General features: G+C 71.2%; 112 protein-coding genes, 2 tRNA genes, 2 pseudogenes and 1 riboswitch (1 of these 117 only partly in view). Of the genes and pseudogenes, 67 read left to right on the top strand and 49 right to left on the bottom strand.

Annotated features, from left to right (window positions below; genetic code table 11):
- Nucleotides 1-452, top strand: partial view of an FtsX-like permease family protein gene (locus ACIHAD_RS40565; protein ID WP_397360107.1) — the 3' portion only. It extends 1,486 nt beyond the left edge of the window; only the last 452 of its 1,938 coding nucleotides appear in the window; its start codon lies beyond the left edge, outside the window; the stop codon is at nt 450-452.
- 4 nt (nt 453-456) lie between these two features.
- Here ACIHAD_RS40565 and ACIHAD_RS40560 read toward each other — a convergent pair whose 3' ends face one another.
- Complete coding sequence (locus ACIHAD_RS40560; RefSeq protein WP_397360106.1) at nt 457-1,458, bottom strand: LLM class F420-dependent oxidoreductase; 1,002 nt, start codon at nt 1,456-1,458, stop codon at nt 457-459.
- A 74-nt stretch (nt 1,459-1,532) separates the two neighbouring features.
- Between ACIHAD_RS40560 and ACIHAD_RS40555 the strand changes: the two genes are divergently transcribed.
- Entirely contained in the window at nt 1,533-2,963 is a 1,431-nt protein-coding gene (locus tag ACIHAD_RS40555; protein ID WP_397360105.1) for a sulfatase, read from the top strand.
- On the opposite strand, the gene ACIHAD_RS40550 is transcribed toward ACIHAD_RS40555, so the two are convergent.
- Nucleotides 2,957-3,637, bottom strand: coding sequence for a FadR/GntR family transcriptional regulator (locus tag ACIHAD_RS40550; RefSeq protein ID WP_397360104.1), 681 nt, complete (start codon nt 3,635-3,637; stop codon nt 2,957-2,959). The two genes, ACIHAD_RS40555 and ACIHAD_RS40550, sit on opposite strands and share 7 nt — an antisense overlap.
- An 84-nt stretch (nt 3,638-3,721) precedes the next feature.
- On the opposite strand from ACIHAD_RS40550, the gene ACIHAD_RS40545 reads away from it, so the two are divergent.
- The 3 genes from ACIHAD_RS40545 to ACIHAD_RS40535 are packed head-to-tail and all read left to right on the top strand — an operon-like array spanning nt 3,722 to nt 6,421.
- A complete protein-coding gene (locus ACIHAD_RS40545; protein WP_357705058.1) occupies nt 3,722-4,453 on the top strand; it encodes a (Fe-S)-binding protein in 732 nt (243 codons plus the stop codon).
- Nucleotides 4,450-5,847: a lactate utilization protein B gene (locus tag ACIHAD_RS40540; RefSeq protein WP_397360103.1), complete on the top strand. Its 1,398-nt coding sequence runs from the start codon at nt 4,450-4,452 to the stop codon at nt 5,845-5,847. Before ACIHAD_RS40545 ends, ACIHAD_RS40540 begins: the two co-directional genes overlap by 4 nt.
- On the top strand, nt 5,834-6,421 hold the full coding sequence (locus ACIHAD_RS40535) for a lactate utilization protein C (RefSeq protein ID WP_397360102.1): 588 nt from the start codon (nt 5,834-5,836) through the stop codon (nt 6,419-6,421). Before ACIHAD_RS40540 ends, ACIHAD_RS40535 begins: the two co-directional genes overlap by 14 nt.
- A 24-nt stretch (nt 6,422-6,445) precedes the next feature.
- Here ACIHAD_RS40535 and ACIHAD_RS40530 read toward each other — a convergent pair whose 3' ends face one another.
- Nucleotides 6,446-7,456: a Vms1/Ankzf1 family peptidyl-tRNA hydrolase gene (locus tag ACIHAD_RS40530; protein WP_397360101.1), complete on the bottom strand. Its 1,011-nt coding sequence runs from the start codon at nt 7,454-7,456 to the stop codon at nt 6,446-6,448.
- Between the two features lie 3 nt (nt 7,457-7,459).
- Entirely contained in the window at nt 7,460-7,867 is a 408-nt protein-coding gene (locus tag ACIHAD_RS40525) for a DUF2795 domain-containing protein (RefSeq protein ID WP_397360100.1), read from the bottom strand.
- 75 nt (nt 7,868-7,942) lie between these two features.
- Between ACIHAD_RS40525 and ACIHAD_RS40520 the strand changes: the two genes are divergently transcribed.
- The 6 genes from ACIHAD_RS40520 to cobA all read left to right on the top strand — a co-directional run bounded on the left by ACIHAD_RS40520 (nt 7,943) and on the right by cobA (nt 14,660).
- Entirely contained in the window at nt 7,943-9,046 is a 1,104-nt protein-coding gene (locus ACIHAD_RS40520; RefSeq protein ID WP_397360099.1) for a GNAT family N-acetyltransferase, read from the top strand.
- 81 nt (nt 9,047-9,127) lie between these two features.
- The gene (locus tag ACIHAD_RS40515) at nt 9,128-10,303 is read left to right on the top strand and encodes a precorrin-6Y C5,15-methyltransferase (decarboxylating) subunit CbiT (protein ID WP_397360098.1); all 1,176 of its coding nucleotides are present in this window, start codon (nt 9,128-9,130) and stop codon (nt 10,301-10,303) included.
- A 67-nt stretch (nt 10,304-10,370) separates the two neighbouring features.
- Nucleotides 10,371-11,216 (top strand): sirohydrochlorin chelatase, encoded by an 846-nt coding sequence (locus ACIHAD_RS40510; RefSeq protein ID WP_397360097.1) that lies wholly within the window; start codon nt 10,371-10,373, stop codon nt 11,214-11,216.
- A 13-nt stretch (nt 11,217-11,229) separates the two neighbouring features.
- Nucleotides 11,230-12,297 carry a nicotinate-nucleotide--dimethylbenzimidazole phosphoribosyltransferase gene (cobT, locus tag ACIHAD_RS40505; protein ID WP_397360096.1) on the top strand — a complete coding sequence of 356 codons (1,068 nt, stop codon included), beginning with the start codon at nt 11,230-11,232 and terminating at the stop codon, nt 12,295-12,297.
- Between the two features lie 37 nt (nt 12,298-12,334).
- The gene (gene speB, locus ACIHAD_RS40500; RefSeq protein WP_397360095.1) at nt 12,335-13,348 is read left to right on the top strand and encodes an agmatinase; all 1,014 of its coding nucleotides are present in this window, start codon (nt 12,335-12,337) and stop codon (nt 13,346-13,348) included.
- Nucleotides 13,349-13,427: 79 nt separating this feature from the next.
- Nucleotides 13,428-14,660 carry a uroporphyrinogen-III C-methyltransferase gene (gene cobA / locus ACIHAD_RS40495; protein ID WP_397360094.1) on the top strand — a complete coding sequence of 411 codons (1,233 nt, stop codon included), beginning with the start codon at nt 13,428-13,430 and terminating at the stop codon, nt 14,658-14,660.
- 947 nt (nt 14,661-15,607) lie between these two features.
- On the opposite strand, the gene ACIHAD_RS40490 is transcribed toward cobA, so the two are convergent.
- Nucleotides 15,608-16,246 carry a hypothetical protein gene (locus ACIHAD_RS40490; RefSeq protein WP_397360093.1) on the bottom strand — a complete coding sequence of 213 codons (639 nt, stop codon included), beginning with the start codon at nt 16,244-16,246 and terminating at the stop codon, nt 15,608-15,610.
- Between the two features lie 261 nt (nt 16,247-16,507).
- On the opposite strand from ACIHAD_RS40490, the gene ACIHAD_RS40485 reads away from it, so the two are divergent.
- The 4 genes from ACIHAD_RS40485 to ACIHAD_RS40470 all read left to right on the top strand — a co-directional run bounded on the left by ACIHAD_RS40485 (nt 16,508) and on the right by ACIHAD_RS40470 (nt 22,795).
- Nucleotides 16,508-18,148, top strand: a complete 1,641-nt coding sequence (locus ACIHAD_RS40485; RefSeq protein ID WP_397360092.1) for a GTPase — start codon at nt 16,508-16,510, stop codon at nt 18,146-18,148.
- Entirely contained in the window at nt 18,145-19,770 is a 1,626-nt protein-coding gene (locus ACIHAD_RS40480; protein ID WP_397360091.1) for a GTP-binding protein, read from the top strand. The genes ACIHAD_RS40485 and ACIHAD_RS40480 overlap by 4 nt, the downstream gene beginning before the upstream one ends.
- A gap of 164 nt (nt 19,771-19,934) precedes the next feature.
- Nucleotides 19,935-20,738 (top strand): single-stranded DNA-binding protein, encoded by an 804-nt coding sequence (locus tag ACIHAD_RS40475; protein WP_397360090.1) that lies wholly within the window; start codon nt 19,935-19,937, stop codon nt 20,736-20,738.
- 941 nt (nt 20,739-21,679) lie between these two features.
- The gene (locus ACIHAD_RS40470; protein WP_397360089.1) at nt 21,680-22,795 is read left to right on the top strand and encodes a GGDEF domain-containing protein; all 1,116 of its coding nucleotides are present in this window, start codon (nt 21,680-21,682) and stop codon (nt 22,793-22,795) included.
- 212 nt (nt 22,796-23,007) lie between these two features.
- Here the strand turns inward: ACIHAD_RS40470 and ACIHAD_RS40465 are convergent, their stop codons facing one another.
- Nucleotides 23,008-23,220 (bottom strand): hypothetical protein, encoded by a 213-nt coding sequence (locus ACIHAD_RS40465; RefSeq protein ID WP_397360088.1) that lies wholly within the window; start codon nt 23,218-23,220, stop codon nt 23,008-23,010.
- Nucleotides 23,217-23,696 carry a carboxymuconolactone decarboxylase family protein gene (locus ACIHAD_RS40460; RefSeq protein ID WP_397360087.1) on the bottom strand — a complete coding sequence of 160 codons (480 nt, stop codon included), beginning with the start codon at nt 23,694-23,696 and terminating at the stop codon, nt 23,217-23,219. The genes ACIHAD_RS40465 and ACIHAD_RS40460 overlap by 4 nt, the downstream gene beginning before the upstream one ends.
- A 129-nt stretch (nt 23,697-23,825) precedes the next feature.
- On the opposite strand from ACIHAD_RS40460, the gene ACIHAD_RS40455 reads away from it, so the two are divergent.
- A complete protein-coding gene (locus ACIHAD_RS40455) occupies nt 23,826-24,422 on the top strand; it encodes a TetR/AcrR family transcriptional regulator (protein ID WP_397360085.1) in 597 nt (198 codons plus the stop codon).
- 371 nt (nt 24,423-24,793) lie between these two features.
- On the opposite strand, the gene ACIHAD_RS40450 is transcribed toward ACIHAD_RS40455, so the two are convergent.
- Nucleotides 24,794-25,096: a hypothetical protein gene (locus ACIHAD_RS40450; protein WP_397360131.1), complete on the bottom strand. Its 303-nt coding sequence runs from the start codon at nt 25,094-25,096 to the stop codon at nt 24,794-24,796.
- Here ACIHAD_RS40450 and ACIHAD_RS40445 point away from each other — a divergent pair.
- On the top strand, nt 24,983-25,459 hold the full coding sequence (locus ACIHAD_RS40445) for a TetR/AcrR family transcriptional regulator (RefSeq protein ID WP_397360129.1): 477 nt from the start codon (nt 24,983-24,985) through the stop codon (nt 25,457-25,459). The two genes, ACIHAD_RS40450 and ACIHAD_RS40445, sit on opposite strands and share 114 nt — an antisense overlap.
- 521 nt (nt 25,460-25,980) lie before the next feature.
- Nucleotides 25,981-27,645 (top strand): energy-dependent translational throttle protein EttA, encoded by a 1,665-nt coding sequence (ettA, locus tag ACIHAD_RS40440; RefSeq protein WP_397360084.1) that lies wholly within the window; start codon nt 25,981-25,983, stop codon nt 27,643-27,645.
- Between the two features lie 203 nt (nt 27,646-27,848).
- Here the strand turns inward: ettA and ACIHAD_RS40435 are convergent, their stop codons facing one another.
- Nucleotides 27,849-29,165: an MFS transporter gene (locus ACIHAD_RS40435; protein ID WP_397360083.1), complete on the bottom strand. Its 1,317-nt coding sequence runs from the start codon at nt 29,163-29,165 to the stop codon at nt 27,849-27,851.
- A 168-nt stretch (nt 29,166-29,333) separates the two neighbouring features.
- On the opposite strand from ACIHAD_RS40435, the gene ACIHAD_RS40430 reads away from it, so the two are divergent.
- The 5 genes from ACIHAD_RS40430 to ACIHAD_RS40410 all read left to right on the top strand — a co-directional run bounded on the left by ACIHAD_RS40430 (nt 29,334) and on the right by ACIHAD_RS40410 (nt 32,587).
- Nucleotides 29,334-29,846, top strand: a complete 513-nt coding sequence (locus tag ACIHAD_RS40430; protein ID WP_397360082.1) for a VOC family protein — start codon at nt 29,334-29,336, stop codon at nt 29,844-29,846.
- Between the two features lie 91 nt (nt 29,847-29,937).
- Complete coding sequence (locus ACIHAD_RS40425) at nt 29,938-30,345, top strand: Zn-ribbon domain-containing OB-fold protein (RefSeq protein WP_397360081.1); 408 nt, start codon at nt 29,938-29,940, stop codon at nt 30,343-30,345.
- Complete coding sequence (locus ACIHAD_RS40420) at nt 30,342-31,469, top strand: thiolase C-terminal domain-containing protein (RefSeq protein WP_397360080.1); 1,128 nt, start codon at nt 30,342-30,344, stop codon at nt 31,467-31,469. The genes ACIHAD_RS40425 and ACIHAD_RS40420 overlap by 4 nt, the downstream gene beginning before the upstream one ends.
- 114 nt (nt 31,470-31,583) lie before the next feature.
- A complete protein-coding gene (locus tag ACIHAD_RS40415) occupies nt 31,584-31,835 on the top strand; it encodes an SCO4226 family nickel-binding protein (RefSeq protein WP_125636368.1) in 252 nt (83 codons plus the stop codon).
- 272 nt (nt 31,836-32,107) lie between these two features.
- Nucleotides 32,108-32,587 carry a hypothetical protein gene (locus tag ACIHAD_RS40410; RefSeq protein ID WP_397360079.1) on the top strand — a complete coding sequence of 160 codons (480 nt, stop codon included), beginning with the start codon at nt 32,108-32,110 and terminating at the stop codon, nt 32,585-32,587.
- Nucleotides 32,588-32,628: 41 nt separating this feature from the next.
- Here the strand turns inward: ACIHAD_RS40410 and ACIHAD_RS40405 are convergent, their stop codons facing one another.
- Both ACIHAD_RS40405 and ACIHAD_RS40400 read right to left on the bottom strand, forming a co-directional pair.
- A complete protein-coding gene (locus tag ACIHAD_RS40405; protein ID WP_397360078.1) occupies nt 32,629-34,734 on the bottom strand; it encodes an acetate--CoA ligase family protein in 2,106 nt (701 codons plus the stop codon).
- A 4-nt stretch (nt 34,735-34,738) separates the two neighbouring features.
- Nucleotides 34,739-35,893, bottom strand: a complete 1,155-nt coding sequence (locus ACIHAD_RS40400; RefSeq protein ID WP_397360077.1) for an acyl-CoA dehydrogenase family protein — start codon at nt 35,891-35,893, stop codon at nt 34,739-34,741.
- Between the two features lie 107 nt (nt 35,894-36,000).
- On the opposite strand from ACIHAD_RS40400, the gene ACIHAD_RS40395 reads away from it, so the two are divergent.
- A complete protein-coding gene (locus tag ACIHAD_RS40395) occupies nt 36,001-36,612 on the top strand; it encodes a TetR/AcrR family transcriptional regulator (RefSeq protein ID WP_397360076.1) in 612 nt (203 codons plus the stop codon).
- Here ACIHAD_RS40395 and ACIHAD_RS40390 read toward each other — a convergent pair.
- Together ACIHAD_RS40390 and ACIHAD_RS40385 are read right to left on the bottom strand one after the other, a co-directional pair.
- Nucleotides 36,599-37,423 (bottom strand): MaoC/PaaZ C-terminal domain-containing protein, encoded by an 825-nt coding sequence (locus ACIHAD_RS40390; RefSeq protein ID WP_397360075.1) that lies wholly within the window; start codon nt 37,421-37,423, stop codon nt 36,599-36,601. The two genes, ACIHAD_RS40395 and ACIHAD_RS40390, sit on opposite strands and share 14 nt — an antisense overlap.
- A 1-nt stretch (nt 37,424) precedes the next feature.
- Complete coding sequence (locus tag ACIHAD_RS40385; RefSeq protein ID WP_397360074.1) at nt 37,425-38,324, bottom strand: SDR family oxidoreductase; 900 nt, start codon at nt 38,322-38,324, stop codon at nt 37,425-37,427.
- Nucleotides 38,325-38,401: 77 nt separating this feature from the next.
- Between ACIHAD_RS40385 and ACIHAD_RS40380 the strand changes: the two genes are divergently transcribed.
- From ACIHAD_RS40380 to ACIHAD_RS40370, 3 genes are all read left to right on the top strand, one after another.
- Nucleotides 38,402-39,835 (top strand): MFS transporter, encoded by a 1,434-nt coding sequence (locus ACIHAD_RS40380; protein WP_397360073.1) that lies wholly within the window; start codon nt 38,402-38,404, stop codon nt 39,833-39,835.
- Between the two features lie 77 nt (nt 39,836-39,912).
- Nucleotides 39,913-40,296 (top strand): acyl-CoA thioesterase, encoded by a 384-nt coding sequence (locus tag ACIHAD_RS40375; RefSeq protein WP_397360128.1) that lies wholly within the window; start codon nt 39,913-39,915, stop codon nt 40,294-40,296.
- A 50-nt stretch (nt 40,297-40,346) separates the two neighbouring features.
- Nucleotides 40,347-41,501 carry an MFS transporter gene (locus ACIHAD_RS40370; RefSeq protein WP_397360072.1) on the top strand — a complete coding sequence of 385 codons (1,155 nt, stop codon included), beginning with the start codon at nt 40,347-40,349 and terminating at the stop codon, nt 41,499-41,501.
- Here ACIHAD_RS40370 and ACIHAD_RS40365 read toward each other — a convergent pair.
- The 4 genes from ACIHAD_RS40365 to ACIHAD_RS40350 form a co-directional block, all read right to left on the bottom strand.
- Complete coding sequence (locus ACIHAD_RS40365; RefSeq protein ID WP_397360071.1) at nt 41,496-43,004, bottom strand: alpha-amylase family glycosyl hydrolase; 1,509 nt, start codon at nt 43,002-43,004, stop codon at nt 41,496-41,498. The two genes, ACIHAD_RS40370 and ACIHAD_RS40365, sit on opposite strands and share 6 nt — an antisense overlap.
- Before the next feature lie 16 nt (nt 43,005-43,020).
- A complete protein-coding gene (locus ACIHAD_RS40360) occupies nt 43,021-43,401 on the bottom strand; it encodes a globin (protein ID WP_397360069.1) in 381 nt (126 codons plus the stop codon).
- A gap of 53 nt (nt 43,402-43,454) precedes the next feature.
- Nucleotides 43,455-44,342, bottom strand: coding sequence for a mechanosensitive ion channel family protein (locus ACIHAD_RS40355; RefSeq protein ID WP_397360066.1), 888 nt, complete (start codon nt 44,340-44,342; stop codon nt 43,455-43,457).
- Nucleotides 44,343-44,886: 544 nt separating this feature from the next.
- Nucleotides 44,887-45,255 (bottom strand): hypothetical protein, encoded by a 369-nt coding sequence (locus tag ACIHAD_RS40350; RefSeq protein ID WP_397360065.1) that lies wholly within the window; start codon nt 45,253-45,255, stop codon nt 44,887-44,889.
- A 188-nt stretch (nt 45,256-45,443) separates the two neighbouring features.
- Between ACIHAD_RS40350 and ACIHAD_RS40345 the strand changes: the two genes are divergently transcribed.
- The 5 genes from ACIHAD_RS40345 to ACIHAD_RS40325 all read left to right on the top strand — a co-directional run bounded on the left by ACIHAD_RS40345 (nt 45,444) and on the right by ACIHAD_RS40325 (nt 51,580).
- Nucleotides 45,444-46,994, top strand: coding sequence for an XRE family transcriptional regulator (locus ACIHAD_RS40345; RefSeq protein ID WP_397360064.1), 1,551 nt, complete (start codon nt 45,444-45,446; stop codon nt 46,992-46,994).
- Entirely contained in the window at nt 46,991-47,479 is a 489-nt protein-coding gene (locus tag ACIHAD_RS40340; RefSeq protein WP_364092278.1) for a GNAT family N-acetyltransferase, read from the top strand. The genes ACIHAD_RS40345 and ACIHAD_RS40340 overlap by 4 nt, the downstream gene beginning before the upstream one ends.
- Before the next feature lie 282 nt (nt 47,480-47,761).
- Complete coding sequence (locus ACIHAD_RS40335) at nt 47,762-49,132, top strand: DMT family transporter (protein ID WP_397360063.1); 1,371 nt, start codon at nt 47,762-47,764, stop codon at nt 49,130-49,132.
- 196 nt (nt 49,133-49,328) lie between these two features.
- Nucleotides 49,329-51,029, top strand: coding sequence for a tetratricopeptide repeat protein (locus ACIHAD_RS40330; RefSeq protein WP_397360062.1), 1,701 nt, complete (start codon nt 49,329-49,331; stop codon nt 51,027-51,029).
- Between the two features lie 98 nt (nt 51,030-51,127).
- Complete coding sequence (locus ACIHAD_RS40325) at nt 51,128-51,580, top strand: hypothetical protein (RefSeq protein WP_397360061.1); 453 nt, start codon at nt 51,128-51,130, stop codon at nt 51,578-51,580.
- Nucleotides 51,581-51,593: 13 nt separating this feature from the next.
- Here the strand turns inward: ACIHAD_RS40325 and ACIHAD_RS40320 are convergent, their stop codons facing one another.
- Nucleotides 51,594-52,613 (bottom strand): ABC transporter ATP-binding protein, encoded by a 1,020-nt coding sequence (locus ACIHAD_RS40320; protein WP_397360060.1) that lies wholly within the window; start codon nt 52,611-52,613, stop codon nt 51,594-51,596.
- Complete coding sequence (locus ACIHAD_RS40315; protein ID WP_397360059.1) at nt 52,610-53,185, bottom strand: ABC transporter permease; 576 nt, start codon at nt 53,183-53,185, stop codon at nt 52,610-52,612. The genes ACIHAD_RS40320 and ACIHAD_RS40315 overlap by 4 nt, the downstream gene beginning before the upstream one ends.
- A 191-nt stretch (nt 53,186-53,376) precedes the next feature.
- On the opposite strand from ACIHAD_RS40315, the gene ACIHAD_RS40310 reads away from it, so the two are divergent.
- A complete protein-coding gene (locus ACIHAD_RS40310) occupies nt 53,377-54,600 on the top strand; it encodes a pyridoxal phosphate-dependent aminotransferase (protein WP_397360058.1) in 1,224 nt (407 codons plus the stop codon).
- Between the two features lie 79 nt (nt 54,601-54,679).
- Here the strand turns inward: ACIHAD_RS40310 and ACIHAD_RS40305 are convergent, their stop codons facing one another.
- The gene (locus ACIHAD_RS40305; RefSeq protein ID WP_397360057.1) at nt 54,680-55,687 is read right to left on the bottom strand and encodes a zinc-binding dehydrogenase; all 1,008 of its coding nucleotides are present in this window, start codon (nt 55,685-55,687) and stop codon (nt 54,680-54,682) included.
- Between the two features lie 81 nt (nt 55,688-55,768).
- Between ACIHAD_RS40305 and ACIHAD_RS40300 the strand changes: the two genes are divergently transcribed.
- The 3 genes from ACIHAD_RS40300 to ACIHAD_RS40290 are packed head-to-tail and all read left to right on the top strand — an operon-like array spanning nt 55,769 to nt 57,665.
- Entirely contained in the window at nt 55,769-56,395 is a 627-nt protein-coding gene (locus ACIHAD_RS40300) for a TetR/AcrR family transcriptional regulator (RefSeq protein WP_397360056.1), read from the top strand.
- 15 nt (nt 56,396-56,410) lie between these two features.
- Nucleotides 56,411-57,190, top strand: coding sequence for a hypothetical protein (locus ACIHAD_RS40295; RefSeq protein ID WP_397360055.1), 780 nt, complete (start codon nt 56,411-56,413; stop codon nt 57,188-57,190).
- Between the two features lie 10 nt (nt 57,191-57,200).
- A complete protein-coding gene (locus ACIHAD_RS40290; RefSeq protein WP_397360054.1) occupies nt 57,201-57,665 on the top strand; it encodes an MBL fold metallo-hydrolase in 465 nt (154 codons plus the stop codon).
- 5 nt (nt 57,666-57,670) lie between these two features.
- On the opposite strand, the gene ACIHAD_RS40285 is transcribed toward ACIHAD_RS40290, so the two are convergent.
- Nucleotides 57,671-57,910 carry a hypothetical protein gene (locus ACIHAD_RS40285; RefSeq protein ID WP_397360053.1) on the bottom strand — a complete coding sequence of 80 codons (240 nt, stop codon included), beginning with the start codon at nt 57,908-57,910 and terminating at the stop codon, nt 57,671-57,673.
- A 143-nt stretch (nt 57,911-58,053) separates the two neighbouring features.
- On the opposite strand from ACIHAD_RS40285, the gene ACIHAD_RS40280 reads away from it, so the two are divergent.
- Nucleotides 58,054-58,401 (top strand): hypothetical protein, encoded by a 348-nt coding sequence (locus tag ACIHAD_RS40280; RefSeq protein ID WP_397360052.1) that lies wholly within the window; start codon nt 58,054-58,056, stop codon nt 58,399-58,401.
- A 33-nt stretch (nt 58,402-58,434) separates the two neighbouring features.
- Here the strand turns inward: ACIHAD_RS40280 and ACIHAD_RS40275 are convergent, their stop codons facing one another.
- Nucleotides 58,435-58,905, bottom strand: a complete 471-nt coding sequence (locus ACIHAD_RS40275; protein WP_397360051.1) for a TspO/MBR family protein — start codon at nt 58,903-58,905, stop codon at nt 58,435-58,437.
- An 82-nt stretch (nt 58,906-58,987) separates the two neighbouring features.
- Here ACIHAD_RS40275 and ACIHAD_RS40270 point away from each other — a divergent pair, with 82 nt between their 5' ends.
- Complete coding sequence (locus tag ACIHAD_RS40270; protein ID WP_397360050.1) at nt 58,988-59,377, top strand: hypothetical protein; 390 nt, start codon at nt 58,988-58,990, stop codon at nt 59,375-59,377.
- 64 nt (nt 59,378-59,441) lie between these two features.
- Nucleotides 59,442-60,401 carry an SDR family NAD(P)-dependent oxidoreductase gene (locus ACIHAD_RS40265; protein WP_397360048.1) on the top strand — a complete coding sequence of 320 codons (960 nt, stop codon included), beginning with the start codon at nt 59,442-59,444 and terminating at the stop codon, nt 60,399-60,401.
- Between the two features lie 58 nt (nt 60,402-60,459).
- Here ACIHAD_RS40265 and ACIHAD_RS40260 read toward each other — a convergent pair whose 3' ends face one another.
- A complete protein-coding gene (locus ACIHAD_RS40260) occupies nt 60,460-61,092 on the bottom strand; it encodes a DUF47 domain-containing protein (protein WP_397360047.1) in 633 nt (210 codons plus the stop codon).
- On the bottom strand, nt 61,089-62,039 hold the full coding sequence (locus ACIHAD_RS40255) for an inorganic phosphate transporter (protein WP_397360046.1): 951 nt from the start codon (nt 62,037-62,039) through the stop codon (nt 61,089-61,091). The genes ACIHAD_RS40260 and ACIHAD_RS40255 overlap by 4 nt, the downstream gene beginning before the upstream one ends.
- Before the next feature lie 582 nt (nt 62,040-62,621).
- Between ACIHAD_RS40255 and ACIHAD_RS40250 the strand changes: the two are divergent.
- The 4 genes and pseudogenes from ACIHAD_RS40250 to purU all read left to right on the top strand — a co-directional run.
- A pseudogene (locus ACIHAD_RS40250) lies at nt 62,622-63,071 on the top strand (LysR substrate-binding domain-containing protein); the annotation flags it as partial.
- A gap of 1 nt (nt 63,072) precedes the next feature.
- On the top strand, nt 63,073-63,330 hold the full coding sequence (locus ACIHAD_RS40245; RefSeq protein WP_397360127.1) for a hypothetical protein: 258 nt from the start codon (nt 63,073-63,075) through the stop codon (nt 63,328-63,330).
- 88 nt (nt 63,331-63,418) lie between these two features.
- Complete coding sequence (locus ACIHAD_RS40240) at nt 63,419-63,652, top strand: glycine cleavage T C-terminal barrel domain-containing protein (protein ID WP_397360126.1); 234 nt, start codon at nt 63,419-63,421, stop codon at nt 63,650-63,652.
- Nucleotides 63,649-64,503 carry a formyltetrahydrofolate deformylase gene (gene purU, locus ACIHAD_RS40235; protein WP_397360045.1) on the top strand — a complete coding sequence of 285 codons (855 nt, stop codon included), beginning with the start codon at nt 63,649-63,651 and terminating at the stop codon, nt 64,501-64,503. Before ACIHAD_RS40240 ends, purU begins: the two co-directional genes overlap by 4 nt.
- A gap of 14 nt (nt 64,504-64,517) precedes the next feature.
- Here the strand turns inward: purU and ACIHAD_RS40230 are convergent, their stop codons facing one another.
- From ACIHAD_RS40230 to ACIHAD_RS40220, 3 genes are read right to left on the bottom strand one after another with little or no spacing between them, the layout of a single operon-like run.
- Nucleotides 64,518-64,868 carry a VOC family protein gene (locus ACIHAD_RS40230; RefSeq protein WP_397360044.1) on the bottom strand — a complete coding sequence of 117 codons (351 nt, stop codon included), beginning with the start codon at nt 64,866-64,868 and terminating at the stop codon, nt 64,518-64,520.
- A gap of 14 nt (nt 64,869-64,882) precedes the next feature.
- On the bottom strand, nt 64,883-65,665 hold the full coding sequence (locus tag ACIHAD_RS40225; protein ID WP_397360043.1) for a helix-turn-helix domain-containing protein: 783 nt from the start codon (nt 65,663-65,665) through the stop codon (nt 64,883-64,885).
- A gap of 10 nt (nt 65,666-65,675) precedes the next feature.
- Entirely contained in the window at nt 65,676-67,733 is a 2,058-nt protein-coding gene (locus ACIHAD_RS40220) for a prolyl oligopeptidase family protein (protein ID WP_397360042.1), read from the bottom strand.
- A gap of 280 nt (nt 67,734-68,013) precedes the next feature.
- On the opposite strand from ACIHAD_RS40220, the gene ACIHAD_RS40215 reads away from it, so the two are divergent.
- From ACIHAD_RS40215 to ACIHAD_RS40205, 3 genes are read left to right on the top strand one after another with little or no spacing between them, the layout of a single operon-like run.
- The gene (locus tag ACIHAD_RS40215; RefSeq protein ID WP_397360041.1) at nt 68,014-68,523 is read left to right on the top strand and encodes an HNH endonuclease; all 510 of its coding nucleotides are present in this window, start codon (nt 68,014-68,016) and stop codon (nt 68,521-68,523) included.
- Nucleotides 68,524-68,569: 46 nt separating this feature from the next.
- A complete protein-coding gene (locus ACIHAD_RS40210; protein WP_397360040.1) occupies nt 68,570-69,202 on the top strand; it encodes a GNAT family N-acetyltransferase in 633 nt (210 codons plus the stop codon).
- A 9-nt stretch (nt 69,203-69,211) separates the two neighbouring features.
- Entirely contained in the window at nt 69,212-69,424 is a 213-nt protein-coding gene (locus tag ACIHAD_RS40205) for a zinc ribbon domain-containing protein (protein ID WP_358294681.1), read from the top strand.
- A 102-nt stretch (nt 69,425-69,526) separates the two neighbouring features.
- Here ACIHAD_RS40205 and ACIHAD_RS40200 read toward each other — a convergent pair.
- The 4 genes and pseudogenes from ACIHAD_RS40200 to ACIHAD_RS40185 form a co-directional block, all read right to left on the bottom strand.
- Nucleotides 69,527-69,913 (bottom strand): annotated as a pseudogene (locus tag ACIHAD_RS40200) (serine hydrolase); the annotation flags it as partial.
- A 435-nt stretch (nt 69,914-70,348) separates the two neighbouring features.
- Nucleotides 70,349-70,846: a helix-turn-helix transcriptional regulator gene (locus ACIHAD_RS40195; protein WP_397360039.1), complete on the bottom strand. Its 498-nt coding sequence runs from the start codon at nt 70,844-70,846 to the stop codon at nt 70,349-70,351.
- Between the two features lie 74 nt (nt 70,847-70,920).
- Nucleotides 70,921-72,759: a dihydroxy-acid dehydratase gene (gene ilvD, locus ACIHAD_RS40190; RefSeq protein WP_397360038.1), complete on the bottom strand. Its 1,839-nt coding sequence runs from the start codon at nt 72,757-72,759 to the stop codon at nt 70,921-70,923.
- A gap of 85 nt (nt 72,760-72,844) precedes the next feature.
- On the bottom strand, nt 72,845-73,573 hold the full coding sequence (locus ACIHAD_RS40185; RefSeq protein WP_397360037.1) for a thioesterase family protein: 729 nt from the start codon (nt 73,571-73,573) through the stop codon (nt 72,845-72,847).
- On the opposite strand from ACIHAD_RS40185, the gene ACIHAD_RS40180 reads away from it, so the two are divergent.
- Nucleotides 73,556-74,275 carry a TetR/AcrR family transcriptional regulator gene (locus ACIHAD_RS40180; RefSeq protein ID WP_397360036.1) on the top strand — a complete coding sequence of 240 codons (720 nt, stop codon included), beginning with the start codon at nt 73,556-73,558 and terminating at the stop codon, nt 74,273-74,275. The genes ACIHAD_RS40185 and ACIHAD_RS40180 overlap by 18 nt on opposite strands.
- On the opposite strand, the gene ACIHAD_RS40175 is transcribed toward ACIHAD_RS40180, so the two are convergent.
- Entirely contained in the window at nt 74,272-75,099 is an 828-nt protein-coding gene (locus ACIHAD_RS40175; RefSeq protein ID WP_397360035.1) for a nuclease-related domain-containing protein, read from the bottom strand. The two genes, ACIHAD_RS40180 and ACIHAD_RS40175, sit on opposite strands and share 4 nt — an antisense overlap.
- Before the next feature lie 139 nt (nt 75,100-75,238).
- Here ACIHAD_RS40175 and ACIHAD_RS40170 point away from each other — a divergent pair, with 139 nt between their 5' ends.
- Genes ACIHAD_RS40170 through ACIHAD_RS40160 form a run of 3 tightly spaced genes read left to right on the top strand, consistent with a single transcriptional unit; the run spans nt 75,239 to nt 77,383 of the window.
- Nucleotides 75,239-76,645 carry an amidase gene (locus ACIHAD_RS40170; protein ID WP_397360033.1) on the top strand — a complete coding sequence of 469 codons (1,407 nt, stop codon included), beginning with the start codon at nt 75,239-75,241 and terminating at the stop codon, nt 76,643-76,645.
- Between the two features lie 53 nt (nt 76,646-76,698).
- Nucleotides 76,699-76,989, top strand: a complete 291-nt coding sequence (locus tag ACIHAD_RS40165) for a hypothetical protein (RefSeq protein ID WP_397360032.1) — start codon at nt 76,699-76,701, stop codon at nt 76,987-76,989.
- Nucleotides 76,990-77,005: 16 nt separating this feature from the next.
- The gene (locus tag ACIHAD_RS40160; RefSeq protein ID WP_397360031.1) at nt 77,006-77,383 is read left to right on the top strand and encodes a DUF5130 family protein; all 378 of its coding nucleotides are present in this window, start codon (nt 77,006-77,008) and stop codon (nt 77,381-77,383) included.
- A 39-nt stretch (nt 77,384-77,422) separates the two neighbouring features.
- Here ACIHAD_RS40160 and ACIHAD_RS40155 read toward each other — a convergent pair whose 3' ends face one another.
- The 3 genes from ACIHAD_RS40155 to pepN all read right to left on the bottom strand — a co-directional run bounded on the left by ACIHAD_RS40155 (nt 77,423) and on the right by pepN (nt 82,477).
- Complete coding sequence (locus ACIHAD_RS40155; RefSeq protein WP_397360030.1) at nt 77,423-78,373, bottom strand: hypothetical protein; 951 nt, start codon at nt 78,371-78,373, stop codon at nt 77,423-77,425.
- 29 nt (nt 78,374-78,402) lie between these two features.
- On the bottom strand, nt 78,403-79,818 hold the full coding sequence (locus ACIHAD_RS40150; protein ID WP_397360029.1) for a protein kinase: 1,416 nt from the start codon (nt 79,816-79,818) through the stop codon (nt 78,403-78,405).
- Between the two features lie 94 nt (nt 79,819-79,912).
- Nucleotides 79,913-82,477: an aminopeptidase N gene (gene pepN / locus ACIHAD_RS40145; RefSeq protein WP_397360028.1), complete on the bottom strand. Its 2,565-nt coding sequence runs from the start codon at nt 82,475-82,477 to the stop codon at nt 79,913-79,915.
- A gap of 90 nt (nt 82,478-82,567) precedes the next feature.
- On the opposite strand from pepN, the gene ACIHAD_RS40140 reads away from it, so the two are divergent.
- On the top strand, nt 82,568-83,188 hold the full coding sequence (locus ACIHAD_RS40140) for a disulfide bond formation protein DsbA (RefSeq protein ID WP_397360027.1): 621 nt from the start codon (nt 82,568-82,570) through the stop codon (nt 83,186-83,188).
- Between the two features lie 129 nt (nt 83,189-83,317).
- Nucleotides 83,318-84,721, top strand: coding sequence for an aldehyde dehydrogenase family protein (locus ACIHAD_RS40135; RefSeq protein WP_397360026.1), 1,404 nt, complete (start codon nt 83,318-83,320; stop codon nt 84,719-84,721).
- Between the two features lie 5 nt (nt 84,722-84,726).
- Here ACIHAD_RS40135 and def read toward each other — a convergent pair whose 3' ends face one another.
- Nucleotides 84,727-85,212, bottom strand: a complete 486-nt coding sequence (gene def / locus ACIHAD_RS40130; RefSeq protein ID WP_397360024.1) for a peptide deformylase — start codon at nt 85,210-85,212, stop codon at nt 84,727-84,729.
- Nucleotides 85,213-85,302: 90 nt separating this feature from the next.
- Between def and ACIHAD_RS40125 the strand changes: the two genes are divergently transcribed.
- The gene (locus ACIHAD_RS40125; RefSeq protein ID WP_397360022.1) at nt 85,303-85,770 is read left to right on the top strand and encodes a ribose-5-phosphate isomerase; all 468 of its coding nucleotides are present in this window, start codon (nt 85,303-85,305) and stop codon (nt 85,768-85,770) included.
- Here ACIHAD_RS40125 and ACIHAD_RS40120 read toward each other — a convergent pair.
- A complete protein-coding gene (locus ACIHAD_RS40120) occupies nt 85,767-85,913 on the bottom strand; it encodes a hypothetical protein (protein ID WP_352323622.1) in 147 nt (48 codons plus the stop codon). The genes ACIHAD_RS40125 and ACIHAD_RS40120 overlap by 4 nt on opposite strands.
- A 23-nt stretch (nt 85,914-85,936) precedes the next feature.
- Nucleotides 85,937-87,169: a GNAT family N-acetyltransferase gene (locus ACIHAD_RS40115; protein ID WP_397360020.1), complete on the bottom strand. Its 1,233-nt coding sequence runs from the start codon at nt 87,167-87,169 to the stop codon at nt 85,937-85,939.
- 118 nt (nt 87,170-87,287) lie between these two features.
- On the opposite strand from ACIHAD_RS40115, the gene ACIHAD_RS40110 reads away from it, so the two are divergent.
- Nucleotides 87,288-88,403, top strand: a complete 1,116-nt coding sequence (locus ACIHAD_RS40110; protein WP_397360019.1) for a PP2C family protein-serine/threonine phosphatase — start codon at nt 87,288-87,290, stop codon at nt 88,401-88,403.
- A 142-nt stretch (nt 88,404-88,545) separates the two neighbouring features.
- Here ACIHAD_RS40110 and ACIHAD_RS40105 read toward each other — a convergent pair whose 3' ends face one another.
- Nucleotides 88,546-89,142: a response regulator transcription factor gene (locus ACIHAD_RS40105; RefSeq protein ID WP_397360018.1), complete on the bottom strand. Its 597-nt coding sequence runs from the start codon at nt 89,140-89,142 to the stop codon at nt 88,546-88,548.
- A gap of 155 nt (nt 89,143-89,297) precedes the next feature.
- Between ACIHAD_RS40105 and ACIHAD_RS40100 the strand changes: the two genes are divergently transcribed.
- Entirely contained in the window at nt 89,298-90,599 is a 1,302-nt protein-coding gene (locus ACIHAD_RS40100; protein WP_397360017.1) for a M50 family metallopeptidase, read from the top strand.
- Here the strand turns inward: ACIHAD_RS40100 and ACIHAD_RS40095 are convergent.
- Nucleotides 90,586-91,242, bottom strand: coding sequence for a TetR/AcrR family transcriptional regulator (locus tag ACIHAD_RS40095; RefSeq protein WP_397360015.1), 657 nt, complete (start codon nt 91,240-91,242; stop codon nt 90,586-90,588). The genes ACIHAD_RS40100 and ACIHAD_RS40095 overlap by 14 nt on opposite strands.
- Nucleotides 91,243-91,318: 76 nt before the next feature.
- Between ACIHAD_RS40095 and ACIHAD_RS40090 the strand changes: the two genes are divergently transcribed.
- Complete coding sequence (locus ACIHAD_RS40090; RefSeq protein WP_397360014.1) at nt 91,319-92,248, top strand: zinc-binding dehydrogenase; 930 nt, start codon at nt 91,319-91,321, stop codon at nt 92,246-92,248.
- Nucleotides 92,249-92,256: 8 nt separating this feature from the next.
- On the opposite strand, the gene ACIHAD_RS40085 is transcribed toward ACIHAD_RS40090, so the two are convergent.
- The gene (locus ACIHAD_RS40085; protein WP_397360013.1) at nt 92,257-92,769 is read right to left on the bottom strand and encodes a MarR family winged helix-turn-helix transcriptional regulator; all 513 of its coding nucleotides are present in this window, start codon (nt 92,767-92,769) and stop codon (nt 92,257-92,259) included.
- Between the two features lie 18 nt (nt 92,770-92,787).
- Between ACIHAD_RS40085 and pip the strand changes: the two genes are divergently transcribed.
- Nucleotides 92,788-93,723, top strand: coding sequence for a prolyl aminopeptidase (gene pip, locus ACIHAD_RS40080; protein ID WP_397360012.1), 936 nt, complete (start codon nt 92,788-92,790; stop codon nt 93,721-93,723).
- 119 nt (nt 93,724-93,842) lie between these two features.
- On the opposite strand, the gene ACIHAD_RS40075 is transcribed toward pip, so the two are convergent.
- The 3 genes from ACIHAD_RS40075 to ACIHAD_RS40065 form a co-directional block, all read right to left on the bottom strand.
- Nucleotides 93,843-94,796, bottom strand: coding sequence for a coiled-coil domain-containing protein (locus ACIHAD_RS40075; RefSeq protein ID WP_397360011.1), 954 nt, complete (start codon nt 94,794-94,796; stop codon nt 93,843-93,845).
- A 5-nt stretch (nt 94,797-94,801) separates the two neighbouring features.
- Nucleotides 94,802-94,940: riboswitch (cyclic di-AMP (ydaO/yuaA leader) on the bottom strand.
- Nucleotides 94,941-95,008: 68 nt separating this feature from the next.
- Nucleotides 95,009-96,079: a galactose-1-phosphate uridylyltransferase gene (galT, locus tag ACIHAD_RS40070; protein ID WP_397360010.1), complete on the bottom strand. Its 1,071-nt coding sequence runs from the start codon at nt 96,077-96,079 to the stop codon at nt 95,009-95,011.
- Nucleotides 96,076-96,855 (bottom strand): DeoR/GlpR family DNA-binding transcription regulator, encoded by a 780-nt coding sequence (locus ACIHAD_RS40065; RefSeq protein ID WP_397360009.1) that lies wholly within the window; start codon nt 96,853-96,855, stop codon nt 96,076-96,078. The genes galT and ACIHAD_RS40065 overlap by 4 nt, the downstream gene beginning before the upstream one ends.
- 138 nt (nt 96,856-96,993) lie before the next feature.
- Between ACIHAD_RS40065 and ACIHAD_RS40060 the strand changes: the two genes are divergently transcribed.
- Nucleotides 96,994-97,071, top strand: a complete 78-nt coding sequence (locus tag ACIHAD_RS40060; RefSeq protein WP_387679150.1) for a 50S ribosomal protein bL37 — start codon at nt 96,994-96,996, stop codon at nt 97,069-97,071.
- Nucleotides 97,072-97,110: 39 nt separating this feature from the next.
- On the opposite strand, the gene ACIHAD_RS40055 is transcribed toward ACIHAD_RS40060, so the two are convergent.
- On the bottom strand, nt 97,111-98,421 hold the full coding sequence (locus tag ACIHAD_RS40055) for a TrpB-like pyridoxal phosphate-dependent enzyme (protein ID WP_397360008.1): 1,311 nt from the start codon (nt 98,419-98,421) through the stop codon (nt 97,111-97,113).
- Nucleotides 98,422-98,516: 95 nt separating this feature from the next.
- Between ACIHAD_RS40055 and ACIHAD_RS40050 the strand changes: the two genes are divergently transcribed.
- Nucleotides 98,517-99,155: an HAD family hydrolase gene (locus ACIHAD_RS40050; protein ID WP_397360007.1), complete on the top strand. Its 639-nt coding sequence runs from the start codon at nt 98,517-98,519 to the stop codon at nt 99,153-99,155.
- Here the strand turns inward: ACIHAD_RS40050 and ACIHAD_RS40045 are convergent.
- The 3 genes from ACIHAD_RS40045 to ACIHAD_RS40035 all read right to left on the bottom strand — a co-directional run bounded on the left by ACIHAD_RS40045 (nt 99,109) and on the right by ACIHAD_RS40035 (nt 100,439).
- Nucleotides 99,109-99,738 (bottom strand): uridine kinase, encoded by a 630-nt coding sequence (locus tag ACIHAD_RS40045; RefSeq protein ID WP_397360006.1) that lies wholly within the window; start codon nt 99,736-99,738, stop codon nt 99,109-99,111. The two genes, ACIHAD_RS40050 and ACIHAD_RS40045, sit on opposite strands and share 47 nt — an antisense overlap.
- Nucleotides 99,739-99,800: 62 nt before the next feature.
- On the bottom strand, nt 99,801-99,947 hold the full coding sequence (locus ACIHAD_RS40040; protein ID WP_397360005.1) for a hypothetical protein: 147 nt from the start codon (nt 99,945-99,947) through the stop codon (nt 99,801-99,803).
- Nucleotides 99,948-100,365: 418 nt separating this feature from the next.
- Nucleotides 100,366-100,439 (bottom strand) — tRNA-Gly (locus ACIHAD_RS40035).
- An 89-nt stretch (nt 100,440-100,528) separates the two neighbouring features.
- On the opposite strand from ACIHAD_RS40035, the gene ACIHAD_RS40030 reads away from it, so the two are divergent.
- Together ACIHAD_RS40030 and ACIHAD_RS40025 are read left to right on the top strand one after the other, a co-directional pair.
- Nucleotides 100,529-100,605, top strand: a tRNA-Pro gene (locus ACIHAD_RS40030).
- 96 nt (nt 100,606-100,701) lie between these two features.
- Nucleotides 100,702-101,202, top strand: a complete 501-nt coding sequence (locus ACIHAD_RS40025; protein ID WP_397360004.1) for a DinB family protein — start codon at nt 100,702-100,704, stop codon at nt 101,200-101,202.
- Nucleotides 101,203-101,213: 11 nt separating this feature from the next.
- On the opposite strand, the gene ACIHAD_RS40020 is transcribed toward ACIHAD_RS40025, so the two are convergent.
- Nucleotides 101,214-101,693 (bottom strand): ATP-binding protein, encoded by a 480-nt coding sequence (locus ACIHAD_RS40020; RefSeq protein ID WP_397360002.1) that lies wholly within the window; start codon nt 101,691-101,693, stop codon nt 101,214-101,216.
- Nucleotides 101,694-101,926: 233 nt separating this feature from the next.
- On the opposite strand from ACIHAD_RS40020, the gene ACIHAD_RS40015 reads away from it, so the two are divergent.
- The 6 genes from ACIHAD_RS40015 (at nt 101,927) to ACIHAD_RS39990 (ending at nt 110,227) form a co-directional block, all read left to right on the top strand.
- The gene (locus ACIHAD_RS40015; RefSeq protein ID WP_397360001.1) at nt 101,927-102,793 is read left to right on the top strand and encodes a helix-turn-helix domain-containing protein; all 867 of its coding nucleotides are present in this window, start codon (nt 101,927-101,929) and stop codon (nt 102,791-102,793) included.
- A 166-nt stretch (nt 102,794-102,959) separates the two neighbouring features.
- Complete coding sequence (gene tig / locus ACIHAD_RS40010) at nt 102,960-104,351, top strand: trigger factor (RefSeq protein WP_397360000.1); 1,392 nt, start codon at nt 102,960-102,962, stop codon at nt 104,349-104,351.
- Nucleotides 104,352-104,854: 503 nt separating this feature from the next.
- Nucleotides 104,855-105,487 carry an ATP-dependent Clp protease proteolytic subunit gene (locus tag ACIHAD_RS40005; protein ID WP_352323605.1) on the top strand — a complete coding sequence of 211 codons (633 nt, stop codon included), beginning with the start codon at nt 104,855-104,857 and terminating at the stop codon, nt 105,485-105,487.
- Nucleotides 105,488-105,498: 11 nt separating this feature from the next.
- The gene (locus ACIHAD_RS40000) at nt 105,499-106,122 is read left to right on the top strand and encodes an ATP-dependent Clp protease proteolytic subunit (RefSeq protein WP_397359999.1); all 624 of its coding nucleotides are present in this window, start codon (nt 105,499-105,501) and stop codon (nt 106,120-106,122) included.
- Nucleotides 106,123-106,306: 184 nt separating this feature from the next.
- Nucleotides 106,307-107,590, top strand: a complete 1,284-nt coding sequence (gene clpX, locus ACIHAD_RS39995; RefSeq protein WP_185067261.1) for an ATP-dependent Clp protease ATP-binding subunit ClpX — start codon at nt 106,307-106,309, stop codon at nt 107,588-107,590.
- Between the two features lie 63 nt (nt 107,591-107,653).
- Entirely contained in the window at nt 107,654-110,227 is a 2,574-nt protein-coding gene (locus ACIHAD_RS39990) for a valine--tRNA ligase (RefSeq protein WP_397359998.1), read from the top strand.
- Nucleotides 110,228-110,604: the final 377 nt, after the last annotated feature.

Genomic DNA, 110,604 nt, shown 5'->3' with positions numbered 1-110,604 from the left:
GCGACCTCGTGCCGGGGCACAGCCCGACGACGAAGACCGACGACCAGCGCTTCGGCCTGCAGATCCTCGCCGACGTGCGCGTGGGCACGATCGTGGTGCTGTCGGTGTCGTTCCTGGTGGCGATCGCCAGCGCGGGGATCACCGCGGCGTCGTCGGTGCTGGACCGGCGGCAGACGTACGCGCTGCTGCGGCTGGCGGGCACGCCCCTGGAGGTCCTGGACCGTGCCCGGCGGGCCGAGACGCTGATCCCGATGGCCGTGATGGGCGGCGGCGCGATCCTGGTGGGCGCGTTCTGCGCGGTGCCCTTCATGATCGGCGGGATCAGCACGACCGGGGTGGTCACGCTGCTGGTCTGCGTGGCCGCCGGCTTCGCGGGCGTGATCGGCGCGGGCGCGCTGAGCAGGCCGCTGCTGCGCTCGGTGACCGACGACCCGGCGCCGCGCCCGGACTAGCCGCTCAGCCGAGCACGAGGTCGCGGACCGTGCGCAGCGACCGCTCGTCGCGCGGTCCCATGACCAGCAGGCTGGTCACCGGGCTCTTGTGCCACAGGTCGAGCCGTTCCCTGATCCGGCCGGGCGGGCCGACGAGCGAGATGCCGTCGGCCAGCTCGTCGGGGATCGCCCGGAACGCCTCGTCCTTGCGGCCGGCCAGGTAGAGGGCCTGGATGTGCTCGGCGGCCGCGGCGAAGCCCATGCGGCCGATGATGTCGGCGTGGAAGTTGCGCTGCTTGGCGCCCATGCCGCCGATGTAGAGCGTGAGCATCATCTTGACGCCGTCGAGGGCGGCCCTGACGTCGTCGGAGATGACGACCATCACCATGGCGGCGATCTCGAAGCCGGGGCTCCGGGCCGCCAGCGCGTCGCCGTACATCTCCTCGATCTTGCCGGGGAAGGCGAACAGCGGCAGCCAGCCCTGCGCGATCTCGGCGGCCAGGGCGACGTTCTTCGGCCCCTCCGCGCCGAGGTAGACGGGGATGTCGGGGCGCAGCGGGTGGGTGATGAGCTTGAGCGGCTTGCCCAGGCCGCCCGCCAGGGGGAGCGGGTAGTGCTCGCCGTCGCTGGTCACGGGCTCCTCGCGGCGCCACACGCGGCGCATGATCTCGACGTACTCGCGGGTCCTGGCCAGGGGGCGGGCGAACGGCTGCCCGTACCAGCCCTCCACCACCTGCGGGCCGGAGGCGCCGATGCCGAGCAGCAGCCGGCCGCCGGTCAGGTGGTCGAGCGTCATCGCGGTCATCGCGGTCGTGACCGGCGGGCGGGCCGAGATCTGCGCCACCGACGTGCCCAGCTTGATCCGGCTCGTACGCGCGCCGTACCAGGCCAGCGGCGTGAACACGTCGCTGCCGTACGCCTCGGCGGTCCACACCGAGTCGTAGCCGAGGCGTTCGGCGGCGAGGACGGTCTCCGTGGCGTCGTCGGCGCCGCGCTGCCAGTAGCCGAGGTTCAGGCCGAGCTTCATACGCACCTCCGGAATAAAGTTCCATTACCGGCGCCGCAGTGTCAATGCGTGATCCTCCGGGGAGATCAGACATTGTGCTCAAGAGTCTCTGCCGTCTCTTCTGCCTGCTGCTCCTGCTCTCGCCGGCGGCCGAGCCGACGATGGCCGTGAGTGCCGCGCGGCCGAACATCGTGTTCGTGATGGCCGACGACCTGGAGAGCGGCATGCTGCCCTACTTCCCGGCCATCACCGCGGAGCTGGTCGCCAAGGGCGCCTCGTTCGACCGCTTCTTCGTGACGAACTCCTGGTGCTGCCCTTCGCGCACGTCGATCCTGCGCTCCCAGTACGTCCACAGCCATGGTGTCCTGACCAACACCGCCCCCGAAGGGGGGTTCGACCGCTTCCACTCGCTCGATCTGGAACGTTCCACGATCGGCACGTGGATGCAGCAGGCCGGCTACCGCACCGCGCTGATGGGCAAGTTCCTCAACCACTATCCCGGCGCGACCGCCGACGCCGCGTACGTGCCGCCCGGCTGGGACGAATGGGACGTCCCGGTCCGCAAGCTCTACGAGGAGTACGGCTACCGCCTCAACGAGAACGGCGACCTGTACGACTACGGCTGGTCGGAGCAGGACTACCTGTCCGACGTGCTGGCCGCCAAGGCGAGCGACTTCATCACCGGCGCCGACGATCCGTTCTTCCTCTACCTGACGCCCATCGGCCCGCACAACCCGGCCAACCCGGCGGTCCGGCACGTCGCCGACCTCCCCGAGGTCGCCGCGCCGCGCACGCCGTCGTTCAACCAGGCCGACGTGAGCAAGGAGCCGCTGTGGCTGCGCTCCCTGCCCGCGCTGACGCAGGAGGACATCGACCGGGTCGACGAGCGCCACCGCAGGAGGCTGCGGTCGATGCTGGGCGTGGACGACCTGGTCCGGTCGGTGATCGAGACGTTGCGCGCGTCGGGCAAGCTCGACAACACCTACATCATCTTCACCTCCGACAACGGCTTCCATCTCGGCACGCATCGGCTCACCCAGGGCAAGACGACGCCGTTCGAGGAGGCGATCAAGGTCCCGTTCGTGGTGCGCGGGCCGGGGATCAAGCCCGGGTCCACGATCGGTCAGCTCGGCGCGACCGTCGACATCGCGCCGACGATCGCCGGGCTGGGCGGGGCCGCCGTGCCGTCGTTCACCGAGGGGCGCTCGCTGGTGCCGCTGCTGCACGGCAGCCCGCCCGCCCAATGGCGCAAGAACGTGCTGGTCGAGTTCAACAGGCCGGTCAACCGGTCGTCGGGGGCCCAGACGCCGGTGCCCTCGTACCAGGCGCTGCGCACCGACCGCTACACCTACGTCAGGTACGACACGGGGGAGCGGCAGCTCTACGACCTGACCGCCGATCCGTACCAGCTCGACAACCTCGCGGCCACCGCCGATCCGGCGCTGCTGCTCGGTCTCGACGCCCGGCTCCAGGCGATGCGGGCCTGCTCCGGCGCCGGGTGCCGGGAGGCCGACGTGCGTCAGTGACCGGGGAACAGGGCGGGGTAGGCGTGCGCCAGGTGGTCGGTGACCGCCCGCTGGGCCTCGTCCGGGTCGCCCGCCGCGATGGCCGCGCGGATGCGCTCGTGGTCGGCGCGCAGCACGGACGGGTCGCCGAGGCGTTCGACCGCCTCTATGGCGTTCCTGCGCATCGCGTCCCGGAGTGAGCGCATGATGGCGGCGATGAGCCGGTTGCCCGAGGCGTCCGCGATCGCGCAGTGGAAGGCCGTGTCGTGCTCCACGAACTCCTCGGCCGTGCCCGCCCGGTCCATGCCCTCGATCGCGACGGCCAGCGCCGCGGTGCCGGCCCGGGTCGCCGCCGCGTGCGCGGCCGACCAGCGCTCGATCATCAGCCGGGCGTCCACGACCTCGCGCGGCTCCAGGGTGGCCAGGCCCAGGTTGAGCCGGAGCAGGTCGGTCAGCGTCGTGTCGGGCCGCGAGGTCAGCACGGCCCCCGCGTCCGGCCCCCGTCCCACCTGCGAGGACACCACGCCCAGGGTCTCCAGGACGCGCAGCGCCTCGCGTACGGACGAGCGGCCGACGCCCAGTTGCTCGGCGAGCTGCCGCTCGCCCGGCAGCCGGTCGCCGACGGTCAGGCCGTCCTCGGCGATGCGCCGTTCGATCTGGGCGAGCACGTCCTCGAACGCCCGCGTGCGTTTCACCGATGCCTCCCCGGTGCTGGCCCGGAACAGTGTGGTTAGGTATGGTCTGACCATACAGTGGTCGGACCATTCGTTGGGAGAGTCGTGCGAGTCGCCCTGTTCATCACCTGCGTGAACGACACGCTCTTCCCGGGCACCGGCAAGGCCGTCGTGTCGCTGCTGCGCAGGCTGGGCTGTGACGTGGACTTCCCCGTCGCCCAGACGTGCTGCGGGCAGATGCACGTCAACACCGGTTACCGGGCGGAGGGCGTGCGGCTGGCCAGGAAGTTCACCGAGGTGTTCGCCGGGTACGACGCCGTCGTGGCGCCGTCCGGGTCGTGCGCGGCCATGGTGCGCGAGCAGTACCCGAAGCTGGTGCGGCCGGGCAGCAGGGGCGCGGCGGCCGTGGCCGAGGTCGTGCCCAAGGTGTACGAGCTGAGCGAGTTCCTGCTCGACGTGCTGAAAGTCGACGACGTTGGCGCATATTTCCCGCACCGGGTGACATATCACCCGACATGCCATTCGCTGCGCGGGCTGCACCTGGGCGACCGGCCCACCCGGCTGCTGCGGAAGGTCCGAGGTCTGGAGCTCGTGCCGCTGCCCGGCGCGGAGGAGTGCTGCGGCTTCGGCGGCACGTTCGCGGTCAAGAACCCGGCGGTGTCGGCCGCCATGGGCGCCGACAAGGTGCGCGGCATCCTCGACACGGGCGCCGAGGTGATCTGCGCGGCCGACAACTCGTGCCTGATGCACATCGGCGGCACCCTGAGCCGCCAGAAGACGGGAGTCAGGACGATGCACCTGGCGGAGATCCTCGCAGCCACGGAAGAGACCCCATGAGCGCGACATTCCTCGGCATGCCCGGAAATTTCCCGAAAAATGCGGCGAAAGCCGTGGAGGACTCGCAACTCCGGTACAACCTCAGGAAAGCCACCCACACCATTCGCGGCAAGCGCGCCGGCGTCGTCGGCGAGCTGCCCGACTGGGCCGAGCTGCGCGCCGCCGGCAAGGCCGTCAAGGATCACACGCTCCGCCACCTCGACCGCTACCTGCTCCAGCTTGAGGAGGCCGTCCGGCGGGCGGGCGGCACCGTCCACTGGGCCAGGGACGCCGACGAGGCCAACCGCATCGTCGGCGACCTGGTCGCGGCCACCGGCGAGAGCGAGGTGGTCAAGGTCAAGTCGATGGCCACCCAGGAGATCGGGCTCAACGAGGCGCTGGCCCGGCGCGGGATCACCGCGTACGAGACGGACCTGGCCGAGCTGATCGTGCAGCTCGGGGACGACTTCCCCAGCCACATCCTGGTCCCCGCGATCCACCGCAACAGGTCGGAGATCCGCGAGATCTTCCTCGACCACATGCCCGGCGCGCCCGCCGGCCTCACCGACGAGCCGGCCGCCCTGGCCGAGGCCGCCCGGCTCCACCTGCGCGAACGCTTCCTCAAGAGCAAGGTCGCCGTCTCCGGCGCCAACTTCATGATCGCCGAGACCGGCACGCTGGTCGTGCTGGAGTCGGAGGGCAACGGCCGCATGTGCCTGACCCTCCCCGAGACGCTCATCAGCGTCGTCGGCATCGAGAAGCTCCTGCCGTCCTGGCGGGATCTGGAGGTCTTCCTCCAGCTTCTTCCGCGCAGCTCCACAGGTGAGCGGATGAACCCGTACACCAGCACGTGGACCGGCGCCACCGAGGGCCAGGACTTCCACCTGGTGCTGCTCGACAACGGCCGCACCGACGTGCTCGCCGACGAGGTCGGCCGCCAGGCGCTGCGCTGCATCCGCTGCTCGGCCTGCCTGAACGTGTGCCCGGTCTACGAACGCGCGGGCGGCCACGCGTACGGCTCGGTCTATCCCGGGCCGATCGGGGCCATCCTCACCCCGCAGCTCAGGGGCATGTCCTCGGAGCTGGACGCCTCGCTGCCGTTCGCCTCCAGCCTGTGCGGGGCCTGCCTGGAGGTCTGCCCGGTGGCCATCGACATCCCGGAGGTGCTGGTGGACCTGCGTGCCAAGGCGCCGCACGCGGCGGCCGAGCGCGCGGGCATGAAGGTCGCCGGCTGGGTGCTGGGCGACCAGGCCCGGCTGGCCAGGGCGCAGCGGCTGGCCGCCCGGCTGCGCCGGCTGGTGCCCAGGCGGCGGCTCCCCGGCCCGCTGTCGGCCTGGACCGACACCCGGGACGTGCCGGAAATTCCGCAAGAATCCTTCAGAGACTGGTGGGAGCGTGACGATGGGCGCGCGTGAGGAGATCCTGGCCAAGGTCAGGAAGGCGGTCGCGGGTGCGCCCGAGGTGGAGGTCGCCCGGCACTACCGGACCCGCCCGCAGGTGGACGACGTGGTGGACCTGTTCGCCGAGCGGGTGCGCGACTACCGGGCCGTCGTGCACGTGCTCCCCGACGCGCAGGTGCCCGGCAAGCTGGCCGAGCTGGCCGAGGGCCGCCGCATGATCGTCCCGGACGGCTTCGCCTGGGCGGCGCCGAGCAGCCCGGAGGCCGGGACCGACCGCCGCTGGGACACCCTGGACGCCGCCGACGGGGTGATCACCGCCTGCGCGGTGGCCGTCGCCGAGACCGGGACCATCGTCCTCGACCACGGGCCCGGCCAGGGCGCCAGGGCGCAGACGCTGGTCCCCGACCACCACGTGTGCGTGGTGCGCGCCGACCAGATCGTGGCGGGCGTGCCCGAGGCGGTGGCCAGGCTCGACCCGGCCCGCCCGCTCACCTGGATCAGCGGCCCGTCGGCGACCAGCGACATCGAGCTGAACCGGGTCGAGGGCGTGCACGGCCCCAGGACGCTCGAAGTGATCATCAGCACCTGAGCACGGCCGCCACGTCGCGGACCGTCAGTACCTGAGCACGGCCGCCACGTCGCGGACGTCGTCGGTGAACCACAGCTCGGCGTCCGTCATGGCGGCGGCCCTGACCACGGCCGAGTCCGCGCGCTCCTCGACGGGCTGCTCCACGCCCCAGCGCCGCAGCTCGCCCTGGTCGGTGTCGAGCTGGGTGCCGCCGTCGCCGGTCCACACGTTCCTGTCGAGCGGGCCGGGCATGAGCACCGCGTGCACCCTGCCCTCGCGCAGGGCGTGCGCGACCTGGGACAGGCCCGCCGGGCCCGAGGACTCGCGGTGGCGGTCGAGCAGCTCGGCGCGGCGGCGGTCGAGCCAGTCGTCCAGCGCGCGCTCGACGTCCTCCTCGAACTGGCCGTGGTCGGAGCGGCTGCCGTGCTCGACCATCATCACCCGGTCGGCGGACTTGGTGCTGAGGTGTTGCAGCAGGTAGGAGCGCGACTTCGGCTCACCGGCCACGATGATCAGCTCGGCGCCGATCCTGCGGACCTGCTCGTCGATCTCGCGGGCGACGGCGACGGCGTTCTTCTCCCACGTCTCCTCGGCGCCCCGCTCGTACCGCTTCTGCGACCAGCCGCCCTGGGCGGTCTTCTGCAGCGGCCAGTTCGCCGCCTCCACGGTGGTCGTGCGCGGCGCGCCGCCGCCGAACACCGACAGCTCGGCCCCGGCGTGGTCCACGATGACCCGCAGGTGCGGCACGTTCTCGCCGCGCTGCATCAGCATCGGCGTGACGTGCGGCAGCGGCGAGACGGTCGCCAGCTCGTACGGCGCCCGCGCCAGCGGCTCGGCCAGCACCACGGCGCCGTGCGTGGCGAACAGCGCCTGGCCGGGGGCCGGCCGGCTCGCGGCCACCTCCAGGGCGTCGATGGTGGCGGGGTCGGTGCCGTCGAGCTGGTCACGCACGCTGTGCCAGTGAGTCTCCCGCTGCGGCTCGGTGAGCGCGCCCAGATAGACCGAGGCGTACGGGCCGCGACGCTCGTACAGCGGCCGGATGAAGTCGAGACGCACCGGTCACCACCTCCGCTCTTCCAGGCCGAGACCGAGGGCCTTGGCCACGTCGGCGATGTTCACAAAGCGGCGGTCGGGAAGGGATTGCACCATGTCGGCCACCTGGTCCGGCGCGTCCACGTCCTCGGCGTGCTGGAGCAGATCCTCCTTGGACGCGGGCCAAGGAGTGTCGCTGAGCCATTTGGCCAGATCGCTGCGGATGTCGACGCCGCGCTGGGTGATGCCCTGGGGGGTGCCGGGCTCGTGTCCTGGGGGGTACGACTGCAATGACTCCTCGCCGGGCCCGGGCATGGACTCGGTCTCCTTCCACTCCTCGGCGTGCGTGCTGCCGCCACCGCGGACCATGCCCTCGGTCTCGTGCTTCTGCTGATCGTCCAGGCGCGGACCGTGCTTGTCGCTCCCACGTTCCATAGTTCCCTCACTCCTCTCGATCGGCCCCTACCCCCGCTTTCGTGGGCAAACATCGTGGGTGTGTAGGGTGCGCACGTGTTCGATCCCGATGCGCGCATAGCCGCCGGACGGCTCGTGCTGCGGCCGTTCGGTCCCCGTGACGCCGATCGTGTGCGGTCCGTGATCGAGTCCGCGGCCGGGTCCGCGGCCGGGCCCGGGGAGCGTTTCCTCCCGCCGGGCGCGCCCGCCCACGCCTCCGGCGTCGGACAGTGGCTCGCGCACGGCGTGCACGAGCTGTACCGCTCGCAGCAGGGCCTGCACCTGGCCATGACCGAGGCCGACGACCGCGTCGTGGGCGCCATCAGCCTGTTCAGGACCTCGTGGACGGCGGGCACGACCGAGGTCGGTTACGGCGTCCACCCGCTGTACCGGGGCCGCGGGTACGCGACCGAGGCCGTACGCGCCCTGACCGCCTGGGTGTTCGCCACCACCACCCTGCGCAGGGTGGACCTGACCGCGAACCTGGACAACCCGGCCTCCCTGCGTGTCGCGTTCAAAGCGGGCTTCACCTGGGAAGGCGTGCTGCGCGCCGCCGTGCTGGAGGAGGACGGCCCGCACGACCTGGTCGTCCTCGGCCTGCTGCGCGAGGACTCGGGCGAGCCCGCGCCCGCCCTGCCGAAGGCCGAGCTGCGCACGCCCCGGCTGCTGCTCAGGCAGCCCACCCTCGCCGACGTCCCCGACCTGGCCGCCACCGGCGCCGACCCGCTCACCCAGGCCAGGACCGGCGTGCCCCGCGACTACACCGAGGACCACGCCCGCGGCTTCATCGACATCTCCGAACGGATGCGGATGAGGGGCGCGGGCATCGCGTTCGCCGCGGAGGAGTTCACGACCACCCGTTTCGTGGCCAACGTGGACCTCAGGGACCTCGACTGGCACAACCGTACGGCCGAGGTCGGCTACATGACCGCGCCCTGGGCCCGCGGCCGGGGCTTCGCGGGCGAGGCCGTGACCGGCATCGCCCGCTGGCTGTTCGAGCGCCACGGCTTCCGCCGGCTGCAGCTCCGGGCGGCGGTGTCGAACCCGGCCTCCCAGCGCGTGGCGGACAAGGCCGGCTTCACCCGCGAGGGCGTGGCCCGCGCCGCGCTCGGCGGCGAGGACCTGGTCGTCTACAGCCTCCTCCCGTCCGACCTGGCCTGAGGGCACGGCGGACTGGCCCCGCCGGCCCATGGTGAAACCCGGCGTGAACCGTCACCCTGGGGATGAGGACGGTGAGGCTGAATGATCACGGTTGTCGGCTGGGACGGGGTCGAGCTGCCGGCCAGGGCCGCGGGCAGGCTGCGTGAGGCGGAGCTCGTCGTGGGCCCCGCCGCCATTCTCGGCCGGCTCGGGGTCGAAGGACGGGCCGCGAACGACGGCGACCTGCTCCAGGCCCTCGACGGCCACCTCGAACAGGGCCGGGGCCCGGCCGTCGTGGTCGCCGAGGGCGATCCCGGCTTCTTCGGAGTCGTCCGCACGTTACGGGCGCACGGCCTCCAGCCGGACGTGCTCCCGGCCACCTCGCTGATCAGCCGCGCCTTCGCCTGCGCCGGGCTCAACTGGGAGGACGCCCTCGTCGTCGCCCCCTCCGGCCCCGCCCAGCTCGCCCGCGTGGTGAACGCCTGCCGCGCCCACCCCAAGGTCGCGCTGCTCGTCGCGCCCGGCGTCGGCCCCGCCGAGATCGCCAGGGAGCTGGCGCCGACCACGCCGCGCGCCCTGATCGTCTGCGAGGACCTCGGCGGCCCGGAAGAGCGCGTCACCCACAGCCGCATGGGCGAGGCCACCACCCGGCCATGGAAGGACCCCGACGTGGTCCTCGTCGTCGACCCGCTGCACCGGCCCGGACAGCCCGGCTGGCTGGCCGGGGCGCAGCCGGGCCCGCCGGAGTGGGCGCTGCCGTCCGGGAAGGGGCTGCCCGCCGAGGTGCGGGCGTTCGTCCTGGCCAAGCTCGGTCCCCGGCTCGGCGACCTGGTCTGGGACGTCGGCGCGGGCGAGGGCGAGATCGCCGTCGAGTGCGCCAGACTGGGCGCGGCCGTCGTGGCGGTCGAACGCGACCAGTCCGCCTGCGCCCGCCTGCGTTCCAACGTGCTGGCCCACGGCGTCAAGGTGGCCCTGACCAGGGGACAGGCGCCGGCCGCGCTCGAACCGCTGCCCGACCCCGACGCCGTCTTCGTCGGCGGCGGCGGCGCCGACGTGCTCGCGGCCTGCGCCGCCCGCGGCCCCCGCGCGCTGGTGTGCGCGCTCGGCACGGTCGAGCGGGCCGTGGCCGTGCTCGCCCAGCTGCGCGAGCACGGCTACCGCGGCGAGGGCACGCGGATCCAGGCGTCCGGGCTGACGCTCGGCGCCGACGGGTCCCACCGCCTGACCTCCGCGGACCCCGTCTTCGTCGTGCACGCCAGGCCCGTGCACGCAGCGTGACCTGTCCCCCACAGGCACGTATCGGTTATCCTCGCGTGACTTTGTCTACGCACCGGAGAACCTCTCAATGAAGCCGCCGCTCCTGCTGATCGGGCAGGGCTCGAACGATGACGCCTACGCCGCGGAGTTCGGCAGGTTCGTACACCGGCTCCGCTGCCGCCTCGACCGGACGGCCGTCGACGTCTCCGGCGGCTATCTGGAACGCGCCACGCCGCGGCTGAGCGACTCCGTGGCGTCCCTGATGGCGCGCGGCCACCACCGTCTCGTCGCGCTGCCGCTCAGTCTCAGCAGGGTGGGGGAGGAGTTCCCCGCCGCGATGGCGCTCGAACAGCAGCGCCACCCCACCCTCATGTACGACTACGGCCGTCCGCTCGGCCCCGACCCGCGCGTGCTGGCGCTGCTGGCCGACCGGCTCGGCGAGGCCGCCGCCGAGATGGCCAGGCCGCGCCCCCTGGAACTGGTCGGCGCCCGTCCCCGGCTGCGCGCCGTCGACACGCTGGCCATCGACGACGTCCCCGGGCAGGTCGAGCCGGGCGAGACGGCGGTCGTTCTGGTCGGCGAGGGCTCGACCGACGCCGCCGCCAACGCCGAGGTCCACCGGGTGTCGCGGCTGTTCTGGGAGACGCACGCCTACGACTACATGACCGTCGAGACCGCGTTCGTCTCGGTGACGCCGCCCGGCGTGCCCGGCGGGCTCGAACGTTGCCGACGGCTGGGCGCCAAGCGTGTGATCGTGGTGCCGTACCTGCTGTTCGCGGGCGGTCTGCTGGAGCGCGTGTGGGCGCAGGCCCTGGCGTACGGCGCGGGCCACCCCGACCTCGACATCCGCTGCGCCGAGGTGATCGGCGACTGCGAGACGCTGGCCGACGTCGTGATCGACCGCTACGAGGAAGCGCTCCAGCTCGTTCACTAAGTGGAGGTGTCCCGTGCTCGCCGAGACCCTGGCAGCCATCCGTCCCGCCGACCCCCAGGCGCTCGCCGACGCCCGTGCCCATCAGGACCGGCTCACCAAGCCGCGCGGCGCGCTCGGGGCTCTGGAGGAGGTGGCCGTACGCCTGGCGGGCGCCGCCGGAGTGTGCCCGCCACCCGTGCCCGAGCCGGCCGCCCTGGCCATCTTCGCGGCCGACCACGGCGTGCACGCGCGCGGCGTCAGCCCGTGGCCGCAGGAGGTCACCACGCAGATGGTGGCCAACTTCCTGGCCGGAGGCGCGGTCGCCAACGCCTTCGCCGCCCAGGTGGGCGCGTCCGTGACGGTGGTGGACGTCGGCGTCGCCGCCGACCTGCCCGACGCCCCCGCCCTGGTCAAGCGCAAGGTCGCGTACGGCACCGCCGACCTGTCCCGCGGCCCCGCCATGAGCGTCGACCAGGCCGTCAGGGCGCTGGAGACGGGCATCGCGGTGGCCCAGGAGCTGATCGGCAAGGGCGCCCGCTGCCTGATCACCGGCGACATGGGCATCGCCAACACCACCGCCTCCGCCGCGCTGATCTCCGTGTTCACCGGTAAGGACCCGGCCGAGGTGACCGGCAGGGGCACCGGGATCGACGACGCGACGTACGCGCACAAGGTGGACATCGTCCGCGAGGCGCTGCGCGTGAACGACCTGCCCGGCGGCACCGGGCCGAGCGACGCCCTGCGCGCGCTGGCCGCCGTGGGCGGGTTCGAGCACGCGGCCATCGCGGGCTTCGTGCTGTGCGGCGCGGCGAACCGGGTGCCGGTGATCCTCGACGGCGTCATCGCCGGCTCCGCCGCCCTGGCCGCCGCCGCGCTCGACCCCCACGTCAGCGGTCACTGCGTGGCCGGGCACCGCTCGGCCGAGCCCGGCCACGCCGCCGCGCTCGACCACCTCGGGCTGCGCCCTCTGGTGGACCTGGAGCTGCGGCTCGGCGAGGGCACCGGCGGCCTGCTCGCGCATCCGCTGGTGTGCGCGGCCGTACGGGTGATGCACGACGTGGCGACGTTCGACTCGGCGGGGGTCTCCGAAAAGCCCGTGTGATGATGGGGGACACGCGAGACAGCACGTGAGGTGAGCAGTGTCCCGGTACGGTCCCATGTTCGGCCCCGACATCACGTTCCTCGGCGTCGAACGCTGCGACGTCGCCGACCCGGCCAGCTACGCCGGCGCCGACGTCGTGATCATCGGCGCCCCCTTCGACGGGGGCACGTCCAACCGGCCGGGCGCCAGGTTCGGGCCGATGGCGCTGCGCCAGACCTGCTACCTGCCGCACAACGGGTCCCGTCCGAGCCTGGCCCTGCGCGTCGACGCCCTGCGCGACCTGCGGGTGCTCGACGCGGGCGACGTCGAGTGCTACTCCGGCGACGTCGAGGGCTCGCTGGCCGCCATCGAGGACGCGGTGCACAGGATCGCCTCCTCCGGGGCCGTGCCCGTGGTGCTCGGCGGCGACCACACCGTCGCGCTGCCGGACGCCCGGGGCACCGCCAGGGCGTACGAGCCGGGCCGCACCTCGATGATCCACTTCGACGCGCACGCCGACACCGGCGACATCGAGTTCGGCCACCTGCACGGACACGGCCAGCCGATGCGGCGGCTCATCGAGTCCGGGGCCGTCCGGGGCGACAGGTTCCTGCAGATCGGGCTGCGCGGCTACTGGCCCGAGCCCGAGACGCTCGACTGGATGGCGGCCCAGCGCATGCGCTCGTACGAGATGACCGAGATCGTGACGCGCGGGCTGGAGGAGTGCCTGACGGAGTCGTTCGGGATCGCGCTCGACGAGTGCGACCAGGTCTTCCTGTCCGTGGACATCGACGTCTGCGACCCCGGGCACGCCCCCGGCACCGGCACGCCCGAGCCCGGGGGCCTGTCGGCCAGGCAGCTCCTCGACGCCGTGCGCAGGATCTGCTACGAGCTGCCCGTGGCCGGGATGGAGGTGGTCGAGGTCTCGCCGCCGTACGATCACGCCGACATCACCGCGTTCCTCGGGAACCGCGTTATTCTTGAGGCACTCTCGGCCATGGCCAGACGCCGCAAGGACGCTAAGGGCGGGCCACGCTGGGACCCGTCGCAGCCTCTTCTTGACGGCCGTTGAGCCATGCGCAGCGAACGACGCACGGTGAGCCGGTAGGTTTACCTCCGAACACAACCTTCGCGAACGGGAGATTCCCCCCATGGGTCCCTACCTCCTCGGCCTGCGGCTTTCCGGCCGCCGGGTCCTCGTCGTAGGCGGCGGCCGTGTCGCCCAGCGGCGTGTTCCCGCGCTGCTAGAGGCCGGTGCGGAGGTCACCGTCGTGTCGCCGGGCGTCACGCCGGCCCTCGACGACCTGATCGCGTCGGGCCGGGTGACCTGGCACGCGCGGCCGTACGAGGTCGGCGACTGCGACGGCGCCTGGCTCGTGCAGGCGTGCACCGACGACAGGTCCGTCAACACCGCGGTCGCCGCCGAGGCGGAGGCCAAGCGGGTGTGGTGCGTGCGCGCCGACGACAAAGACGCCTCCGCCGCCTGGACCCCCGCCTCCGGCCGGGTCGACGAGATCAGCGTGGCCGTCACCGCGGGCGGCGACCCGCGCAGGGCCGCGGGCATCCGCGACGCGGTCGTCGACGCGTTGCGCGACGGCACGGTCGACGCCCGCCGCAACCGCACCAAGCCCGTCGGCGTGGCCCTGGTCGGCGGAGGTCCCGGCGATCCGGGCCTGATCACCGTGCGCGGGCGGCAGCTCCTCGCCCAGGCCGACGTGGTGATCGCCGACCGGCTCGCACCCCGGGCGCTGCTCGACGAGCTCGCCCCCGACGTCGAGCTGATCGACGCCGCCAAGGTGCCCTATGGCAGGTCGCTGTCCCAGGAGAAGATCAACGAGCTGCTGGTCGACCGGGCGAGGCAGGGCAGGTTCGTCGTCCGGCTCAAGGGCGGCGACCCGTTCGTGTTCGGGCGCGGCGGCGAGGAGATGATCGCCTGCGCGCGGGCCGGCATCCCCGTGCTCGTCGTACCCGGCATCACCAGCGCCGTCGCGGTCCCGGCCGCGGCCGGGGTGCCGGTGACGCATCGCGGGGTGAGCCAGGAGTTCCACGTCATCTCCGTGCACGTCGCGCCCGACCACCCGGCCTCCACCGTCGACTGGCCCGGCCTGGCCCGTTCCCAGGGCACGCTGGTGCTGATGATGGCCGTCGAGCGGCTGCCGAAGGTGGCCGAGGCGCTGCTTCGAGACGGACGTGCGCCGGAGACTCCCGTAATGGTGGTACAGGACGGTACCCTTCCGACCCAGCGGGCGGTAATCGCACCGCTTTCCACCGTGGCCGACCGCGTGTCCGCGGCTGGGATACGGCCTCCGGCGATCGTCATCGTCGGCGACGTCGTGCGGGTCGGCCAGGAGGTCGAGATGGTTCGAGCGGAGCGCTTGCCGTGAACACCGCCATGGATGACGGGCGGCACGAGTCGCTGGGGGAGCAGACGTTGAGCTTTCGCCCGGTGACCGACGACGACCTGCCCGACCCCCGAAACCCCACCCCGAAGCCCCCCGAGGCCCCCTCCGCCCCACCCCCGCCGCCCCTTCCCGACCGGTCCCCGTCCTCCTCGGGCTTGCCGTCGCGTTCTCCCGCCGACCGGTCTACGTCCACTTCGGGCTTGCCGAGGCGTGCCTCCGCCGACCGGTCTACGTCCTCTTCAGGCTTGCCGAGGCGTGCCTCGGCCGAACGCTCCTCCTTCCCCTCCTCCTCCGACGAGCCGTCATCCTCCGCCGGCCGGCCCTCGCTCTTCCAGCGCCCGCCGCGCGCCGACGAGCCCGCCGCCCCACGGCACCCCTCCACGCCGCAGCAGGCGTCGGCACCTCAGGAGCCCGCCACGCCGCAGGAGCCCGCAGCGCCGCAACGGCCCTTCACCAGTACGGAGCCCGGCCCGTCCACGGGCCCCAGCCTCTTCACCCCGGCTCGCCCCGCTGACCGGCCCAGCCTGTTCACCCCGGCGCGCCCCGCCGCCCCGCGTGAGGGGAACGACCCGCGTGAGGGGAACGACCCGCGTGAGGGGAACGACCCGCGTGAGGGGAACGACCCGCGTGAGGGGAACGACCCGCGCCCGAGGCCGCCCGCCTTCTGGGAACGTGCCGCCCAGGAACCGGCTGCCGCCTCCCACCAGCCCCCCTTCGCCGAACCGACCCCGGACGCGGAGCCCGGCCCGGCGTCCGCGCCCTCGAACACCAACGCGGACAACTCCCAAGCCACGCCCGCAGACATCGACCCCGGGCACGCCCCGGCCGACGCAGCTCCTGGCGCCGACGACGCCCCCGCCGACGACGCCCCCGTGGACGACGCTGCCCTCGACACACACCCCGAAGCGACACCCGACGAGCCCAAGCCCTCACAACCGGCCTCGCACGACGAGACGGACCCCACAGGCGACGCCCGCCCGCCCCACACGGACGCCCCTCTTCCCCCCGTCGCCACCGCCCCTGACGCGGTCACCTCCGCCGCTTCCAGCTCCGATGCAATCACAGACGAGACGGATCCCACCGTCGAGGCAGACGGCATCCACTCCAACGTGAACGCCGCTTCTGACGCCGACTCCGACCTCGACAACCGCCCCGACACCGAGACCGCTCCCGACGCCGAGGCGATCGACCTCGTAGACGAGGAAGCAGACTCCGTTCCCGAAGCCGAGGTGGCGCTCTCTGCGGAAGGCGAGGGCGACCCAGCTGAGGCGATCGACGCTGATGACAACCACGGCGTCCCCGACGACAACCATGGCGACCGCGAGGACAACCCCGCCGACGTCGAACCTGGCGACACTGCCACCAACGGGGCCACCGAAGGTGCCGCCGGCTTTGACGCCTTCTCCGCGGTCTCCGATGTCGCCGCTTACGCCGACTACCCCACCGACCCGGGAGACCTGGCCGAAGAGGAGATCGGCTCCGAGGCCGACACAGACGACGTCGCGGTCCCCGGTGGCACCGATGAGGGCGGACTGGGTGCGGACGGCCGTGCCGATGCCGTTGATCACAGCATTGACGACAGCGGTGAGGGAGGTCCCGACGCAGGCACGGCTGTCCACGCAGACGCTGCGCACGCGGATGCCGACCCCGCCGGGGACACGGATGCCGGAACCGATGCGGATGCAGTAGCCGTCTCCGACGCGGACACGGATGCCGACGCGGACACGGATCGCGACGCGGACACGGATGGCGGCGCCGATGCGGACGCCGTACCGGAGCCGGAGGACTCGCAGGGCGAGCTCGCGGAAGGAGGGCAGCGGGTCGAGGAGTTGCCCGCCGAGGTCGTCGAGGCCATGACGGCGGCGCTGAGCGCGTTGCGCGAAAGCGTGTACGACCTGCGCTTCAGCCTCGACCTGCCGGGAGCCGAGGAGGCCAGGCAGGCGCGGGCCGACCTGCTCGCCCAGTTGGAGAACTACGTCCTGCCCCGGGTGCGTACCAACACCGCCCCCGCGCTGATCGTGATCGCGGGCTCCACCGGCGCGGGCAAGTCCACCCTGGTCAACTCCCTGGCCGAGCGGAACATCTCCCGCACCGGAGTGCGCCGCCCGACCACCGGCACCCCCATCCTGGCCTGCCACCCCGACGACAAGAAGTGGTTCGCCGAGGGCGAGCTGCTCGGCGGTCTCGAACGGCTCGACAGGCCGTCGCCCGACAGCGGCACGGACGGTCTGGTCGTCGTGTCGACCGAGAAGCTCCCGCAGGGCGTCGCGCTGCTCGACACCCCCGACATCGACTCGGTCGTCGAGGAGCACCACGAGATCGCGCACCGCATGCTCGACGCCGCCGACCTGTGGATCTTCGTGACCACCGCCGCCCGCTACGCCGACGCCCCCGCCTGGAGCCTCCTGCGGCTGGCCAAGGAGCGCGGCGCCCGCCTGGCCATCGTGTTGTCGCGGGTGCAGCCACGCTCGGCCGACGTCGTGCTCAAGCACTTCGTCCGCATGTTGACCGAATACGGGCTGGGCGACATCGACCGGTTCGTGATTCACGAGGCGACGGTGACCGACGGCAGGTTGCCCGACAGCGAGGTCACCGACCTGCGACTCTGGCTGGCCGAGCTCTCGGTCGACGAGGCGCGCCGCGCGCAGGCCGTGCAGGAGACCCTGAACGGCGTGCTCAACAGCTTCCGCACCCGCGTGCCCGCGCTGGCCAGGCACCTGGAGGGCCAGGCGGCGTTCCGGGCCGAGCTGCGCAGCGACGTGGAGGCCGCCTACCTGGGCGCGCTGGCCGAGATCGACAAGGCGTCCAAGAACGGCTCGCTGCTGCACGGCGAGGTGCTGGCCCGCTGGCAGGACTTCGCGGGCTCGGGCGACCTCATGCGCTCGCTGCAGTTCGGCAAGGGCGGCAAGGCGGGCAGACAGACGCCCGAGCGGGTGCTGGCGTTCAAGTCGGCGATCCGGGCCGGGCTGGAGTCGGTGATCGTCGCCGCGGCCAACCGCGCCGCCGAGGAGGTGGTCGCGCGCTGGCGGCACCGTTCCGAGCTGAGCGCCAAGCTCGTCGAGGGGCTGGACCGCCCGTCGGACAACCTCCTGCGGCACGCCGGGCGCGCCATCGCGTCCTGGCAGGATCACCTGAACGAGCTCGTACGCACCGAGGGCGTGACCAAGCGCTCGGTGTCCAAGCTCGTCTCGTTCGATCCCGACGCGCTCTCCCTGATCTTCACGGTCGCCATGTTCAGCGGCGGCGACGGGTCGGGCGTCCCGCATCGGCTCGTGAACGCGCTGCTCGGCGCGGAGTCGCTGCGCGGCATCGGCTCAAAGGCGCTCAGTGACCTTCGAGCCAGGATAGGCATGCTGTTCGACGAGGAATCCATGCGTTACGTACACGCTCTCGACTCTGCGGGCATCCCGGACGAGTCCGTCGCTACCCGCCTCTACCAGGCGACGTACAACCTTGAGGTCGCCCGATGACGACGACCACGCCCCCGAGGGCGGGGCTCGCGCCGAGGCTGTCCGCGCTCAACCAGCTGGTGGAGCTCGGCCCGGGACGGCTCGACCAGAAGCTGCTCACCGAGGCCGGCGCGCTGCTGACACGGGCCGGCGACCGGCTCAAGCTGTCGTCCGAGCACACCGTGGTCGCCCTCGCGGGCGGCACGGGAAGCGGCAAGTCGTCCCTGTTCAACGCCATTTCGGGGCTTGAGCTGTCGCCCACGGGCGTACGCCGCCCGACGACGGCCCGTACCCATGCCTGCGTGTGGGGGCTGGAGGGCTCGGCGCCGCTGCTCGACTGGCTGCAGATCCAGCCGCGCCACCGCTTCTCCCGGACCAGCGCGCTCGACAAGGGCGACAGCCAGCTCCATGGGCTGATCCTGCTCGACCTGCCCGACCACGACTCCATCCGGGCGCTCAGCGACAACGAGGCCGACCGGCTCATCGGGCTGGCCGACCTGGTGGTGTGGGTGCTCGACCCGCAGAAGTACGCCGACGCCTCCACGCACCGCCGCTACGTCACCGAGCTGGCCGGACACGACGCGGTCACCGTGTTCGCGCTCAACCAGGCCGACAAGCTCTCCGCGGCGGAGCTGGCCGAGCTGGTCATCGACCTCAACGACCTGCTGCGCAGGGAAGGCGTCGAGCATCCCAGCGTCGTGCCCACCTCGGCCGTCACCGGGCGCGGCGTCGAGAGCCTCAAGAGCGTGATCGCGACCTCCGTCGGCCGTCGCCGCGCCGCCATCCAGAAGCTGGAGGCCGACCTCCAGCGGGTGGAGCAGCGGCTCGGCGAGGCGATGCCGCTCGGCGACGCGCTGCTCGTGCCGTCATCGGTCGACGAGGCTCGCAGGATGGGCCTCACCGACGCGCTCTGCGACGCGATCGGCGTCCCCGCCGTCGGCGAGGCCATGGAGAACGTCTACGCCGAGCGTTCCAGCCAGTGGGTCGGCTGGCCGTATCCGCGGTGGTTCGCCAAGTTCCGTCCGGATCCGTTGAAGAGCCTGCGCCTCCAGGACGTCGGCGACGAGATCCGCGGCATCACGACCGGTTCGGTGAGCGCGCAGTCCGCCGAGGTGGCCAACGCCGTGCAGGCGCTCACCGACGGGTTGTCGGCCGGGATGGACCCGGTGTGGCGTACCGCGGTGCAGAAGGCCGCGCGCTCGCACGCGTCCCGGCTGCCGAAGGCGCTGACCGAGGAGCTCACGGAGGTGGCGCCGCGCCTCGACCGGGTGCCCGGCTGGTGGCGGCTGCTCAAGGTGTGGCAGTACCTGCTGGTGGTGGCGTTCGTGGCCGGAGTGGTGTGGCTGGTGGCCGGGCTCACCGTGCCCAGGCAACTGCCCGCGGCCCTGCAACTGGTCGGCGACGGCGCGGCGTTGCCCTGGGTGGCACTCATGATCGCCTCCGTGCTCGGGTTGGGCGCATTGTCCGGCATCGCCTCGCGCAACTTCGTGGAGCTGGGGGCCTCGCGCGAGCGGGAACGGCTGGAGCGGGAGATGCGCCGCCGGGTGGCGGCGGTGTCGGCGACGATGGTGGTGGAGCCGGTCGAACGCGAACTCGGCCGTCACCACGCCTTCTACACGGCCCTCCGCGACCTCTCAGGCTGACACCCTCTTCTCGTACGGGCCTTCGCGCGCGGTCGTCATCCACAGGCGTCTTCCCCTGCCGTCCCCTCATCCACAGAACGGCGTTCGCCTTCACCTCACCCGGCCCGCTTCAGGCACCGTGTTCCCAGGTCGCGGGCAGCAGGCCCGCAGCATGGGAGGCACGGATGAACGACATCTACATCACGCTCACCGGGAACGTCGCAGCAGAGCCACGGCAGTACAGCTTCGACGACGGAACCAGGGTCACATCGCTGAAGGTGTTCACCTCGCACCGCTACTTCGACAGGAAGACGGGGCAGTGGACCGACGGTGAGCGGGTCTGCTTCACCGTCCGCTGCTGGCGGGCGCTGGGCGACAACGTCGCCGACTGCGTACGGGCGGGCCAACCCGTCGTCGTGTCCGGCAAGCTCCGCATCCGCGAGTTCGGCGCGGAGGGCGACCGCCGCTTCATGCCGGAGATCGAGGCCAGCGCGGTCGGCCATGACCTGCGCTGGGGCACCGGCGTCTTCACCAAGCCGGAGCGCGGGGGCGGCCTGGGCTCGATGACCAAGGAGATGCGCGAACGCCTCGACGAGGAGACCCAGGACTGGGCCATGGGCACCAGGCCCGTCCGCCCGCCGTCCCACCCCACCGCCGACCCCTCGGTCCCCCTGACCGCCGACGTCGCCGTGATGGCCCCTGCCGAGCCTCACGACGACGATGCCAGGCCGGACGTCGACCATGCGGCGGTAGCCATCGCGGCCACCGATCCCGGCGCCGCCACGCCGAAGCAAGCCACACCCGCTGTGGCCGCCCCCGAAAGCCCGGCCGACACCGACTCGGGAGACGACCCCGACCCTGGCACGGGCACGGGCACACGAGAGCACCTGGGCCGCGGCTCGGCGACGAAGACCGGCACGGTCCGCGTCCTGGGATCGGCCGGCAAGCCCCGGACGAGGACACAGGTACCGGAGAAGGCCGCCGCCTGAGGCCATCGCCGGCCCACGGCTGGGCATCTACGGCGGTGGATGCTTCTGTCGTGCCGGTGACGTGACTGCTGTCGTGGAGGCACGTGTGCGCTGGTGTCCTGCTCAGGGGCCGGCAAGACACGCGCCTCCGCCCGCCGCACCTCCAGAGTGCCCACCTCCTGGGAGGTTGCTCGCTCGCCCGCGCGGGGAGCCATCCGACTCGGGAGTGCGCGCGTACGGAGGTGCGGTGCCCTCACTTGACCACCGCGGTGTCTGCGTTCGGACACGTGCAGACGTCCAAACGGGTGATGCCGTGAAAGAACCGGAGTGCGTCGCATGGGTGGTGAGACGGCACACCGGCTCGCGCGAGGCCCGGCGGGCAAGCGTGATGAGACACCGGGTTGTCGGTGTGATGCACACCTTGGCGGTGTGAGCCCCGGAGCGCGGTGGTTCGCCGGCCGGCGGACAAGGTGGGAAGCGATCGGGGCGGAGGGCAACAGCCGATGGTCGGCGCCCCGCGCAGGGGACGGCCTAGGGGAGGGGGAGGAGCATCGGCCGATGGCCCCGATGTCACCCCCGAAGGGGGGTCGATGGGGTGTTTGTCCGTGTCAGATACCTAGAGCATGGGTCATGTCCAGGTCACGCCCCGCACCATGGTTGCTCCTTTCCGGCACTGCCCGCTCGCGGAGTGAGCGGGCGTGGTCGTTTCAACGTAGCGGTTCCCATCGCATAACGCACACTCCGCAATTATTGTGTTACACATCGTTAGTCAGGGAGGAGACGAGATGGCGGCGACCAGTCACGCCACGATCAAGTCTCGCGACGGTGTGTCAAGACTGGCCGGTCGCTGGCCATTGCTCGGGCAACGGCGCCCGCTTGTGGCGTACCTGTGCGCCATTGTCGCCCTAGATGCCGTCGCGATCACCTTGTTCACGAGATCTACCGATTTCCAGTGGCCGGATTTGCTGACCTTTGCCGCTCTCATGGCGTGCGGCGCGGTCTGCATCGAGGCCAGCAGGCGTCTGGGCATGCCCGCCGGGGTCTCGCGCGACCTGTTGTCGGCCTGGTGGCTGCCGGTCGCGCTGCTCCTGCCGCCGGTCTACGCCCTCTTCGCGCCGATCGTGCTGCAGATCCTTCTCCAGGTACGCGTCCGCGCCACAGTTCTCTACCGTCGGGTGTTCAGCTCGGCGGCCATCGGCCTGGCCGGCTGTACGGCGTCGGTGGCCTTTCACTGGGTCGTCCCGGATCCCTGGGTGCTGACGCGGGGGAGCGGGCCGCCGATCGCCTACGCGGTGACGGCCGCTGTGCTCTTCTCCCTGCTCAACATCGGTCTCATCGCCGTCGCGGCGCATACGTCCGATCCCGAGGGGTCGTGGCAGGAGGTGCTGTGGAACAGGGAGAGCGTGCTGCTCGACATCGTCGAGTTGTGCCTCGGTGTCACGGTCGCGATCGGGTGCGGGCTCAACCTCGCCCTGCTGGTGCTCGCGTTGCCGCCGGTCGTCCTGCTGCAGCGCAGTCTGTTGCATGCGCAGTTGCAGGCCGCCGCGCGTACCGACTCGAAGACCGGGCTGCTCAACGCGGCCGCCTGGCAGCGGGAGGCGGACACCGAGATCCTGCGGGCGCGTCGCAGCGGTGAGACGCTGGCGCTGCTGATCATCGACATCGACCACTTCAAGCGTGTGAACGACGCACACGGTCATCTGGTCGGCGACGAGGTGCTTGCCGGGGTGGCGTCCATGTTGCGCAGGGAGCTGCGGGACTCCGACGTGGTGGGGCGGTTCGGGGGTGAGGAGTTCGTCGTCCTGCTGCCGGGGGCGGACGTCGACGAGGCCCGACAAGTCGCCGAACGTCTTCGTACGCACATCGGGCACATGGCCACGCCGGTGGATGACACGTTGATCCGGATCACGATCTCGGTCGGGGTCGCGCTGATGAGCGTGCACGGTGACGACCTGATCGACCTGCTGGCCGCCGCCGACCTGGCTCTCTATCGGGCCAAGGAACTGGGGCGGGACCGTGTCTGCATCCCCGTCGTCCAGCCGCCGCAACCGCCGTCGCCTGAGGAGCAGGCCGTGTGACCTCCTCGGGCCCCCGTCGCCGCCTCGTTTCTGGAGCTCTGCTCGGCATCGGGCTGCGGTTCCCGATCAGGGGCATTGGCCTCTGCGGGTGGGACGGGTGGTCCTCTCGGGTGGCCGCTCTCGAACGTGTTCCTGCCGGGGGCAGGCGCCTGAGGGGGTGCGGGTCAGGGGCCTGTCTTCGTGGTGTCGGCCTGCCGGTGCGCCTCGGGGCGTCAGGACGGGGTGACGCTGTCGCAGGTGACGAGGCGGACGGCAGGCGCTGAGACGATCTGGATGTGGGGTACGCCCGGGACCTCGATGTTGAGGTACCCGCCCTCGATGGCGAACCGCACTCCTTCCACCGTCGGCACGCGGCGGCCCTCGGAGTCCTTCAGCGTGTAGCCGTCGAGGAGTTCGACGGTGCCGCTTCTCCAGGTGGGGTTCAAGCCTGCACCTCCGGGAAGTCCAGCTCGGGCTGGGCAAGGTGGTTGAAGTAGTTGGACAAGGTGTTGAGGGCGATGTGGCCCACGATCTCGGCGAGCTCCGCGTCCGAGACGCCGGCGGCCCGTGCGGCGTCCAGGTCGTCGTCGCTCACCGCGCCGCCTGAGTGCATGATCGCCTGGGTGATCGCCAGGACGGCGGCCGCGTGCGGATCGTCGTCGGCGCCCCGGCGGGTCTTGAGGAGTTCCTCGTCGGACATGCCCATACGGCGGCCGCGCATGGTGTGCGCGCTCACGCAGTACGTGCAGTGGTTCTCCTGGGCGACCAGCAGGGCGATCTGCTCCCTGAGCCGAGGGGTGAGGGTGCCCGAGCTGAGGTGCTCGCGCATCGCGAGGTAGCCGGCCAGGGCGGCGGGGCCGTTGGCCAGGGCGGCGTACAGGTTGGGGACCTTGCCGAGTTGGCGGCGGGTCTGGTCGAGCAAACCGTTACGGTCTTCTGTCAACTGCGGAAGGCGGGGCATGATGTCTCCAAAACGGTACCGGTCGGTTCCATCTGGGCAAGACGATACCGAATGGTTCCGTTTTAGGGAAGTTCGGGATAGCTTGGAGGCATGCCCACGCGTGCCCGTGAACGACTGCTCGACGCCGCCGAGGACCTCTTCTACGCAGAGGGGATCAGGGCGGTGGGGATCGAGCGGATCCTGACCGTCTCGGGGGTGGGCCGCGCCTCCTTCTACCGGCACTTCCCGAGCAAGGACGACCTGGTCGTCGCGGTGTTGCGACGGCGGGACGAGCGGTGGCGGGCATGGCTGGCCGAACGGGTGGAGGCTCTGGGCGGGCACCCGCTGGACGTCTTCGACGCCCTGGCCGAGCGGTTCGCGCGGGCGGATTTCCGGGGGTGCGCCTTCATCAACACCATGATCGAGACGGCGGATCCGGACAGTGCGGCCCATCGGGTGGCGGCCGAGCACAAGGAGCGCGTGCGGGCGTACGTGGCGGGGTTGATCGAGCGGGACGGGCGGGCCGAGGCGGCCGAGCTGGCGCACCTGTTCGTGCTGCTGGTGGACGGGGCCATCGTCACGGCGGTACGTGAGCGTTCGACCCGTCCGGCGACCAGGGCACGGGCCGCGGCCGCCGCACTTCTCGCCACCGCGGAGGGCGTGACGACGGGTGCGTCAGGGGGTGTCAGGGAGGACGCGGTTCGCTGAGGCCGCCAGTGTGAGCCGCCCCTACCGTCGAGGGGAGGTCTGGGGTCGGACGTCGAACGTTTCGGGCGCTGGGGCCTGCTGGTGTCGAGGGCGTTGTACGTGCGGGGGGAGGCTACGAGCGTCAAGGCGGGCCGGCGGTCGTAGTTGATCAGTGGTCGGATGACGGGCCGGCCGGTGGTGCGCGCAACCCCTGCCTCCTTCGGGCGAGGGAACGCCGGGCGCGGCAGGAGCCGGGTGAAAGGCGCTCGCCATAGTCGTCAGCGCGCCAATCAAGACGCAGCCGGGTGGGGCTGGAGGGCTCGAACAGGCGACGGCAGGGGGTGGCTTCCCGGTACGCAGGAGGGCGAAGTCGTGAAGCTGACCGGCGGCGATCAGCTGGTTCGCGGGGCGAGCGTGGATGTGAGCAGGAAGCCGGGGGGCCGGGAGAAGGCGCCCGTCAAGGTCGTCAACGCGGCCACCCGGGCATAGCTGAGCGAGACAGGGCTCGGACGGGCGGCGATCGACGTGCCGCGATCACCCTGCTGGGCGAGCGTGGCTACCAGGCCACCACCTTCGACGCCATCTGCAAGGAGGCCGGGCTCAGCAGCAGTCGGCTGATCACGTACCACTTCTCCAGCAAGGACGAGCTGTTCGCGGCTGTCGCCGACCAGATCGCCGCCGACGCCGACGCCCACATGCGTCCCGCCCTGGAGGCCGTGACCGGTGCCCGCGAACTGCTCGCCATCGCCATCCGGGCGAACGTGGCGTTCATCGCCGGCCACTCGCCGCAGGTGCGGGCGCTCCAGCAGATCCTCCTGAACAGCGGTCAAGGTGTCTGGGAACGGCACCACACCGAGTCGCTGAACCGGTTGGCCGGCCTGTTCACGGACGGGCAGCGTGCCGGAGTCTTCCGCCCCTTCGATCCGCGGGTCATGGCGGCGGCCCTGCGGGCCTCGATCGACAGCGTGGTCCCGCTCCTCGCCGCCGGGCTCGACCCCGACCTCTGTGCAGACGAACTGGTCGAGCTCTTCGGCCGCAGTACGAGTGACAAGCCCTGAGAAACCCTGACCGAAAGGACAGGCGATGTCATTCACCGGAGTCGCCGGGCGGACGTATGTGGTGACCGGCTCGGCATCGGGCATCGGGCATCGGGGACAGTCATTGGCGCTGACGGCAGGAGGTCGAGCTGACGGCAGCAGATCGAGCTGACGGTGGCGGGTCGAGCGTGACGGTAGTAGGTCGAGCTGACGGGTGGCGGGTCGGGTTGACGGCAGCAGGCCGATCGGGGTTCTGGCGAGGGTGGCCGGCAGGCGTTCGTGTGCTCGATCTACTTCCGTCGCGCCGCTGAGGGGCATCGCGCTGCCGGATGCAGGGCCTTCGGGACGGCGGGACAGGCGGCCGTCACAGCGGCTGTCACAGCGGCCGTCCCGCGAGACCCGTGAGGGGCGGGTCTGTGGGATGGAGGGGACGCCTCAACGGTGCGGGGGGAGGGGCTGGAGGGTGGTGGGGGAAGCGAAGGGTGGAGGTGAATAAGGCTGGGCGGCGGAAGCCTGGGTGCGCAGCCTCTAAGCTAGGGAGCATGCCGGAGTACATCTACACGCTGCAGCGCGTGCGCAAGGCGCACGGCGACAAGGTTGTCCTTGACGACGTCACGCTGTCGTTCCTGCCCGGAGCCAAGATCGGTGTCCTGGGGCCGAACGGCACCGGTAAGTCGACGCTGCTCCGGATGATGGCCGGCCTGGAGCAGCCGTCCAATGGCGATGCCAAGCTGATGCCGGGCTTCACGGTCGGCATGCTCCAGCAGGAGCCGCCGCTCAACGAGGAAAAGACCGTCCTGGGCAACGTGCAGGAGGGCGTCGCCGAGACGATGGCGATGCTCGAGCGCTACAACCAGATCGCCGAGCAGATGGCCACCGACTACAGCGACGAGCTGCTGGAGGAGATGGGCAAGCTCCAGGACCAGCTGGAGCACCGCAACGCGTGGGACGTCGACAGCCAGCTTGAGCAGGCGATGGACGCCCTGCGCTGCCCGCCGCCCGACGCCGAGGTGAGCAAGCTGTCCGGTGGTGAGCGCCGCCGCGTGGCGCTGTGCAAGCTGCTGCTCGAGGCCCCCGACCTGCTGCTGCTCGACGAGCCCACCAACCACCTCGACGCCGAGAGCGTGCAGTGGCTGGAGTCGCACCTGGAGAAGTACCCCGGCACGGTGCTGGCCGTCACCCACGACCGGTACTTCCTGGACAACGTGGCCAACTGGATCCTGGAGCTCGACCGCGGTCGCTGCTACCCCTACGAGGGCAACTACTCCACCTACCTCGACATGAAGACCCAGCGTCTCAAGGTCGAGGGCCAGAAGGACGTCAAGCGCAAGAAGCGCCTGGAGGACGAGCTGGAGTGGGTGCGCTCCAACCCCAAGGCCCGCCAGACCAAGAGCAAGGCCCGTCTCCAGCGGTACGAGGAGATGGCGGCCGAGGCCGACAAGTTCCGCAAGCTGGACTTCGAGGAGATCCAGATCCCGCCGGGCCCGCGTCTGGGCACCACGGTGATCAGGGCCGACGAGCTCACCAAGGGCTTCGGCGACCGCCTGCTGATGGAGAGCCTGACGTTCGACCTGCCGCGTAACGGCATCGTCGGTGTCATCGGTCCCAACGGCGTCGGCAAGACCACGATGTTCCGCATGATCACGGGTGGGGAGACGCCGGACACGGGGTCGATCACGATCGGCGACACCGTGAAGATCTCCTACGCCGACCAGAGCCGGGGCGGCATCGACCCGAACAAGAACGTCTGGGAGGTCGTCTCCGACGGGCTCGACCACATCAAGGTCGGCAACGTCGAGATGCCGTCGCGGGCCTACATCGCGGCGTTCGGGTTCAAGGGGCCCGACCAGCAGAAGAAGGCCGGCGTGCTGTCGGGCGGCGAGCGTAACCGGCTCAACCTGGCGCTCACCCTCAAGCAGGGCGGCAACGTGCTGCTGCTCGACGAGCCGACCAACGACCTCGACACCGAGACGCTGTCGTCGCTGGAGAACGCGCTGCTCGACTTCCCGGGCTGCGCGGTGATCACCTCGCACGACCGGTGGTTCCTCGACCGCATCGCCACCCACATCCTCGCGTGGGAGGAGGGCTCGAACTGGTTCTGGTTCGAGGGCAACTTCGCCGACTACGAGAAGAACAAGATCGAGCGCCTCGGCGCCGACGCGGCCCGTCCGCACCGGGTGACGTACCGGAAGCTGCACCGGGACTGACGTCCCGAAGCCGACGACGAGCGGCGGGCCCCTCTTGGGGCTCGCCGCTTTTCGCATGTCTGGAGGGGCCGGGTCAGCGTTCGGCCTTGGCTTCTGAGGGGCCGGGTCAGCGTTGGGTCTCGGTTGCTGAGGGCTGGGTCAGTGTTGGGTCTCGGTTGCTGAGGGCTGGGTCAGTGTTGGGTCTCGGTTGCTGAGGGGGCGGGTCAGCCTTCGGCTTCGGTGAGGGCGACCTGTACGGGGGCCGGGGCGGTGCGCCGCCACGGGCCGTTGAACAGCAGGATCGCCGGGATGAACAGCACCAGGCAGCCCAGCGCCACGAACAGCCAGGTCTGCCAGCTCGTCGCCGCCACGACGTGCGGGATGACCAGCAGCCCGACCACCGCGATCGCCTTGCTCAGGAAGCCGAACAGCCCCCAGGCGGTGCCCTGCAGGCGCGGGTCGGCGTCCTCGGCGTCCTCGGAGTAGTTGGCCATCCAGGGGGCGTAGGCGACGCCGAGCGAGCCGCCGAGCAGGGCGCCGACCACCATGAGCGTGCCGGTGGAGATGCCTTCCTGGCCGAGTGCGACGGCGAGGTAGGCGGTGACCAGGACCGCGGCGATCGTGCCGGCGAGCGAGAACGGCTTGCGCAGTTGCAGGCGGTCCGACAGGCGGCCGGTGACGATCAGTGTGATGAGGTTGAGGCTCCAGAACGCGGCCATGATCGTGGACGCCTGCGCGCTGCTGATGCCGAGCGAGCCCACCAGCATCGTCTGGCCGAACAGCGACAGCGTGATGTAGAGGACCAGCCAGAGCGAGATGCCGACGACGTGGGCCCAGATGTTGCGCCGGGCGAACAGCGACCGGATGGTGGGCGGGCGCTGCAGGTCGACGACCTCCTCGGCGGCCCGTTCGGTGTGCTGGATCCGGGCCCGCAGCTCGGGGGACAGGTCGGCGATGTTGAACGCGATCACCACCGAGATCACCAGCGAGAAGCAGCCCATGATGACGAACTGCGACCGCCACGACTCGTTGAAGATCGGCAGCGTCCAGCCGGCGACGGCCGCGGCCAGGAAGTTCGCGCCCACCGGGCCCCACGTCCAGAACCCGAACGCCTGCGCCCGCCCGAGCCGGGGCGAGAAGTCGCGGATCAGCGGGGCGGTGGAGGCCATGGCCACGCCGTCCACGAAGGCCAGCAGGATGCGGGCGATCAGCAGGTCGCGCGGGCTGTGCACGAGCGTCATGGCGAAGCAGCACACGGCGGTGAGGGCCATGAGCGGGATGAGCAGACGGACCCGGCCGACCCGGTCGGTGAGCCTGCCGCCCAGGATGGAGGCGATGGCCCCGGCCACCGCCGCGGCCCCCGACACCGCGCCGTACGTGGCCAGGGACATGTTCAGGTCTTTGAGCAGGAGGGGTACGACGGGCGCGATCTGCCCTTCGTAGGAGCCGATGAGGATGGCCAGCACGGCCATGGTGAGGATCTTCATCCGGCGGGCGCCGGTCGGGTACTCGTCGAGCTCGCGGACGTAGGACAGCCCCATGACAAGCCTTTCTGTCGAGCTTAGGCCCCCCGTCATGAGTTCTAGAAGCTAGCTCTAGAATCCATTTCTGAGATGCTGCTCCTCACATCGGCCGACGTCAAGAGTGCGTACCCGGTATGAGGTGATTAGAATCAAATTCTAGGATTCACTCGTAGTGAGGAGCCGTGCGTGGACCTGGAACTTGACGGCCTCGACGTGACCTTCGACCACACGGCCGTGGCCGCTCCCCGGATCAGGGACCTGCTGCCGATCTATCGCGACCTGCTCGGGGGGTGCCACCTGGGGGGCGGGGGTGACAACCGGGTCAGCGGGTACCGCACGCTGCAGCTCACGTACCAGAACGGGAGCAAGATCGAGCTCATGGAGCCGCTGGCCGGGTCCACGTTCTTCGACAGCTTCTTCGGGCTGACCCGGGGGCGGGGCGGCGTCCATCACCTGAACTTCCACGTCGGCGACATGGACGCGGCCGTCGCGCGGCTCACCGGGCGCGGCTACCGGCTGCACGGGCTCAACCGGGCCGACGTGCGCTGGCAGGAGGTGTTCCTGCACCCCAAGGAGGCGCACGGCGTGCTGATCCAGCTCGCCTGCCCGGGGTTCCGCGAGCCGGACGAGACCCGTCCGACGCTGGAGGAGGTGCTGGCGGGACGCGGCCGCAACGGCGACGGCGTCCCGAGCCCCTGAGTCCTGGGGCCGCGCGCCTGAGGTCCTGAGCCTTCCCTCGGAGCCGAACCTAGATCTAGAGTGTGATTCTAGAACTAGATTGGGGAGGCCGATGAAACCGGCACCGAAGCCCACACCCGAGACCCAACCGTTCTGGGACGGCACGGCCGCGGGAGAGCTCAGGATCCAGCGCTGCCAGACGTGCGCGCGGCACTACTTCTACCCCCGTCCGAGCTGCCCCCACTGCGGCGGCGGCGACGTGGAGTGGGTACGCGCGACGGGCCGCGCGACCCTGTACTCGTACGTCATCAACCACCGGCCCGCGCCCGGCTTCGAGGCCGACGGACCCTATGCCATCGCCGTCGTGGAGCTGGAGGAGGGCGTGCGGATGATGACGAACATCGTGGGCGTGCCCAACACCCCCGAGGACCTGCCGCTGGACATGGAGCTGCGGGTGGTGTTCGAGCGGCGCGGCGACGTGCACGTGCCGCTCTTCGAGCCGGTCGGAGGCGCCCGATGAACATCGTGATCGCCGGGGCCGCCGAGACCGACGAGATCGGCCGCCTGCCGGACCGCTCCACCTTCCAGCTCCACCTGGAGGCCGCGCGCAACGCCCTAGCCGACGCGGGCATGACGAAACACGACATCGACGGCATCGCCACGGTCGGCACGCCCGGCCCGATCCAGATCGCCCACGCCCTCGGCATCACGCCCTCCTGGCTCGACGGCACGGGGGTGGGCGGGTCGTCGTACCTGTTCCACGTACGGCACGCCGCCGCCGCCATCCGGGCCGGGCTGTGCCGTACCGTGCTGATCACCCACGGCGAGTCGGGAAGGTCGCGCGTCGGCGCGGGCCGGTGGGGGCTGGGCGCGGACTCGCTGCTGGGGCAGTTCGAGCTGCCGTACGGGGTGGTCGGGCCGCCGACGTCGTTCACCGTCACGGCGCTGCGCTACATGAAGGAGACCGGCCTCACCCACGAGCAACTGGCCGAGGTGGCGGTCGCGCAGCGCCGCTGGTCCTCCCGCAACCCGCGGGCGATGTACCGCGACCTGCTCACGGTCGAGGACGTGCTCGCGTCGAAGGTCGTCGCCTACCCCTTCCACCTGCTGGAATGCTGCCTGGTGACGGACGGCGGCGGCGCGCTGGTGGTCACCTCGGAGGAGCTGTCGCGCCGCTCGCCGGTGTACCTGCTGGGCTCCGGCGAGGCCATGGACGCCCCGATGGTCTCGCAGATGGAGGACTTCACCACCTCCAAGGGCTTCCGCCTGTCCGGCGAGGCCGCCTTCGCCGAGGCCAAGATCTCGCACGAGGACGTCGACCACCTGATGGTGTACGACGCCTTCGCCCACGTGCCCATCTACGGGCTGGAGGACCTGGGTTTCGTCGGCCGGGGCGAGGCGGGGGCGTTCATCGCCGAGGGGCACACCTCACCCGGCGGCCGGCTGCCGATGAACACCAACGGCGGCGGGCTGTCCTACACCCACACCGGCATGTACGGCATGTTCGCCATCCAGGAGTCGGTGCGGCAGCTCCGGGGGGAGGCGGCGGCGCAGGTGCCGGGCGTCGAGGTCAGCGTGGTGCTGGGCAACGGCGGCATGTTCGCCTCGGCCGCCACGCTCGTCCTGGCCTCGCGGCTGCCCTAGGTTCCCCGGTCGGCCCTCCGGGCAGGCGAGCCCGGACCGGCCGATGGAACGGGATGGAACGGGATGGAACGCCTCTCCATCGGAAGCGGAAGACCATGAGGAGAGGAGACGGCGATGCCGAAGTTCATGGACGTGCACAGTGGTTTCGTCGGTGTCACCGAGGAGCAGTTGCGCGAGGCCCACGAGCGGGACCTCGCGGTCGAGGGCGCCGAGGGTGTGCACTTCGAGCGGGCCTGGCTCGATCCCGACTCGGGCAAGGTGTTCTGCCTGTCCTCGGGGCCGTCGAAGGAGGCGGTGATGCGGGTGCACGAGAAGGCCGGCCATCCCACGACGGAGGTCTACGAGCTGCCGATCGAGGTCGAGTAGCCACAGGGTGACCGCCGGACCGGTGACGGCGCCCCGCGCTGCTGCGGACGCGGACGGCCGTCACCGCGGCGCCCCGGCCCCTGAGGATCCAGGCCGGGGCGCCAAGGCTTCGGGAAGGGTAGGAGGCCAAGGCTTTCCACAAAGGTCGGAGGCCAAGGCTTTCCACAAAGGTCGGAGGCGAAGGCTTTCCGGAAAGGGGCGGGGGCCAAGGCTTTTTCAGGCGGGCGCGTCGGGAGCCCGGCCGTGAGCGGGGGCCGTACTAGATTCGTCGGGTGAGTACGGGAGCCGCGCGCGGGGTGGGCCGGTTCGTCAACGGCGAGTCGGTCTACGGGACCATCCTGACGGCCGGCGTCGTGTCCGGGCTCTCGCACTTCATCAGCGACGCCGACGAACTGCTGCTGACCGCGATCGGCACGGTCATCGTGTTCTGGATCGCGCACGCGTTCGCGGAGATCGTCGGCGACCGGTCGCCGGACGTGCGCAAGGCGGTCAGGGGCGCGGTGACGCGGTCCACCGGCATGTTGTGGGGGCTGGTGCCGCTCACGGTCATCCTGGGCCTGGCGATGACCGGGGCGATGTCCCTGGACGCGTCGGTGTACCTGGAGATCGCCGTGTCGGTCGTCCTGCTCACCGTGCTCGGCTTCTTCGCGGCGGCGCCGAAGACCGACCGGCTCTGGATCCGGCTGCTCTGCGGAGCCGGCTCGGGGGCCCTGGGAGCCGTGATGATCCTGCTCAAGAGCCTCGGGCACTGAGCGGGGCCGCACGTGGCGGGCCCCGCCCGGGGTGAGCGAGGTCAGGGGGCCGGCGGGCGCCAGGTGATGAGTGCGTCCAGGGCCTCGACGCGGGAGCCGGTGACCAGGAGCGGGTTGATCTCCAGGGACTCCAGGTCGTCGCCCAGGCTCTCGGCGAAGGCGGCGATCCTGGTCACCACGTCGGCCACCGCGTCCAGGTCGGCCGGTTCGGTGCCTCTGGCGCCGTCCAGCAGGGCCGCGCCGCGCAGCTCGGACAGGGCCCGGCGGACCTCGCCGACGTCCACCGGCAGCACGCGCAGGGCCGCGTCCCGCAGCACCTCCACCCAGACGCCGCCGAGCCCGACCGCGAGGGTGAGCCCCCAGGCCGGGTCGCGCACGACGCCCACCAGCAGCTCGACCCCGCCACCGCGCTGCGGCTGGATCAGGGCGCCCGCGTCGGGGGCGTGCGCCCGCGCCGCGGCCACCACCTCCCGGTAGGCCTGCCGCACCTCCTCGGGGCTGGACAGCCCGAGCCGCACCCCGCCGATGTCGCTCTTGTGTCCGAGCCCTTCGGCGGCGGCCTTGAGCACGACCGGGTAACCGAAGCGTTCGGCCGCCGCCACCGCCGCCGCCTCGTCCGCGGCGGTCTCGGACGGCACCACCGGCAGCCCCGCGGCGGCGAGCAGGGCGGCGGCCCGGTGCTCGGCCCACACGCCGCCCGCGCCCTCGGGCGCGCCGGTGACCGCCGCGCGCTCGGCCGGGGCACTGGTGAGGGCCGCGCGGTGGGCCTCCGACCAGCGCACCGCCGCGCCGATCGCGGTCAGCCCGTGCTCGATCCCGCCCATGACGTACGGGAACCCGGTCTCGTGCTGCACCCGCCGCCCGAACTCCGTGACGTCGGTCAGCACGTTGCTCACCACCACGACCGGCACCGGCGACTCGGCGATGCGCCGCGAGCTGGCCTCGTACATGGCGAGCACGGGGGCGGGGTCCGGCGGGGCGATCCTGGGCGGTTCGGACAGCAGCATGACCAGGTCGATGCCGGGATCGGCGGTCACTGTCTCCAGGGCGCGGCCGAGCAGGGTGCGGTCGACGAGGACGTAACCGGTGACGTCGAGCGGGTTCTGGACGGTGCCGAACGACGGCACGATCGCGGCCAGGCGCTCGACCGTCGCAGGGGCGAAGGGCGGCAGCTCCAGGCCCTCGTCCTCGGCCCGGTCGGCGATGATCTCCGACGCGCCGCCGGACGGCGTGACGACGCCCACCCGGCGGCCGGGCAGCGGGCCGGTCGCGGCCAGCAGCCCGGAGGTGATGATGAGGTCCTCCAGCGAGCGCACCCTGATCACGCCGAGCTGACGCATAGCGGCGTCGATGACGTCGTCGTCGCCCACGAGCGCGCCCGTGTGGGCCTGCGCGGTGTGCGAGGCCAGCCTGCTGCGGCCGATCTTGAGCGCGACGATCGGCTTGCCCGCCGCCAGCGCCCGGCGCGCGACCCGGGAGAACTCGGCCGGGTTCCTGATCGTCTCCAGGAACAGGGCGATGACCTTGGTCGCCGGGTCGTCCACGAGGTAGTCGACGACGTCGGTGACCGTGACGACCGACTCGTTGCCCATCGAGGTCAGCAGGCTGATGCCGACGTTGCGGGCCTGGGCGAAGCCGAGCACCGAGCTGGCCAGCGCGCCGCTCTGCAGCACCACGCCGACCGACCCGCGCAGCAGCGGCTCGGGGATGGGCAGCCCGTACGGGGTCACGTCGGCGGCGGCGTTGATGTAGCCGTTGCCGTTCGGCCCGAGGATCGTCAGGCCGTTCTCGCGGGCGAACCCGGCGATCTCCGCCTCCAGCCGCGCGCCCTCCGCGCCCGCCTCCCCGAACCCCGCCGTGAGGATCACGTAACAGCCGATGCCCAGCTTGGCGCCCTCCTTCAGCACGCCGAGCACCGCCCCCGTCGGCACCATGACGTAGGCCAGGTCGACGGGGGAGGGGATCTCGGTCAGGCTGCGGAAGGCCGGCGACCCGTGCACCACCCCGCCCCTGGGATTGACCAGGTGGACGGGCCCGGAGAAGCCGTGGGTACGCAGGTTCAGCAGCGTGCTGACCGACCAGCCCGACTTGTCCGTGGCCCCCACCAGGGCGATCGAGCGCGGGTTGAACAATGCCTCGACCGACATGGGACTACTCTCCGATCAGGCCGAGCCTGGCGTGGCCCTTGATGAGGTTGCGGGCGATCGTGCGGCGCTGGATCTCGTCGGTGCCCTCGAAGATGCGCAGCAGGCGCAGCTCCCGGTACCACCGCTCGACCGGCAGCTCCTTGGTGTATCCCATGCCGCCGTGGATCTGCAGCACCCGGTCCACGACCTGGTTGGCCATCACGGCGCCGTTGAGCTTGGCGATGGAGGAGGCGTGCCGGGCGTCCATGCCCTGCTGCACCTGCCAGGCCGCGTGGAGGGTGAGCCACTTGGCCGCCTCGATCTCCACCTGGGAGTCGGCGATCATCCACTGGATGGCCTGGTACTCCGAGATGGTCTGGCCCATCGATTTGCGGATCTTGGCGTAGTCGATGGCCATCTGGAGCATGCGCTCGGCGGAGCCGATGGCACGGGCCGGGATCATGTAACGTCCTTGCCCGATCCACTGCATGGCAAGCTCGAAGCCCTTGCCGAGCTCGCCCAGGATGTTCTCCTCGGGCACCCTGACGTCCTCGAACACCAGCGCCGCCGGGCCCCACTCGCCCATGGTCGGGATGGGCTCGGACTTCCAGCCCATGTCCCGGTCGACCAGGAAGCACGTCACGCCGTGGCCCTCGGCCACCGCGAACACCATGACGAAGTCGGCCTCGCTGCCGCCGGTGATGAAGGTCTTCTCGCCGTTGATCACCCATTCGGCGCCGTCGCGGGTGGCGCGGGTGTGGATGTTGCGGGCGTCGGAGCCGGCGCCGGGTTCGGTGATCGCGAAGCAGGACCGCCGCTCGCCCTCGATGGTGGGGATGAGGTAGCGCCGCTTCTGCTCGTCGGTGCCGGCGTACAGGATGTTGTCGGCGCTGCCGCCGAAGGAGAAGGGCACGAACGTGCGGCCCATCTCTATGGCGATGATCGCGGACATGATCGGGCCGAGCGCCGCGCCGCCGTACTCCTCGGGGGTGTTGATGCCCCAGAAACCGGACTTCCTGGCCTTGGCGCGCAGGTCGCGCACGACCTCGGGATCGAGCCCCGGACGGCCTTCCCGCTCGTTGCGCAGGACCTCCGGCTCCAGCGGCATGATCTCTTTCTCGACGAAGGAACGTACGGTGTCGCGGATCTGCCGTTCCTCCGGGCTGAGCGAGAAGTCCACGGCCGCCTCCTGTATTTCTAGAATCGTTCTCTAGTACTGGATTCTAGCCCCCGTACCGCCCTGGTCAAGAATCAGATTCTAGAATTCGGCGGGATAGAATGGGCGGCATGGCACGCAAGTCCTCGTGGGAGTGGAGCCGGACGGCTCAGACGCGCAAGAGCATGTTGCAGGCGGCCCGTGAGGTCTTCAGCGAGCACGGCTTCGCCGACTCCAACGTCTCGGAGGTGGTGGCCCGCGCCGGCTCCAGCGTCGGCAGCCTCTACCACCACTTCGGCGGCAAGACCGAGCTGTTCCTCGCCCTCTACGAGGACCACCAGGCGGCCCACGAGCAGGCCTCGGCCGCCAGCGTCGCCAAGGCCAAGAAGGCGGGCGTCAGCGACCCCGTCGAGCTGCTGATCGCCGGGGCGCGCGCCTACCTCGACGGCGCCTGGGACCGGCGCGACCTGGTCAGGCTCTTCATCGACGGCGACGGCCCGCCCGGCTTCGACCTGATCCGCCGCACCCGGGGGCGCGAGTGGGTGCGTCAGAACGCCGTCCTGCTCGGGGCCGGTGGAGACCCGCTCGACCGGTTCACCGTGGCGGTGCTGACCAGCATCATCGGCGAGGCCGCCCGCGAGGTGGCCACCTCCGACACCGAGGAGGAGGCCAGGGAGATCATCGAGGCGGCGATGAAGCTCATCCACCGCCTCGATCCCCTCCGGGGGCTCAGCGACGACTGATCGTCGCCCGCCCGCGGTCGATCACCACTGTCCCGTCGTCCTTGGCGGTCCTGAACAGCACGTCGTCGCCGTCGGTCCAGACGGAGACGGTCAGCGACTCGCCCGGGAACACCGGGCTGCTGAACCGGCCCGACATCGCCCTGAACCGCGACGGGTCCGACCCGGCGAGCGTGTGCAGCAACGCCCGCCCGGTCACCCCGTACGTGCACAGTCCGTGCAGGATCGGCCGGTCGAACCCGGCCCTGGCGGCGAACGCCGGATCGCTGTGCAGCGGGTTGTGGTCGCCGGACAGCCGGTAGACCAGCGCCTGGTCCGGCCGGGTCGGGTAGGTCACCTTGTGGTCGGGCGCCCGGTCCGGGACCGCCCACTCGTCGCGCGGCCCCCGGTCGCCGCCGAAGCCGCCCTCGCCCCGGATGAACACCGAGCTGTACGAGGCGATCACCAGCTCGCCGGTCTCCAGGTCCACCGCCCTGGCCTCGGTGGTCACCAGCGCGCCCGAGCCCTTGTCGTAGATGCCCGTCACCTTCGACGTCGTCCGTACGCCGCCCGCGGCCGGCAGCTCCCGGCGCAGCTCGAAGCCCTGCTCGGCGTGGACCAGCAGGGCCGGGTCGAAGTCGCCCAGCCGCCGCCCCGGCGACTGCGCGGCCAGCACCGCGAACGTCGGCAGCACCCGCTGCCCCTTCTCGGTGGCGAACTCCAGCTCGTCGAGGCCGGAGCCGACGCCGAGCGCGTACAGCATGGTGTCCTTGGCGGTCCACGTACGCTCGTGGGCCGGGCCCTCGACGCCGATCAGCGAGTGGTCGAGCGGCATGTCAGTCCTCCCGTCCGGAGACGCGGCCGTTGGTCAGGGCGTTGGGGGCGGCCTTGTCCACCAGGGCGGGGATGACCGCGCCCAGCTCGGCCGGGTCCCAGCGGGCGCCCTTGTCCACGCCGGGGCCGGCGTGCCAGCCCTCGGCCACGCTGATCATGCCGCCGCGCACGTTGAACACCCGCCCGGTGACGGCCCGCGCCTCGGCGCTGGCCAGCCAGACCACCAGCGGCGCGATGTCGTCGGGGTCGGCGCCGGTCGCCCCGGCCGGGATCAGGTTCTCCGTCATGCGGGTGAGCGCGGCGGGGGCGATGGCGTTGACGGTCACGCCGTAGCGCTCCAGCTCCCTGGCGGCGATCACGGTCAGCCCGGCGATGCCCGCCTTGGCCGCGCCGTAGTTGCCCTGGCCCGGGTTGCCGTAGATGCCGGAGGACGACGTCGTGTTGATGATCCGGGCATCGAGCCGCTCGCCGCTCTTCGCCTTGGCCCTCCAGTAGGCGGCGGCGTGCCGCAGGGGCGCGAACGTGCCGCGCAGGTGCACCCTGATCACCGCGTCCCACTCGTCGATGGTCATGTTGACCAGCATGCGGTCCCGCAGGATCCCGGCGTTGTTGACCAGCACGTGCAGGTCGCCGAAGTGGTCCACGGCCGCCCGCACCAGGCGCTCGGCGCCCTCGAAGTCGGAGACGTCCTCGCCGTTGACGACGGCCTCGCCGCCCATCGCCTCGATCTCGGCCACCACCTCGGCGGCGGCCCCGGACGAACCCGTGCCGTCCACCTCCGCGCCCAGGTCGTTGACCACCACCTTCGCGCCCTGCCTGGCGAACTCCAGCGCGTGCCCGCGCCCGATGCCCCTGGCCGCACCCGTGACGATCACCACGCGACCTTCGACTATCCCGCTCATCCGACACCTCGATCCTTGACCGGCCGACGACTTGAATTGGATTCTAGTATTAAAATCTAGAAAGGACAGGCCCCTTGGTGACGACGAGCACCACCACCTCCGCCGGCCACGCCTGGCGCACGCTCTCGGTCGTGAGCCTGGCCAGCGTGCTGACCGGGTTAGGCGGCAGCTCGATCAACGTCGCGCTGCCCGAGATCGCCCGGCGCACCGGGGCCGACGCCACGGCCGCGGGCTGGATCCTGCTGGGCTTCCAGTTGACCACGACCGTCCTCATGGTGGTATTCGGTCGTCTGGCGGACATGTTCGGCAGGCGCAGGATGTACCTGATCGGGCTGGCCATCTACACCGCGGCCGCCCTGCTCGCCGGGTTCGCGCCCGGTGCGTGGGTGATCGTGGCCATGCGGGTCGTGCAGGCCGTCGGCGCCGCGATGCTGCTCACCAACAGCGCCGCCCTGGTCAGCGACGCCTTCCCACGCGAGCGGCTGGGCGAGGGCATGGGCGTCTACGTGGCCTCCTTCTCCATCGCCGGGCTGATCGGCCCGACGCTCGGCGGCGTGCTCGCCTCGAACCTGGGCTGGCGATGGGTGTTCTGGTTCAACGTGCCCATCGGCGTGATCTGCCTGGTGTGGGGGGCTGTCACGCTGCGGCGGGCCGAACCGGCCGGGCGCGAGCGCGGGCTCGACCTGCCGGGCAGCGTGCTCGTGCTGGTCACGCTGGGCGGGCTGCTGCTGGCGCTGTCGGAGTTCGGCAGGCTCGGGTGGGGGCATCCGGTGGTCCTGGCCGGCCTGGCCGCGTTCGCCGTGGGGCTGCCGCTGTTCATGGCCAGGGAGCGGCGGGCCGCCCATCCCGTCGTGGACATGCGGCTGTTCCACGACCGGGCCTTCGCCTTCGGCACGCTCGCCTCCTTCCTCAACGCCGTGGCGCGGATGGGCATGGTCTTCCTCGTCGCGCTCTACTTCCAGGCCGTGCGGGGGGACGATCCCGTACAGGCCGGGTTGAAGGTGCTGCCGCTGGCGGTGGCGGCCATGGTCGCGTCGGTGACGTCGGGGTTCCTCCAGCGGCTGACCAGCGCGCGCACCCTGGCGGTGGCCGGGGCCGCCACCACGACCTGCGGGCTGCTGGTGCTGCTGGCCACGATGTCGGCGAGCACGCCGTACGCGGCGGTGACCGCCGGGCTCGTGCTCATCGGGCTCGGCTCGGGCGTCTTCCTGCCCTCCAACACCACCGCCATCCTGGACGGCCTGCCCTCCGAACGGCTCGGCATCGTCAACGCCATGCGTCTCATGCTCCAGAACACCGGCAACGTGGTCGGCACCGGCCTGGTGCTGTCGATCATCACCGCGCCCCTCCCCGCCGCGCTGCACCAGCGCGTCTTCGCCGGGACGCTCTCGCAGGTCTCCGGCGAGGCGGTCGGCCACCTCGTGACCGGTTACCGCTGGGCGCTCACCTGCATGGCCTCGATCTCGGTGCTGACCGTGCTGGCCTGCCTGGCCCGCCGCAAGGCCCGGTGACCGGCGGGCCGGACGGTACGGGTACCGTGGCGGACGTGGCAGAACCCTCCTCAGCGAACCGGCACGTCTTCCCTCGCATGGTCAGATTCGCCGACATCGACTCCCAAGGGCATGTGAACAACGTGCGCTTCCTCGACTACCTGGAGGACGCCCGCTTCGGCATGTTCGCGATCGATCCGGCCAGGGCGGGCGAGGCGCCCTTCGGAGGGCTCGTGGTGACCCGCCACGAGATCGACTACCGGCGGCCGCTCGGCCTGCGCGCCGAGCCGGTCAGGGTGGAGACCTGGGTCACCCAGATCAGGCCGGTCCGCTTCACCCTGTCCTACGAGATCCGCGACGACGACGAGCTCTACGTGACCGCCACCTCGGTGATCGTGGCCTACGACGTCGAACGGGCCGCGCCGCGCCGGCTCAGCGAGGACGAGCTCGTCCTGCTCAAGCGCTACTCGGCCGAGGGCTGACCGTCCTGGACGCGCAGCCGTCCGCCGGTCCTGGCAGGAAGCGCTGGCTGATGCTCGCGTTAGGCGTCAACGCCCATGCGAGCGTCACCTTAGGACTCTTCGGCCTGCCTCTCGTCATGCCGGAAATTGAGCGACATTTCGGGGTTCCGCTGGCAGTGGCCGGAATCATTGGGAATGCCCCGGGAATCGGGGTCCTGGTCGCGCTCGTCGCCTGGGGTGCGCTGGCCGACCGGCACGGCGAGCGCCTCGTCCTCGGCATCGGCGTGAGCCTGGCGGCCGTGCTGCTGGCCGCCGTGGCCTTCGCCGGGCCCGCCTGGGCCGTGATCGCGCTGCTCGCGCTGGCGGGCGCGGCCGGCTCGGCGGCTATGGTCGGCGGCGGCCGGATCGTGCTGCGCTGGTTCCAGCCGCCCGAGCGCGGGGTCGCCATGGGCCTGCGCCAGGTCTCCTACACCCTCGGCATGGCCGTCGCGGCGTTCGTGCTGCCGCCGGTCGCGCGGGCGCACGGGCTGCCCGGCGTGCTGCTGGTCTGCTCCGCGGTGAGCCTGCTGGCCGCCGTCCTGGCCGGGTTGTTCCTGGCCGAGCCGCCGCGCTCGATCTCCGGGGGGAGCGCGGGGCCGGCGCGCTCGCCGTACCGGCAGCCGACGCTCTGGCGGGTGCACGCAACCAGCGGGCTGCACGCGGTGCCGCAGATCGTGGTCAGCACGTACGGCGTCACCTGCCTCGTCGGCCTGTACGGCTGGGACGCCGTGGCGGCCGGCCAGCTCTTCGGCCTGTCGGCCGTCGCCGGGGCCGTGGTCCGCGTGGCCGTCGGCCGCTGGTCGGACCGGGTCGGCCTGCGGATGCGTCCCCTGCTGCTGCTCACCTGCGCCTGCCTGGCCGTGCTCGTCCTGCTGGTCGTGGGCACGGCGACGGACAGCCTGCTCGGCCCGGTGGCGCTGGCGACGGCGTCGGTGCTCACCGTGTCCGGCAACGGGCTGGCCTACCTGCGGGCGGGCGAGCTGGCCGGGCCCGCCTGGGCGGGAAAGGTGCTCGGCACCCACAACACCGTCCAGAACGTCGTCGCCCTGGCGGTGACCCCGTTGGCCGGAGCGCTGATCACCGGGACGGGGTACTGGGCGGCGTACGCGGCGGGCCTGGCCTGCGCGCTGGTCTCGCTGCCCGTCATCCCCGTCCGCGGCGAGCAGCGGGCCGGCCTTCGGTCATGACTCCCGGCGCAGCCACACGGCGGCGTCCGGCGGCAGCGTCCCCGCCTGGACCGGGCCGCTGGACAGCAGCACCGCGTCGTGATCCGGCAGCCGTACGGCCTCCATCCCGCAGTTGATCGCGCAGATCAGCGGGCCCCGGGAGAAGAAAAGTGCTCCCTCGGGGGAGTCCAGCCACTCCAAGGTGTAAGGAATCACACCCGCCAGCTCGCGGCGGCAGGCCAGGGCCCGGCGGTAGAACTCCAGCGTCGAGTCCGCGTCGCCCTCCTGCTTCTCGGCCGTCAGCTCGGCGAAGGCGGCCGGCTGCGGCAGCCACGGCCGCACGCCGGGCGGCGAGAACCCGTAGGAGGGGGACTCCGCCGACCACGGCAGCGGCACCCGGCAGCCGTCGCGGCCCGGCAGCCTGCCCTGCGACTGGAAGAACACCGGGTCCTGCCTGGCCTCGTCGGGCAGGTCGGTCACCTCGGGCAGGCCCAGCTCCTCGCCCTGGTAGAGGTAGGCAGAGCCGGGCAGCGCCAGCATCGTGAGCAGCGCCGCCCTGGCCCGAGCCAGTCCCGTGCCGGGATCGGCGGTCTCGTACCGGGTGCGATGGCGTACGACGTCGTGGTTGGACAGCACCCAGGTCGCGTACGGCACTGAGGCCAGGGTGTCGTCGATCACCTTCCGGAACGCGGTCGGCGACCACGGCGCCTGGAGCCAGGCGAAGTTGAAGCTCTGGTGCAGCTCGTCGGGGCGTACGTAGAGGGCGAGGTCCTCGGCGCTGTCGGTCCAGACCTCGCCGACGGCCATGCGCTCACCCGGGTAGCCGTCGAGCACCCTGCGCCAGTCGCGGTATACGCCGTGCACCTCGGGCTGCCCCCAGACCGGCGAGACCGCCTTGAACGACTGGTCGCCGACGTCCGGCAGCCCCTCGGCCTTGTACAGGCCCATCGCCACGTCGATGCGGAATCCGTCCACGCCCTTGTCCAGCCAGAACCGCAGGACGTCGAGGAACTCCGCGTGCACCTCGGGGTTGCGCCAGTTGAAGTCGGGCTGGCCGGGGGCGAACAGGTGCAGGTACCACTGCCCGTCGGGGACCTGGGTCCACGCCGGGCCGCTGAACGTGGACTGCCAGTTGTTGATCGTGTCGCGGAAGATGTACCGGTCGCGGCCCTCGCCCCGCAGCGCGGCCCGGAACCAGGGATGCTCGGAGGAGCTGTGGTTGGGGACGACGTCCACGAGCACCTTCAGCCCGTGCCCGTGGGCCTCGGCCACCAGCGCGTCGAAGTCGGACAGCGTGCCGAACAGCGGGTCGACGCCGCGGTAGTCCGCCACGTCGTAACCGCCGTCGGCCATCGGCGAGGGGTAGAACGGCGTCAGCCAGATGGCGTCGACCCCCAGCCTCCTCAGGTACGGGATCCTTTCCCGTACCCCGGCCAGGTCGCCGACGCCGTCTCCTGAGGCGTCGGCGAAGCTGCGAACGTAGATCTCGTAGACGACGGCATCGCGCCACCAGGGGATATCCATGTGGGCGTCATGCCCGTTATGTCGGCGAGTTCACCAGGCTCTGGGCCGCGTAGACCAGATAGTCCCAGAGTCGGGTCGCCTGCTCCTCGGGCAGTTCGAGCGAGTCGACCGCGTCACGCATGTGCCGCAGCCAGGCGTCGCGCTCGGCCTCCCCGATCACGAACGGCACATGGCGAATGCGCAGCCGGGGATGGCCGCGCTCCTGGCTGTAGGTGTTGGGGCCGCCCCAGTACTGGATCAGGAATCCACGCAGCCGGTCCTCGGCGCCCGTCAGATCGGGCTCGGGGTAGAGCGGCCGCAGCAGCGGGTCTTCCGCGACACCTTCGTAGAAACGGTGGACAAGGCGGCGGAAGGTCTCCTCGCCGCCTACGGCGTCGTAGAAGGAGGTCTCTGTCACCTTCTCACCCTACGGTCGGCCGCGAACGACGGCCAACCGCAGGTAGGGGGTCCCTAGGCGATGGCGACCATGGGGATCCCGGCGGAGTCCAGGGCGGACTTCACCCTGAGCCGGATCTCCCGGGCGACCTCGGCCTGGCGCGAGGGCAGCGTCTTGGCGGTGATGCGGAACACCAGCGCGCTGTCGGAGAGCTGCTCCACGCCGTAGACCTGCGGCTCCTCCACGATCACGCTCTCGCGGTACTCGGGGTCGGCCCAGATCTCCTCGGCCACGATCTCCAGCACCGCGCGCACGGCCGTGATGTCGGCGTCGTAGGCCACCGGGACGTCGAAGAAGGCCCGCGACCAGCCCTGCGACTCGTTGCCGACGCGGGTGATCGTGCCGTTGCGGACGTACCAGACGCGGCCGTCGGCGTCGCGCAGCCGGGTGACGCGCAGGGTGACCGCCTCGACGGTGCCGACGGCGGCGCCCGCGTCGATCACGTCGCCCACGCCGTACTGGTCCTCCAGCAGCATGAACATGCCGGCGATGAAGTCCTTGACCAGCTCCTGCGCGCCGAAGCCGATCGCGACGCCCAGGATGCCGACGCTGGTCAGCAGGGGAGCGATGGGGATCGTCAGCCGGTCGAGCACGGTCAGCGCGGCGGTGCCGAGGACGACGATGGAGGCGACGTGCTTGAGCACCGAGCCCATGGTCTCGGCCCGCTGCTTACGGCGCTCGTGCAGCAGGGCGTCGATGCCGTCGGTGGCGGCGCCGCGGCGGAACCTGTTGGTGAGCGAGCCGCCGGTGGCGGCCCGGTTCACCACCTTGGTGATCACCCGGTGCGAGATGTTCCGCACGACGAACCCGAGCACCAGGATAAGCACAATGGTGATCAGGCTGGCCAGCAACGGCGCCCACGAGGCGTTGTTCAGCCAATCGACCAGGGGACCACAGATCACTGTGTCACCTTGACAGGCCTGCGCCATCTGCGAGCTCATTTTGTCGAAGTCCTGCACGAGCGACGACTCCGCCGGCGCGGGCGTAGATGATGGCCCTGATGTCACCAACAGGAACACTGGGTGGATCCCCCTCAGGAAGCGGTTCGGTCAGCGGCAAATCAGTCCAATTGGATCTAAAAATACCGCTGACCGAACCGGCCGCCGTCACATCACGCCGGGGAAGACGGGGTCGCCCGGTCTCTGGGCCGCGGAGGGAGAGACCGGACGCTCCGATGACGGACGGCTCGGACGGGCCACGCACCCGGAAGCGTGTCCCGTTCCGGTTCCAAGGGGGGAGGTCATCCCCCCGGCACCCGGCGGGCGCACCCGGCCGGGCTGTTCTGCGCGCACGGGCACCCGCCCGCGCGAAAGGGCCGGAACCGGCGGGACGATCAGGGGCCGGGAGACCCGGACACCCTCCGCACCGATCGTCCCGCCGGCCCCGCGAGGCCGCAGCGGGGACGGTGAGCCGTGGTGGCTGCGCTCCACCCGGATCACCGCGTCGTCACTCTCCCACCGCGGCGAGCACGCGTGCGACCTTGGTCGCGGCACCGGCCGGGTCGTCGGCCGTGTGCATGGGTTCGCCCCAGGACCAGCAGTACCACCAGTCGGGAAGGTCCGAGGCGTTCGCCGGGCGGCAGGTGACGTTCTCGGACAGGCTCGTCGCCTTCGGGTTGATGACGCGGACGAACTGCCGGCCGTTCTGGGCTTGGACCACTCGTGCGAGCAGACCGCGAGCGCCGAGCTCGGATACGAGGCGCTGCAGATGTCCGATCTTGTCGTCCGTCACCTTCTTGTCCTCCCTGGGAATCGTTGCTGGTGGGCCAAACATGGCCCAAGTCAACAGCACACGCAACGCCACCTCCCTGATCACAGGGAGTGGCTATTCCCTCATGGGTTGTAAGAAACAGTCCCTCGGAGGACGATCCTTAACCGTAGGCTTGATGAGCACGTTTCCAAACGGTCCTCACTGCTTCATAGTCGTCTCTAGGCGAAGAGCTACCTGAGGGCTACGCTGAGTCACCAGTCTTGACGGGTCGAGACATCGGGAGAGGGGCCGGGATGTCCGGCAGGCAGCACAGGGAAACGGAGATCGCCCGGCGGATCAGGGCCAAGGGCCTTGCCACCGGACGCACCTCCGCCCAGATAGCTGAAGAGATCCACGAGGCGTGCTCACCACTGTTCAGCACGACCCGCATCAAGGCGCACCGCCTGTCCTACGGCATCGCGCTCGCGGACGTGATCGAACAGGTGCGTGCGTTGTTCGAGCGCGACGCCAAGGCGCCGCCGGGCATCGGCGAGACGTTGCTGTCGGCGTACGAGAGCGGGCTCAAGCGCCCGGGCCCCGAATACCTGCACTACCTGTGCTCGGTCTACCGGGTGGAGCCCATCGAGCTCGGCTTCGACGGGCCCTGCATCTGCGGCCACGGTCACCGGATGCCCGGCACGCTCAGCGAGCTCACCGCGCGCATGGGGTCGGCGTCGCTCCCCCGCGACCTGGTGCTGCAACCGATGGTCACCGAGGCCGCCGCCCAGGAGGACGAGAACATCCTGCGGCGCACGTTGTTAAACCTGCTCGACACCGACGTCTCGTTCAAGCAGCAGTTCGACGGGCCGATGCTGGGGGCGTGCGAGGGCATCCGGCGGCGGATGGACCAGACGCTGGTCTCGGCCACCGTGTCCGGCGGGATGCTCGACCAGTGGGAGGAGGCGACGCTCGCCTTCGGCCGCCAGTACACGACGACCCCCCCGCTGCGGCTGCTGTGCGACGTGCTGCTGGAGCTGAGCGCGGTCCGTACGGCGCTGTCCCAGCGGCAGCCGATCGACCTCCAGGACCGGCTGTGCCGCATGGCCGCGCAACTGGCCGGCCTGAGCGGCATGGTGATGATCAATCTCGGTGACCACCGGCTGGCCCGGTCGTTCTTCCGTACCGGTCGCATCGCCGCCGACGAGACCGGCGACCGGGCGCTGCGGGCGTGGATCACGGCCAGGGAGTCGCTCGTCCCCCTCTACTACGGCGACGCCCGCGAGGCACTCAACCTCGCCAAGAAGAGCCGCGACCTGGCGGGCACCGTGCCGTGCGTGGCCCAGGCGATGGCGCCGGTCGTCGAGGCGCGGGCCCTGGCCATGCTCTCGGGCACCGACAGCAAGAAGGAGGTCGTCGACCAGGCCAAGCGCGCGCTGGCGCGGGCCAGGAGCGCCTTCTCGCACATGAAGAGCGAGGAGCAGGAGGACATGGCCTTCGGCTACACCGAGAAACAGCTCTACTTCTACCAGGGCGACGTGCTCACCAAGCTCGGCCAGACCATCGAGGCCGAGGTGGTGCTCGACCAGGCGCTCGGCAAGTACGAGGACCACGTCCTCGACCAGACCCTGATCAGGCTCGACCAGGCCCAGTGCCGCCTCCTGGAGGGTGACGTCGACGAAGCCCTTCACATCGGTACGAAAGCTTTGAGCGCCTTGGGGGATGAATACCTTACGGACCTCATCATCCGCCCGGCGCTCGCTCTGGAGCAGGCGATCATGAAAAAGGTCGACAAACATCACATGCTGGCCGACTTCAGCGCTCAGCTGCGCCGAAGGTCGGCCCAGAAGGAAGGGAGCGGTGGATGACGTTGAAGATCCGGCGGTACCGCTGGTCCGATCTCGACACCATCCTCGCGCTGCACCGGATCTGCCTCGCCGAGGTGGGCCTCCAACCCGGCGACGGCGTCTACTACGACGACGACTTCCCCCGCATCCAGGAGATCTACCTGGCCTGCGGAGGTGACTTCATCGTCGGCGAGACCGGCTCACGGGTGGTCGCCATGGGCGGCCTGAAGCCCGTCGACCGGGAGACCGCCGAGGTGTGCAGGCTCAGAGTGCATCCCGAGTTCCAGCGGCGCGGCTACGGCGGCGCCATGCTCTCGGCGCTCGAAGACCGCGCCCTGGAGCTCGGCTTCAGCAGCCTGCGCGGCGACACCACGCTCAACCAGGGCGCGGCCCTCGCGCTGTACGCCCGTCAGGGCTGGCGCGAGCTCTCCCGCTGCCAGGTGGGCGACCTCGTCGTCATCTACGGCGAGAAACGGCTGGCGCGCGCGCCGGCCATGGAGCTCTAGCTCCGAGACGTCGGGGTCCGACGCTTCCGGACCCGACGGCACGCCCCATCCCCTCCCGGGGCCCTGGCTCGTTCTCCTTTTCCGCCCCCGCAGGGCTCCTGCGAGCTTTACGCTCAGGCGTGACCACACCGCCTCGCGGCGCTCGCGGAGAGTGACGGCCCGGGGTGCGGCATCGGTTCGCTCGCACGGTCCGCGTACGCGCCGGTACACCGTGCGAATGGTGAGAACCTCTGCCTTACTAGGCAGTAACCGCAGGAAAGAACCGTTTTCGCCGACGCCGGTATGGATGTTTCGGGCCTGCGAGTGAGGCTCTTAACTCCAAGTGGAACAGGAGCCTCACCGGCTTCGTCCCGTGCTCTGGTGTATGCGTTCAGTAGTGGCATGCTCTGCTCCATGGCAGGCGTGCCCGCTCCGCGACCCCTCTTGGGAGCCGTGCTTCTGTTGTTCGTCAGCGCCGCTTGGGGGTCGGCGTTCCCGCTGATGAAGGATCTGATTCTCCGGTTACCTGTTGAGGACCTGCTCGCCGAGCGGTACCTCGTGGCGGCGGTGACGCTGCTGCTCATCCGGCCACGCTGCCTTCGGGGGCTGTCGCGCGGGACGTGGGTCAACGGGCTCGTGCTGGGGCTGCTGTTCGGCGTCGGACAGACCGCCCAGGCGCTCGCGCTGCACAGCCTGCCTTCGGCGGTGTCGGGGTTCGCCGTGGGGTGCAGCGTGGTGATCACGCCCGTGCTGGCCCTGGTGATGTTCAGGAGCCGGGCGCCGCGGCGGGTGTGGGCGGGGGTGGTGCTCGCCATGGCGGGGATGACCGTGTTCACGCTGCTGCGCGGGGTCGAGGACCACGAGGTCTCGCTGCTCGCGCTCGGCGTCACGCTCACGGCCGCGGCGCTCTACTCCGGCCACACGCTCATGCTCGCCGAGCTGTCCAAGAAGGGCGAGCGGTTCCACGCGTACGCGCTGACCACGATCCAGCTCTTCACGATCGGGATCCTCACCGGGGGCTTCGCGTTGCGCGACGGGATCACGCTGCCGTCCACCCTGCCCGACTGGGCGATCCTGGCGCATCTGGCCGTGGTGTCGTGCGCCCTCGGGTTCCTGGCCCGCTCGTACGGGCAGAAGCACGTGCCGGCGGTGCCGAGCGCGATCATGATGTCCTCGCAGCCCCTCTGGGTGGCCGCCATCGCGGTGATCTGGTTCCACGAGCAGGTGGGCTGGAGCATGGTGATGGGCGGCGGGCTGATGGCCGCGGCGATGTTGCTGGCGCTGCCGGAGAGGGCCGTCAAGGGAAAAGAGGACCGTCCGGGCAGGCGCGACCTGCTGGCGGTCTCCCGCCGTGCCGCCCTGGTGCTGGCCGACCTGCGGATCAAGCGTGAGGACCGGCTGCGTTTCGAGCCGGGGCCGGCGCCGTTCATCGCCAGGAGCGCGTGCGGGGACGTCGAGGCGTGCCCGTGGAACGCGCACGCGCTCAAGGGCGGCGGGGAGCCGAGCCTGGAGCGGCTGATCGAGCGGGCGACCGCGATCGTGCGCGCCAAGAAGCTGCCGGGGCCCGGCTGCTGCCAGTCCGTCACGCTGGTCGGGCGGTGCCTGTGCGCGTTGATGGAGGAGTCGGAACAGACGCGGGTCGCGGCGGTCGAGCATTGGTTCCGGTCTCAATAGGCTGCGGGACGCACACAAATGCCAGGTACTTCTTATGCGCTAAACCGCCACTAATCCACCATAAATCTTGATATCCGGTTGGGTGTCCGAATAATGGGAAATCACACCCAGCGGAGAGGCACGTCATGAAGCGCATCGTCGTCCGGAAGCCAGGCACCGCGAGGCTCGCAGGGACCGCAGGCGTCATTCACAAGGGGTGACCGGGGACAGGCCCCACCTCAGCGTCCAGGGCGGGCCACCTGCCCGATGGGGGGCCGTACGGCTGCTGATGCCGGTCATAGACGCGCATCGCCGGCCACGCGGCCCCTACACCGTGGGCGCCGCCCTGCTGCGCCACCTGGTGCCGGACGCCCCGCCCGAGCTGGTCGGGGCGTACGACATCGAGATCCGGGCGGCCGCGCCCGAACTGGCCGGACGGGTGCCCGCCCGGCGGACGACCATCGACGCGGGGCTGCCCGACGAGGAACGCATCCTGGTGCCGGCGCCCCGCCGGACGCTGAGGCTGGCCAACGGGATCGCCGAGTTCGTCCGGGGGGCCGTGCGGCCGGGCGCGACGCTCGCGGTGTGCAACGGCGCGCACGCCGACCCGACCGACACCGAGCTCCTGGACGTCCTGACCCGGCGCGTCCCGCCCGGCACGCTCACCGTCATGGTCTACGCCGACGGGCCCGAGCCGCCCCCCGACGAACGCGATGCCGACGAGCTGTGGCCCCTGGTGGACCGTTGCATGCGCGAGGGCTTCCTGCACGCCGCCGCCGAACTCGGAGAGCGCGGCCTGACCCGTACGGAGCCGGGGGAGGCCCGGTGGTGGCGCTTCGCCCAGCGCACCGCCACCGCGCTCGGCGGGCTCGGCCACGTCCGGGAGGCGCGGGCGTTGTGGGACCGGGCACGCGCGGCCAGCCAGGACCCGGTCGTGCACGCCGCCGCCGCGTACGGGACGGCCATGCTCGACGCCCGCCACCCCGACCCGGCGCGGCGCGACCTGGGCCGGGCCCGGCGCTGGATCAACGAGGCCATCGCCATCGCGGGGCTGCTGCCCGACCCCCTGGAACGGGCCTTCAAGCTCGGCTTCGACCGCAACGGCCTGGCGCTGATCGAGCTGCGGCACGGACGCCCGGAAGCCGCGCTGTCGCTGGTGGAGTCGGCCATCGAGCTGGCCGCCGAGCTGGGCGACCGGCACCCCGTGCACCGGATGGTGCTGCTGGCCAACCGGGCCCAGCTCCTGGCCGCGCTCGGCCACGCCAAGGAGGCCCTGGAGGACTACACCGCCGCCATCGCCATCGACCCGGCCTTCCCCGACACCTACCTGGAACGCGGGAACCTGCTGTTCGGGCTGGGACAGACCGAGGAGGCGCTGGCCGACTACGAACGGGCCATGCGGGCCGGGCCGCCGCTGCCGGAGGCGTACTACAACCGGGCGGAGCTGCGTACCGTGCGGGGGGACGTGGAGGGGGCGCTCGCGGACCTGGGCACGGTGATCGAGCTCGACCCCGCCTACCTGGACGCCTACGTCAACCGCGCCGGGCTGCTGGCGGCGGCGGACCGGGACGAGGAGGCCAGGGCCGACGTCACGGCCGGGCTCGCCCGCGCGCCGGAGAACCCGCACCTGCTCACCGTGCTCGGCCAGCTGGAGACGACGGCGGGCCGCTTCGAGGAGGCCGCGGCGGCGCTCGACCTGGCCCTGGAGCGCGCCCCCGAGCTGGCCGCCGCCTGGGGGAACCGGGGCGTGCTGCGCTACGCCACGGGCGACGCCGAAGGCGCGGTCGCGGACCTGACCCGGGCCGTCGAGCTGGACCGGCAGCCCGACCTGTACGCCAACCGCGCCGTCGCCCTGCGCGCCCTGGGTAGGACCGCCGAGGCCGAGGCCGACGAGCTCCGCGCGGCCCGTTCCTCGTGACAGCGGCCCGTTCCTCCTGAGGGCGGCCTGTTCCGCCTGACGGCGGCCCGTCCCACCTGGCAGCGGCCCGTGTCTCCTGAGGGTGGGACGATTAATGCATGACGGGGCGTATTGGGCGAGCTGCGGGGGTGTGCGGGGCGCTGGGGGTGTTGTGGTGGGCCACCGCCCGGCTGGCGTGGGCGGGCGTCGGCTGCGCCGACTGGGACTGCCTGGCCCCGGCCCTCGGCGCCCTCCTGGCGATCAGCCTGGTCATGCTCGCCGGCGCCGCGTACGTGCTGGAGCGCGTGGACGTGCGGCCCGCGCGCCGGGCGGCGCTGGTGGCCGCCGGGGCGGCGGTGGCGTTCTGGGCCACCGGGAAGCTGCTGCCGTGGTGGCCGTCCACCGCCGCGCACGCCGTGGGCGCCGCGGCCGTCTTCGCCGGGGCGGGAGCCGTCGCGGCGTTCGTGACCGGGCCGGGGCTGGCGTTGCGGTGGCGGGTGCTGATCGCGCTGGTCCTGGCGGGCCTGCCGTGCGGCGTGTTCGCCGTGCTCTGGTTCGGGCTCGGCGGTTGACGGCCGGAATCGGTCAGGCGGGGAACACCTGGACGTGGTCGGCGGCGACCCGCAGGCGTACCTCGTCCCCGGGTGACAGGCCCGCGGCGGCCCTGGACGGCACGTCGGCGAAGATCACCGAAGGGCCCGCCTGGGCGTACACGCGGGTGGTCGCGCCCAGGAACACCGTCACGTCGACGACCGCCCGCGCCCCCGGGCCGTCCTTGGCCAGCTCGACGTCCTCGGGGCGGAACATGCACAGGACGCGGGGCGCGGGCGCCTCGACGTCGAACGCGCCGCTCGCGGTCACGCGGCCGTCCACCGCGTCGAGTTCGAGGGTGTTGCGGTTGCCGACGAAGCCGGCGGCGAAGCGGGTGGAGGGGGCGGTGTAGATCTCGGCGGGCGGCCCGCACTGCTCGATGTCGCCGGCGTTCATCACCGCGACCCGGTCGGAGATCGCCAGGGCCTCGGCCTGGTCGTGGGTGACGAAGACGGTGGTGATGCCGGCCTGGTGCTGGATGCGGCGGACCTCGTCGCGCAGGCGGTGGCGTACCTGGGCGTCCAGGGCGGACAGGGGCTCGTCCAGCAGCAGCACCTCGGGGCGGGGGGAGAGCGCGCGGGCCAGGGCGACGCGCTGCTGCCGGCCGCCGGAGAGCTGGCTGGGCAGGCGGTCGCCGAGGTGGTCGAGGCCGACGAGGTCGAGCATCTCGTCCACACGGGCCCGGACCTCCTCCTCAGGCCGCTTCCTGACGGTCAGGGGGAAGGCGACGTTGCCGCGTACGGTGAGGTTCGGGAACAGCGCGTACGACTGGAAGACCATGCCGATGGGCCGCTTGCGCACCGGCACGCCGGCCATGTCGGCGCCGCCGATCGTCAGCCGCCCGCCGTCGAACCCGGTCAGGCCCGCGATGCAGCGCAGCAGCGTGGTCTTGCCGCAGCCCGACGGGCCGAGCAGGGCCAGCAGCTCACCCTGCTCGACGCTGACGCTCACGCCGTTGAGCGCGGTGTGGCCGGCGTAGCGCTTGGTGATGCGGTCGAGTACGACGTGGCTCATGGAGTGGTGCCCTTCTGGACCGGAGCGGTGGCCATGGACGCGCACACCCGGCCGCGGCCGAGCCAGACGACCAGCGCGGACAGCGTGAACAGCAGGCCGAAGGTGAAGATGGTGACGACGGCCAGCGCGTTGGGGTCGCCGAGCGTACGGGAGACGAAATGCCTGGCCGACCAGAGCGGCAGCGTCTCGTAGCTGACGCCGGTGAGGATCTTGGCGAGCGCGAACTCGTTCATGGCGGTCGCGATGACCAGCAGCGCGCCGGAGACCAGGCCGCCGCGGATCGCCGGCAGGACCACCCTGACCAGCGTGCGGACGGGCCCGGCGCCGCAGGTGGCGGCGGCCTCGCTGAGCCGTACGGCCCCCGCCGCCAGCAGCGAGCTCTCCACCGCCCGGTACATGAACGGGAACGCGATCGCCGCGGTCGCGGCGGCCAGCAGCCAGAACGTGCCGAACAGCTCGGGCGCGACCGACTTGGTGACGAGCTGCAGCCCCGCCCCGACGACCACCCACGGGATGGCGAACGGGATCACCGAGATCGTCTGGACGATCGACCCGATGCGCGGGTTGTGCACGACCGACCAGTAGGTCCAGCCGCTGGACCTGTCGATGCAGGGCCCGGACCACTACGACGGCCCGGCCGTCCGCACCCTGGCCTGACCGCCGCCGGCACCTCCGTGCCGCCCCTTGACACCCGCGTCCTCCGGGGAGGACCGTGGGTGTCCCAAGGTGTTCCGTAAACGGAACGAGGCATGGAGGTGCAGTCATGCGGCCCAACTCCCGGTTCGCGCAGGTGCAGCCGTTCGACATCGACAAGGTGGCGTCCGCCGCCGGGGCCGACCCCGACGTCCTGCGCCTGGAGAACCTGGACACCGACGTCCCGCCCCCGCCGTCCGCCGTGGCCGCCACCAGGCGGTCCCTGGAGGAGGGGACGGGCAACAGCTGGCTGCCGTTCACCGGGCTGCCGGTGTTGTGCCAGGCGATCGCCGCCGAGCTGCGGGCGCGTACCGGGCTCGACTACGACCCGTTGCGGCAGGTGTGCGTCACCTCGGGCGGCACGTCGGCGGTGATGCCCGTGCTGCTGGCCACGACCGAGCCGGGCGAGCCCGTGGTGCTCACCGACCCCACCTACGCCGGCCTGCTCCAGCGGGTGCGGCTGTCGGGCGCGCGCCCGCACCTGGTGCCGCTGCGGGTGCAGGACGGGCGCTGGCGGCTGGACCGCGAGGCCCTCGCCCAGGTGCCCGCGGCGGCGGCGTTGCTGCTGATGAGCCCGTCGATGCCGTCGGGCGTGGTCTTCGACCGGGAGGACTGGGAGGCGGTCGCGCGGCTCTGCGAGCGTACGGGCGCGTACCTGATCTACGACGCCGCCATGGAGCGCATCGTCTTCGACGGCCACCCGCGGATCAACCCCTGCCAGGTGGACGGCCTGGCCGAGCGCACGATCATCATCGGCTCGATGTCCAAGGAGTACCGGATGATCGGCTGGCGGATCGGCTGGGTCGCGGGCCCGGCCGACATCATGTCCCGGATCATGGTCGCGACCATCTACAACACCACCGTGGCCAGCGGCTACCACCAGTACGGCGCCGCCGCCGCGCTCACCGACCCGGCGGGCGCGGGGGTGGCGGAGGCGGCGGCCGAGTACCAGGCCCGCCACGACACCGTGCTCGCGCAGCTCGACGGGCTGCCGGTGGTCCGGGCGGGCGGCGGCTGGTCCGTCCTGGTGGACGCCGGGGCCATGGGGCTGACCGCCGACGACCTGTCGGCCCGCCTGATGGAACGCGGGCGGGTCGCGGCCACCCCCATGACGGCCTGGGGCGAGAGCGTCGCCCCCCGGTACGTCCGCCTCGTCTACAGCGCCGAGCCGGTCAAGCGGCTGTCGGAGCTGCGCGCCCGCTTCGAGGCGGCGCTGGGATGCCGCTCGATCGCCCATTTGCTGGCGAAGTGGGCGATGCCGGTGTCCCGCTCGGCGCCGCCGACCGAGCTGTAGACCAGGTGCGCCACGCCCAGCTCCGCGGCCAGGGCGCGGGCGGCGTCCGAGGCCGGGTCCCTGACCAGGCGCGGACCGTCTAGCCGCGCTCCAGCAGCGTCCGGGCCACCGCGCCGCCCTGGTTGCCGGTGGCGCCGGTGACCAGGACCGTCCTGGCGCGGGCGGGCAGCAGCAGCGACTTCCCGGTGACCGCGCGGGCCTCGACGGCGGCGTGCGCCTCGGCCGCCGACTCCAGCGGGAGCACGTTGCCGACCGTGGGACGCAGCCGGCCGGCGGCGGCCAGCTCCAGGGCCTCGCGGGCCAGCTCGCGCGGGTCCGCTCCTGGCCAGGCGACGGCGGTCACGCGGGGGGCGGGGGTGGTCATCGGGCCGCCCGCCATGCCGTACACGCTGAGGCGGCCGCCGTCCTTCAGCAGGTCCTGGGCCTGGGCGCCGATCTCGCCGCCCACGCCGTCGAAGACGACGTCGAGGCCGCCGGTCGCGGCGCGTACCTCGTCGGCCCAGCCCGGGGCGGTGTAGTCGACCGTCAGCTCGGCGCCGAGCCGCGCGGCCAGGTCGCGCTTCCCGGCGCTGCCCGCCGCGCCGACCACGCGCGCCCCCGCGGCGCGGGCGAGCTGCACCAGCAGGCTGCCCACCCCGCCGCCGGCGGCCTCCACCAGCACCCATTCGCCGGGGCGCGGGGCGGCGGCGCGGGCCAGCCCCACGGCGGTGCGCCCGTCGGCCAGCAGCGCGACGGCGTCCCGCGCCGACAGCCCGGCGGGCACCGGGATCAGGTCCCCGGCGGCGGCCACCGCCAGCTCGGCGTAGCCGCCGTACCCGCCGAGCGTGGTGACCACCAGGGAGCCGGTCAGCGCCGCGTCCACGCCCTCGCCCACCGCCAGCACGGTGCCCGCCACCCCGTTGCCCAGGATCGCGGGCAGTTCGGCCGCGCGCGGCCCCCGGCCGGCGCGCACCTGCGTCTCCAGGAACGTGATGCCCGCGACCGCCACCTCGACCAGCACCTGACCCGGCCCCGCAACGGGGTCGGGCACCTCCTCCACGACGAGCGCCCCCGGGCCGCCGACCTCCCGCAGAACCACCGCACGCATGACCGGCCTCCTTTGTCGGAGCGCTTCGCTCCGAAAAGAACCGTATATCGGAGCGCAGCGCTCCGCAATATTCTGTACGGCATGGCAGGACGCGGCAGGCAGGCCGAGGCGGCGCGGAACGATCTGCGGCTGCTCCAGGCGGCTCACGAGGTGTTCACGACCCAGGGTTTCGACGCGCCGGTCTCGGCCATCGCCAGACAGGCGGGCGTGGGCATGGGCAGCCTCTACCGCCGCTACCGCACCAAGGAGGAGCTGCTCCAGCGGCTCTGCCTGATCGCCATGGAACGCGTGGTCGCCGCCCTGGAGTCGGCCCTGGCCGAGCCCGACCCGTGGACCGGGCTGGAGGCGTACGTGCGGGCCTGCGTGGAGGGCCGCTCCGGCGCGCTGGCCCCGGTCGCGGGCACGATCGAGGTCACCGACGAGATGTGGCGCACCTCCCGCAGGGCCTCCGAGCTGGCCGGCACGCTCATCGCCAGGGCCCGCGAGGCCGGCGCGCTGCGGCCCGACGTCACCACGCTGGACGTGTCGCTGCTCATCGAGCAGTTCAGCCGCCCGGCCCCCGGCCCGCCGAGCGAGGAGCACGAGCGGGTCAAGCAGCGCCTGCTGGCCGTCGCGCTCGACGGCCTGCGCGCCCCCGGCACGACCCCGCTGCCCGGCGAGCCACCGAGCGTGGAGTGGTACGAAGGGCGCTGGCGCACCCCCACGTAGGTCTACGGTGGGACGGTGGCCTTCAATGACCTGCTGAAAGACCTCGCCCACAGCGCCGGAGCGCAGGCCGCGGGCATCAGGCGCGGCTACGGCGGCCCGCCCGCCCGCACGATGAGCGTGCGCTCGGGCCCGGCCCGGCTGCGCTGCGCCTCGCTGCTCAAGCCCCTCTACGCCTGGGTGGCCGCCGACCACATCGACGACGCCGAGCGCTGGCGCCGCCACGCCGAGCCCGCCGTGGTCCTCTCCTCGAACGCCGACACGCTGAGCCTCTGGTTGTCCATCGGCCCCCGCGTCCTGCTGGAGGACCTCTACCGGCGCACCGGCGTGCGGTGGGCCCAGCCGGGCGGCGACCCGTCGCGCTTCGGCTCGGTCGAGGTGTCGGCCGACGAGGTCGCCGCCGCCTACACCGTGTTCGCGCAGGCCGCGGCGGCGGGCGACCCGGTGGCGGCCACCGTCCTCGACTGGATGCGGCAGGTGGCGGGGGAGCAGACGTTCGGCGCCCGCGAGGCGCTCGGCTCGCCCGACGCCGGGATCAAGTGCGGCTGGTACGGCGCCCCCGACGAGACCTGCCTGCGCACCCACGCCGTCGCCGTCCTGCCGCGCGGCGGCACCCGGGCCACCGTGGTCGTGGCGATGACCGCGCTGCCCTACACCGGTGAGCGCGACCGCGAGGCGTACCACGCCCGCATCGCCCAGGGGCTGCCGGTCGAGTCCGTGCACGAGGGCCTGGCCGGGTCGCTGCTGCGCGGTCTCATGTCCACCACGCTGGCCGAGCTGGGTCACCGGCCCCGCTAGAGTCGGGATCATGCGGATCACAGTGCTGGCCCTCGACAGGCGCGGCATGCTGGCCGGCAGCTTCGAGCTGCACGACCTGGAGCCCGGCGTGCCGCGCGAGATCGGCCCGTTCCGGCTCGACGCCTTCTCGCTGCCCCACCACGTGCCCAACGCCGGGCTGCGGCTGAGCGCGGGCGGCCGGGCGATCGCCTACACGGGCGACACCGGCCCGTCCGCGGACCTCGTCACGCTGGCCGCCGACGCCGACCTGCTGGTGGCCGAGGCCACCCACCCCGAGCAGGTGCCCGACGAGGACGCCCCCTACCTGTCCAGCGCCCTCGACGCGGGCCGCACCGCCGCGGCGGCGGGGGCCGCCCGGCTGCTGCTCACCCACCTGTGGCCCGGCACCCGGCCCGAGCCGGCGCTCGCGGCGGCGGCCAGGTCCTACACGGGCGACCTCGCGGTGGCCACGGCGGGCCGCACGACCGAGGTGTAGCGGTTTCAGCCTGGCGGGGCGGTGCGCAGGGCGGCCACCACGTCGGCGAGCTCCGGCGGCTCGACGCCGTACGGCATCTCCTCGGCCCGGGTGTGGCCGCGGTAGACGCCGAGTTCCTCCTCGGTGAGCGCGGCCGGCACGACCCACGGGCGCGTCTCGTCGAACGTGGCCAGGAAGAACGGCTCGGTCTTCACGTAACGGTCGAGGCAGACGACGCGCGCGGCGGGACGTTGGCTACTGCCCATTTGGACCCCCCTTTTCCCTCCATGGCGCCCATCGGAAAGACGCTGTTCACGCACTCACCTGACGCTGGAGATCCTTCAGCCGGATCATCCCAGCACTCGGCGAGGAGTACGTCCATGCATCGACGGCGCATCCTGCCCGCCCCATGGCCGCCACCTCCAGCGGCCCCGGCTGGTCCACGATCGCCACCGGCGTCCGGCACGACCTGCACGGCGTCAAGGACAACACCCTCGCAGGCAAGCACTACGACCAGTACCCCGACTTCCTGACCAGGCTGGAGAACGTCAACGCCGGCTCCTCCACCTACGCCGCGCTCGACGTCGCCGGGCACGGCGGGTCCTCGACCGAGGAGCGCCGCACGTTCGTCCTGGCCTCCGGGCCCGGTGTCGCCGCCGGGGCGCGGCCGGCCGGCACGCGTCTGCTGGACGTGCTGCGGCCTTCACCCGGCTGCGGCTGGCCGTACCGGGCGGTGGACGACCTGCGGGTCTCGTGACCGCGCGGGCGGAAGCCCCGTCCCGGCTTCCGGTCAGGGGTTGCGGGCGGCGATGGAGGCGTTGAGCGCGGTGGCGAAGGCCGTCCAGCCGACGTAGGGCAGCAGGGCCAGCCCGGCGCGGCGGTCGGCGCGCAGGAAACGGCGCAGGAGCACGAGGTTGGCCGCGTCGAGCGCCACGATGTCGGCCAGGGCCAGGCGGGGGGAGCGGGCGCCGAAGAACAGCGGCGTCCAGGCGGCGTTGAGCGTGAGGTTGGCGCCCAGGGCGCGGGCCAGGCCGGCCCGGTCGTCGCCCGAGGTCAGGGCGCGGGCGCCGGCGTAGGCGATCAGGGCGTAGACCGGGGTCCAGACCAGGCCGAACGCCTGCGCGGGCGGCTGCCAGCGCGGCTTGCGCAGCCGGCGGTACCAGGCCGAGCCGGAGGAGGTGGCCAGGCTGCCGAGCGTGGCCGTGGCGGTGACCGCGGCCGTGGTGGCGAGGAGGTTACGGGCGAACGGGCGCATCTGCATGGGCCTGCCCCTACCCGCCAGGGCCGCCGCATGCCCTAGGCGCCCTCCGGCTCCTCGGGCCGACGGCGCCCACACCTGCTTCGTGCCGCCCGAGCACACCGAGCAGGCCCGCGGCGTCCTCGGCGCCGACCGGCTGCTGGTGCCCGAGCAGGCCGTGGTGCTGGAGACCGACCCGGTCATGGCCCGCGAGATCGCCCGCGCCCACCTGGCCTACTACCTGACCCTGCCCAACTACCTGGGCGACCTGCGCGCCCTCGGCTTCACCGACGACGACTTCGCGGGCGGCGGCAGCGACCGGCTGGCCGACGCCATCGTGGCCTGGGGCGACGAGGAGCAGGTCGCCGGGCGGCTGCGGGCCCACCTCGACGCGGGGGCCGACCACGTGGCCGTCCAGCCGCTCGCGACGGGCGCCCCCGACCTCGACGACGCGCTGAGGCAGCTCCAGCGCTTGGCCCCGGCCCTCGGCCTCTGATTCGAGGGGCGGCCCGGCGGGTCGGTTTGACTTAGAGCGCACTCCACTTCGTAACGTCGGTCCCATGACAACGCCTCAGCACAAGATCGGTTCGGGTTTCGGCGCCAGAAGCACGGCGGACGAGGTGCTCAAGGGCATCGACCTCACCGGCCGGACCGCGCTGGTCACCGGCGGCTACTCCGGCCTCGGCCTGCAGACCACGCGCGCGCTCAGCAGGGCCGGGGCCCATGTCATCGTCCCGGCCAGGCGTCCCGGCGCGGCCGAGGAGGCCCTGGCCGGGATCGACCGCGTCGAGGTGGGCGAGCTCGACCTCGGCGACCTCGACAGCGTGCGCCGCTTCGCCGACGGGTTCCTGGCCACCGGCCGCGACCTGCACATCGTGATCGACAACGCCGGCATCATGGCCTGCCCCGAGACGCGGGTCGGCCCCGGCTGGGAGGCCCAGTTCGCCACCAACCACCTCGGCCACTACGCCCTGGTCAACCGCCTGTGGCCCGCGATCGAGCGCGGCGGCGGCCGGGTCGTGGCCGTCTCCTCCGCCGGCCACCGGCGCTCCGGCATCCGCTGGGACGACGTGATGTTCGAGCACGGCTACGACAAGTGGCAGGCGTACGGCCAGGCGAAGACGGCCAACGTGCTGTTCGCCGTGCACCTCGACGCCCTGGCCAAGAACGCGGGGGTGCGCGCGTTCGCGGTGCATCCCGGCGGCATCCTCACCCCGCTCCAGCGCCACCTGACCAAGCGGGAGATGGTCGAGGCGGGCTGGATCGACGAGCAGGGCAACCAGCTCAACACCAGCTTCAAGACGCCGGAGCAGGGCGCGGCCACCCAGGTGTGGGCGGCGACCTCGCCGCAGCTCGACGACATGGGCGGCGTCTACTGCGAAGACTGCGACATCGCCGAGCAGGCCGGCGGCTCGGGGGGCGGCGTGCACTCCTACGCGACCGACCCCGAGCAGGCCGCCCGCCTGTGGCGGCTGTCGGCCGAGCTGACCGGCGTCGACGCCTTCGCCGGGCGGGCCTGAGAAGGGCGGGCCTGAGAAGGGCGGGCCTGAGAAGGGCGGCCTCCCGCGGGGCTGACGGTCAGCGTTTCATGGCGCCGTCGGCGATGGCGTCCGCCGCATCGCCGATGGCCATGCCCACGATCTCCAGGCGGCGCACCAGTTCACGCTGCTTGAGGGCGTCGGAGGTGACCTCGGCCGAGAAGATCCGGGAGATCTCGTACTGGTACATGCGCCGGATCGCGCCGCCGGCCTTCTTGGCCTCCAGGGCGTCCTGCACCACCGCCGAGGGCCGGGAGGCCAGGCCGCGTACGGCGCTCTCCAGGGCGTCGATGCCCACGATGACCTGGTCGAGCAGCGGCGTGAAGCGGATCTGGTCGGGCACCCGGTACAGGTGCGACTCGCGCACGAAGTCCCGCAGCGAGTCCAGCACGTCGTCGATCGAGCGCGACAGGCGGAACAGGTCCTCGGGGTCGATGGGCGTGACGAGGGCCGTCTTGAGCTCCTCGACCAGGCGGGCGCGCTCCTCGTCGCCCAGGTGCTCGATCGCGCGCATCTGCTCGTGCGCGCCGGTCCTGCCGACCTCGCCGCCGATCATGGCCATCGCCAGCCAAGCCCCTTGCTTGGTGGCCTTGAGCTGGCCGAGCAGGGCGCCGGTGAGCGCGCCGTCCATGCGTCCGGTCATGAGGTCCCGGATCCGGCGCCATCGCTTCACCACGTCCCCCTCAGCCCGTTCAGGACGAACGCCGCGGTCGCGGCCAGCAGCGCGCTCAGCGGGAGCGTCAGCAGCCAGGCCACGACGATCTTGACGGCGGCGTACCAGCGGACCCGGCCGCCGCCCTGCGCGACCCCGGCGCCGACCAGCCCGCCGGCCACGGCCTGGGTCATGCTCACGGGCATACCCAGGGCGGCGCAGGCGATCACGGCGGTGCCCGCGGCCAGTTCGGCGGCGACGCCGTGCGCGGGGCGGGAGACGATGATCTCGCGGCTCAGCGTACGGCCCGCCCTGGGCAGCCCGTACAGCGCGCCGAGCCCGAACAGCACCGCCACCAGCGAGGTGCAGGCCACGGGCGCGCCCTGGAAACCGAGCGCGATCATGAAGACGGCCAGCATCTTCTGGCCGTCGTTGGCCGCGTAGGCGAGCGTCTGGAGCAGGAACCCGGCCCAGTGCCAGCGGGCCAGGCCGGGCGCGTCGGTCACCCGTACGAGCAGCCGGATGAGCAGCCACGACAGCAGCGCCCCCGCGAACGGCGCGGCCAGCCCGAAGGCCAGCACGAGCACCACCGAGCCGCCCGACACCGGCAGCCCCCACCCCAGCCCCGCCCCAGTGAGCCCGCCCACCACGGCCAGCGTGAGGCTGGTCGGCCGTCCCCTGGCGCTGAGCGTGAACACCACGGCCAGCGCGCAGAGCACGCCCACGGTCATCGCGGCCTGGCCGCCGGGTGCGTGGAAGGACGCCAGCCGGTTCACGAACGTCAGCGCCACTTGGTGCGTGACCAGCGGGACCACCGTGACGAGCAGCACCAGCGCGAGGATGCCGACGGCCGGCCGGATCACCGGCAGCTTGAGCCCGGTCGCCAGCAGCGCCCCGCCGTCGTTGATCCCGGACACGACGGCGAACAGCCCCGCGACCCCGATCAGTACGACGGTCTCCAACGGCACGTGCCCCATCCCAGTCGGCGCTGCTCAGCACGGACAAGCCCGAGTCCCTTATGGCCCTCATAGGGGAAAGGCGGCTGTCCCATGCGGCGCCACCCCGGATAGCGTCCGTAATGCCCGATAGCTACCCAAGATCGAGTGGATTGATGGACGAAGAACTCATTCTGGTGATTCCCGGGCCCGCATGTACGTCGAAGCGGGTCAAGGACGCCCTGCTTCGCGGCGACCTCTGCCACCGCGAGCCCGAGTTCACGGAGTTGCTGTTCAGGATCCGCGAGGCCCTGCCCCGGTGCCTGAACCTCGGCGGCACGCACGAGGCGCTGCTGGTCACCGGGTCGGGAACCGCGGCCATGGAGATGGCGGTCATCAGCTCCGTCCGCGCGGGACGTGGCGTGCTCGTCGTGAACAACGGCGTTTACGGCGACCGGATGATCAAGATCGCGAAGGCGCACGGCATCCCGTTCCACGAGGTCAGGAGCGACTGGACGGTCCCGCCCGACCCCGAGGCCGTCCGGGCGGCGCTGGCCGGGCGCGACGACGTGGACGCCGTGGTGCTGGAGTACGCCCGGCGCGGCGCAGCTCGTCAGCGAGCCGATCCTGGAGGACCGGCTCGTCGTCATCACCCAGCCGGGCCACCGGCTCTCCAGCAGGGGCCGCGCCGAGCCCGCCGACCTGACCGGCGAGTTCTTCCTCATCCGCGAGCCCGGCTCCTCCACCCGCGAGCTGCAGGAACAGGCGCTGGAGACGTGGGGGCTCGAAGAGGCCGGCCGCAGCGAGATCCGGGGCCCCGAGACGATCAAACAGGCGGTCGCCGCGGGGCTCGGCGTGTCGCTGGTGTCCGAGCACTGCGTCGAGCAGGAGCTCGCCGACGGACGGCTGGCGGCCCTTGAGGTGCTGCCCGCGCCCAGGCCCCGCCCCATCGTGCTGGTCCACCGCCGCGACCGGTTGCTGGGCCCCGCCGAACAGGCGTTCATCGCCATGCTGCGCAACGTCCGCAGCTGGCCGGGGATCAATCGCTTGAGGAGCATCTCTTGACATCCCTACCGGCTCGGCCCAGACCACGAGGGACTTCGACCACATCTCCAAGGGCGTCGGCGACCGGCGGGCGGTCCTGGCGGACGTCACCGGCGCGTACGCCGTCCTCGGCGTGATGGGCCCGTCGTCCGGGGAGATCCTGCAGTCGGTGTCGAAGTCGGACTTCTCGGCCTTCGACTTCGGCACGTCCCGCCTGGTCGACCTCGGCTACGCCACCGTACGCGCCACCCGCGTCACGTACGTGGGCGAGCTGGGCTGAAGAGCGGCGGCTACCGGGGAGCGCGGCACGCCCTGGAGACGCCGTCGCGCAGGGTAGTCTCGATCGTGCTGGACGACCCCGCCGCACACTGTGGGGCGGCGAGTCCCTGCTGTCCGAAGGCGTCCCGGTGGGCTACGTCATCTCGGCGGCCCACAGCCCCACGCTCGGCAGGTCCGTGGCGCTGGGCCTCGTCACCGAGGTCTCGCCGGAAGGCGGCCTCACGCTGGAGAAGGTGGAGGTCGATGTGGCCGGCGACCTGTACTCTGCCCAGATCAGCCTCAAGGCGCCCTACGATCCCACGTCCGCGAGAGTGAAGGCATGAGCAGCCACGCCGAGTACATCCTGACCCTGTCCTGCCCCGACCGCCCCGGCGTGGTGGCCGCCGTCTCCGGCCTCCTGGCCGGGCGCGGATGCAACATCATCGAGAGCCAGCAGTTCGGCGACCGGGTCGCCCAGCGCTTCTTCATGCGCGTGCAGTTCTCCGGCCCGCTCGGCGAGGACGAGCTGGGCGCCGCCTTCGCCGCCCTCGCCCCCGACTTCGCCATGGAGTTCAGGCTGCGCGAGGTGGCCAGGAAGCCGCGCGTGCTGATCATGGTCAGCCGGTTCGACCACTGCCTCAACGACCTGCTCTACCGGGTCAGGTCGAAGACGCTCGACATCGAGATCGTCGCGGTCGCCTCCAACCACCCCGACCTGCGCCCGCTCACCCAGTCCTACGGCATCGACTACCACCACCTGCCGATCACCCCCGAGACCAAGCCGAGGCAGGAGGCCGAGGTGCTGTCGCTGGTCGAGCACTACCAGGTCGACCTGGTGGTGCTGGCCCGCTACATGCAGGTGCTGTCGGAGGACCTGTGCGAGAAGCTGGCCGGGCGGGCGATCAACATCCACCACTCGTTCCTGCCGTCGTTCAAGGGCGCCAAGCCCTACCACCAGGCCCACAACCGGGGCGTCAAGCTCATCGGCGCGACGGCCCACTACGTGACCTCCGACCTCGACGAGGGGCCGATCATCGAGCAGGAGGTCGCCCGGGTCAACCACAGCCACTCGCCCGAAGACCTCGTGCGCATCGGCCGTGACGTGGAGTGCGTGGCGCTGGCCCGCGCGGTCCAGTGGCACGCCGAGCAGCGCGTCCTGCTCGACGGCCACAAGACGGTCGTCTTCCCCCGCTGACCTCTTCCGATGGGTTACGGGCGGTAGGTCCCGAAGAACCAGGAGTTGCCTTCGGGATCCTTGCAGGCGTACTCGCGCGAGCCGTACGGCTGGTCGGTGAGCTCCATGGTGATCACGGCCCCCGCGGCCCTGGCGTGATCGTGATGGGCGTCGACGTCGTCGACCGCGATGTAGACGCCGGGCCCGCCCGGCTTCCCCCGGCCGATCATGATCAGGTCGTCCTCGACGAACAGCTCGGCGTGCTCGACGGCTCCGGAGGCGTCCTTCGACGACTCGTGCACCCGGAACCCGAACGCCCCGGTCAGGAAGTCGAGCGCCGCCTGCGGGTCCTCGTAACGGGCCAGTGCGTAGACAGTGCGTTTCATGGCTCCAGCATCCGTCACGGGACGCCGGCGGGTCTTGGACGAATCTGACCGGGCGTGGTGCCGCCGAGCGCCCGGAACTCCCGGTTGAGGTGGGCCTGGTCGTAGAAGCCGCACTCGGCCGCGACCGCGGCGATCGGCCTGCCGGAGCGCAGCAGCCGCGCGGCCCGGCCGAACCTGATCACCCGGGCCGCCGCCTTCGGGGCCAGCCCGACCTGGTCGTGGAAGCGCGCCACCAGATGCCGGTGACTCCAGCCCAGCGACGCGGCCAGCGACGACACCCCGAGCCGTCCGCCCGACTCCAGCAGCCGCGCCCACGCCCACGGCAGCTCGGGGCCCACCTCGGGCCCGGCGAGGATGCGTTCGGTCAGCAGCCGGTCGGTCAGCGCCAGCCGCTCCCGCCACGACGGCGTCGCGGCCAGCCGGTCGAGCAGCTCCCCGGCCCACGGCCCGAGGACGGCCTCCACCGGGACCACCCGGTTGGCCAGGTGCCGCATCGGCAGCCCGTGCAACCGCCGCGCCCCGAACGGCGTGAGCACCACCTGCACGCCCTCGCACGGCCCGGTGACCCGGGTGGGCGCGAACCTGTCGGCGAGCCCGCCCGCGAACGCCCTGACCTGCTCCCCGTACGCCTCCATCGGCCCGCCGACGCCCAGGATGAGCACCGCCCCGGGCATGGCGGCCTCGGCACGCGTCACAGGCGCGGGGTAGTGCTCGCTGTAGGCGCACAACCGGGTGACGTACGGCCGCAGCGCAACGCCGGGGGCGGCCTCGACCATGGCCGGCCCCGGCGTGCTCATGCCGCCGACACTACAGACCGGTGTGCTCGGCGAGGAAGGTCAGCGTGTCGGCCGACAGATCGACCGTACGGCTCACCGAGCGGGCGCCGTGGCCCACCTCGGCCTCGTTGCGCAGCAGCACCGGCCGCCCGGCCGCCGAGGCGTGCTGCAACGCCGCGCACATCTTCCAGGCGTGCAGCGGGTGCACCCGCGTGTCGGACTGGAAGACGGTGAACAACGTCGCCGGATAGGCCACCGACTCCTCGACCCGGTGGTAGGGCGAATAGCCCCACAACCAGCCGAACTGCTCGGGGTCGTCGGTGGTGCCGTACTCGACGTTCCAGGTCGCGCCGAGGCCGAACTTCTCGTACCTGATCATGTCGAGCAGCGGCGCCGAGCAGACCACGGCCGCGTACAGGTCGGGGCGCTGTGTCAGAGCCGCGCCGACCAGCAGGCCGCCGTTGGAGCCGCCGGAGATGCCGAGCTGCTCGCGGGTGGTGACGCCGGTCTCGATGAGGTGCTCGGCCGCCGCGTGGAAGTCGTCGAACACGTTCTGCTTGTTGGCCAGCATGCCCGCGCGGTGCCAGTCCTCGCCCTCCTCGCCGCCGCCGCGCAGGTTGGCGATGGCGTAGACGCCGCCCGCCTCGACCCAGGCCAGGATCGAGGCCGAGTAGCCGGGGGTCATGGACAGGCCGAAGCCGCCGTAGCCGTACAGGATCGTCGGCCGGGGGCCGGGCCGGTCGTCGGCGGGGGAGATGATCAGCATCCGGACGTCGGTGCCGTCCTTGGACCGGTAGACCGCCTGCGACGTGCGCACCGGCGGCACCTCGACCGCGCCCGGCGAGGCGGCCCACAGCGTGGTCTCGCCCGTGCGGGCGTCGTAGCGCTGGATCGTCGGCGGCGTGGTGTTGTCGGTGTAGCCGAACCACGCCTCGAAGCCGCCTTCGGGCCGCTCGGAGATGCCGCCGATCGTGCCCAGGCCCGGCGTCGGCACCTCGCCCACGCGCTCGCCGGTGGCCAGGTCGTGGACGGTGATCTCGCTGATCGCGTGGCGGGTCCAGCCCACCAGCATGACCGGGCGCTCCAGGTCGTCGAGGATCGCGAAGTCGGACAGCACCGCCTCGGGGTCCTCGGGGATCAGGTCGCGCCAGGTCTCGTAGCCGGGGTCGGCCGGGTCGGTCACGCACACCCGGCCGCGCGAGGCGTCCCGGTCGGTGTGCACGTAGAGCCTGCCGTCGCGGCCGAACACCAGGGCGGTCTGCGCGTCGACGCCCTCCTGCACGACCTTCAGGTCGGGGGAGTGGGCGGGCGAGGCGGTCAGGTCGGCCAGCCACAGGTCGTTGCGCGGGGCGGTGCCCTCGTGCGCCGAGACCTGGAGCCAGTGGCCGTCACGCGAGACCGAGACGCCGTAGTAGTTGGTCATCTTCAGCCCCTGGCCGAAGATCATCACGTCGTCCTCGGTCGAGGTGCCGACGCGGTGGAGGTAGACGCGGCGGTGGAACTGCGCCTCGTTCTCCGGCACCTCGGTGCGCGGCAGCCTGCGCACGTAGTAGAACGCCTCGCCGCCCGGCAGCCAGGCGATGGGGGAGTAGCGGCAGCGGTCGATCGGGCCCTCGACGCGCAGCCCGGTCGCGACGTCCATCACGTAGAGGATCGACTCCTCGTCGCCGCCCACCGAGATCTGGTACGCCAGCAGCCGCCCTTCCTTGTCGGGCTGCACGGCGTCGAGCGTGGTGAGACCGGACGGGTCGATCTCCATCGGGTCGATCAGCGCCCGCTCGGTGCCGTCGGCCTCGACGACGTAGTAGACCGCGTGCTCCTGGTCGGGCGTGCGGCGGGAGAAGAACCGGCGCTCCCCGCGCCAGGCCGGCGGCCCCACCGAGCCGGACCGCAGCAGCTCGGCGATGCGGTCCTTGAACCGCTGCTCGCCACGCGTGGCGTTGAACAGCTCGGCCTGCGCGAGCAGCCATTCCTTGGTGTCCGGGCTGTCAGGGTCCTCCAGCCACCGGTACGGGTCTGAGACGGGCGTTTCGTGCAGGATGTCGACGACGTCTTCGCGGCGTGCCGTCGGATAAGGCTCTCGCGTCATGCCAGGAACCCTACTGCCAAGGTGGGGGCGTAAAGCGCTGGTGAAGCGGGCATAAAACGTAACGTGTGTCCCTCTGGTCATTCCGGCTTGAAGATTATGGGGTGGCGGGGACGCTACGGCTAACGCCAGACTTGGTGACAGGACGGTGCCGTGGTGACCATCCGCTGGACCGTCCGGCGGAGGTCCATGTGACGGAAGCACCAGTGCCCCAGGAGGGGCCGACAGGCGGGACATGCCACGGCATGTCCCCTTTGATACGCGCGCGGCAGGGAGAGGCCCGATGACGCGCCAGGTCCTGCTGCTCAACGCCACCTATGAGCCACTCACCACGCTCTCGCTGCACCGGGCCATCGTGCTGGTGCTGCGGGAAAAGGCCGACGTCGTGCACCGCGACGGGCGGGGCGCCCAGCTCCGCTCGGCGAGTTGCACCCTCGACGTGCCTTCGGTGATCCGGCTCCGCAGATACGTCCGCATCCCCTACCGGTCCCGAATCCCGCTGACCAGGGCCGCCCTCATGCGGCGCGACGACTACCGCTGCGCCTACTGCGGGCAGCGGGCCGAGACCATCGACCACGTCATCCCGAGGTCGCGCGGTGGGACCCACACGTGGGAGAACTGCGTCGCCTCGTGCACGACCTGCAACCACCGAAAAGCCGACAAATACCTGGAGGAGCTGGGATGGACGCTGCGCGTCAGCCCGGCGGTGCCGAGGGGCGCCCACTGGCGGCTCATCGGCGCCTCGCTCGTCGGCGATCCTCAATGGGCGCCCTACCTGGAGGCGGCGGCCTAGACACACCTTTTGAACCCGGAGGCCGCCGCCTGTCACCATGACCGGTATGTGGACCTTCACCTCCGATCCGGAGGAATTCGCCGCGGTCGCCGAGCCCTTCCTGCTCGGCGACCCGGTCGGCAACACGGTTCCGCTGACCGTTCTCGCCGACCTGCGTGCCGGGCAGCCCGCCGAAGACGCCTTCTTCGCCTGGTGGACCGCCGGCGGCCAGGTGCGCGCCGCCGCCTTCCGCACGCCGCCCGCCCCTTTGAGCCTCACACGCATGCCCGCCGAGGCCGTCGCCCCGCTGGTCGAGGCGCTCGGCGGCGACCTGTCCATGGTCGTGGGGCCGGTCGAGGTGACGTCGGAGGTCGTCCGGCTGCTCGGCGAGCCCGACCGGACGGTGTCCGAACGGCTCTACCGGCTCGGCGCGCCGGCCGTCCCCTCCGTGCCCGGCCGCGGCCGGCTCGCCGGGCCGGGCGACTTCCCGCTGATGGTGAGCTGGTACCAGGCGTTCGGGGAGGAGGTCGGGCTCGGCGAGGCGCACGACGTCGCCGAGCGGTGCGAGCAGGTCGTGCTCTTCACCGACCTGGACAACCCGACGAGCAACGCGGTCTACCGGTCGATCGGCTACGAGCCCGTCTCCGACCATGCGCACCTGACCTACACCGGCTCCCGTTCACCTGCCACAGCGGGTTAGGCTTACCGCATGCCGCGTTACGACTTCCGCTGCCGCGCCTGCGGCTCCACGTTCGAGGTCTCCCGTCCCATGTCGGCCTCAGACGAGCCGGCGACCTGCCCGGAGGGGCACGGCGACACGGTCAAGCTGCTGTCCACGGTCTCCATGACCGGTGGCGCCGCCGCTCCCCGTCCGGCCGGCGGTGGCGGTGGCTGCTGCGGCGGAGGTTGCTGCTCCTCGTGACCGGCGGGCCCGGCTGAGCACCTCCACCACGAGCCGGGCCGCCCGTTCCACGGTCGCCACGCCCGTCTCCATGTCCGGGCTGCGCTCCGACAGCACGGCGATGAGCAGTTCGTGCCCGTTCAGCACGATCCGGCCCGCGCTGTTGACCGTCCACCGTCCGCCGTGCGCGCCGACGGGCAGCCAGCCGTTCTTGAGCGCGACCTCGCCGCCGGCGGCGCTGACGCCCCACGCCTGCGTCCTGTCCACCGACGACATGAGCCCGAGCGCCCAGCGGCGGCTCGCGGCCGGCACCGGACCGGCGGGGTCGGTGAGCTTCTCCAGCACCCTCACCTGGTCCGACGGGCCGCCGAGGGTCATGCGCCACGACCGTCCCGCGCCCGGCATGGTGTCGTGGACCTCCAGCGCGCGCAGGATCCGGGTGAGCCCGTCCCGGCCGCCGACGGTCATGTACAGCTCGTGCGCGCTCTCGTTGTCGCTCCGGCGGATCATGCGGGAGGCCAGCCCGCGTTCGTACGCGCCGAGCCGCCGGTGCTCGCTCTGCCTGAGCAGCAGCAGGGCGAGCAGGATGTCCACCTTGGCCACGCTGGCCAGCACGAACGGCCTGCCCTCGGCGTAGGAGTACCGCACGCCCGTCGCGCGGTCGTACACCGAGAGCGCCGTCCGCCCAGGACGGTCCCGCAACTGACGCTCCAGCGCCCGGTCGAGCGCCCGCCGCGTGGACGGCGGCAGCAGGCGCTCCATGGTCACCGCCTCGCGGTGGTGCGCCACGATCGGGAGCGGGGCCGGCAGCGGGGCCGCCGAGCAGGCGGACACGACGACGGGCAGCAGGGCGGCGATGAGCGAGATCCCCCGGACGCGCATGTGCGCGAGCCTGTCACGCCCCGCACCAACGCCCGGGGGTCCGAGGGTCAAGCTTGCGGCAGCTTACGCCGCCTTGGAGCGCCGGCGGCGGCGCTGGAACGGCAGGAACCGGTCGGCCAGGTGCGGCCGCGACGGGGTCAGCGTGGGCTCGACCGCGATGATCCGGTCGAACCTGAACGCCCTGATGGCCTGGCGCATCCGGCACACGCCGACCAGGTACCAGTATTCGCGGTGGACCAGGCAGGTCACCGGCTCGACGTCGCGGGAGGTGACGGCCCCCGAGGCGTCGCGGTAGTGGAGGCGGATCATGAGGCGGCTGGTGATGGCGTCGGCGACGAGCCTGGCCCGGGAGGCGACCTCCACGGGCAGCGGCTCGGTCAGTGTCGCGAGCGTGGTCGCGATGACGTCGTCGTCGAGCTCCAGGTGCTGGAGCGCGTGCTGCAGGCCGCGCCGTGCGGCGACGGCCTGCGGGCCCGCTCCGAGGTGAGCGAGGGAGAGGGCGATGGCGGCGATCTCGGCGGTCGTCAGCGGGCGAGTCTCGTCCTTCACGACTGTCGTCATACCCCAAGAATAGGGACGACCACCGACAATTTTCGAAAATCTGTGCGGTGGACCGGGGGTCCACCGCACACTGACTATCGGGACAGCTGCGACAGGTCGCGCGAGGCGCCGGTCGAGGCGGACGTGGTCATCGCCGCGTACGCCTGCAACGCCACGCTCACCGGACGGTTGCGGTCGCGCGGACGGTAGCCGCCCAGGTCCGCCAGCAGCCGCTCGCGCCGCGCGGCCAGCTCGGCCTCGGGCACCCGCAGCTCCATCGACCGGCCGGGGATGTCGATGTCGATGATGTCGCCGTCCTCGACCAGCGCGATCGTGCCGCCCTCGGCCGCCTCGGGCGAGGCGTGCCCGATCGACAGCCCGGACGTGCCGCCGGAGAAGCGGCCGTCGGTGATCAGCGCGCACGCCTTGCCCAGGCCCTTGCCCTTGAGGAACGAGGTCGGGTAGAGCATCTCCTGCATGCCGGGGCCGCCCTTGGGGCCCTCGTAGCGGATGACCACCACGTCGCCCTCCTTGACCCGCCCGCCGAGGATGCCCTCGGAGGCCTGCTCCTGCGACTCGAACACCACCGCGGGCCCGCTGAACTTCCAGATCGACTCGTCGACGCCCGCCGTCTTCACCACCGCGCCGTCGCGCGAGATGTTGCCGTAGAGCACGGCCAGGCCGCCGTCGGCGCTGTAGGCGTGCTCGAGGTCGCGGATGCAGCCCTCGGCCCGGTCGAGGTCGAGGGAGTCCCAGCGGTTGTCCTGCGAGTACGCCTTCACCGTGCGCACGTTGCCCGGCGCCGCGTGCCACAGGTCGGTGGCCTCGGGCAGCGCGGACGGCGACTTGACGTCCCAGGCGGCCAGGGTGTCGGCCAGCGTGCCGCCGTTGACCGTGGGCACGTCGCGGTGCAGCAGCCCGGCCCGGTCGAGCTCGCCCAGGATGGCCGGGATGCCGCCGGCGCGGTGGACGTCCTCGACGTGGTACTTGCTCGTGGCCGGGGCGACCTTGCACAGGCAGGGCACGCGCAGCGAGATCTCGTTGATCTCCTTGAGGCCGAAGTCGACCTCGGCCTCGCGGGCCGCGGCCAGGATGTGCAGGATCGTGTTGGTCGAGCCGCCCATGGCCACGTCGAGCGTCATGGCGTTCTCGAACGCCTCGCTGGTGGCGATCGAGCGCGGCAGCACCGACTCGTCGCCGTCCTCGTAGTAGCGGCGGGTGATCTCGACGAGCTGGCGGCCGGCGTCCTCGAAGAGCTGCTTGCGCTTCTTGTGGGTGGCCAGGATCGTGCCGTTGCCGGGCAGGGCCAGGCCCATGGCCTCGGTCAGGCAGTTCATGGAGTTGGCGGTGAACATGCCCGAGCAGGAGCCGCAGGTCGGGCAGGCGTTCTCCTCCATCTCCAGCAGCTCGGCGTCGGACACGGACGCGTCGGCGGAGGCGATCATCGGGTCGATGAGGTCGAGCTTGCGGCCCGGCGTCTTGCCGGCCTCCATGGGGCCGCCGGAGACGAAGATCGTGGGGATGTTCAGCCGGAAGGCGGCCAGCAGCATGCCCGGGGTGATCTTGTCGCAGTTGGAGACGCAGATCAGCGCGTCGGCGCAGTGGGCGTTGACCATGTACTCGACGGCGTCGGCGATCAGCTCGCGGGACGGCAGCGAGTAGAGCATGCCGCCGTGGCCCATCGCGATGCCGTCGTCGACGGCGATCGTGTTGAACTCGCGGGGGATCGCCCCCGCCTCGCGGATCGCGGCCGACACCACGTCGCCGACCTCGCGCAGGTGCACGTGGCCAGGGACGAACTGGGTGAAGCTGTTGGCCACCGCGATGATGGGCTTGCCGAAGTCGCTCCCGGCTACGCCGGTCGCCCGGAGCAGGGCCCGGGCGCCGACCATGTTCCTGCCGTGGGTGACCGTACGTGACCTGAGGGCCGGCATTGTGCTTCTCCCATCATGAGGCGAGTCTTCACATGTTACGGCCCCTCGCCCGGCGGCTGAGACATGTGTCCACTCTCCGGACAGCTCAGTCCGGCAACCGTACGGCCGCGAGCTGGGTCGCCTGGGCCACCAGCCGTCCCTTGGAGTCCCACACGTGGGCCACCTCGTCCATCCGGTCGCCCCCGACGTCCGTGGCCGACAGGCGGACCCTGATCGGGCCGGGCGCGGGCAGCCGGCGGATGTAGGCCGAGAGCTGGATCGTCGGCACCCAGCCGGACAGCCCGAGGTCGAACGAGACCGGCGGCACGGGGTCGAGCGCCACGAGCAGGCTCAGCGGGTCCCAGTCCGAGCCGTCGGCCAGGCGCTGCCAGCTCGCGATCTCGCCCTTCCCGCTCGGCGCCCCGAACGCGAACGCCAGATGGGCCGGATCGACGCGCTCCTCGACCACGGCCATCAGCGGCACGGGGAAATCCGCGCCGGGCGGGTCGGTGGGCGCGAGGAAGCAGTCCTCCTCGGCCGGCAGCTCGACCGGCGGGAGCGAGGTCCACCAGGGGTCGCCGTCGTCCAGCAGGCCGAGCGTGACGTGCGACTCGACGCGCACCCTGCCCTCCTGGGCCAGCGAGACCCGGACCTGGGCCAGGCTCCGGCCGATCCGCAGCGGCTCCACGCGCACGTCCGCCGGGCCCGGCACGGGCGGCTCGACGAAGGCGCCGCTCACGGCCGTCACGTGCGGGTGCCGCTCGCCGGCGCCGCTCTCGCAGGCGGCGCGGGCCAGCACCGCCAGCAGGTAGCCGCCGTGCAGCTTGGTGCCCACGCTCCACTGGGCGTCCAGCGTGGCGCCGAACGCGTCCGCGCCGCGGGCGAGGACCTGCTGACCGAGTCCGGCGGCGAGGACGCCCTGACCCTGCGCGCGGTCGCCCGGCGTGCCGGGGTGTCCACGCCCTCGGTCTACCTGCACTTCGCCGACAGGGAAGCGCTGCTGGAGGCGGTCTGCCTGCGCGTGTGGGACGAGTTCGGCCGGATGTTCCGCGAGAACCTGTCGGGCGACCCGTTCCTCGCGCTCGGCCGCTGCGGACGGGCCTACGCGCGCTTCGCCCTGGACCACCCCGTTCAGTACCGGGTGCTGATGATGCGTCCCTCGACCGCGCAGGGCGTGCCGCCGGCCGCCGCCGAGTGCTTCCGCCACATGGTGAACGCCGTCGCCGCCTGCGTGGCCGCCCGCGTGCTCGAAGGCGACCCCGAGGAGCTGGCGCTCGGCCTCTGGTCGGCCGTGCACGGCTGCGTCTCGCTGCTCATCGCCCAGCCGTCGTTCCCGTGGCCCGAGGACCGGGAGGCGCTGATCGACCACATCGTCCGCATCGCCGGAGTGGGCACGGCGCTGCTGTCACGCCTGCCCGACGCGCTGCCGCCCAGCGGCGTGCTGGCCGCCGAGCTGGACGACTTCGGCGCCCGGCTGTCGGCGGACATGACAGGACCCCGCGGAGCGGAACTCCGCGGGGTCCGTCGGCCGTCCTAGCCCTCGCCGTACCTGGCGGGCAGGACCTGGGCGGCGATGTCGTAGAGCCGGTCGATCTCGGCCGGGGTCAGCGCCCGCTCCCGCTTGGTGATCCACTTGCGGGCCCGGTCGCCCTGGTAGACGTCCACGCCGCGGATGGTCATGATCTTCCACGGCACGGGCGGCCCGTAGATGGCCAGCGAGGGCACGACGACGACCTCGCGGCCGAACGCCTTGCTGATCAGCTCGCTCGCCTGGGACGCCTCCCACTTGGCCTCGGTCAGCCTCGGCTTCATGTCGAAGGGACCGTGGAAGAGCTTCTTGCCGGACTGGACGCGGACCGGAAGCCGTTTGTCCCACTTCTCGGAGTCGACCGCGTAGACGCCGGTCGGCCCCACCACGAGGTGGTCGATCTGCGCCTCGCTGCCCGGGATCGCCCTGGCGTGCAGGGTGCGGTAACCGCTGCGCTCAAGCCTGCGGAGCTGCCCCTCGGTACGCCGCTCGGCCACGGACGCGCGCCGCCACGCCGGCACCGTGGAATGGGAACGCGCGCGGTAGACCGTTTCGAGGATGGCCGCGACCACCCCCGCGGTCACTCCCATGCGCCAGTCGCGCAGCAGGAAGCCCACCACGATCGCCACGCCGATCGCCACGAGCGCGCGATTGCGCAGGCGGCGGAACCGCGGCTGCTGGAGCAGGTCACGCATGGACGCGCGTTCCACGGGCGCGTAGGTGGTGGTGGGCGCCGATGGCGTCGCGGCGGCGGTCTGCTCGCTCTCAGGCCGGTCGCTCACCCAGATGGGTGACGCGTTGTGACCGTCTTCTCGCTGGTTGTCGGAGTCCACGTAACTCACCGTAGCCCGGAGATCGGAATGATTCCTAGTGTTGACCTGTCCATAGTTTTATGGCCCAGCTCATCGTGTTCCACTCATGTTTTCGGGGTATGTCTTACGTTCTTCTCTAGAGATGCCTAGTGTGCCGATCGTGCGAGAACTTCATGAGCTTTCCGCGCTTGAGCAGGCTCAGGCGGTCCGCGACCGTGACGTCTCACCGGTCGAGCTGACCAGGCATTACCTTGACCGGATCGAGCGGATCGATCCACAGGTCGGCGCATACGTCACCGTGACCGCCGAACAGGCCCTCGACCAGGCCCGCCGCCTGGAGAAGGAGCTGCCGGACGGGCCGCTGGCCGGGGTGCCGATCCCGGTCAAGGACCTCAATCTGGTCAAGGACGTGCCGATCACGTTCGGCTCGGCGGCCTACCGGGGGTTCGTCGCGCCGGTGGACGACACGGTCGTGACGCGGCTGCGCCAGGCCGGCACGGTCATCCTGGGCAAGACCGCCACCCCCGAGTTCGGGTTGCCCTGCTACACCGAGACCGACGTCTCGCCGCCCGCCCGCTCGGCCTGGGACCTCGGCACGTCGGCCGGCGGGTCCAGCGGGGGAGCGGCCGCCGCCGTGGCCGCCGGGCTGGCTCCGGCCGCCCAGGGCAGCGACGGCGCGGGCTCGATCCGTATCCCGGCCTCGGCGTGCGGCCTGTACGGCATCAAGCCCACCCGTGGCCGGATCAGCTTCGCCCCGATCATCCCCGACCTGGCGGGCATGTCCACGAACGGCCCGATCGCCCGTACGGTGGCCGACGCGGCGGCCCTGCTCGACGTGATGGCGCACAACGAGCCCGGCGACCTCTACCTCGCGCCCCGCCACGAGGGCACGTTCCTCGCCTGCGCCGGCCGCGACCCCGGACGGCTGCGCATCGCCCGCTACGCCGATCCCGTCGTGCCGGGGACCGAGGTCGATCCCGAGGTGCTGGCCGCGTACGAGGGCGCCGCCCAGACCCTCGCCGGCCTCGGGCACGAGGTCGTCGAGATCCCCAGGCCGTTCGGCGCGGACCTCGTGCCGCAGTTCGTCACCCTCTGGTACACCTTCGCCTGCATGCACCCGGTCGCCGACGACCAGAGGCACCTGCTCAGGCCGCTCACCCGGTGGCTGCGCGAGCGCGGCCTGGCCACCCCCGCCCCCGCGTTCCTCCAGGCCCAGGCCGCCCTCCAGCTCGCCACCCGGGGCGCGCTCACGATCACGAACGCCTACGACGCGGTGCTCACCCCGACCCTCACCCAGCCGCCCAGGCCGGTCGGCTGGTTCGAGGACGTGGACGACGTCGAGGAGACGTTCGAGCGCATGAAGCGCTTCGCCGCCTTCCCGGCCATCTACAACGTCAGCGGCCAGCCCGCGGTGAACCTGCCGCTGCACTGGAGCGCCGACGGCCTGCCGATCGGCGTCATGCTGGCCGGGCGGATCGGCGGCGAGGGCACCCTGATCTCGCTGTCGGCCCAGGTCGAGGCGGCCAGGGGCGGCTTCTGGGGCGACCGGCGGCCGGCCGTCTGGTAGGAGGCCCCGGCACGGGTCTGGCCGAGCACCCGGCTGAGGATTACGTTCGTCGTGTGAACAGCGCGGCGGAAAGTCTGCTCTTTGTCATCGGGGTGTCCTTGGGGCTGTTCGTCCTGATCAGCCTGCTGGTCATGGTGCCGGGGCACGGCTCGTCCCGGGCGGCGGAGCCGGGGCCGGTGTGGCTGGGCGGGCCGTCCGGGAGCGAGCACGGCTTGAGCACGTCGGGGCTGGTGCTCGCCGACGGCCCCGCGCCCTGGGCGCAGGCGCCCGAGCACGACTGGGTGGCCTCGGCCGCTACCGCGGAGCCGGACGGGCGCCTCGGCGGCGCTTCGGCGGGCTGGTGACCGGGCGGTGCGGCCAGTGACGTGGGCACTGACGCGGGCACTGACGGCGGCCCAGGCGGACGATCTCCGCAAGGCCGTGCAGGGCGCCGAGCGGCGCAGCGGGCTGCGCTTCTGCGTGTTCCTGGGCGAGCCGGTCGGTGCCCGGCGGCACTTCGCCGAGCGGCTGCACGCCGCCCTGGGCGCCGAGTCCGCCGATGCCGTGCTGGTGTTCGTCGATCCGGCCGGGCGCGCCCTGGAGATCGTGACGGGCCCGAACGCCAGGCGGCGGCTGAGCGACGGCGCCTGCCGGCTCACCGCCCTGTCGATGGCCACCGCCTTCAGCGCCGGCGACCTGGCCGGCGGCCTGCTGTACGGCATCGCCGCCCTCGGGGAACAGGCCGCGACCCGCCGCTGACCCACGCCCTCTGGCCCCGGCCGCGCCGGTGCTCCGGGCTCAGGCGCGTTGCAGCAGGCTGACGACGTGGTCGCTGACGCCGCGGAGCAGGCCGGACGGCTCGATCGGCGCCCCGGCCACGGCCGAGAACAGCGCGGGCAGCCCCGGCAGCGGGAAACCGTCGTCCTTGACGGCGGCGGCACCCACCGCGTTCTTGTCCAGCGCCGTCCGGCTGCGCTCCCAGGCGTCGAGCACCTCCTCCGGCGACGGCACCCCGAACCCGTGCCCGACGGGCGCGGCGTGCCGCAGCCGGACGAGCGGCGTCTCGGCGAAGGTCAGCGCCGTACGAGCGCGCACCTGGAGGTCGGCGCGCGGCTCGGGCTCGATCCAGTCCATGGCCGTGCACGGGTTGCGGCAGGTCGCGACGCACACCGCGAGCGCGCCCGCGAGCTGGCTGTGCTGCCGGTCGAAGTAGGCCCGCCAGCCCTCGCCGGGCTCGACCGACACCCGCAGCGTGCGGTTGGTGGCCGACTGCTCGGACTTGGTGTGGTCGCACTCGCGGTCGCCGATCACGCCGAACCTGCTCCCGGGCGCGCTCAGGCCGGCGGGCCAGCGGGCCGGGTCGCCGGCGTGCCCGAGCTGCGGCTCGAACGCCAGCAGGGGCAGGTATTCGCTGGCGATGTGCACGGCCGCGATCATGGGGCTCAGCTCGCGCCGGTGCCAGCGGACGGCGATCACCTCAAGCAGGAGACCGTAGGCGGGCTTGAGCGACTCCAGGGCCCCGCGCGGCTGCTCCCGCGGCGTCTGCGGCATGTGGCAGGCCCGGGCGAGGCGGCGCAGATCGGCCGGCACGGACCTGGCCTCGGCCGCGAAGTCCTCGGCGTCGAGCGAGAGCAGCCGCTGCCCGAACTCGCACACGTCAGAGATCTCGGCCGTGGGGGCGAGCGCACCCAGATCGGCGAAGGCGTACCGGCGGGCTAGGGCGATCAGCAGCTCACGAGTCGAATCCACGCGATGACTTTCTCACGATCTTCGAGCGGTCACGGACACGGGGCGCGCACGCACTGGACGTCTTCCGGCGGGCTGGTGACCGTCGGCTCGTCCGTGGGTTCCTCGGGACCGGGCTGGCTGGGCTCCTGCGACGGCTCGGGCTCGGCGGTGGTCGCGGTCGGCGTGGGCTTCGGCGAGGTGGAGGGTGTGGCGCTCGGGGTGGTGGGAGCCACGGTAGGGCCGGGCGTCGCGCTGGCGGTGCCGCTCGGCCTGGCGCTCGGCGCGGCCTTGGTCGGCGGCGCGGGTTGCCTGGTGGTGTGCTCCGGGCTGCTCGGGCTGTGGGACTGCGTGGTCTCGTCGGCGGGCGGCAGCACCTCGCCCGTGGTCGAGGGCTCTGCCGGACGCAGCCACACCGCCCCGGCGATCGCGGCCGAGACCACGACGGCGGCGGCCATGGTGACCAGGGCCGTCAGCGTGCGCCGCCTGCGGGACCTGCCGCCGGCCGGGGCCGAGGGCATGGTGAAGGGCGAGCCGGTGTCGGCCGCGGGCATGACGCCCGTCGGCTGGAGGCCCGCGTGAAAGCCCGTCTGGGGACCGGTCGTCGTGGCAGCGGTGACCGAGGACGTGGTGACCGGCAGGGCCGCGCCGCTGACCGAGGCGCGGGCCGCCCGAGCCATGTCGGAGGCCGACGGCCAGCGCTGCGCCGGGTCCTTCTGCAGCGCCCGCGTCACCACCTGGCGCACGGCCGCCGGCAGGTCGGCGGGCGGCTCGGGGACGGGCGCGTTGAGATGCTTGAAGATGATCTGCACAGGGGTGTCCCCCTGGTACGGCAGCCGCCCGGTCAGGCACTCGTAGGCCACCACGCCCAGCGCGTAGACGTCGACCGCGGGGGTGACCTCGTTGCCCGCGGCCATCTCCGGCGCGCAGTAGGCGGCCGAGCCGAGCATGGTGCCCGTGGCCGTGAGGTGACCGGCCGAACCGGAGTGGGCGACCCCGAAGTCGGTCAGCGCGACCTGCCCGTCGGGGCGGACCATGAGGTTGGCCGGCTTGACGTCGCGGTGGACGATGCCCTGGGCGTGGGCCGCGGCCAGCGCGTCACCCACCTCGGCGACCAGGCGCATGGCCTCCTGCGCGCCGAGCGGGCCGCGCCGCAGGACCCGGTCGAGCGACTCGCCTCGGACGTATTCCATCACCAGGTAGCTGACCCGGCGCCCGTCGGCCTCGTGGACGCCGTAGTCGTAGACGCCGACCACGCCGCGGTGCCGGAGCGTGGCCATGGCCCTGGCCTCGTTCTGGAAGCGCTGGGTGAAGGTGGGGTTCTCCGACAGGGCGGGCATCATCACCTTGACCGCGACGGCCCGGCCCAGCACCAGGTCGTCGGCACGCCAGACCTCGCCCATGCCGCCGCCGCCGAGGCGGTCGGCCAGCACGTAGCGGTCGTTGAGCGTGGTACCGGCGCCTAGCACGTACTTGAGGCTAACACCCGGTCTCCATGCTCAGGCCGTATTCGGCGCACCGCGAAGCCGGGTCCCCGCCGGGCGTGGCGGGGACCCGGGTGGATCAGGCCGACGCGGCGTCGGTCTCGCGGTTGCGCAGAGCGCGGCTGACGCCGTCGGCGCCCTCCAGGATCAGCCTGCGCAGGGCCTGCGGCGGCTGCTCGGCGGCCAGGAAGTCCTGGGCGGCCTGGACCGTGGCCGGCTCGATGAGCAGCGAGGGGAAGCAGCCCACCGCGAACGTCGAGGCCTTCTCGAACGTCCACTCCTGGTAGACGCGCCCGGCCTCGGCGAAGTACTTCTCCCGGTACGGCTCCAGCAGCTCGGCGTGGTGCGGGTCCTGGAAGCCGGCGATGGTGCTGCGGGCGATGTGGTTGGCCAGCTCGCCGCCCACGATCCGCTCCCAGGCCGCCGCCTTGGCCTCGGCCGTCGGGATCGCGGCCCGGCACAGCGCCGCCGACCGCTCACCCGTCGCCGTAGGGTCGCGCTCCAGCTCGGCCTCGATGTCGGCCTCGCCCAGCCGGCCGCCGGAGACCAGCGCGGTCACCAGCGTCCAGCGCAGGTCGGCGTCGACGGTCAGCCCCTCGGGCACGCCGGTGCCGTCGAGGATGGCCTGCACCAGGTCGAGGTCGGCGTCGGAGACCGCCACCGGGGCGAACGCCTGGAGGAAGGCGAGCTGGTGGTCGGAGCCGGGCGCGGCCGAGCCGAGCAGCGAGCGCAGCTCGGCGGCCAGCAGCGCCCGGCCCTCGGACTGCCAGGCCGGGTCGGCGTACTGCTGGACGGACTGGCGCGCCTGGCGCAGCACCGCCTGCAGGACCGTGATGTCGGAGACCGTGCCCGCGCCGGAGATGACCAGCTTGACGTAGTCGCGCGTGGACATCTCGCCGTCGCGGGTCATGTCCCAGGCCGCCGACCAGCACAGGGCGCGCGGAAGCGACTCGGTGATGGCAGCGATGCCGCCCTGGACGAGCGTGCGCAGGGAACGCTCGTCCAGCCTGACCTTGGCGTAGGTCAGGTCGTCGTCGTTGAGCAGCACCAGGTCGGGCTGCTCGGCGCCGACCAGCTCGGCCACGCTCGTACGGGCGCCCACCACGTCGAGCTCGACCCGCTTGGTCCGGGTGAGCACGCCGTCGGTCAGCGAGTACAGGCCGACCGCGATGCGGTGCGAGCGCAGCGTCGGGTAGTCGGCCGGGGCCTCCTGCAGCACCTCGAAGGAGGTGAAGCGGCCGTCGGACACCTCGAAGGAGGGACGCAGCGTGTTGACCCACGCGGTCTCCAGCCACTCCTTCGACCACGACGACAGGTCGCGGCCCGAGGTGCGCTCCAGGGCGGCGAGCAGGTCCTTCAGCTCGGTGTTGCCCCAGGCGTGCTCGGCGAAGTAGTCGCGCACCCCGGCCAGGAAGTTGTCCAGGCCGACGTAGGCGACGAGCTGCTTGAGCACCGAGGCGCCCTTGGCGTACGTGATGCCGTCGAAGTTGACCTCGACCGCCTGCATGTCGGGGATGTCGGCGGCGATCGGGTGGGTGGAGGGAAGCTGGTCCTGGCGGTAGGCCCAGGACTTCTCCACGTTCGCGAACGTGGTCCACGCGCCGTTGCCCCACCGGGTGGCCTCGGCCTGGGCCAGCACGGACACGTACGTGGCGAAGGACTCGTTCAGCCACAGGTCGTCCCACCAGCGCATGGTGACCAGGTCGCCGAACCACATGTGGGCCATCTCGTGCAGGATCGTCTCGGCGCGCCGCTCGACGACCGCGTCGGTGACGCGGGACCGGAAGACGTAGTCCTCCAGGAACGTCACGCAACCCGCGTTCTCCATCGCGCCGGCGTTGAACTCGGGCACGAAGAGCTGGTCGTACTTGGTGAACGGGTAGCGCACGCCGAACACGCGGTGGAAGAAGTCGAAGCCCTGCCTGGTGACCTCGAAGAGGTTGTCGGCGTCGAGGTGCTCCCCGAGCGAGGCGCGGCAGTAGAGGCCGAGCGGGATGCCGTCGTGCTCCGAGGTGACCTTGAAGTACGGGCCGGCCACCAGCGCGGTGATGTACGTCGAGATCACCGGCGTGGGCTCGAACTCCCACCGCCTGGCCGCCTGGACGCCGCCGTGGCGGCCGGACCGCCCCTGCAGGTCCTCGACCTTGGCCGCGGCGCCGTTGGAGACGACCTCCCAGTCGGCCGGGGCCAGCACGGTGAGCTGGAAGACGGCCTTGAGGTCGGGCTGGTCGAAACAGGCGTACATGCGGTGCGCGTCGGCCGTCTCGAACTGGCTGTGCAGGTAGACCTTCTGGTCGACCGGGTCCACGAAGCGGTGGAGACCCTCGCCCGTGCGCATGTAGCTGCAGTCGGCGTCGACCAGCAGCTCGTTGGACTCGGCCAGCGAGGGGAGCGGGAAGCGGCCCTTCTCGGCGTCGTAGGAGGAGACGTCGAGGTCGGCGCCGTTGAGGGTGACCTTGCGCACGTTGGCGCCGTGAAGGTCGATGAAGGTGGAGGCGCCCGGGCTGGTGCTGGTGAAGCGCACCTTCGTGACGCTCTCGAAGCGCTCGTCCCCCTCCGTCAGGTCGAGTGCGACCTCGTACGACTCGACCTTCAACAGCCGGGCGCGCTCACGAGCCTCGTCCCGGGTCAGGTTGCCTGCCAAGTTGCGCTCCTTTTCACCACTTCGTTGTAGTTTGTCGGTATCCTGCCACGCCGGGAATAGGACCTCGACACCCTCAGGTTATGGCCCCACGTGACTGAGAAGATTCCCGTGGACCTGTGGTTCGATCCTTTCTGCCCTTTTGCCTGGGCGACGTCACGATGGCTTCTCGAAGTGGAGAAGGTTCGCGACATCGAGCCGCGCTGGCACGTCATGAGCCTCAACGTGCTCAACGAGGGCAAGGACGTGCCCGACTCCTACCGTGAGGCCATCGTCAGGGCCATCGAACCCGTCCGCGTGGTCGCCGCCGCGCGGGCCGCGCACGGCGATCAGGTCGTCGGCCCGCTCTACACCGAGCTCGGCACCCGCCTGCACAACCAGCGCGGGATGAAGGACCTCAGCCGCCTCGGCGAGATCGTCGAGGACTCCCTGGAGGCGATCGGCCTCAGCCGCGACCTCGCCGCCGCCGCCCACTCCACCGAGTGGGACGACGCCGTACGCGCCTCCCACCAGGAGGGCATCACCCTGGTCGGCCAGGACGTCGGCACCCCGGTCATCCGCGTCGGCGCCGACGCCTTCTTCGGCCCGGTCATCACGTCCATCCCGAAGGGCGAGGACGCGGGCAGGCTGTGGGACGGCGTTCTTCTCGTCACCGAGTTCGAGGACTTCTTCGAGCTGAAGCGGACTCGTACTAGACAGCCCACCTTCGACTAGATATGTCTTCCGCCGCCGGGGTAAGACTCCTACCCTGGCGGTAGGTCTCGGGCGCGCCGAGGATAAGGAATCCCCCTCTGCCCGATCCGTGCTCTCGCCAGTCCACGACGTGCACGCGAGGATGGCCCCATGCGCCAGCTGTATATCGGCGGTTCCTGGAACGCCTCTACGTCAGACGAGTCCATCGAGGTCGCCAACCCGGCCACGGAGGAGATCATCGACCGGGTGCCCGCGGGCACCCCCGACGACGTCGAGGCGGCGGTGTCGGCCGCGCGCGAGGCGTTTCCCGCCTGGTCCGACACGTCGGCGACGCAGCGCGGGAAGCTGCTCGGCGCCGCGGCCGAACTGCTCAAGCAGCGCGCCGAGAGCGTCGCCCGCACGATCGCGACCGACATGGGGGCGCCGCTCGGCTTCGCGCTCAAGGTCCAGACGCTGATGCCCGCGGCCGTCCTGTCCTCCTACGCGCAGATGGCCGAGAGCTACCCGCGCGAGTCCCGAATCGGCAACTCCCTGCTGCTCAAGGAGCCGATCGGGGTCGTCGCGGCGATCACGCCCTGGAACTATCCGCTCCACCAGATCATCTGCAAGGTCGGCCCCGCGCTGGCCGCCGGCTGCACGGTGGTGCTCAAGCCGAGCGAGGTGGCGCCGCTCGCGGCGTACGCGCTGGCGGAGATCTTCGACGAGGTCGGCCTGCCGCCCGGGGTGTTCAACCTGGTCAGCGGGCGCGGCCCGGTCGTCGGCGAGGCCATGGCCGCCCATCCCGAGGTGGACATGGTCTCTTTCACCGGCTCCACCGCGGCCGGCCGCCGGGTCGCCGCGCTCGCCGCCGAGACCGTCAAGCGGGTGGCGCTGGAGCTCGGCGGCAAGTCGGCCAACATCGTCCTGCCCGACGCCGACCTCGCGACGGCCGTCAAGGTCGGGGTGGCCAACTGCTTCATCAACGCGGGCCAGACCTGCTCGGCCTGGACCCGGATGATCGTCCACCGCGACCAGTACGACGACGCCGTCCGCCTGGCCGTCGAGGCGACCCGCAAGTACACCGTCGGCGACCCCTTCGACGAGGCCACCAGGGTCGGGCCCCTGGTGTCGGCGGCCCAGCGCGACCGGGTGGTCCGCTACATCAACCGAGGGCAGGAGGAGGGCGCCAGGCTCGTCGCCGGCGGCACCGAGCGCCCCCGCGAACGCGGCTTCTACGTCGAGCCCACGGTCTTCGCCGCGGTCGAGCCGGGCATGACGATCGAGCAGGAGGAGATCTTCGGGCCCGTGCTGTCGCTGATCCCGTACACGAGCGAGGCCCAGGCCGTGGAGATCGCCAACGACACCAGGTACGGCCTGGCCGGGGCGGTCTGGTCGGGCAGCCAGGAGCGCGCGGTCGCCGTCGCGCGCAGGCTGCGCACCGGTCAGGTCGTCGTCAACGGCGGCCAGTTCAACCCGCTGGCCCCCTTCGGCGGCTACAAGCAGTCGGGAGTGGGCCGCGAGCTGGGCGAGTTCGGCCTGGAGGAGTACCTGGAGATCAAGTCGCTGCAGCTGTAGGCCGCCTACGCGCGGAGCATGATCCTGCGGGCCTCGTCCTTCGGCAGGCGGTCCACGTACAGCTTGCCGTCGAGGTGCTGGGTCTCGTGCTGGAAGCAGCGCGCCAGCGAGCCGCGGGCCTTCACGCGCACCGGCCGCTGCAGCCGGTCGAGCCCCTCGACGGTGACGCCCGCGGCCCGCGCCACGGGGGCGTAGATCGGCGTGCCGGTGCGGCGGTCGGGCACCGACAGGCAGCCCTCCTCGTCGGAGACCTCCTCGGCGTCGTCGACGGTGAGCACGGGGTTGACGACATGGCCCTTGCGCCCGGCGATGTCATAGACGAACAGCCGGCGCGACACGCCGATCTGCGGACCGGCCAGGCCCACGCCGTTGACCGCGTACATCGCCTGGAACATCTCCTCGATCAGGCGGCGCAGCTCGCGGTCGAAGTCGGTGACGGGCTCGGCGGGCGTACGCAGCACCGGATCGCCGATGACGCGGATCTCACGCATGCGTCTCCACTTTCGTAAGGACTGGGGAACGGTAGGAGTCCTTACTCTAGCCAGCGAGTGAGATCGGCGGGGCTGTGGAAGACTGGGCGGGTGCGTGTCTACATCGGTGCCGACCATGCCGGCTATGAGCTCAAGAACCACCTCGTGTCCTGGCTCAAGGACCACGGCCACGAGGTGACCGACTGCGGTCCCTTCGTCTACGACGCCGAGGACGACTATCCCGCGTTCGTCCTGCGCGCCGCCGAGGGCGTCGCCGGCGACCCCGGCAGCCTCGGGGTGGTGATCGGCGGCTCGGGCAACGGCGAGCAGATCGCGGCCAACAAGGTGCGCGGCATCCGCGCGGCCCTGGCCTGGAGCGAGGAGACCGCCTCCCTGGCCCGCGAGCACAACAACGCGAACGTCGTCAGCATCGGCGGGCGCATGCACACGACCGAGGAGGCGACCAGGTTCGTCGAGGTCTTCCTGACCACCTCCTTCTCCGGCAGCGAGCGCCACAGCAGGCGCATCGCGCAGCTGACCACCTACGAGACGATCGGCCAGCTGCCCTCGCTGCCCTAGGTCTTGCGCCTGGCCTCGCGCCGCGGCATCTCGTCGCGCAGGGGCCGCCGGTCGGCGGCCTCCTGCTGCTCCTTCGACGGCCTGGACACGTCGCGGGCCCGCATGGCGATGGTCGCGGTGATCTGCAGACTTTGCAGGGCCATGTTCCGAGCCTACGTCCTGTGTCTCAGAACACCAGCCCGGCCAGCGGCTTGGGGCTCCACGCCATGGCCGCGGCCAGCGCCCGCACCGCGCCCGGCGTGCGCTCGCCCAGCAGGCCCGCGTCGAGCTGGGCGCCGAGCAGGCCGTCCCCCATGTACGCAGAGCCGAGCGCGGACACCGGCACCGTCAGGTCCGGCTCGTCGTCCACCGGCTTGCACTCCGCGCCGGTGGTGCCGGCGGTGAACCGCCAGCGGCCGGCGTTCCACGGGCACACGTCGTCCTCGACCTCGATCACCAGGTCCACGGGGGCCGCGTAGGCGCGGGCGGTCAGGGCCTTGTCGACCTCGACCAGGCGTACCCACAGCTCGTCGGACCAGGTCGCGCGCAGTTGCCGGGAGTCGGCGAGCAGCGCGACCAGGGCGTCGTCCACCGGCCGGGCGTACGCCTCCAGCTTGGTGATCAGGTCGCGGTCCAGCATGTTGCGCCACAGCAGGGTGTAGGCCGCCGGGTCGGTCGCCTCCAGCTCGATGAGCCGCAGCTCGCCGTTGGCCACGCCGTTGGGGTCCCAGGCGGACTTGGTACGGAACAGCGCGTACCCGCGCACGCCCTCGTCGTCCTCGGCGAGCACCGCGCGCAGCGAGCCCCAGCCGTCCCTGTCGTGCTCCTCGTCGGCCAGCATCCCGTCCCAGATGTGCCGGTCGCGCTCGTACCGTCCCGGACGCCGGGTCACGACCACGGCGAACAGCTTCTCGAAGTCGGCCCTGGCCTCGGCGGGGGAGACCACCCTGATCCTGAGCGCCGGGTCCGCGGGGGCGTTCCGCACGAAGGCCGAGCGGTGCTTGTCGATCCGGTACGACAGCTCGCTGGCCGCCCTTCCGTACCCGTACCTGCCGTAGATCAGCGACTCGGAGGCGTAGAGGGCGGCCACCGACTCACCCCGGTCGCGGATGTCGGAGAGCTGCCGGCGCATCAGCGCGGACAACACGCCGCGGCGGCGGTGCGAGGGAAGCACGCTGACCGCGGTGACACCGCCCACGGGGATCTGGCGCCCGCCGGGGATCGTCATCGTGAAGCTGAAGGCGGAGGTGACGCCCGCCATGGTCGTGCCGTCGAAGGCGACCAGGGTGCGGTCGAACTCCGTGGCCGCCTTGAACCGCTCGTCCTGGGTGGGATGCGGCGTCCAGCCGAACCCCTCTGCGAGCACGCCGGAGAAGCCCGGCCACTCGGATTCGTCAATGGGACGGATCGGATAGGTCATCCGTCCACGGTAGGAGGGGGCAAAGGGGGACGGCCACCCAATATCCGTGCTTAATGATCAAGGCGTTGGTCAAGTGGGCTGCCCAAACAGGGGTCAGACCGATACAGTCACACGCATCATGAGTTCCCGTCCGGCGCCGCTGATTCCGCCACGGGTCCGCGCGGTCCTGGTGCGGGTGCCGTTCCTGGTGTCTGCCGTCCGGTTCCTCCGGAGAGGGCCGCTGGCCCGCGACCGCAACCTGCTCATCACGCTGACCGTGCTCTCGCTCGTCATCGGGCTGCTGGCGGCGAAGGTGTCCACCGAGTGGTTCTCGCCGTCGCTGCTCATCCTGGTCACCCTGATCGGCGGGCTGCAGCTGCGGCTGCGCAGCCTGGTCAAGCTGCTGGTGGCGGTGGGCGTCGCGCTGGCCTACATCGCGGCCACGATCGGGGTGGCGCGGGTGGGGCTGGGGCTCACGGTGACGATCGTGTTCACCACCGTGCTCGCCGTGCTCATGGCCCGTACCAGGGGCAAGCTCGGCGTGCAGGGGCTGCGCGGCGACGCGATGCTGCTGGAGCTGCGCGACCGGCTCAAGAGCCAGGGTGAGCTGCCCCCGCTGCCCAAGGACTGGGGCGCCAAGGTGGTGCTCAAGCAGGCCGGCGGCTCGTCGTTCGGCGGCGACTTCCTGGTCTCCATGCGCGACGGCGACTCCGTGGAGATCGCCCTCGTCGACGTCTCCGGCAAGGGCGTCGACGCCGGCACCCGCGCGCTGCTGTTGTCGGGCACCTTCGGCGGGCTGCTCGGCTCGGTCGACGACTTCCTGCCCGCGTGCAACGCCTATCTCCACCGGCAGCGCGGCGACGAGGGCTTCGTGACGGCCGTGCACGTCCGCCTCGACCTCGCCACCGGCGACTACACGATCACCTCGGCCGGCCATCCGCCGGTCGTGAAGCTCGACTCGGGCACCGGCAACTGGCAGGTCGCCTCGGCCAAGGGCGTGGTGCTCGGCGTGGTGCCCGACCTCCACTGCGAGCCCGACAGCGGCACCTTGCGCAAGGGCGACGCGCTGCTGCTCTACACCGACGGGCTGATCGAGCAGCCGGGGCGCGACATCGACGCCGGGCTCGACCGGCTGCTCGGCGAGGCGGAGCGGCTGCTGCCCTCGGGTTTCCGCGACGGTGCGAGGGCGCTGGTCAACGCGATGTCCTCGGGTCACAACGACGACTGCGCGCTGGTGTTGATCTGGCGTCCGTAGTGACGTTTCACATGGGTCAGGTCGTGATGGCGGTCACTGGCAACGGGTTCGGCGGGCTGAGATCATTCGACTGTTCGGGTCCCGGCGGAGCGGCGCGGCTCCACCGGGCCCGTCACCTCGTCCGGTCTCGCGAAGACCGCTCTCACAGCCAGCCGCTGTCGCTGGCGATGCGCACGGCGTCGAGCCGGTTGCGGGCGCCCGTCTTGCACATGATCCGCGACAGATGATTGCGTACGGTGCCGACCGACAGGAACAACTGGTCGGCGATCTCCGTCGATCTCGCGCCGCCGGCCGCGATGCGCAGCACGTCGAGCTCCCGCCGGGTGAGCGGGTTGGCGGCCGACTCCAGGGCGGCCACCGCCAGCTCCGCCTCCAGCGCCCGGCCGCCCGCCGCGACCTGGCGCACCCCCTCGGCCAGCCGCTCGGGCGCCACCCGCAGGCTCATGAACCCCAGCACGCTCCCGTTGAACGCCCTGCGCACCTCGCCGGGGCTCGGCCGGGCGGAGAGGATCAGCACCGAGCAACGGGGGATCTGCTCGGTCAGATGGGTGGCGACCGGCAGGCCCGGCAGGTCGAGGTCGACGATCGCGACGTCGGGCGCGCTGGACCGCGCGGCGGGCAGCACGCCGTCGGGGCAGCCCGTCTCGGCGACCACCCGCAGGTCGGGCTCGGCTTCGAGCGTGGCCTGCAGACCGCGTCGCACCAAGGGCAGGTGTTCGGCGATGAGTATGCGGATCAAGACGTCCCCCTCCATCGTCTCCCAGGGTGATCGGCTGATCGCTTACTGTCAATGTGGTCCGTTGATTCGCCAAAGTGGGGACAAGCCCGAGGGATGTGGTGAGTTCGACTAGTCTGGGAACGTCGAGACCGTCTGTCTGCCTGGAGCGCGCGTAGATGAACTGGCTCTTTGTCGCCGGGATCCTTCTCTTCCTGGTGGGGTTGATGGTCTCCGTCGGCCTGCACGAGGTGGGCCATCTCGTGCCGGCCAAGATCTTCGGCGTGCGCGTGACCCAGTACATGGTCGGCTTCGGCTCGACCGCCTGGTCCATCCGCAGGGGCGAGACCGAGTACGGCATCAAGTGGATCCCGCTCGGCGGCTACATCCGCATGATCGGCATGCTGCCGCCGCGTCCCGGCGACGCCCCCGGCACCCTGCGGAGCGCGGGGACCGGGCCGTGGCAGGGCCTGATCGAGACCGCCCGCGACGCCGCCATGGAGGAGGTGCGGCCCGGCGACGAGGACCGCGTCTTCTACCGCAAGAAGTGGTGGCAGAAGATCATCATCATGTCGGGCGGCCCGGCGATGAACTTCGTGCTCGCCTTCATCTTCTTCAGCATCCTGCTGGTCGGCATCGGCCTGCCCAAGACCGCCCCGATCGTGTCGGCCGACACCAACACGTGCGTGATCCCCACCACAGAGGTGCGCAAGACGTGCGCGCCCACCGACGAGCGCACCCCGGCCGCCAAGGCGGGCGTCAAGGTCGGCGACCGCATGGTCTCCCTCGACGGCCAGAAGATCTCGACCTGGCAGGACGCCACCCGCCTCATCCGCGGCCACGGCGCCGGCCCGGTCAAGCTCGGCATCGTCCGCGACGGCAGGCCGATGACGCTCGACGTCACCCTCATCGCCCGCGACATGGCGAGCCTGACAAACGAGGGCAAGGTCGACAAGGGCGTCGGGTTCCTCGGCGTCGTGCCCTCCCAGGTCTTCGAGCAGCAGAGCATCGGGCAGGTGCCGGGCTACATGGGCGACCTGACGGGCCGAGTCGTGGGCTCGATGGTCAACCTGCCGCAGAAGATGGTCGGCGTCTGGAACGCCGCCTTCTCCGGCGAGAAGCGCGACCCCGAGGGCCCGGTCGGCGTGGTGGGCGCGGGCCGGCTCGGCGGCGAGATCCTGGCCTCCGACATGTCCAACAAGAGCAAGCTGTTCACCTTCGTCAGCCTGCTGGCCGGGTTCAACCTGGCGATCGGCCTGTTCAACCTGATCCCGCTGCTGCCCCTCGACGGCGGTCACATCGCGGGTGGCCTGTGGGAGGGGATCAAGCGCGGTTACGCCAAGGTCATGCGCCGTCCCGAGCCCCGGCACGTCGACATCGCCAAGGTGTTGCCGCTCACGTACGCGATGGCGTTCGTGCTGATCATCATGGCCGGTCTGCTGGTCTACGCCGACCTGGTCAACCCGCTCACGCTCGGCTGACCCGGCTGCCCGGCCCGTCGCCGGTGAACGTCACCGCCTCGGGCACGGCGGCGAACACGGAACGCAACTCGGCGAGCAGGCCGTCCAGCGTGGGCTCGGGCGAGCCGGAGGTCCAGCCGCGCAGGGCGGCGTGGAAGGCCGCCACCAGCAGGTCGAGGGCCAGCCTGGGCCGCTGGTCGCGGTCGCCGAGGCCGAGCCGCGTACGCAGGGTCGTCTCGAAGGCCGCGCTGGTGCGGTCGCAGAACTGCAGCCCGTGCGCGGCGATGGACGGCGTACGCTGCGACAACTCCTGACTGAGCCGCACGCGGGCCACCCAATCCGGCCCGTCCGCCGACATCCGGCGCACGGCCGCGAGCATCGCCTCCTGCAACACCTCCAGCACGGGACGGCCGCCGAGCGGCGCGTGCTCGACGTCGTCGAGGAGCCCGGTCCACAGGGCCTCCAGCGGGGCCGAGGCGACCTCCTCCTTGCTGGCGAAGTTCCGGAAGAACGTGCGCTTGGAGACCTCGACCTCCGCGCACAGCTCGTCGAGGGTCACCTGGTCGAAGCCGCGTTCGGTGAACAGCGCGAGTGCGGTGTCCACCAGGGCGGCCCTGGTCTTGATCTTCTTGCGCTCGCGGAGCGTCAGCGGGTCGGCGGTCATCGTCCGCCAGTGTATCCGGAGCGCACATGCCTCCTATAGGCTTATGCCCCTCAGTGGCACTTTGGAGGACATCGTCATGCGCGCTTTGATCGTCGACCGTTCCGTTCCCGGGGGCCTGAGGGTGGGCCAGGCGCCCGAGCCGGTGCCCGCGCCCGGCCAGGCGCTGGTCCGCGTCACCGCCACGTCGCTCAACTACGGCGAGGTCAGGCATGCCCTCCAGGAGGCGCCCGAGGGCACGGTGCTCGGATGGGACGCCGCGGGGGTCGTCGTCCAGGCCGCGGCCGACGGTTCGGGGCCCGCCGCGGGCACGCCCGTGGTCACGCTGGGCCCGGGTGGCGGCTGGGCCGAGCTGCGGGCCGTCCCGGCCGACTCGATCGGGGTGGTGCCGCAGGGCGCGGACCCCGGCGCGATCAGCACGATCCCGGTCGCCGGCGCCACCGCGCTGCGCGCGCTCGACCGCCTCGGGCCGATCCTGGGCCGGCGTGTCCTGGTCACCGGCGCGACGGGCGGCGTCGGCCGGTACGCCGTGCAGCTCGCCCGGCTCGGCGGCGCGTACGTGATCGCCGCCACCGGCGACCCGGACCGGCACGGCGACGGGCTGCGCGCCCTCGGCGCGGACGAGGTCGTCGCCGGCCCCGCCGAGAGCGGCGGACGGCTCGACGGCGTCCTGGACGTGCTCGGCGGCGTCCCGCTGGTCGAGGCGTTCGACCAGCTCTGCGAGGGCGGCACGCTGGTCGCCGTCGGCCACTCCACCGGCGAGGGAGAGAGCTTCCCGTTCGGCGCGCTGTTCGGCGGAGCCGACCGCCATGACCGCTCGCTCGTGACGTTCCACCTGCTCTACTGCCAGGGCCTGCACCGCGATCTGACCTGGCTGGCCGGGCAGGTCGCGGCCGGTACGCTGAGCCCCGAGATCACCTGGCGCGGCGGCTGGGACGACGCCACCGAGGCGGTTACCGCCCTCCTTGAACGCCGCGTGCACGGCAAGGCGGTGCTCGACCTGGCGTGAGAACGGTCTCACATGACGGGCCCCTTCCCGTCCGCGGGACTGCGTTGATCGCGGTACGCGGCCAGCGGCGCGGTCGCGAGGAGGCGGGTGCGGAAGGGGTGGTCTTCGAGGGCCTGGAGGGCGGAGGTGAGGAGGTCGGCCAGGGGGATGGGGAGTTCGGCGTCCAGGGTGGCGATGGCGAGGGTGGTGGCCTGCCATTCGGCCTCGATGAGGGGGAGCGCGTCGCGGCAACGTCCGGTGAGGTGGACGATGCGTTGGCGGGCGTCGGCGGGACCCGGGTGGAGGTCGAGGAAGCCGGCGCGGCGCATCTGGGTGACGGTCTGGCTGGCGGCGGAGTGGGTGACGCCGATGGCGGTGGCCAGGTCGCGGATGGTCATGGGGCCGGTCTCGACCAGGGCGCGGACGACGGGTGAGTAGCGGGGGCGATAGTCGGGGAGCCCGAGGTCGGCGTACAGCTGGGCGATCGCGCCGTCGGTGCGCTCCTGGAAGGCCCGCATCAGGGTGCCGAGACTCTGGATCACGCAGATATATTAGCGCTTATGTATTCTTCGATCGAGCCCCATGAGCAGGGCATGCTGGACGTGGGTGACGGAAACCTCGTCTACTGGGAGGTCAGCGGAAATCCGGACGGCAAGCCGGCGCTGATCGTGCACGGCGGGCCGGGCGGGGGCGCGTCGCCGGGGTGGCGGCGGTATCACGACCCCGAGGCGTACCGGATCGTCGTCTTCCATCAGCGTGGCTGCGGGAAGAGCACGCCTGACGCCGGGGAACCGGGAACCGACCTGTCGGTCAACACCACGGCGCACCTCGTCGCCGACATGGAGCGGCTGCGGGAGCATCTCGGGATCGAGCGGTGGCAGCTCGTGGGGGCGTCCTGGGGGTCGACGCTGTCGCTGGCCTACGCCGAGCGGCATCCGGAGCGGGTGAGCGAGGTGATCCTGTTCGCGGTCACGGCCGGGCGGGACTGGGAGATCGAGTGGATCACGCGGGACGTCGGGCGGATCTTCCCCCACGAGTGGGCGCGGTTCCGCGACTTCCTGCCGGAGGAGGATCGGGGCGGGAACCTGGCGGCGGGGTACGCGAAGGCGCTGGCCGACCCTGAGCGGCGGGAGCGGGCGGCGATCGAGTGGTGTGCGTGGGAGGACACGCATGTGAGCCTTGACCCGCAGTTCCAGCCAAGTCCGAAATTTCAGGATCCGGTGTTTCGGATGACCTTCGCTCGGCTGGTGACGCATTACTGGGGGAACGGGTGCTTCCTTGGGGGGAGGGACCTCGTTCGGGAGGCCGCCGCGCGCCTGGCGGGGGTGCCCGGGGTGCTCATCCACGGGAAGTTCGATGTCAGCGGGCCCCTGGAGACGGCCTGGGAGCTGCACCAGGCCTGGCCCGGGAGTGAGCTGCACGTGGTGGGGGAGGGGCACGGCGGTCTGGAGATGATCGACTTGCTGACCGCCGCGACGGACAGGTTCCGGAACTGACCCCGAACGCAGAAATACGGGCGCAGGAAGCCGGTTCCGTCCTGAACACCTCCTCGCGTCAGATGCGACGTGCTCACCTCTGACGCGAGGTCCCGTCCGGCGGACCCCGGAACCGGCTTCTAGTTCATCGAGATGTGCACGTGGTCGTAGTGGTTCTCGGTGACGCTGCCGCGGTCGGACATCGCGCGCCAGCCCGAGCCCTGGTTGATGCGCTGCTTCCAGATCACGTACTTGACGCCGAGCTTGGCCTTGTTCTTCAGCGCCCAGGCGGCCAGGCGGTCGCCGAGGGCGTTGTTGGCGGCGCCCGGCATGGTGCCCCCCGTACTCATCATGAAGTCGCAGGCCCGGCCGAGCGGGTGCTCGCCGCTGGAGCCGGACCGGAAGCAGCCCACCTCGTACGGCAGCGAGAAGTTCTTCTGCACCTGCGCGCGCATCAGCCGGGTGCGCGGCGTGATGTTGTCCGAGCCGGACGGCAGTTCGGGCGCCCAGCTCCCGTCGGACTTCTTGCCCGGACCGAACGGCACGAGGTCCTGGAGCTTCTTCTTGATGTCGTCGATGACGTCCTGGGCGTCGTCGCGCTGCTCGGCCACCTCCGCCGTGCCCGCCTTGAGCTCGGCCGCGAGCGCGGCGGCGGCCGCGGCGGCCTTCTTCTGGTCGTCGCGGGCCCTGGCCACGCTGTCGACGACCGCCTGCTGCTCGGCGGTGAGCTGTTCGAGCATGGCCGCGCCGTTGCCGTCCGGGGTCAGCATGAAGCCCGGCAGGGAGGCGTCGCCGCTCTGGTAGCGCATCCGGGCGATCTCGGCGACCCGCTGCTCGGCCGTGGCCACCGCCTGCTCGGCGGTGGTGAGCCGCTGCTGTGCCGCGGTGGCGGCCTGCTGGGCCTTGGCCAGCTCGACCCGCTTGAGGTTGTACGTCTCGATGAGCTTGTCCACCTTGCCGTTGAGCTGCTTGAGCTGGGCCCGCAGCTCGGCCTCGGACGGCTTGGGCGCGGCCGAGGCGGCGGCCGGATGGACGAGCAGGGCGGTGGCGGCGATGAGACCGATGGCAAGACTCGCGGGGGACGAAGCCGCCACGTGGTTGTTCCTCTCCCTCTGCCGGCCGGGTTAGCTGACGGGTTCGGGCACGGGAGCAGTCCCTACCACTTGCGCGGATTCACCCCGGATGCGATGGGTCCCCGGCTCCCGGGCAACACGCCCGGGATTAGGCGTACAGCGACCGTTATGGCCGATGTGTAACGGGATATTAGTGGTAGATCACGAGTCATGCGACTTTAAGGAGAAATCAATTAGTGATCGATTCGTGATCGCAGCATGCGTGCCGCCTCCTCCGGCAGCACGTCGTTGACGAAGGCGCCCATGGCCGACTCCGAGCCCGCCAGGTACTTCAGCTTCCCGGGCGCCCGCCTGATGCTGAACAGCTCCAGGTGCAGGTAGGCCAGCTCGCGGCCGTACCGCACCGGCGCCTGGTGCCAGGCCGAGATGTACGGCATCGCCACCCCGAACAGCGCGTCCAGCGCCCGCAGCACCGAGGTGTACAGCGGCGCGAACGCGGCCCGCTCCTCCTCCGACAGCGCCGCCAGGTCGGGCACCTGCCGGTGCGGATACACGTGCACCTCGAACGGCCAGCGCGCGGCGGCCGGCACGAACGCCGTCCACAGCTTGTTGGAGGCCACCACCCGCGTGCCGGCGGCCCGCTCGGCGGCCAGCACGTCGGCGAACAGGTTGCCGCCCGGGTGCCGGGAGGCGGCTCCGAGCTGGAGCTTCGTGCGCGGGGTCACGTAGGGGTAGGCGTAGATCTGCCCGTGCGGGTGCGGGAGCGTGATGCCGATCTCCTCGCCCCTGTTCTCGAAGCAGAACACCTGCTCGACGCCCTCCATGCCGGACAGCTCGGCCGTGCGGTCGGCCCACGCCTCCATGACCAGCCTGACCTGGGCGTTGGAGAGCTTGGAGAAGGAGGAGGAGTGGTCGGAGGTGAAGCACACCACCTCACACCGCCCGACCCCCGGACGTACATCACTCAATCCGCCGACGTCACCGTAAGTCCCAAAATTTCCGGAGAAAGAGGGGAAGCGGTTCTCGAACACCACCACGTCATAGTCGTGAGCCGGGATCTCCGACGCCCGCGTGTCGGACGACGGGCACAACGGGCACTCGTCGGCCGGCGGCAGGAACGTACGCGTCTGCCGATGACCGGCGATCGCGATCCACTCCTCGGTCAGCGGGTCGTAGCGCAGCTCGGAGGCCACCGGCCGAGGGTCGAGCGGACGCCGGTCGATCGCGCTCCGGTCGGCGTCGTCGCGCCGGTCGAAGTAGATCAGCTCTCGGCCGTCTGCCAGGTGGGTGATGGTGCGCTTCAAGGCGTGCCCTCCGCGATGATCAGTTCTCCGGCCCGTTCGGCCAGCTCGGTGCGTGCTTCCTCGGGCAACCCCGCGTCGCTGATGACCACGTCGGCCTCCGTCAGCTCGGCGATCGTGCTGATGCCGACCGTGTTCCACTTGGTGTGGTCGGCGGGGACCACCAGCCGGTGCGCCGCGGCCACCAGCTCCCTGTCGGTCTCGGACTCCAGCAGGTTCGGCGTGGTGAACCCGGCGCGCAGGCTCATGCCGTGCACCCCGAGGAAGAGCGTGTCCACGTGCAGCCGGCGGATCGCCGCCACCGCCACGGGGCCGACGAGCGCGTCGGAGGGCGTGCGCACGCCGCCGGTCAGCACGACCGTGCGGTCGGCGCGCGGGTTGCGGTGGAAGACCTCGGCGACGGGGATCGAGTTGGTGATCACGGTCAGCTCGGGGACGGCGACCAGATGGTGGGCCAGCGCCCACGTGGTGGTGCCGGCGGAGAGCGCCACGGCGGTTCCCGGCCGTACGAAGGTGGCCGCGTGCCGCGCGATGGCCTCCTTCTCCTGCTGCTGGCGGGCGGACTTGGCGGTGAAGCCAGGCTCCTCGGTCGAGCCGGGGCCGAGGGCCGTCGCGCCGCCGTGGACCTTCTCCAGCAGCCCGCGTTCGGCCAGCACCTCAAGGTCGCGGCGTATCGTCATGTCGGAGACGCCGAGCTCGCGCACGAGGTCGGCCACCCGGACGCCGCCGCTGCTGCGTACGCGTTCCAGGATCGTCTGCTGACGCTGCTGTGCGAGCACGCCCACCCCTTCCAACAGATTCCACCAAATTATGACACGAGTTTGTTGAGGAATGTTAGGTCACGGCGTATCGCTTGTGTTGACTACCGGGCAGGGGAGACCTTGAAGGTCACGATCCCGACCGCCGGAGGTGAGCCCATGGCGAAACGCGCACGCAAGGGCAGGGGGCGCAAGAAGAAGAAGGCGAACCACAGGAAGCGCCCGAACGCGAACTGAACACGGGTGGCCGCGGATCCCGCGGCCACCCGTGTCGTCTCAGCCGGGCAGCTCGGTGAGCGCCTGGTCGAGGCGTTCCTGCGGGAGCGTGTAGTCCTCCAGCTCGCCGGCCAGGTGGCGGTCGTAGGCGGCCAGGTCGAAGTGGCCGTGCCCGCACAGCGCGGTGAGGATCACCTTCTCCTCGCCGCTCTCCTTGCAGCGCAGCGCCTCGGCGATGGTCTCGGCCAGCGCGTGCGTGGGCTCGGGGGCAGGGACGATGCCCTCCGTCCGCGCGAAGCGCACGCCCGCCTCGAAGCACTCGCTCTGGGTACGGGTCACCGCCTCGAACAGCCCCAGTTCGTACATGTGGGACAGCAGCGGCGCCATGCCGTGATAGCGCAGGCCGCCGGCGTGGATCGGGTCCGGGACGAAGGAATGCCCGAGCGTGTGCATCTTGAGCAGCGGCGTCAGCCCGGCGGTGTCGCCGAAGTCGTAGGCGTAGACGCCGCGGGTGAACGACGGGCAGGCGGCCGGCTCGACGGCGCGGAACTGCGTGCCGATCCGTCCGGCCAGCTTCTCGCGGAGGAAGGGGAAGGCGAGGCCGGCGAAGTTGGAGCCGCCGCCGGTGCAGCCGATGACCAGGTCGGGCAGCTCGGGCAGTTGTGCCAGGGCCTCCTCGCCGATCACGGTCTGGTGCATGAGGACGTGACTGAGCACCGAGCCCAGCGCGTACCGGGCCTCGGGGTTCGCGGCGGCCACCTCGACCGCCTCGCTGATGGCCAGCCCCAGGCTGCCGGGGGAGTCGGGATCGTCGGCCAGCGCCTTGCTGCCCGCGCCGGTGACGGGGGAGGGGCTGGGGTGGACGGTGGCGCCGTACACGTGCATGAGCGAGCGCCGGTACGGCTTCTGGTCGTAGGAGGCGCGAACCATCCAGATCCGGCACTCGATGCCGAACTGGGCGCAGGCGAACGCCAGGGCCGACCCCCACTGTCCCGCGCCGGTCTCCGTGGTCAGCAGCTGCACGCCTTCCTTGGCGTTGTAGTACGCCTGCGGCACGGCGGTGTTCGCCTTGTGCGACCCGGCCGGCGAGACGCCTTCGTACTTGTAGTAGATGCGGGCTGGCGTGTCGAGGGCCTTCTCCAGCCGGTGCGCTCTGATCAGCGGTGTGGGCCGCCACAGCCGGTAGACGTCGATGACCTCGCGTGGGATGGGGACGTAGCGGTCGCCGCTGACCTCCTGCGCGATGAGTTCCATGGGGAACAGCGGCGCGAGGTCGTCCGGCCCGACGGGACGGCGGGTGCCGGGGTGGAGCGGCGGCGGAGGCGGCACGGGAAGATCGGGAACGATGTTGTACCAGTTGCCAGGGATCACCGTTTCAGTTTGAGCCGCGCTTCCGAGCCGTCAAGGGTCTGGACGCGGACACGTTCCTTCTTTACCTTGGTTGAAACAGTTCACAGGAGGAGCGGATGAAAATCGATGCGGTCGTGTTCGACATCGGCGGTGTCCTTGAGCTCACGCCGTCCCTGGACGTGACGGCCAGGTGGGAGGAGAGGCTCGGTCTGCCCGCCGGCCACATCGACGCGCACCTGGAGCCGACCTGGCTGGCCGGGGCGGTCGGAGAGGTGACGGAGGAGCAGGCCGGCGCGGAGGTGGCGAAGCTGCTCGGCGCGGACGCCGAGGCGTTCATGGCCGACGTCTGGACGGAGTACCTCGGCAGCCCCAACACCGGCCTCATGGCGTACCTGGGCGCCCTGCGTCCCCGCTACCGCACGGGTCTGGTGAGCAACAGCTACGTCGGAGCCAGGGAACGCGAACAGGCCGCGTACGGCTACGCCGACCTGGTGGACCACATCGTCTACTCGCACGAGGCGGGGGTGTGCAAACCGGACCCGCGCATCTACCTGCTGGCCTGCGACGCCCTCGGCGCCGATCCCGCCGCCACGGTGTTCCTCGACGACCACGAGCCGTACGTCGAGGGGGCCCGCGCGGCCGGCCTGCACGCCGTGCGCTTCACGTCCAACGCCCAGGCCGTCGCAGAGCTGGACGCCCTGCTGGGACTCAGCCGTCCGTCAGCACCGCCGGACGGTCCGGGTGGTCGGCCCTGACCACCACGTCGGCGGTCCGCTGCGGGCGTGCCTCGCGTTCGTACCGCTCGTAGGCCGGCAGCCGCCACCGCTCGTCCTCCGGGGTGCGCCGCGCCAGCGCCCCCGCCGACAGCCACACGTGCACGCTCAGCTCGAACGGCAGCCCGCGTCCCAGCAGGAGCGTCCCGTCCACGAGCACCACCCCGCCCGGCGCCAGCTCCCGGTACGGCAGCCGGTAGGCCCGATCGATCGCGCTGTCCCACAACGCCGGCAGCACCCGCCCGGAGCCACCAGGCTCCAGCGGTTCGAGCACCTCGCGCAGCAGCCCCTTGACGTCGAGCCAGTCCTCGTAGAAGACGTCGGGATCGGTCCGGCCGTGCTCCAGCCGGAGCGAGGCCGGCCGCAGGAAGTCGCCGGCCGACACCCGCAGCACGGGCCGCCCCCGCAGCCGCAGGGGCGCGACCAGCTCGTCGGCCAGCGCGCCGGGCCCCGCCACGGGCGCCCCGTCGACGGCCACCCGCACCCAGGAGTCCCTGGGCCGCGCGGCGACGAGCTCGGCCAGCTCCTCGACGAGCGCCTCCCGGGAGATCGGTCGTGCACGCATCGACGCCAGACTACGCCCGGAAGATCACAAGAACCCGAACCGGGCTCCACCTCAGCCACTGACTACCTGGAGGCAGAACCGTCATCGCGATCACCCCGGGACGGGCTTCCACAGAACAACTTCCAGAGCTGAATGCTCATCACGACGAACAGGGCAACCCCGCCGAGCAGAATCGCGAGGACGAAGAGCACGAACGGATCGAAGATCACCGCACCTCCTGTCGCCACGCCGATCATAAGCGACCTGAGATTCGGACTCCGGCGAGCACCGGTTCGCGATCCCGCTGGGCGCAGATGCCCGTACCGGTCCCGAGGCCGCGCATCTCGTCATTCCCGAGGACGCCGCGGACGGCGGGCGGCACGGCATGTGGATCTGGTGAACGCCACGCCCTGAGCAGATGCTCCCCATCGTGAGGGTGGTCCGCTCTCCGGCGGAGATCAACGGGGGGAAGCTCCGAGCCAGCTCCAGATGGAAGGACTTTCGTCGGCCTGAGGTGACATGCCCCGTCGCTCCGGGTTCAGCCGGATCTGGAACCTTTGGCACGCGAGTGGCACGACCACAGAGACAAGATCGGATAACAGTAAGGCCCAGGCTCGGGATCATCTCCCGGACCTGGGCCTTCGTGCTTGGAGCGGACGACGGGAATCGAACCCGCGTAGCTAGTTTGGAAGACTAGGGCTCTACCATTGAGCTACGTCCGCGCGAACCGGTCGAACTCTGGTCTAGACTTCATCCGGTCGTCAGGGCGTAAGCGTACCGGAGTCACGGAGCGCATGCGTACCCGGCGAAGCGGGGCGTGGCGCAGCTTGGCAGCGCGCTTGCTTTGGGAGCAAGAAGTCGCAGGTTCAAATCCTGTCGCCCCGACCAGGACAGCAGGCCCCCTCCACCGAGGAGGGGGCCTGTTGCTTTCCGTGCCCCTGGACGAACGCCGAAGCTGGACGAACTGACCATTAAGGTCAAGACGTGACAGACAATCGTGTGCCGCCGCCCTTCGCCGGCGACGAACGGACCATGCTCGACAACTGGCTCGAATGGCATCGCGGCACTCTGGCCGTCAAATGTGCCGGCCTGTCCGACGAGCAGCTCAGGCTCCGCCCGGCCGAGCCCTCCACCATGTCCCTGCTCGGCCTGGTCCGGCACATGGCGCACGTGGAGCGCGTCTGGTTCCGCCGCGTGCTGGACGGCGAGGACATCCCCCGCCTCTGGAACAAGGAGGTCGACATCGACGCCGACTTCAACGACGTGGACGATGCCTCGGTCGAGGAGGCGTTCGCCACCTGGCGGGACGAGATCGAGCGCGCGCGTGCCATCTCGGCCGCCAAACCCCTCGACGCCGTGGGCGACAGGAACGGCCAGGACTGCACCCACCGCTGGATCCTCGTCCACATGATCGAAGAGTACGCGCGCCACAACGGCCACGCCGACCTGCTGCGCGAGCGCATCGACGGCGTCACCGGCGAGTAGGGACAGGCGGGTCAGCCCTCTTCGGCGCGGAACAACGCCCACACGGCCTTGCCGCCGCGGTCGAGCGGGTCCCAGCCCCAGCACTGGCTGTAGGTCTCGACGATGTAGAGGCCGCGCCCGTTCTCGGAGACGAAGTCCGGCTCCTTGCGGCGCGGTACCTCGTCACTAGGGTCCGCCACCGCCAGCAGCACGTGCGGCGACACGCGCATCAGCAAGAGCTCGATCTCCCGCCGGCCGCCCGCGTACATGGCGTACCTGACGGCGTTCGTCACCAGCTCCGACACCACGAGCGCGGCGTCGTCGCTCAGCTCGTGCAGGCCCCATCCCCGCAGCGTGGAGCGGGTCACGTCCCTGGCGGTCTTCACCGAGTCGGCCTGGAACGGCAGGGGGCACGCGGTCGTGTTCGGCTTCCCGCCCTTGAGCAGGTGGTCGAATCCCACCTCACGGGTGATCTGCAGGCAATCGGCAGTGGCCAGAGGATCCTCCACCATGCCGCCGATACCTCCCCGTAGCCCTCGGTTTAGTGCACGTTTGGCCCACAATGCACTAAGCCATCATGGGTCACGAACGCGGCGGCTGCAAGACCCAAATGCACGTGCAGCTGCAATGTGCAACAGCATGCGCCTTTTGGGGCAAAATCCTCCTAATCGGACACGAGGTTGAGACCTTGTCATACCCGGCAATGTGGTGTCACTGTGTGTGCGGACCTTGAGTAGGAGGCAAAGTGACGCAGAACCAGCCGGGTTCGGGGCCGACGGCGCTGCGCATCCTCCTGGGCTCCCAGCTGCGCAAGCTAAGGGAGGCGAAGAACGTCACCCGCGAGGAGGCGGGCCACCTCATCAGGGGGTCCGAATCCAAGATCAGCCGCATGGAGCTGGGCCGGGTGGGGTTCAAGGCACGTGACGTCTCCGACCTGCTCACCCTGTACGGGGTCGTCGACCCGCAGGCGCGCGCCGCCGTCCTCGACCTGGTGGCCACGGCCAACGAACCCGGCTGGTGGCACCGGTTCAACGACGTGCTGCCCACGTGGTTCCAGGCGTACGTCGGCCTTGAGGAGGCCGCCGCCCGGATCAGGACCTACGAGGTCCAGTTCGTGCCGGGACTGCTGCAGACCAAGGAGTACGCCAGGGCGGTGGTGACCGCCGGAGCGGCGGGCATCGCGGCGGAGGAGATCGCCAGGAGGGTCGACCTCAGGCTCGAACGCCAGCGGCTCTTCGACCGGCCGGACGGCCCGGTCTTCTGGGCCGTGATCGACGAGGCGGCGCTGCGCCGGCCCATCGGCGGCGTCGAGGTCATGCGCGCCCAGCTCGAACACCTCGTCGACCTCATGCGGCAGCCCAGCATCACCATCCAGATCATGCCGTTCAGCTTCGGCGGCCACAGCGCCGAGGGCGGGGCCTTCAGCATCCTGCGCTTCCCCGACCGCGACCTGCCCGACGTGGTCTACGTCGAGCAGCTGGCCAGCGCGCTGTACCTGGACAAGCGTGAGGACGTGGACCGATACACGGAGGTCATGGAGCGGCTGTGCGCCGTGAGCACCACCCCGGATGAGACGATCGATCTCCTGCGGACGATCGCCGACGAGTTCTGACGGCGACGGCGTCGTTGTTCGGTACGCATCTGCCCTAGACTGGCCATCGGCGTTGGATCCCGCCGTGGCGGAGCATGCCCAACGCCGCTCATGTGGGCGCGGCGCGTGAGCCGTACCGAATGGACGCGCCCGCGATCACTCGTAGCTTGATCAAGGAGACCATTCCGTGAAGACCGCTGTCGAGGAGCTCAGCCCGACCCGGGTCAAGCTCACCGTCGAGGTGCCGTTCGAAGAGCTGCGCCCGAGCATGGATGCGGCGTACAAGAAGGTCGCGCAGCAGGTGCGCGTCCCCGGGTTCCGGCCTGGCAAGGTTCCGGCCCGCATCATCGAGCAGCGCTTCGGCCGGGCGGTAGTGCTGGAGGAGACCCTCAACGACGCGGTGCCCAAGCTCTACGGCCAGGCCGTCGACGAGGTCGACGTGTTCCCGGTGAGCCAGCCCGACATCGAGGTCACGAAGATCGACGACGGTGAGCAGATCGAGTTCACCGCCGAGGTCGACATCCGGCCCAACTTCGAGGTGCCCGACTACCAGGGCGCCGAGGTCACCGTCGAGTCCGCCGAGGTCTCCGACGAAGACGTCGACGGCCAGCTCGACTCGCTGCGCCAGCGCTTCGCGACGCTGACCGGCGTCGAGCGCGCGGCCGCCGACGGCGACTTCGTGGTGATGGACCTGCGCGCCGAGATCAACGGCGAGAACATCGAGGAGCAGCAGGCCAGCGAGGTCTCCTACGAGGTCGGCGCGGGCTCGGTGCTACAGGGCCTCGACGACGCCCTCGTGGGGATGTCCGCGGGCGACGAGAAGAGCTTCAAGACCGAGCTCGTCGGCGGCGAGAACGCCGGCGAGGAGGCCGACGTGATCATCAACGTCAAGTCGGTCAAGGAGAAGGTCCTGCCCGAGCTCGACGACGAGTTCGCCCAGCTCGCCAGCGAGTTCGACACGCTCGACGAGCTCAAGGCCAGCATCCGCGAGCAGGCCCGCCGCAACAAGCTCATCGACCAGGTCGTCCAGGCCCGCGAGAAGGCCCTCGACGCGCTGCTCGAGAAGATCGACATCCCGCTGCCCGAGAGCGCGCTCAAGGCCGAGGTCGACGCCCGCAAGCACAACCTCGACCACCAGATCGCCGAGAGCGGTCTGAGCCGCGACGCCTTCTTCCGTCTGTACCAGACGACGGAAGAGGAGCGCTTCGCCGAGTTCGACAGCAACTCCGCCAAGGCGCTCAAGGTCGGCTTCGTGCTCGACAAGATCGTCAAGGCCGAGGAGCTGGGCGTCAACGAGCAGGAGCTGACCAACTTCGTGGTGCGCCGTGCCATGGAGATGGGCGTCCAGCCCAACGAGCTGGCCAAGCACCTCGCCGACAACGACCAGCTGACGCTGGCCATGGTCGAGATCGTCCGTGACAAGGCCAAGTCCGTGCTCGGCGACGCCGCCAAGGTCGTCGACAGCGAGGGCAACGAGGTCGACCTCAAGGCCATCTACGCCGAGATCAACGGCGCCCCGGTCGAGGAGGAGGCCGACGAGGCCGCCGAGACCGACTCCGAGGACAAGGCCGAAGCCTGATCTTCCCCGAAGCCCCCGAACCACCACGGTTCGGGGGCTTCGTGCTTTCCGCCCCGAACCACTCCGGTTCGGGGCTTCCTGCATCCGGGCCCGAAGACTCCCGCGCGTTCGCGAGCGACGGAACGCCTGGGAGCGCCCAGAGGGCTCCTGGCGATCCCGGAGGGGGCGACCCTGCCCAGAGGGCGGGAACCGCCCCCGGAGGGCCCGTCAACCCCCTCACCGCCACCGTCCGCGCGACGGCTTCCCCGCCGCCGGACGGCATCCGCCGGGACGCGACCCCACAAGCTCCACAAGCCACACCAGCAAGGAACCATCCCCGCCGAAACGCCCACAGAGCCGGACCATGAGCTGGACGTGGAGGAACGGCGTAGGCTGACAGAAGACCGGTCACCCAGACCTGCGCCGTCAGCGAACAGTACGGGGGACCGGGCATGACCTGTGGGCGTCGCGCGTTAAGGTCACAAGCAAAGCCAATCGATTACGACGCATCGGAAGGTGACGCTGTGACCAGCCCGCCGACCTTCTATCAGCCTGAGTCGCGAGGCCGTGAGAACGGCTCGTCCTTCCGGCTTGAGGACCAGCTTTACCAGCGCCTGCTGCGGGAGCGCATCATCGTGCTCGGTCAGGAGGTCAACGACGAGATCGCCAACCGGATCTGCGCCGAGCTGTTGCTGCTCGCGGCCGACGACCCCGAGCGCGACATCACGCTGTACATCAACTCGCCGGGGGGCTCGGTGAGTGCCGGTATGGCGATTTACGACATGATGGAATATGTGCCAAACGACGTGTCCACGGTGGTGATGGGCATGGCCGCCTCCATGGGGCAGTTCCTGCTCACCGCCGGCGCCCGCGGCAAGCGCTACGGCCTGCCGCACGCCCGCGTCATGATGCACCAGCCGTCCGGCGGCATCGGCGGCACCGCGGCCGACATCGCCATCCAGGCGGAGCAGATGCTCTACGTGAAGAAGACGCTCGCCGAGCGCATCGCCTTCCACACCGGGCAGCCACTGGATCAGATCGAGTCCGACTCCGATCGCGACCGCTGGTTCACGGCCGAGGAGGCGAAGGACTACGGCTTCATCGACCACGTGGTCCGCAGCGCGCGGCAGGTGCCCTCCGTGGGCCCGGTCTCCTAGGGGGAGCTGACATGAACATCCAGAGCCGTTACGTTCTCCCCTCCTTCGTCGAGCGCACGTCCTACGGCGTGAAGGAGATGAACCCGTACAACAAGCTCTTCGAGGACCGCATCATCTTCCTCGGAGTGCAGATCGACGACGCGTCGGCCAACGACGTGATGGCCCAGCTGCTGACGCTGGAGTCGCTCGACCCCGACCGTGACATCAGCATCTACATCAACTCGCCCGGCGGCTCGTTCACGGCCATGACGGCGATCTACGACACGATGCAGTTCGTCCGGCCGGAGATCCAGACCGTCTGCCTCGGCCAGGCCGCGTCCGCCGCGGCCGTGCTGCTGGCCGGCGGCACCCCGGGCAAGCGCTTCGCGCTGCCCAACGCCCGGGTGCTGATCCACCAGCCCTCCACCGAGGGTGGTGGCCAGGGAAGCGACATCGAGATCCAGGCCCGCGAGATCCTTCGCATGCGATCCCTCCTTGAGGAGATCGTGGCGAAGCACACGGGCAAGGCCTCCGCCGACGTCCGCAAGGACATCGAACGCGACAAAATTCTCAACGCGGACGAGGCAAAGGCGTATGGTCTGATCGACGACATCATCCCGACCAGGAAGAAACGAGCTCAGGCCGTCGCTTCCTAGTTGAGATGTGACGCACCGGAGCGCTGCCCAATAGGGCACGTTCCGGTGCGACTCGCCGCTAGGGGGCTCACTGAGGGCCCAGAAGACGGTAACGTCGAAACCTGAGCGGTTCGGCCTAGTCCGGAGGATGTCCGGAGACACTGCTCGCGTGAGCAGGGCGGTCCCACGCAAAGGAGTATCTGGGGTGGCACGCATCGGCGACGGGGGAGACCTGCTGAAGTGCTCTTTCTGCGGAAAGAGTCAGAAGCAAGTCAAAAAGCTCATTGCCGGTCCAGGCGTCTACATCTGCGATGAGTGCATCGATCTCTGCAACGAGATCATCGAGGAGGAGCTCTCCGAGTCCTCCGAGCTCAAGTGGGACAACCTGCCCAAGCCGAGGGAAATCTACGAGTTCCTCGACGCCTACGTCATCGGACAGGACAAGGCGAAGAAGGCGCTCTCGGTGGCGGTCTACAACCACTACAAGCGGGTGCAGTCCGGTGACCGGGGCAGAGACGACGGCCTTGAGCTGGCCAAGAGCAACATCTTGCTGCTCGGGCCGACCGGGTCGGGAAAGACTCTCCTTGCACAGACTCTGGCGAAGATGCTCAACGTGCCCTTCGCCATCGCCGACGCCACCGCCCTCACCGAGGCGGGCTACGTCGGCGAGGATGTCGAGAACATCCTGCTCAAGCTCATCCAGGCCGCCGACTACGACGTCAAGAAGGCCGAGACGGGCATCATCTACATCGACGAGGTCGACAAGATCGCCCGCAAGAGCGAAAACCCGTCGATCACCCGCGACGTCTCCGGCGAGGGCGTGCAGCAGGCGCTGCTGAAGATCCTCGAAGGCACGACGGCCTCGGTGCCGCCGCAGGGCGGGCGCAAGCACCCGCATCAGGAGTTCATCCAGATCGACACCACCAACGTGCTGTTCATCTGCGGTGGAGCCTTCGCCGGCCTCGAAAAGATCATCGAGTCGCGCATCGGCAAGAAGGGCATCGGCTTCAACGCCATCATCCGCTCGAAGGAAGAGGTCGACACGGCCGACATCTTCGGCGACGTGATGCCCGAAGACCTGCTGAAGTTCGGCATGATCCCCGAGTTCGTCGGCCGCCTGCCGGTCATCACCTCGGTCCACAACCTCGACCGCGAAGCCCTCATCCAGATCCTCACCGAGCCCCGCAACGCGCTGGTCAAGCAGTACCGCAAGCTGCTGGAGCTCGACGGCGTGGAGCTGGAGTTCACCGACGGCGCGCTTGAGGCCATCGCCGACCAGGCCATCCTGCGCGGCACCGGCGCGCGCGGTCTGCGCGCGATCCTGGAGGAGGTGCTCCAGTCCGTCATGTACGAGGTGCCCTCCCGCCAGGACGTCGCCCGCGTGGTCATCACCCGCGAGTCGGTGCTGGAACACGCGATCCCGACGCTCGTCCCGCGCGACCAGCTCGCCGCCAAGCAGCAGCGCACGCCGCGCGAGAAGTCGGCCTGACCGTCTTCGGAAACGCCCCCGGGATTCGACCCGGGGGCGTTTCGCTTGTCCGGCTCCCTAGAATTGGTCACTGTGACCACGCAAGAGCTGCCCACCCAATACACACCGGCCGACGTCGAGACCCGTAGCTACGAGCGCTGGGTTTCCGAAGGCTACTTCCACGCCGACCCGGGCAGCTCCCGCGTGCCGTACAGCATCGTCCTCCCGCCGCCCAACGTGACGGGCGTCCTGCACATCGGGCACGCCCTCGACCACTCCGTCCAGGACGCGCTGACCCGCCGGGCCCGCATGCAGGGCCGCGAGACGCTGTGGCTGCCCGGCATGGACCACGCCGGCATCGCCACCCAGAACGTCGTGGAGCGCGAGCTGGCCAAGCAGGGCCTGTCCCGCCACGACCTGGGCCGCGAGGCGTTCGTCGAGCGCGTCTGGGAGTGGAAGGAGGAGTCCGGCGGCCGGATCCTCGGCCAGATGCGCAAGCTCGGCGACGGCGTCGACTGGGAGCGCGAGCGCTTCACCATGGACCCGGGGCTGTCACGGGCCGTCCAGACCATCTTCAAGAAGCTCTTCGACGACGGGCTCATCTACCGCGCCGAGCGCATCATCAACTGGTGCCCGCGCTGCCTGACCGCGCTGTCCGACATCGAGGTCGAGCACAGCGAGGACGAGGGCGAGCTGGTCTCGATCCGCTACTCCGACGAGATCGTGGTGGCCACCACCCGCGCCGAGACCATGCTCGGCGACACGGCCGTGGCCGTCCATCCCTCCGACGAGCGTTACGCCCACCTGGTCGGCACGATGGTCGAGGTGCCGCTGACCGGCCGCATGATCCCCGTGGTCGCCGACGAGCACGTCGATCCCGCCTTCGGCACCGGCGCGGTCAAGGTCACCCCGGCCCACGACCCCAACGACTTCGAGATCGGCCGCCGCCACTCGCTGCCGTCCCTCACGGTCATGGACGAACGCGGCGTCATCACCGCCCACGGCCCCTTCCAAGGGCTCGACCGCTTCGAGGCGCGCCCGGCCGTGGTCGCCGCGATGCGCGCCGAGGGCCGCATCGTCGCCGAGAAGCGCCCGTACGTGCACTCGGTCGGCCACTGTTCGCGCTGCAAGACCGTGGTGGAGCCGCGGCTGTCGCTGCAGTGGTTCGTCAACGTCGCGCCGCTGGCCAAGGCCGCCGGCGACGCCGTGCGCGACGGCCGCACCCGCATCCACCCGCCGGAGCTGGCCAAGCGCTACTTCGACTGGGTCGACGACATGCACGACTGGTGCATCTCCCGCCAGCTGTGGTGGGGTCACCGCATCCCGGTCTGGTACGGCCCGGGTGGCGAGGTCGTCTGCGTCGGCCCCGACGAGGAGCCGCCGGCCGGCTACACCCAGGACTCCGACGTCCTCGACACCTGGTTCTCCTCGGGCCTGTGGCCGTTCTCGACGCTCGGCTGGCCCGACTCCACCCCGGAGCTGGAGAAGTTCTATCCGACCTCCGTGCTCGTCACCGGCTACGACATCCTGTTCTTCTGGGTGGCCCGGATGATGATGTTCGGGCTCTACGCCATGGACGGTCGTCCGCCGTTCCAGACCGTGGCCCTGCACGGCATGGTCCGCGACCAATACGGCAAGAAGATGTCGAAGTCGTTCGGCAACGTGGTCGACCCGCTCGACTGGGTCGAGCGCTTCGGCGCCGACGCCACCCGCTTCACGCTGCTGCGCGGCGCCAACCCCGGCGCCGACGTGGCGGTGAGCGAGGAATGGGCGGCCGGCTCGCGCAACTTCTGCAACAAGATCTGGAACGCCACCAGGTTCGCCCTGATGAACGGCGCGACGGTGGGCTCGCTCGACGCGCTCGACCTCACCGCGGCCGACCGCTGGATCCTGTCCCGCCTGCAGACCGTGGTGAGCGCGGCGGATGCGGCCTTCGACGAGTACGAGTTCGCCAAGGCCTCCGACCTGCTCTACCACTTCGCCTGGGACGAGGTCTGCGACTGGTACCTCGAGCTGGCCAAGATCCAGCTCGGGGAGGGGCTCGAACACACCCGGCTCGTGCTCGGGCACGTGCTCGACGCCCTCCTGCGGTTGATGCATCCACTGGTGCCGTTCGTCACCGAGGAACTGTGGCGAGCGGTGACCGGTGGCGAGTCGATCGTCGTGGCGCCCTGGCCCCAGACCGACGCTCGCTACGCCGATCCGGCGGCGGAGGCCGAGATCGACGCCCTCCAGGAGCTCGTCACCGAGGTCCGCAGGTTCCGTTCCGACCAGGGGCTCAAGCCCGGCCAGAAGGTGGCCGCCCGTCTAGGGCTGTCCGGCACGCCGTTGGAGGCCCAGGAGAGGGCGATCCGCGCGTTGCTGCGGCTGACCGAGCCGGCGGAGACGTTCAACGCCACAGCGCGGTTCAGCGTGGGCGCGGTGACCGTGGAGATCGACACCGCGGGCGCCATCGACGTCGTGGCCGAGCGGAAGCGCCTGGAGAAGGATCTCGCCGCCGCCCGGAAGGAAGCCGCACAGGCGACCGGCAAGCTGGGCAACGAGCAGTTCATGTCCAAGGCACCCGACGACGTGGTGGCCAAGGTCAGGGGCCGCGCCGAGCAGGCCGCCGCGGACATCGCGCGTCTTGAGGCGCAGCTGTCCGGGCTCGGTGTTTAGACCATACGAACGCGGGGAAGGTCCATTCGTTACCGAAGATGGGCCTTCGGCGTCCTCGGGGCTGCTAGAGTTTTCCACGCGGGGCCGATCAGCCCCGACACCCCTGCTGATCAACCCCGACTCTCGGGCTGCTCCACCTAGCGGTTGGACAAAGGCCGGAAGTTAGAGTAAGTTAGCAGGGTTGCTCCGAAACGGAGCAGGTCCGGAAGCTCCCGGATCGGGCGGTTTGACAAGAATCGTCCGGATCTGGTAGACTGAAGAAAATGAAATGTGAGCGCCTCTGAACGGGGATCCGGGAACGGGTTCTGGTGAGGAAGTACGCGTCCGTTTCTTGAGAACTCAACAGTGTGTTAAAAGCCAGTGCATGAATTACATGC

This window comes from Nonomuraea sp. NPDC052265 (genome assembly GCF_044547985.1).
Lineage (GTDB): Bacteria > Actinomycetota > Actinomycetes > Streptosporangiales > Streptosporangiaceae > Nonomuraea.
This window is presented reverse-complemented; position numbering and strand designations above follow the sequence as displayed.

What these genes read in the sequence shown, in the direction of transcription:
- ACIHAD_RS40560 (WP_397360106.1), bottom strand. Translation starts at nt 1,458, where the DNA reads ATGAAGCTCGGCCTGAACCTCGGCTACTGGCAGCGCGGCGCCGACGAC.
- ACIHAD_RS40540 (WP_397360103.1), top strand. Translation starts at nt 4,450, where the DNA reads ATGAGCGCGACATTCCTCGGCATGCCCGGAAATTTCCCGAAAAATGCG.
- ACIHAD_RS40535 (WP_397360102.1), top strand. Translation starts at nt 5,834, where the DNA reads ATGGGCGCGCGTGAGGAGATCCTGGCCAAGGTCAGGAAGGCGGTCGCG.
- ACIHAD_RS40525 (WP_397360100.1), bottom strand. Translation starts at nt 7,867, where the DNA reads ATGGAACGTGGGAGCGACAAGCACGGTCCGCGCCTGGACGATCAGCAG.
- ACIHAD_RS40515 (WP_397360098.1), top strand. Translation starts at nt 9,128, where the DNA reads ATGATCACGGTTGTCGGCTGGGACGGGGTCGAGCTGCCGGCCAGGGCC.
- ACIHAD_RS40510 (WP_397360097.1), top strand. Translation starts at nt 10,371, where the DNA reads ATGAAGCCGCCGCTCCTGCTGATCGGGCAGGGCTCGAACGATGACGCC.
- cobA (WP_397360094.1), top strand. Translation starts at nt 13,428, where the DNA reads ATGGGTCCCTACCTCCTCGGCCTGCGGCTTTCCGGCCGCCGGGTCCTC.
- ACIHAD_RS40480 (WP_397360091.1), top strand. Translation starts at nt 18,145, where the DNA reads ATGACGACGACCACGCCCCCGAGGGCGGGGCTCGCGCCGAGGCTGTCC.
- ACIHAD_RS40475 (WP_397360090.1), top strand. Translation starts at nt 19,935, where the DNA reads ATGAACGACATCTACATCACGCTCACCGGGAACGTCGCAGCAGAGCCA.
- ACIHAD_RS40455 (WP_397360085.1), top strand. Translation starts at nt 23,826, where the DNA reads ATGCCCACGCGTGCCCGTGAACGACTGCTCGACGCCGCCGAGGACCTC.
- ettA (WP_397360084.1), top strand. Translation starts at nt 25,981, where the DNA reads ATGCCGGAGTACATCTACACGCTGCAGCGCGTGCGCAAGGCGCACGGC.
- ACIHAD_RS40435 (WP_397360083.1), bottom strand. Translation starts at nt 29,165, where the DNA reads ATGGGGCTGTCCTACGTCCGCGAGCTCGACGAGTACCCGACCGGCGCC.
- ACIHAD_RS40425 (WP_397360081.1), top strand. Translation starts at nt 29,938, where the DNA reads ATGAAACCGGCACCGAAGCCCACACCCGAGACCCAACCGTTCTGGGAC.
- ACIHAD_RS40420 (WP_397360080.1), top strand. Translation starts at nt 30,342, where the DNA reads ATGAACATCGTGATCGCCGGGGCCGCCGAGACCGACGAGATCGGCCGC.
- ACIHAD_RS40415 (WP_125636368.1), top strand. Translation starts at nt 31,584, where the DNA reads ATGCCGAAGTTCATGGACGTGCACAGTGGTTTCGTCGGTGTCACCGAG.
- ACIHAD_RS40405 (WP_397360078.1), bottom strand. Translation starts at nt 34,734, where the DNA reads ATGTCGGTCGAGGCATTGTTCAACCCGCGCTCGATCGCCCTGGTGGGG.
- ACIHAD_RS40395 (WP_397360076.1), top strand. Translation starts at nt 36,001, where the DNA reads ATGGCACGCAAGTCCTCGTGGGAGTGGAGCCGGACGGCTCAGACGCGC.
- ACIHAD_RS40390 (WP_397360075.1), bottom strand. Translation starts at nt 37,423, where the DNA reads ATGCCGCTCGACCACTCGCTGATCGGCGTCGAGGGCCCGGCCCACGAG.
- ACIHAD_RS40385 (WP_397360074.1), bottom strand. Translation starts at nt 38,324, where the DNA reads ATGAGCGGGATAGTCGAAGGTCGCGTGGTGATCGTCACGGGTGCGGCC.
- ACIHAD_RS40375 (WP_397360128.1), top strand. Translation starts at nt 39,913, where the DNA reads ATGGTCAGATTCGCCGACATCGACTCCCAAGGGCATGTGAACAACGTG.
- ACIHAD_RS40370 (WP_397360072.1), top strand. Translation starts at nt 40,347, where the DNA reads ATGCTCGCGTTAGGCGTCAACGCCCATGCGAGCGTCACCTTAGGACTC.
- ACIHAD_RS40365 (WP_397360071.1), bottom strand. Translation starts at nt 43,004, where the DNA reads ATGGATATCCCCTGGTGGCGCGATGCCGTCGTCTACGAGATCTACGTT.
- ACIHAD_RS40345 (WP_397360064.1), top strand. Translation starts at nt 45,444, where the DNA reads ATGTCCGGCAGGCAGCACAGGGAAACGGAGATCGCCCGGCGGATCAGG.
- ACIHAD_RS40340 (WP_364092278.1), top strand. Translation starts at nt 46,991, where the DNA reads ATGACGTTGAAGATCCGGCGGTACCGCTGGTCCGATCTCGACACCATC.
- ACIHAD_RS40335 (WP_397360063.1), top strand. Translation starts at nt 47,762, where the DNA reads ATGGATGTTTCGGGCCTGCGAGTGAGGCTCTTAACTCCAAGTGGAACA.
- ACIHAD_RS40325 (WP_397360061.1), top strand. Translation starts at nt 51,128, where the DNA reads ATGACGGGGCGTATTGGGCGAGCTGCGGGGGTGTGCGGGGCGCTGGGG.
- ACIHAD_RS40320 (WP_397360060.1), bottom strand. Translation starts at nt 52,613, where the DNA reads ATGAGCCACGTCGTACTCGACCGCATCACCAAGCGCTACGCCGGCCAC.
- ACIHAD_RS40310 (WP_397360058.1), top strand. Translation starts at nt 53,377, where the DNA reads ATGCGGCCCAACTCCCGGTTCGCGCAGGTGCAGCCGTTCGACATCGAC.
- ACIHAD_RS40305 (WP_397360057.1), bottom strand. Translation starts at nt 55,687, where the DNA reads ATGCGTGCGGTGGTTCTGCGGGAGGTCGGCGGCCCGGGGGCGCTCGTC.
- ACIHAD_RS40300 (WP_397360056.1), top strand. Translation starts at nt 55,769, where the DNA reads ATGGCAGGACGCGGCAGGCAGGCCGAGGCGGCGCGGAACGATCTGCGG.
- ACIHAD_RS40290 (WP_397360054.1), top strand. Translation starts at nt 57,201, where the DNA reads ATGCGGATCACAGTGCTGGCCCTCGACAGGCGCGGCATGCTGGCCGGC.
- ACIHAD_RS40285 (WP_397360053.1), bottom strand. Translation starts at nt 57,910, where the DNA reads ATGGGCAGTAGCCAACGTCCCGCCGCGCGCGTCGTCTGCCTCGACCGT.
- ACIHAD_RS40280 (WP_397360052.1), top strand. Translation starts at nt 58,054, where the DNA reads ATGGCCGCCACCTCCAGCGGCCCCGGCTGGTCCACGATCGCCACCGGC.
- ACIHAD_RS40275 (WP_397360051.1), bottom strand. Translation starts at nt 58,905, where the DNA reads ATGCAGATGCGCCCGTTCGCCCGTAACCTCCTCGCCACCACGGCCGCG.
- ACIHAD_RS40265 (WP_397360048.1), top strand. Translation starts at nt 59,442, where the DNA reads ATGACAACGCCTCAGCACAAGATCGGTTCGGGTTTCGGCGCCAGAAGC.
- purU (WP_397360045.1), top strand. Translation starts at nt 63,649, where the DNA reads ATGAGCAGCCACGCCGAGTACATCCTGACCCTGTCCTGCCCCGACCGC.
- ACIHAD_RS40230 (WP_397360044.1), bottom strand. Translation starts at nt 64,868, where the DNA reads ATGAAACGCACTGTCTACGCACTGGCCCGTTACGAGGACCCGCAGGCG.
- ACIHAD_RS40225 (WP_397360043.1), bottom strand. Translation starts at nt 65,665, where the DNA reads ATGAGCACGCCGGGGCCGGCCATGGTCGAGGCCGCCCCCGGCGTTGCG.
- ACIHAD_RS40220 (WP_397360042.1), bottom strand. Translation starts at nt 67,733, where the DNA reads ATGACGCGAGAGCCTTATCCGACGGCACGCCGCGAAGACGTCGTCGAC.
- ACIHAD_RS40215 (WP_397360041.1), top strand. Translation starts at nt 68,014, where the DNA reads ATGACGCGCCAGGTCCTGCTGCTCAACGCCACCTATGAGCCACTCACC.
- ACIHAD_RS40210 (WP_397360040.1), top strand. Translation starts at nt 68,570, where the DNA reads ATGTGGACCTTCACCTCCGATCCGGAGGAATTCGCCGCGGTCGCCGAG.
- ACIHAD_RS40205 (WP_358294681.1), top strand. Translation starts at nt 69,212, where the DNA reads ATGCCGCGTTACGACTTCCGCTGCCGCGCCTGCGGCTCCACGTTCGAG.
- ACIHAD_RS40195 (WP_397360039.1), bottom strand. Translation starts at nt 70,846, where the DNA reads ATGACGACAGTCGTGAAGGACGAGACTCGCCCGCTGACGACCGCCGAG.
- ilvD (WP_397360038.1), bottom strand. Translation starts at nt 72,759, where the DNA reads ATGCCGGCCCTCAGGTCACGTACGGTCACCCACGGCAGGAACATGGTC.
- ACIHAD_RS40135 (WP_397360026.1), top strand. Translation starts at nt 83,318, where the DNA reads ATGCGCCAGCTGTATATCGGCGGTTCCTGGAACGCCTCTACGTCAGAC.
- def (WP_397360024.1), bottom strand. Translation starts at nt 85,212, where the DNA reads ATGCGTGAGATCCGCGTCATCGGCGATCCGGTGCTGCGTACGCCCGCC.
- ACIHAD_RS40120 (WP_352323622.1), bottom strand. Translation starts at nt 85,913, where the DNA reads ATGGCCCTGCAAAGTCTGCAGATCACCGCGACCATCGCCATGCGGGCC.
- ACIHAD_RS40115 (WP_397360020.1), bottom strand. Translation starts at nt 87,169, where the DNA reads ATGACCTATCCGATCCGTCCCATTGACGAATCCGAGTGGCCGGGCTTC.
- ACIHAD_RS40110 (WP_397360019.1), top strand. Translation starts at nt 87,288, where the DNA reads ATGAGTTCCCGTCCGGCGCCGCTGATTCCGCCACGGGTCCGCGCGGTC.
- ACIHAD_RS40100 (WP_397360017.1), top strand. Translation starts at nt 89,298, where the DNA reads ATGAACTGGCTCTTTGTCGCCGGGATCCTTCTCTTCCTGGTGGGGTTG.
- ACIHAD_RS40095 (WP_397360015.1), bottom strand. Translation starts at nt 91,242, where the DNA reads ATGACCGCCGACCCGCTGACGCTCCGCGAGCGCAAGAAGATCAAGACC.
- ACIHAD_RS40090 (WP_397360014.1), top strand. Translation starts at nt 91,319, where the DNA reads ATGCGCGCTTTGATCGTCGACCGTTCCGTTCCCGGGGGCCTGAGGGTG.
- pip (WP_397360012.1), top strand. Translation starts at nt 92,788, where the DNA reads ATGTATTCTTCGATCGAGCCCCATGAGCAGGGCATGCTGGACGTGGGT.
- ACIHAD_RS40060 (WP_387679150.1), top strand. Translation starts at nt 96,994, where the DNA reads ATGGCGAAACGCGCACGCAAGGGCAGGGGGCGCAAGAAGAAGAAGGCG.
- ACIHAD_RS40050 (WP_397360007.1), top strand. Translation starts at nt 98,517, where the DNA reads ATGAAAATCGATGCGGTCGTGTTCGACATCGGCGGTGTCCTTGAGCTC.
- ACIHAD_RS40045 (WP_397360006.1), bottom strand. Translation starts at nt 99,738, where the DNA reads ATGCGTGCACGACCGATCTCCCGGGAGGCGCTCGTCGAGGAGCTGGCC.
- ACIHAD_RS40020 (WP_397360002.1), bottom strand. Translation starts at nt 101,693, where the DNA reads ATGGTGGAGGATCCTCTGGCCACTGCCGATTGCCTGCAGATCACCCGT.
- ACIHAD_RS40000 (WP_397359999.1), top strand. Translation starts at nt 105,499, where the DNA reads ATGAACATCCAGAGCCGTTACGTTCTCCCCTCCTTCGTCGAGCGCACG.